This is a genomic window from Arthrobacter sp. SLBN-122 (assembly GCF_006715165.1).
GTDB lineage: Bacteria > Actinomycetota > Actinomycetes > Actinomycetales > Micrococcaceae > Arthrobacter.
In genome coordinates, this window is the sequence record NZ_VFMS01000001.1 from 3,992,914 (window position 1) to 4,106,911 (window position 113,998).

Genomic DNA, 113,998 nt, shown 5'->3' on the forward strand with positions numbered 1-113,998 from the left:
CCGCAGGTCATCGGCGTTGAAGGAGATGGGCTCCTCCATGGCCGTGAGCGCCAGCAGCTGGAGCAGGTGGTTCTGGATCACGTCGCGGGCAGCACCCACGCCGTCGTAATACCCCGCCCGGCCGCCGGTGCCGATGTCCTCGGCCATGGTGATCTGCACGTGGTCCACGTAGTTGGCGTTCCACAACGGCTCGAACAGCTGGTTGGCGAAACGCAGTGCCAGGATGTTCTGCACCGTTTCCTTCCCCAGGTAGTGGTCGATCCGGAACACCGCGTCCGGCGGGAATACCGACTCGACGATGTCGTTCAGCTTCCGGGCCGACTCCAGGTCATGCCCGAACGGCTTTTCGATGACCACGCGCCGCCACTTGTCCCCGTCGGCCTGCGCCAGGCCGTGCTTGGACAACTGCCGGCAAACCTGTTCGAACGCCTTGGGCGGGATCGACAAATAGAACGCGTGGTTCCCACGGGTGCCGCGGACATCGTCGAGTTCCTTGATCGTCTCACCCAGCCGCTCAAAGGCTGCATCGTCGTCGAACTCGCCCTGGACAAACCGGATGCCCTCGGACAACTGGTTCCAGACCGCCTCATCAAACGGCGTACGGGCGTGCGCCTGCACCGAAGCCTTCACCTCGGCGGCGAAATCCTCCTTGTCCCACTCCCGGCGGGCGAACCCCACCAACGCGAAACTCGGCGGCAACAGCCCGCGGTTGGCAAGATCGTACACAGCCGGCATCAACTTCTTCCGGGCCAAATCACCCGTCACCCCAAAGAGGACCAACGACGACGGACCGGCAATCCGGTTCAAACGGCGGTCACGCGGGTCACGCAGCGGATTGCGCCCGCGGCCCGCGCCCTTCCTGCCGTATTCAGTTTCTGGCATGGTTGCTTTTGTGCCTTAGCTTTCGGTGGCGGACGCGCGGGTGGACAGGGCAGCAGCAATGTCCTGCAGCTGCGCCACACCGGCGGCGCGGTTGGTGAGGTGGAGGCGCAGCACGGGCCGGCCGTGACCAGCCAGGACCTGGGCGTCGCCTGCAGCCTGAGCGGCGATGAGTTCGCCGAAGCTGAAGGGCCGGTCCGGGATCCCCAGGTCCTCGGCGGGCGTCGCCGTGACCTGCAGGAAGACGCCAATGGCAGGTCCACCCTTGTGGAACTGGCCGGTGGAGTGCAGGAAGCGCGGACCCCAGCCGAATGTCACCGGACGGCCGGTGGCGGCGGCCAGTTCGTCCCGGATGCCCTCCAGGTTGGCGAAGGCCAGCCGGTCAAAGTACGCCTGGACGCTCAGGTAGCTGTCCGCGGCCAGGGTGCCCAGCAGGGCCTTGATGGCGCCCTCAGCGGTGGCAGCGTTTCCCAGCCAGTCCCCGCCGCGAACCTCAATGGCGCCGTCGACGAATGCTGCAGGCGTGGGCTCCGGCTGGGCGTCGAGGAGTCCGCGCGCTGCCACCTTGGCGGCCTCAACGTCAGGCTGGTCGAAGGGGTTGATGCCCAGGAGGCGCCCGGCAACGGCCGTGGCGAATTCCCAGACCATCATCTGGGTGGCAAGGCCGCCGGCAATGGCCACCTGGTTGTCGCCGGGTTCGACGTCGGCATCCGCGGCCACGAGCCGGACCACCAGGACGTCGGGGGCGCCGGAGGTTACCTCCGGGGCATCGGGACCCGCGACGACCGGCAGGATTCCGGTTCCCAGCTTGCCGGTGGATTCAGCGATGAGCTGTTCAGCCCAGTCGGCGAACCCAACAATGCCGGAGCCGTCCTCGGCAATGACGATTTTGTTCCGCAAGGGGCTGGTTCCGCCCAGCGCGGCGCCCAGGGCCAGCCCGATGTTTTCGGGGGCGTCATCATTCAGGATTTCGGCAGCTTCCTCAGCCTCGTCCAGGAACGCCTGGATGTCCACGCCGGCCAGGCCCGAAGGTACCAGGCCGAACGCCGTGAGCGCGGAGTAGCGGCCACCGACGTTGGGGTCGGCGTTGAAGACAGCGCGGTAGCCCGCTTCCCGGGAGGCCTTGTCCAGCGGGGAACCCGGGTCCGTCACGATGATGATCCGGCTCTTGGCGTCCAGGCCGGCCTGGGTGAAGGCCTGCTCGAATGTTCGGCGCTGCGAGTCGGTTTCCAGCGTGGAACCGGACTTGGACGAGACAACGATCGCGGTCTGCGCCAGCCGGTCAGCCAGGGCAGCACGGACCTGGTCCGGGTCCGTGCTGTCCAGCACTGTCAGCTCGACGCCGGCGGTGCCTGCGATAACCTCAGGGGCCAGCGAGGATCCGCCCATGCCGCAAAGCACAATCCTGCTGACGCCCTCGGCGCGCAGGGCGTCGCGGAGTTCCAGGATGTCCTTGACCAAAGGCTGCGAGACTGTTGCGGCCTCCACCCAACCGAGGCGGATTTCCGACTCGGATTCGGCGTCGGGACCCCACAGGGTGTGGTCCTTGGCGAAGACCCGGGTGGCGACCCGGTCCTCCACGAGGGCGGGAAGGTGCTGGTCAAGCGCCTGCTGGGCAGCGCCGGTGGCGTCGAAGCTGAGAGTGCTCATAGGTGTTAGGAAGCCTTCCGTGCAGAGGCGAGGGCGCCTTCGACGTCCGCCAGCAGTTCCTTCCAGCTGGCCACGAACTTGTCCAGGCCTTCGGTTTCAAGGAGTGCTACGACGTCGTTGTAGGAGATCCCCAGCTTTTCCAGGGCGTCGAGGGTGGCGTTTGCTTCGTCATAGGTGCCGGTGACCGTGTCACCGGTAACCACGCCGTGGTCGAAGGTGGCATCCAGGGTCTTCTCCGGCATGGTGTTCACCACGCCGGGGGCAACGAGCTCGGTGACATAGAGGGTGTCCGGGTAGGCCGGGTCCTTCACGCCGGTGGAAGCCCACAGGGGGCGCTGGGGGAGTGCCCCTGCGTCAGCAAGCAGGGCCCAGCGCTCCGTGGAGAAGAGCTCTTCGTAGACCTGGTAGGCCAGGCGGGCGTTGGCCAGGCCGGCCTTGCCCTTAAGCGCCTTTGCCTCGTCGGTGCCGATCTTGTCCAGGCGCTTGTCGATTTCGGTGTCCACGCGGGAGACGAAGAATGATGCCACGGAGTGGATCTTGGAAAGGTCGTGGCCGTTTTCCCTTGCCTGCTCCAGGCCCGACTGGAAGGCGTTGATGACCGCCCGGTACCGCTCCAGCGAGAAGATCAGGGTCACGTTGACGCTGATGCCCTCGGCGAGGGTTGCCGTGATGGCCTCAAGGCCCTCGATGGTTGCCGGGATCTTGATGTGGACATTGTCCTTGTTCACGCGCTGCGAGAGGTGCTTGGCTTCGGCGATGGTTCCTGCGGTGTCCCAGGCAAGGCGGGGATCGACTTCGATGGAGACGCGGCCGTCGACGCCCCTGGTGGCGGCAGCCACGGGTGCGAAGAGGTCGCAGGCGTCGGCGACGTCCGTGGTGGTGATCTCGAAGATCGTGTCCTCCACGCTGGCGCCTTCGGCTGCCTTGCCGGCGATGATGTGGTCGTAGTCAGTGCCGGACGTGATGGCCGCGTGGAAGATGGAGGGGTTGGTGGTCACACCAACCACGTTCTTCTCTTCGATGAGCTTGCGCAGGGTGCCGGTCTGCAGGCGTCCGCGGGAAAGGTCGTCGAGCCAGATGGAGACTCCGGCGTCGGAGAGCTGCTGGGTGGGAGTAGTCATTTTTGTATCTCCTAAAAGATGAGGTTTCAGGCCTGGAGGCTGGAGAGGGAGTCCTTGGCTGCGGCAGCCACTGCATCTGCCGTGATGCCGAACTCCTGGAAGAGGCGCTTGTAGTCTGCGGAAGCGCCGTAGTGCTCGAGGCTCACGGAACGGCCGGCGTCGCCGACGAATTCCCGCCAGCCCAGGGCAAGCCCGGCTTCCACCGAGACGCGTGCCTTGACGGTGGCAGGCAGCACGGATTCGCGGTAGGCGGCGTCCTGCTTCTTGAACCATTCGACACACGGCATGGAGACGACGCGGGCTGCGATGCCTTCGGCCTGGAGGGCTTCGCGGGCCTGGACGGCCAGCTGGACCTCGGAGCCGGTGGCAATGAGGATCACGTCGGCCGGTACCGTGGCGCCGTCCTTCGATGCCTCAGCCAGGACGTAGCCGCCTTTTGCCACACCTGCCGTGGAAGCGAAGGTGTCGCCGTCGGCGTCGCCCGCGCCGCGTTCCCAGGTGGGGATGTTCTGGCGGGTCAGGACGATGCCTGCGGGGTTGGCGTGGTTTTCCAGCATGGTCTTCCAGGCAGCTGCCACTTCGTTGGCGTCACCGGGACGGACCACGTCCAGGCCCACGATGGCGCGCAACGAGGCGAGCTGCTCCACCGGCTGGTGGGTGGGGCCGTCTTCGCCCAGGCCGATGGAGTCGTGGGTCCAGACGTACAGCGACGGAACACCCATCAGGGCACCCAGGCGGATGGCCGGACGCTGGTAGTCGCTGAAGATCAGGAAGGTTCCCGAGAACGCCCGGGTGTTGCCCGCCAGGCTGATGCCGTTCACGATCGATGCCGCGGCGTGCTCGCGGATGCCGAAGTGCAGTACGCGGCCGTAGGGGTTGCCGGACCAGGCGCCGGTCTGCTTGGAGGCTGGCACGAAGGACGGGGAGCCTTCAATGGTGGTGTTGTTCGACTCTGCAAGGTCGGCGGAGCCGCCCCAGAGTTCGGGCATGACCGGGCCCAGGGCGTTGAGGACCTTGCCGGATGCTGCACGGGTGGAAACGTCCTTGCCGGCCGGGAAGACCGGAAGGGCTGCGTCGATGCCCTCCGGAAGTTCCTGCGCTTCGATGCGCTGCAGGAGTGCTGCGCCCTCCGGGTTGGCTGCCTGCCAGGCGTTGAAGGACTCTTCCCATTCCTTGCGCTCGGACGCGCCGCGCTCCACCACCTGGCGGGCGTGGTCAAGGACTTCCTGGTCCACCTGGAAGGACTTGGCGGGGTCGAAGCCCAGGACCTCCTTCAATGCGGCCACCTCGTCGGCACCGAGGGCGGATCCGTGGATCTTGCCGGTGTTCTGCTTCTTGGGTGCGGGGTAACCGATGATGGTGCGCAGTGAAATGATGGACGGCTTGGAGGTTTCGGCCTTGGCGGCGAGCAGGGCGCTGTAGAGCTCCTGGACGTCTTCCTTGTATTCGCCGGTCCGGGTCCAGTCCACCCGCTGCGTGTGCCAGCCGTACGCTTCGTAGCGCTTCAGGACGTCCTCGGTGAAGGCGATGTCGGTATCGTCCTCGATGGAAATGTGGTTCTCGTCGTAGATGACCACGAGGTTGCCGAGTTCCTGGTGGCCGGCCAGCGAGGAAGCCTCGGCCGTGACGCCTTCCTGGAGGTCGCCGTCGGAGGCGATGACCCAAATGGTGTGGTCAAACGGCGATTCGCCGGCGGGGGCGTCGGCGTCGAACAGGCCGCGCTGGCGGCGCTGCGAGTAAGCGAAGCCCACGGAGGATGCAAGGCCCTGGCCCAGGGGGCCGGTGGTGATCTCAACGCCGGCCGTGTGCTTGTACTCGGGGTGCCCCGGGGTCAGCGAACCCCAGGTGCGGAGCGCCTCCAGGTCCTTCAGTTCCAGGCCGTAGCCGGAGAGGAACAGCTGGATGTAAAGGGTGAGCGAGGTGTGGCCGGGGGACAGCACGAAGCGGTCGCGGCCCAGCCACTGCGGATCGCGCGGGTCATGGCGCATCAGCTTCTGGAAAAGCAGGTACGCGGCCGGCGCGAGGCTCATGGCGGTTCCGGGGTGGCCGTTGCCCACCTTCTCCACTGCGTCTGCGGCCAGGACGCGGATGGTATCCACGGCGCGCTGGTCCAAGCTGGTCCATGACAGTTCTTGCTCTTCCAAATGTGGCACGAAAACCGGGCCCCTCTCTGTGCTGATGGCGGCGGTACACGGCTCCGTTTAAGGGCGCACTGCGTGGCGCCCGCTGCGGTGTGTACCAGCCGTTCACCATCGAAACGTTGATCCTTGCATTCAGTCACGTGCAGCAGCGGGAATGCGTTTTCCACCGCTTTCTTGCTGTGTGCTGATCTGGTGACAGCTTAGCTCTTATCCATTCTCCGGGCGGCCCAAATCTCACGTTTTGGACGCAATTTCCCCTTTTGTGAATCAGCATTCCGACCAGCTGAGTTAATCTGCTCGAATGGGCGCGCGAGCAATCATTTGCGCATATGGAAGGGCCGGGACAGGGGCTGCGGCGCGGTATGATATTCGGAGGCCAACGCCGGATGGGCATTGCTACCGCCGCCCGGGGTTTCCCGACTGTTGCACGCTCTTGGAGCATTTCCTCCCTTTGTGCCGTGCCCGGGGTCCGGGCCGCACGACCGGAGCTGCATCGCCAGCCTCAACTGCCACACAGAACGGGTGACTGCCACCGTGAGCACTACAGATACGCCGCTGAACGCATCCCGGGCCGCCGGCACCGGGTTTGCCCGTAAGGCCAAGGCGTATCTCGCCCTCACCAAGCCGCGCGTGATCGAACTGCTCCTGGTCAGCACCCTGCCCACCATGATCTACGCCGAACGGGGCTTCCCGTCCATCGGGCTGATCCTGGCCACGCTGGTGGGCGGCGCCTTCGCCGCCGGCAGCGCCGGCGCCTTCAACTGCTACATCGACCGCGACATCGACAAGCTGATGCACCGTACGGAGAACCGGCCCCTGGTCACCGGCGAAGTCACCCCCCGGGAGGCCCTGGTCTTCTCCTGGCTGCTGGGTGCGGCCTCGATCGTGATCCTTTGGTTCGGCGCTAATCCCCTCTCGGCGTGGCTCGGGCTGGCGGCCATCTTCTTCTACGTTGTCATCTACACGATGATCCTCAAGCGGCGCACGGCACAGAACATCGTCTGGGGCGGTGCCGCCGGCTGCTTCCCGGTGCTGATTGCGTGGGCTGCCGTCACCAACTCCGTCGAGTGGCCGGCGGTCATCCTGTTCATGGTGATCTTCCTGTGGACCCCGCCGCACTACTGGCCCCTGTCCATGCGCTACGGCGAGGACTACCGGAACGCCAACGTCCCCATGCTTGGTGCCATCGCCGGCGCCAAAGTGGTGTCCGTCCAGGTGGTCCTGTATGCCTGGGCCATGGTGGCCTGCTCGCTGCTGATGATCCCGGCCGGAGGGGCCGGTTGGGTGTACACCGTCACGGCAGTCATTGCCGGGGCGTGGTTCCTCTACGAATCACACGCCCTGTATGCGCGTGCCCAGCGCGAGGACGTCCAGGACAAGCGCGCCATGAAGGTCTTCCACGGATCCATCAGCTACCTGACCCTGCTGTTCATCGCACTGGCGGTGGACCCCTTCGTCGGGCAGGCGGTCATGGCCGGCTAAGCCACGGCAACAGCCACCACGGCGGCTCCCATCTGACGGTGGGGGCCGCCGCCTGCTTTAACAACACAATCCTTTACGGGACGACGTGGGAAGGATGTGACTTTTTTGTCATATCGGTCACTTTGGCTGTCATCCACAATGACAAGCTGCTTACGGTGGGGCGGACCCTTCCCTCAATCAAAGGAAAGTCCCATGGAAGCCCGTCCCTCCACCTTCCCGGCCCCCAGCCACAGCCCGCCGGGTAAAAGCCGCTTCAGATTTCCCCGCCCACCTTTTGCCGCCCATCTTGGTGCCGACGTACCGGCATCCCTGGTGGTGTTCCTGGTGGCCCTCCCGCTCTCGCTGGGCATCGCAGCCGCGTCGGGGGCGCCCATCATGGCAGGTCTCATTGCCGCAGCCGTTGGCGGAATCGTGGCCGGAAGCCTTGGCGGCTCACCGCTGCAGGTGAGCGGACCCGCAGCGGGGCTTACCGTCGTCGTTGCCGGCCTGGTCCAGGAGTTCGGCTGGCAGGTGACGTGCGCAATCACCGCGGCCGCCGGCGTCGTGCAACTCCTGTTGGGCATCAGCCGCGTGGGCAGGGCCGCCCTGGCCGTTTCGCCGGTAGTGGTCAAGGCAATGCTCGCCGGCATCGGCGTCACCATCATCCTGCAGCAGCTCCATGTGCTCCTTGGATCCAAGCCGGCAGGCTCGGCCCTCGAGAACCTCGCGGCACTGCCGGCAACCATCACCAACCTGGAACTGCATGCCGCCCTGCTGGGACTCGCCGTCGTGGCAATCCTCCTGTGCTGGAAGTTCCTGCCCGCCGCGGTCCGGCGAATCCCCGGCCCGCTGGCCGCCGTCGCCGCAGGCACCGCGCTGGCCGTGGCCTTTGCCCCCGGCGTTGAGCGCATCTCACTGGACGGCTCGATCTTCGATGCCGTCGCCCTCCCGCAACTCCCCGACAGCAACTGGCGCGCCTTCGCCTTTGCCATCCTGACCATGGCCCTGATCGCCAGCATCGAGTCCCTGTTGTCCGCCGTCGCCGTGGACAAGATGCAAACCGGCCCGCGGACCAGCCTGAACAGGGAGCTCATCGGCCAGGGCACGGCCAACATCGTTTCCGGATCGCTGGGCGGACTGCCGGTGACGGGCGTTATTGTCCGCAGCGCCACGAATGTTGAGGCGGGCGCGGCCACCCGGGCATCGGCAGTCCTGCACGGTGTGTGGGTCCTGGCGTTCTCAGCCCTCTTTGCCGGCCTGATCCAGTTGATCCCGCTGGCCGTCCTGGCCGGCCTGCTGGTGGTGATCGGGGGACGCCTGATCAAGGTGGCCGACATCAGGACCAGCCTGCGGACCGGTGACCTCACCATTTACGCAGTGACCCTTGTCTGCGTGGTGTTCCTGAACCTGCTGGAGGGTGTCATGATCGGCCTGGCCCTCGCCGCTGCCAGTGTGCTGTGGCGCGTCCTGCGGGCCCCCATCAAGGCGCACCGTCCCGCCGCGCCGTCAGCGCCCTGGCGCGTCACCGTAGCAGGATCGTGCAGTTTCTTCGCACTGCCAAAGCTTAACGGCGTCCTCCAGTCTGTCCCCGCCGCCGCGGACGTGGTGGTGGAGCTCAACGCCGACTATGTTGACCATTCCTTCCGGGAAGCCCTGTTGGCCTGGCAGCTCCAGCACCAGGCCGGGGGCGGGACGGTAAATCTTGAGGAGCACGGCAACACGGTCTTCCGGGACGCTGCCCACCAGGCTCCCCGGCGCGAGGAGGCCAGCGAACTGCCCCTTCCGCCCCGGAAGGAGCCGCTGCTGCAGGGCGTCAACAAATACCACCGTAGGTTCGCCCACCAGGTCCGCCCGCTGGTGCACGACCTGGCGGAAGGGCAGAGTCCCGACAGCCTGTTCGTGGCCTGCGTGGATTCCCGCGTCAATCCCAACCTGATCACCAGCAGCGGTCCCGGCGACCTGCTCACGCTGCGGAACATCGGCAATGTGGTGTGCGCCGACGGCCAGGACGCCTCGACTGCCTCGGCCCTGTCCTTCGCCGTCAACGGACTGGGGGTGCGGTCGCTGGTGATTTGCGGGCACTCCAACTGCGGCGCCATGAAGGCGCTGCTCGCAGAAGCCGACGGCGAAGACCACGGTTCCCTGGGTGCGGCATTCGGGCAGTGGCTGGACCATGCCCGGCCAAGCTACGCAGAGCTGCTTGCAGGTCATCCGGTGGGCCGGCAGGCGGCCGCAGCGGGATACAGCCGAGTGGACCAGCTGGCGATGGTCAACGTGGCCGTGCAGTTGGCCAAGCTGCAGAACCATCCGGTGGCGGGCCCGCCGCTGGCTGCGGGGAAGGTCCAGGCCACCGGCCTCTTTTACGACATTTCCACCGCTCAGGTCCTGCAGATCACCACCACCGGAATCGACAACCTTGACCCCGCCTGCGAGGCCGCGTTTCAGGTCAAGGCATTCGCGGACCGGTAAGGTCCCGGCCGGCCACCTGAAAGGGCCCGAAACCGGCAGGCGCCCCGGTCCCATCCGGGCCGGGGCGCCTGCCGCGCATTTATCGGGGAGCGTTCGCCTGCTTCTGCGTCCTGGAGGAGTCCATGGGACTGGAACGGGCGATGTCCCAGGCATTGGTTGACGCCGCCATCAGCAGGGCGGCGCCGAGCATGTGGGCCGCCACCAGCAGCGCCGGAATGCCGTTGTAGTACTGCGTGAAGCCAATGATGGCCTGAAGCACGGTGACGCCCAGGAGGGCCAGGACGGCCGTCCGGAAAGGCCCCTTAATGCCACGCCTGAAGACCAGCACCAGGGCCACCAGCGTTCCGGCCGTGACCAGGTACGCCGGCACGGCATGGATGTGGGAGAACAGATCCCAGTCCAGGTCGTTGCGGGGAGCATCGGCGTCACCGGCATGCGGGCCCGCCCCCGTGACCACCACACCAAGCATCACGGCGACGGCGGAGAAAAGGGCGACGGCGGCCGTCACCGGGCGCAGGGCAGCGGGCAGGGCGGCGGGCCGGGAGGCAAGGAAGCGGCCGGTCCGTCCGAAGACCCGGTTGACCAGCAGCGTGGCGAATACCACCAGCGCCATGGAAACCAGGAAGTGCAGCCCAACAACCCATGGGTTGAGGTTGGTGAGGACCGTGACGCCGCCAATCACCGCCTGGGCGGGGATGCTGGCCAGCAGGCCCAGGGCCAGGAGGAAGAGATCCTTGCGTTCCTTCCGCAGGTTCCACAGGTACACCAGCATCAGGGCAGCAACGGCGGCCAGCGCGAACGTCAGGAGTCGGTTACCGAACTCGATGAAGCCGTGGATCCCCATCTCAGGGGTGTTGACCAGCGAATCCGTGGTGCACCGGGGCCAGGTGGGGCAGCCGAGGCCTGATGCCGTCAGGCGAACGGCGCCGCCGGTGACCACCAGGAGCGTCTGGCCGATCAGGGACGCGACGGCGAGGCGGCGGATCCTGGCGTCCACGGTGCGTGGGAGCCGCGATGCCAGGCGGCCGGCGAGCTGGGGGAGGCGTGAAGCCGTGGTCACGATTATCTCAATTCCACTTGAACCAACGGATGGCTGCGGCTCCGGCGATAACCGTCCAGAGCAGCAGGATGAGGGCAGCGCCGCCGTTGACGGCGCCATCCAGGAAGGCGGCCCGCATTGATTCGCCCAGCGCGCCGGACGGCAGGAAGTGCACAATGGCCTGCGCCGCGGCAGGCAGTCTCTCGGCGGGGATCACGATGCCGCCCAGTGCGCCGAGGAGGATCCACAGCAGGTTGGTGATGGCCAGCGTGGCCTCCGGCCGGACTGTTCCGGCCACCAGCAGACCCAGCGCAGTGAAAGCCGCCGCGCCCAGCGCGAGCAGTGCCAGCCCCGGGAGCCAGCCCGCCGCCGTCGGCTGCCATCCCAGCGCCAGGGCTACCAGCCCCACCACCACCACCTGAAGGCACAGGACGGCCAGGACCGAAAGGACCTTGCCGGCAATAAGGCCGCCACGGCCCAGCGGCGTGGTCGACAGGAACCGGAGCACGCCGTAGCGGCGGTCGAAGCCGGTGGCGATGCCCTGGCCGGTGAACGCCGTGGACATCGCGCACAGCGCGAGGATCCCCGGAACCGCCACGTTGATGCGGCTGGAGCCCATCCCGTCCAGGAAAGGGGTCACCGTCAGGCCGACCAGCGCCAGCAGCGGCAGCACCACTGCAAGGATCAGCTGTTCGCCGTTCCGCAGCATGGTCAGTGCCTCATACTTGCCCTGCAGCAGGACGCGGCGCAGCAGGGAGGCCGGCTGCTGGATCTCCCGCGTTGCTGCCGTGCTCATCGGATGTCCTTTCCTGAAATGTCCAAAAAGACGTCTTCAAGGCTACGCGCCTGGAGGCTCATTGATGCGGGCATGACGCCCTTCGCTTCCCACCACTGGGCCAGCGCGGCGAGGTGGCGCGGGGTCAGGGCGCCGGTGACGGTGTAGCTTCCGGCGCGGGATTCTGAAACATCCACGCCATCCGGCAGCACCGCGGCCACATCCAGGCCGGCCGGTGCCTCGAACACCAACGTCCGGATGTGCTCACCGCCTTGGCCGGCTGCCGGGGTGCGCTGCAGCAACTCCTGCACTGTTCCCTCGGCAACGTTGCGGCCGCCGTCGATGATGTACACGTAGTCCGCCAGGCGCTGGGCGTCGTCCATAAGGTGGGTGGTGAGGATGATCCCCATCCCGCTGTCCCGCAACTCGGCGATCAGGTCGAAGACCAGCTGCCGGGACTGCGGGTCCAGGCCGGCGCTCGGCTCGTCCAGGAAGAGGACTTCCGGCCTGCCGATGAGGGCGGCGGCGAGAGCCAGGCGCTGTTTCTGGCCGCCGGACAGCCTGCGGACGCTGGTACGGCTGAAGGTGTCGATGCCCAGCCTGCCCACCAGGTCCTCCAGGGGCCACGGGCGGGCATACAGCCCTGCAATGTGCCGCAGCAGCGGCAGGGGCCTTGCCGACGGCGGGAGGCCACCGTCCTGCAGCATCACACCGACGCGGGAACGCAGGTCAGCGCCTGCCGCCGCAGGGTCCTGATCCAGCAGTGAGATACTGCCGCCGTTGCGCTTCTGCAGGCCCTGCGCGCATTCGAGTGTGGTGGTCTTTCCGGCGCCGTTCGCGCCCAGGAGCGCGGTTACCTGTCCACGCTCCGCGATAAGTGAAACGCCGCTGACAACCCTGAGCATCTTTCCGTCCAGGCTGGAAAGGGGGCCAACGTCCTTGATGAGCCCATGGATGGACAGGACGGGGGACTGGGGGAATCGCACCACAGTATTCTACGGGATGTAGTATTTCCCGACGTCCGACGTCCGACGCGGTTATGCGGCAGTGGCAGCCAAGGTCAGCCTGTCCTTACTGGAGTGCGGGACTAAATTACGACATGATTGTGTTGTGTATTCCATGATCAACGCTACAGCTGTGCCCGTGGCCGGTGCCGCGGCATCCAGTCCTGTCGCTGATGCCGACGAGCGGACCCGGGACCGGGTCCTCGCTGCCGTCCTGGAACATGGACCCGTCAGTGCGGCCGAGCTCGGAGACATGCTGGGGTTCACCCCGGCCGCAGTCCGGCGCCACCTGGACCACCTCTCCCGTGCCGGCGTCATCGAGGTCAAGAAGGTGGCCAAGCCCGGAGCGGGTGCCGGCCGTCCCGCCCGACGCTACGTCCTCAGCTCCCAGGGCCAGTCCAGCCTGGGCAACGACTACCTGGACATCGCCGCCCTTGCGCTGCAGCAGCTGCAAAAGATGGCCGGCCCGGATGCCGTGCGCGCCTTCGCCGAGGAGCGTTTTGCGGATATGGAGCGCCGCTACGCACCTGAAATCGAGCAGGCCGGACCGGACATCCGGGACCGTGCCAATGCACTCGCAGCCGCCCTGACCCGCGACAACTTCGTGGCCTCCGCCGCGTCCATCGAGGCAAAGGCACCGCTGCCCGCGGCGCTCTCGAGCGTGCAGCTCTGCCAGGGGCACTGCCCCATCCAGCAGCTGGCGGCCCGCTTCCCGGTGTTCTGCGACGTCGAAACCGAAGTTTTCTCAAGGCTGGTGGGCGTTGACGTCCGACGCCTCTCCACCCTGGCGCGCGGTGGCCACGTCTGCACCACCCACATTCCTACAGGCAGGCTGTCTGCCAAGCCGGTCACTGCGCCGGCCGCAGCCCCCGCCAGCCTGGACGAAGTAACCAACCATCAGTAAGAAAGGCCGTGATGACGGACCAACTATCAGAGAAAGCAGTAGCCGAAAACACTGTGATCTCGGAGATTCTGGAAAAGAATCCCGAGCTCCACGGCATCGGCAACTACGAGTACGGGTGGGCTGACAAGAACGACGTCGGCGCCAACGCACGCCGTGGGCTCAGCGAAGAAGTCGTCCGGGACATTTCGGCCAAGAAGAGCGAGCCGGAGTGGATGCTTGACCTGCGCCTCAAGGGCCTGAAGTACTTCGACCGCAAGCCCATGCCCACCTGGGGTGCGGACCTGTCGGGCATCGACTTCGACAACATCAAGTACTTCGTCCGTTCCACCGAGAAGCAGGCTGCCTCCTGGGACGACCTCCCCGAGGACATCAAGAACACCTACGACAAGCTGGGCATCCCGGAGGCCGAGAAGCAGCGCCTGGTTTCCGGCGTCGCCGCCCAGTACGAGTCCGAGGTTGTCTACCACCAGCTGCGCGAGGACCTTGAGCGGCAGGGCGTCATCTTCCTGGACACCGACACCGCGTTGAAGGAACATCCGGAGATCTTCCAGGAGTACTTCGGCACCGTCATCCCCGTGGGCGACAACAAGTTCGCCTCGCTGAACACCTCTGTCTGGTCCGGCGGCTCCTTTGTCTATGTTCCCAAGGGCGTCCACGTGGACATCCCCCTGCAGGCATACTTCCGCATCAACACCGAAAACATGGGCCAGTTCGAGCGGACCCTGATCATCGCGGACGAGGATTCCTACGTCCACTACATTGAGGGCTGCACGGCTCCCATTTACACGTCGGATTCCCTGCACTCCGCAGTGGTGGAAATCATCGTGAAGAAGGGCGCCCGGGTCCGGTACACCACTATCCAGAACTGGTCCAACAACGTGTACAACCTGGTGACCAAGCGTGCCATCTGCGAAGAAGGCGCCACCATGGAATGGGTCGACGGCAACATCGGCTCCAAGGTCACCATGAAGTACCCGGCCGTGTACCTGGTGGGCGAGCACGCCAAGGGCGAGACCCTGTCCATCGCGTTCGCCGGCGAAGGCCAGCACCAGGACACCGGCTCCAAGATGGTGCACATTGCGCCGAACACCAAGAGCTCGATCATCTCCAAGTCCGTGGCCCGCGGCGGCGGACGCGCAGCATACCGCGGCCTGGTCCAGGTCCGTGAAGGCGCCAAGCACTCCGCCAACACCGTCCGCTGTGACGCGCTGCTCGTAGACACCATCAGCCGCTCGGACACCTACCCGTACATCGACATCCGTGAGGACGACGTTGTGATGGGCCATGAGGCAACTGTTTCCCGGGTCAGCGAAGAGCAGCTCTTCTACCTGATGTCCCGCGGCATGCGCGAAGACGAAGCCATGGCGATGATCGTGCGCGGCTTCATCGAGCCGATTGCCCGCGAGCTCCCCATGGAGTACGCACTTGAGCTGAACCGCCTCATTGAACTGCAGATGGAAGGGTCCGTCGGATAACGATGACTGAAATCACTACCGAAAAGGCACGCATCGGCGCGCCCTCAGCCCAGCCGTTCATCGACGGCTTCACCGAAGAAGGCGAGAGCCTCTCGCCGATCAACGCCAACGGCAAGGCCCCGCTTGCGGGCGCTTCAGCCAAGAGCCACTCCCACGGCGGCGGCGTCGGCGTACCGGACAGCTCACGCGCCGGCCGGCTGACGTCCTACAAGCTCGCTGACTTCAAGCCGCTCACCGGCATGGAGGAGGACTGGCGTTTCACCCCGCTCAAGCGCCTCCGCGGCCTGCATTCCGAGGTCCTGTCCGGCGCGGCGCCCACCGTGATCGTCAAGGGCCCGGAAGGCGTCGTTGTCGAGGGCGTCGGCCGCGACGACCAGCGGATCGGTACCGCCGGCATCCCCGAGGACCGCGTCTCCGCCAACGCCTGGGAGAATTTCGCCCAGGCGACCGTGGTGACCATCCCCGCGGAGTTCGAAGCGTTGACGGAGATCACCATCGACGTCGAAGGCACGTCCCTGGACGCCGCCGCCCAGCACCTGGTGATCGTCGCCGAAAAGTTCTCCAAGGCTGTTGTGGTCCTGAACCACAAGGGCTCCGCCGTGGTTTCGGAAAACGTTGAAATCATCGTCGAAGACGGTGCCAACCTCACGGTTGTCTCGCTCCAGGAATGGAACGACGACGCTGTCCACGCCTCCTCCCAGCAGGCAAAGATCGGCCGTGACGCCAAACTCAAGCACGTCATGGTGAGCCTTGGCGGGGACCTGGTGCGCGTCACGCCGTCGGCCCGCTTCACTGCCCCCGGTGGCGAGGCCGAACTGTTCGGCCTGTACTTCGCCGACGCCGGCCAGCACCTTGAGCAGCGTCTCTTCGTGGACCACGCGGTACCCAACTGCAAGTCCAACGTCCTCTACAAGGGTGCCCTGCAGGGCCGCAACGCCCACGCTGTCTGGGTTGGTGACGTCCTGATCCGCAAGGAAGCAGAAGGCACCGACACTTACGAGGCCAACCGCAACCTGCTGCTCACCGACGGTGCCCGCGCCGACTCGGTGCCCAACCTCGAAATCGAGACAGGGCTCATCGAGGGTGCAGGCCACGCCAGCGCCACCGGCCGGATGGATGACGAGCACCTGTTCTACCTGATGGCCCGCGGCATCCCCGAGGATGTTGCCCGCCGACTGGTGGTCCGGGGCTTCCTGAACGAAATCATCCAGCAGATCAAGGTCCCCTCCATCGAGGAGCGGTTGACCGAGGCTGTTGAGCACGAACTCGCACTGACGGACAACTAGAAGCTACGGAGCACGGTTTTCAGATGACTGACCAGCCAAAGGGCGAGCTTGTCTGCAAGGTGGACGAAATCCAGGTGAAGCAGGCGCTGCGGATCCTGATCGACGACTACCCTGTGGCGATCGTCAAGGATTCCATGGGGGAGATCCACGCGATCGGCGACACCTGCTCACACGCGGACATTTCACTGTCCGAAGGTGACGTGGATGGCTGCACCATCGAGTGCTGGGGCCATGGCTCGCAGTTCGACCTCCGCAGCGGCCAGCCGCTGCAGCTGCCCGCCTACGATCCCGTCCCGGTATTCGCCGTCGAGATCGCAGGCGATGAGGTCTACGTGGATGTCACCAACGTCCTCAACGGCGCCGAAGCTCCGAACTTCAGCTAGCACCACAGAATTACGAACCACACTTCCAGACACAGAGCGCACCGCAGCCGGCAGGCGCGGCGCAGAGGAGAACAAGACATATGTCTACTCTTGAGATCAAGGACCTGCACGTCAGCATTGAGACGGAACAGGGCACCAAGGAAATCCTGAAGGGCGTCAGCCTGACCATCCGCACCGGCGAAACCCACGCCATCATGGGCCCGAACGGCTCCGGCAAGTCCACCCTGGCCTCCACCATCGCCGGGCACCCCCGCTACAACGTCACCAGCGGCTCCATCACCCTGGACGGCGAGGACGTCCTGGAGATGAGCGTGGACGAGCGTGCCCGCGCCGGCGTATTCCTGGCCATGCAGTACCCGGTGGAGGTCCCCGGTGTCAGCATGACCAACTTCCTGCGTACCGCAAAGACCGCCATCGACGGCGAAGCCCCCAAGCTGCGCACCTGGACCAAGGACGTCAAGGCTGCCATGGAGCAGCTGCGCATCGACGCTGACTTCGCCCAGCGCAACGTCAACGAAGGCTTCTCCGGCGGTGAGAAGAAGCGCGTGGAAATCCTGCAGCTGGAGCTTTTCAAGCCGAAATTCGCCATCCTGGACGAGACTGACTCGGGCCTGGACGTAGACGCGCTGAAGGTTGTTTCCGAAGGCGTCAACCGCGCACATGCGGAAGGCAACATGGGCACCCTGCTCATCACGCACTACACGCGCATCCTCCGCTACATCAAGCCTGACTTCGTCCACGTGTTCGTGGACGGACAGGTTGTCGAGGAGGGCGGCCCCGAGCTGGCCGACCGCCTCGAGGAAGAAGGCTACGACCGCTACGCCAAGGGCGCCGGCGCTGCCACCGTCGCCGCCGAAGCCGCAGTACAGGCCTAGTTAGGACTTGCCATGACCGAAATCAAGCCGGGCCGTACGGCCCTGGAGGACGTCGAAGAGGCGCTCAAGGACGTCATCGATCCTGAGCTTGGCGTCAACGTCGTGGACCTTGGGCTGTTGTACGGCCTGAAGTACTCCGACGACGACGGTGCGCTCCTGATCGACATGACGCTCACCACCGCCGCCTGCCCGCTCACCGATGTGCTCGAGGAGCAGGTAGGCCAGGCGCTGGACGGCGTCGTGGACGATTGGCGCCTCAACTGGGTATGGATGCCGCCATGGGGTCCCGAGCGGATCACCGACGATGGCAAGGACCAGATGAGGGCCCTCGGCTTCAACATCTAAAAAAAGTACGACGACGGCGGGTCACCTTCCCTGGGAAGGTGGCCCGCCGTCGTCGTTCCCACCGCCATCGACTGCTACATACCTGCCGTTTTCACGCCCCATAACGACACCTGCGGAGCAATCGATGGGTTAAAGAGTGGCGGCGCTGAAGGTGTCGCACTGCTTGATGTCGCCGGACTGATAGCCCCGGGTGAACCAGCGCTGGCGTTCCTCGCTGGAACCGTGCGTCCAGCCCTCGGGGGAGACCCTGCCGGTGGCTGCCTTCTGGATCCGGTCGTCGCCCACGGATGCGGCGGCGGACAAGGCGTCGTTCACGTCCTGCTGGGTGAGGGGTTCCAGGTACGGTTGGCCCGTGGCGGGGTTCGGCGTGGTGGAAGCGTATTTGGCCCACAGACCTGCATAGCAGTCGGCCTGCAGTTCGGTGCGGACGGACCCGGACTCCGGTCCCTGCGGATCCTGCTGCGCCCGCCCCAGGTCGCCGAGGATGTTCTGGATGTGGTGGCCGAATTCGTGGGCCACCACGTACTCCTGGGCCAGGGGGCCGCCGGAGGAACCAAAGCGGTCCACCAGTTCCTGGAAAAAGCCGGGATCGAAGTATGCGGTGGTGTCCGTGGGGCAGTAGAAGGGGCCCACCTCGGATGTTGCGGACCCGCACCCGGTGTTGGTGCCGCCGCTGAAGATCACTGCCTCCGGACGGGGGTACTGCACGTTGTACTGCTTAAGGTAGCCGGGCCAGAACGCGTTGAGGCTGTTGACGGTGCCGGTGATCCGGCAGTCAAGGCGCGCGTCGGCGTCCGCCCCGGTGGTGCAGGCCGGTGCCGTGCCCTGCGACTGTCCTGCGGTTCCGCCGTCAGTCAGGCCTCCGAGCATGTTGGGGTTGATGCCGAGCAGGAGTGCAACGAGCAGCACCAGGCCGCCACCGATTCCGCCGCCGATCTTCACGCCGGTGCCCATGCCCCGCCGGTCCTGGACCTGGGAGGGATCAAGCTGCACGTTGTCATTGAAACTCATATCGTCACAATACCCGCGGGCCGGGGGCTCAACCCATGGCGGCCGGTAAAGTTGGTTCGTGCCTTTCCTCGACAAGATCCAGCTCTGGGCTGGGCAACGGCCGCACGACACCGCCGTGGTGATCGCCGGGCGGCGCCTGGCCTGGGATGAGCTGGTGGATTCCGCCGCCGGCCTGGTGCCGGAGACGAAGTCAGTCACCACCTTGTGCCAGTCCAACTCCGTGGATTTCGCCGTAATGTTCGCTGCAGCCGTGGCGGGCAGCCGCCAGTGCGCAGTCCTGGACCCGTCCTGGCCCGCACCCCTGCAGGAGGACATTGTCCGGCGGGTGGAGGCTTGCGCCGTTCCGGCCCCGGTCTCCCCGGATGACGACCTGGCTGACGGCCCTCCTGACGCCGGCTTCCTCATCGGACTGACCTCCGGCACCACTTCCGTGCCCAAGGCATTCACGCGTTCCCGGCGGTCGTGGCAGCAGTCCTTCGATGCTTCGATCGAGTTTTTCGGACTCCGGCAGGATGATGTCACCCTTGCGCCCGGCCCGCTGGCCGCCAGCCTGAACCTCTATGCCCTGGCCGAATGCCTTTACGCCGGGTCCGAGTTCCAGACGCTGGAAACGTTCGACGTCGGCGACGTCCACGCTGCCATCACGTACGACAGAGTCACCCGGCTGGTCCTGGTGCCCACCATGCTGCGGATGCTCAGCGAACGGGGGATGACGGGGTGCGTCGACGCGTCCGGAATCCGCACCATCATCTGTGCCGGCTCCAAGCTCGACGCCCGCACCCTGGAAGCGGCCCGTCGCTGGGCCCCGAACGCCACCATTTACGAGTACTACGGCGCCTCCGAGCTGAGCTTCGTCTCCGGCCTTGGCCTGGTCCCTGGGCAGGACGCAGCCGCGGGCGGCACCGGAATCGGGCAGCCCTTTCCCGGCGTCGACGTCCGGATCCTGGACGACGACGGCATCGTGGTTCCGGCCGGTGGCTACGGCAACATCTGCGTCCGCAGCGGCATGGTGAGCAACGGTTACCTGTGGGGCGATGACGGCGAGGCGCTGCGGTCCTTTGGCGACTGGTACACGGTGGGGGACCAGGGCTACCTTCTGGACGGGGAGCTGCATATCCTTGGCCGCCGCGCCGACATGATCCTTACCGCCGGAAGGAACGTCTACCCGCACGAGGTGGAACTGGCGCTGGCAGCAGTCCCCGGCGTTGCGGCAGCGGTGGCCGCCGGCATGCCGGACGATCTGCGGGGCCAGCGGATAGTTGCTGGAGTGGTGGCTTCCCATGGCGGGCTTACCGCAACGCAGCTGCGGTCCGGGCTGGAGGACATCCTGTCCCGGCACAAGCGGCCCCTGCAGTACTACCTCCTGCCGGAACTTCCCACCACGGACCGCGGAAAGGTCAGCCGGAGCCTGCTGATGGAGTGGATCAATGCCAGGGACCCCAGGGTACGGGCCCTTGGCGGCTGACGTCCGGCCGGCCGGGCTCCTGCCGGCGGACCGCCAGCCCGTGATCATCGCAGCGCGCCGGACCCCGGTGTGCCCCGTCAACGGAGCCCTGCGGACCCTCCGGGCACATGAACTGCTGGCGCCGGTCCTGCGCAACCTTGTAGCAGAACTGTCATTGGATCCGGAGTCGGTCGCCGACGTCGTGATCGGCAACGCCGTGGGCGGCGGCGGAAACGTGGCCAGGCTCGCCCTGCTGGAGGCGGGACTGCCCGTCACCGTGCCCGGGATCACCGTGGACCGGCAATGCGGCTCAGGCCTGGACGCCATAGTCTTCGCCGCACGGCTGGTTGCTGCCGGTGGCAGCCCGCTCTACCTGGCAGGGGGAGCGGAGAGCACCAGCACCGCACCCCTGCGCGCCCACCGGAAGGACGACGGCGGCCCGGAGTTCTACCGCCGCGCCCAGTTTGTGCCGGCGGTCTTTGGCGATCCGGACATGGGCGTCGCGGCGGAAACGGTGGCGGCGGAATACGGCGTGGGCAGGGACCGCCAGGATGCCTTTGCGCTGGCCAGCCACCGGAAAGCCCTCGCGGCGGTCAGCGAGGGGCGGTTTGCAGACGAAATCGTGCCGCTGGCCACTGCTGCCGGAACTGTTTCAACCGATGGCGGCCCGCGCGCCGGCCTCACCCCCGCCATCATGGCCCGGTTCCCAGCCGCCTTCGTGCCGGGGGGAACTGTCACCGCCGGAAATTCCTGCTTTGACGCGGACGCCGCATCCGCCGTCGTCATCACCTCCCTTCAGCGCGCGCGCCAATTGGGGGTGCACGATGGCCTGCTGGTACGTGGCACAGGCACCGCGGGTGTGGCTCCGCAGGTGCTGGGGATTGGTGCTGCCCCCGCTGCCCGTGAGGTCCTCACCGGAGCCGGTGTATCTGCCGGGGAGGTGGACCTGGTGGAATTCAATGAGGCCTTCGCATCCCAGACCCTTGCCTGCCTGGACCAGTTGGGCATTGATGCCGGGCGGGTGAACCTGGACGGCGGCGCGCTGGCGCTGGGGCACGCCTATGGTGCGTCCGGGGCGGTCCTGGTGACGCGGCTGCTGGCCCAGGCGCGGAGGGCCGGCGTTCCGGGAACGTTGGGGCTGGCGATGATCAGCATGGCCGGCGGGATGGGAACCGCGGCACTGCTTGAGTACTGCGTGCCGGCACAAGCCTGATTGTCAGGCTGGCTGGTCCTCGGCTTCGCCCAGGCCGCGGGCGGCGAGCGCTTCACCGGTCTGCCGGGCGTAGGCCACGGAGGTGATGAACACCGGCAGGACCAGGGCCCGCGGGTTGCGCTCCAGCCCCCTGGCCCGGGCGGAGTCCCGGACGTCGGCGAACGTGCCGGCGATGAACGGGATGCTGCGCAGCATGACGGCAATGGTCAGGGCGAAGCGTTCCGGATCGGCACCCAGCCTTTTGAACGGACGCACCATCCGGACAACGCCGTCCAGGAGCCGCTGAATGGGTGTGGTGGCGGTAAGCAGGGATGCTGCCACCACGCAGACCAGGATGTTCAGGACAATCCGCGCCGCGGTGGGTCCGCCCAGCTGCCACCACTGGAAGAGGCCGATGGCCAGCAGCACCGGAGCGAGCGGCCGGACGGCACCCCACAGCCGTTTCACGCCGGCGCCGGCCACCAGGAACAGGCCGGTGAGAAAGGCCAGCACGGCAGCCGAGATATGCCAGTCCACGATGATGAAGGACGCCAGCCCGCAGGCGAAGACCAGCGCGAACTTAAGCGCCAGTGGCGTCCGGTGAAGGAGGGAATTGCCCGGCACATAGTTGGCCAGGAGGAACGCGTGGCCCCTCATTGGGTGTCCCGGCTCGCGTGGTTCAGCCCGTGGAGGCACCACGAACGGTAGGCTGCCACGGCGTCGGCGGGGGCGCCGTCGAATGCCACGCAGCCCGCTTCGATGACCAGGACGCGGTCCATCTCCAGGGCCAGGTCAAGGTCATGGGTGGACATGATGATTTGCTGGTCCAGGGTGGCCAGCGTCCTGCGGAGCAGCTCGCGGTTGCGCAGGTCAAGCAGTGTGGAGGGTTCATCCAGGACCAGCACCGCCGGGTCAACGGCGAGCACGGCGGCGAGCGCCATCAGTTGCCGTTCGCCGCCGGACAGCTCGTAGATGCTCTGGTCCGCCAGGTGAAGCAGTCCCAGCCGGTCAAGCGCCGCCTCAGCCTGGCGGCGCCGCTCCGGGCCGTTCTTCACGGAGCGGCGCAGGGACAGCTCCACGTCCTCCCTGCCGGTGGGCATCACCAGCTGGGAGAGGGGGTCGGTGAAGACGAAGCCGACGTTCCGCCTGACTTTCCGCACGGCACGCACTGTGTCGTCGCCGTCGACCGTCACCCTGCCGTTGGTTGGCTGGATGAGCCCGTTGACCAGGCGCAGCAGCGTGGATTTGCCGGAGCCGTTGGCTCCGATGATGCCCACGCGCGCTTCCTCGAGCCGGAGGGTCACTGCGTCGAGGAGGACTTTGGGTTGCGGGGAGTTCTCCGTTTCGACGGCGACGGACACCTGGTCAAAGGTCACTGCGGGCATGGCGATGGGTCCTAGGCGCTTTCGGTTGCCAGGGCACGGCGGCGCACGCGGCGCACCAGGACGTCGGGGAAGGCCCGGTGAAGCGCGACGGCGATGACGGCCGCGAGGACATTCTTGATGATGTCCCCCGGGTAGAAGATGAGGTCGCTCAGGAAGGCCTGCTCGAGGGTGGCCTTGGAGTTCAGGGCGATGCCCACGATGCCCAGCGAGTGCACCACCACGACGCTGGTGACCGTGGCGGACAGGAAGAACCAGAGGGCGCGGGCCTTGGTGGTGCGCTTGATCACAACAGTGGCCAGCCATCCCACGATGCCCGCGGCGATGGGGAAGGCGATGATGTAGCCGGCGGAGGGCACGGCAAGGATGCCCAGGCCGCTGCGGCCCTGGCTGAAAATGGGGAGGCCGGCGAGGCCAAGGAGGGTGTACAGGCCGACGGCGGCGAAACCGCGCGCCGGGCCCAGCACCAGGCCGGTGAGCATGACAGCCAGCGTCTGGAAGGTGATGGGGACGCCGAAGCCGTTCAGGGCCAGTCCCGGCACCAGGGCGGCGCCGGCCACGAGGGCGGCAAAAACGGCGATGAGCCCCAGGTCCGTGCCGTTCCAGCGGCGGCGCTCCGTCCGCGGGCTGTTTTTGGGGGTGATGTCGGTGTTGCTCATGGTGGTCCTGTCGGGGTTGTACAAGCCGAATCTAATGTACAGCCGACGCTACCGGGGTGGAACGGGGCCCATTTTGTAGGGGACCTACTAAACAGGGGAGCCGCGGCTTTGGGCTGGGCACAAGGAGCCTCCAAATGGGTACCTTTCGCCGTTACTCCTGGGTGGGCGACGGGCTAGGCTCCCACTATGAAGCCCCGGGGCATTCTCCTGCTTGCCATGGGCGTGGTTGTCGGAGCGTTGGCACTGCTCACCCTGACCGGCCACATGCTTTCGCCGGGCCCGCCCTGCCCGGCAGTCGGTTATGCCTACACAGGTGATGTGGAGGTGACTTTTTCACGGCCACCCGGGTCAGCAGCTGCTTGTTTCGGGGAAAGCTGCATTCCTCAAGACGTGGCAGCTAATGCTGGGGGCAAATGGCTGGTCCCGCAGTCCCCGCCCTACTTGAAGCCCCCTGTCAGTGTCACCTCGATCTATGTGGAAGCCACGGATTTGCCGGGCCACCGCCTATCCCGCTACCTGCCAATAGAAACAGAATCAACCGGCGAACATCCTTTTGGGCCCGGGTGCGGAGGCCCTTTCAGGTTCAAGCCCGTATATGTGGCTTTCGACTGAAACTTCTGAAGCTGGCCTGCGCGCTGCAGTGTAGGGGCATTAATTAGGGGGAGCCCGGGATTGTTTTGGATGCCTGGAGCAACAACACTGAACGAACTGGGAATTGCGGTGGTATTTAACTCGGGGGGCTAAATTGATCAATTATCCGTTTTTCGGTGGGCGCGCGCGTGGTACCACTGCCCGGTCTTTCTTTCTTTTCATAATTCGGGGCGTTGATCCATTGGCTGGTCCCCGTCGGCGACGTTGGTCGAACCTGCGGTTGCAGGGACTTTTGACAGCGTTGGTTGTTGCGTTCTGCGCCCTGGTGGTGCCCACCCCAGCGACGGCAGACACGGGCGATGTTGGGGTTGCGGGTCCGTCGCATTCCGGCACGGGCACGCCCACAGGAACCAAGCGCGCCACCAGCGTGCTGTGGTTCAACGACGGATCCTGGTGGGGGAACCTCTGGGACTCTGCCACCTCCGATTTCCACATCTTCCGGTTCAACTCCGGGACGAGTTCCTGGGTAGATACCGGCGTGGCCACGGACGGACGGGCGGACACCCATCATGACGTGCTGTGGGACGGGAAGACGCTGTATGTCGCAAGCTACAAGTTCGTGAATGATGAGTCGCCCGCTGAGCCCAACTTCCCCACCACGATGCGCCGGTACAGCTACGACGCTGGTACCAAGAAGTACACGCTGCTCGGCTCCACCCAGATCAACAACTCCAAAGTTGAAGTCTTGACCATCGATAAGGACTCCACCGGCAGGGTCTGGTCCAGCTGGCAGGAGGACAACAGGATTTACCTGAATGTGACCGCCACTGACGGCAAGACGTGGGGCACTCCCTTCCAGGTTCCCGGATCAATGAGCAATGTCTCCGTGGACGATACGTCGGCAGTAATTGCCTTTGACGGGAAGATCGGCGTGATGTGGAGCCGGCAGGTGGGGGACTCCACGGACGGCATGTACTGGAGCTACCACGTCGACGGGGCGTCAACCACGGCCTGGAGCACTCCTGTGGCGGCTGTATCCGGGCAGCGCAGCAGCGATGACCACATGAACCTGAAGTGGCTGGACTCCTCGGGCGGCCGGGTGTTCGCGGCCATCAAGACGTCGTACACGTCCGCGTCACAGCCGCTGATCCAGCTGCTGGCCCTCAGCGGCACCACATGGTCCGCGCACACGATCGCCACCGTTGCGGAGTGTCCCAACCGGGTGATTGTCATGATCGACGAGAGCACCCAGAGGCTGCGCACCTTCGCTACCTATCCAAAGCCGTCCGGCACTGCCGACGCCGGTGTCTGCACCAGCTCGGGCGGTGCAGTTTACGAAAAGTCCACACCGTTGGACAAGATCAGCTTCACCACCACCAAGACTGCCCGCATCGTCGATGCCGACCAGTTTGTGCACAACGTGACGTCGACGAAGCAGAACGTCAACAGTGCGGCGTGGGGCACGGCCGACAGCGGCCTGTTGCTGCTGGCAGACGTTAATGCCACAAACCAGTACTGGCACTACTACGATCCCACCGGTGGCGGCACTGACACGACGGCTCCGACCGTGACGGCGACGTCTCCCGCTGCTGGTGCCACCGGCGTGGCAGTGACGGCCAATGTGACAGGGACGTTCTCGGAGGGCATTGACGCCTCCACGGTCACACCGGGCACGTTCACGCTGGCCAACGGGACGACGCCCGTGACCTCGACAGTGTCCTACGGCGCCTCCGGCAAAGTTGCAACCCTCAACCCTGATGCGGACCTCGCAGCGGCTACCGAGTACACAGCCACCATCAAGGGCGGTACCAGTGGTGTGAAAGATGTTGCGGGTATCGCCCTGGCAGCGGATAAGACCTGGACCTTCACCACGGCCGCGCCTCCGCCTGCCCAGACTCCCATTGCAGTCAAGGCAGCCTCGCTGAACGGTGCACTTGGTTCAGCCACCACGGGGGAAATCTACGGCCTGAAGGATAACGGCGGGTACCAGTGTTTTGAACGCGGTTGCATCCTCTACTCGCCGGCATCAGGGGCACACGTCTCAACTGGCGCCATCCGTGGACTCTGGGCAGCTACAGGGTTTGAAAACGGCAGGCTCGGCTACCCGGTCACCGATGAGGTCGGCGGGCTCAGGGACGGCGGGGTGTACCAGAACTACCAGGGCGGTGCCATCATCTGGTCACCAACGACAGGGGCCCACATCTCTGTGGGTGCGATCCGTGGCCTGTGGGCGGCCACAGGGTATGAAAACGGCAGGCTCGGCTACCCGGTCACCGATGAGATTGGCGGGCTCAGGGACGGCGGGGTGTACCAGAACTACCAGGGCGGCGCCATCATCTGGTCACCAACGACAGGGGCCCACATCTCCGTAGGCGCCATCCGTGGACTCTGGGCAGCTACAGGATATGAAAACGGCAGGCTCGGCTACCCGGTCACCGATGAGGTCGGCGGGCTCAAGGACGGCGGGGTGTACCAGAACTACCAGGGCGGTGCCATCATCTGGTCACCGGCAACAGGGGCCCACATCTCCGTAGGCGCCATCCGCTCAATCTGGGCCTCCACAGGGTATGAATCAGGTCGTCTCGGCTACCCCACAAGCGATGAATACGCGACAGGGAATGGAAGTGTGGCCCAGAACTATCAGGGTGGCGTCATCCACTGGAGCCCGAGTGGCTACTACATCTCCTGGTCGTAAGGACCGGACTGCCGTGACTTGGTAACGTTTGCCCCATGCCCATCAAACTGGAGAACGTCGGCATTGCAGTCCGGGACCTGGAAGCCGCGATAGCGTTCTTCACCGACCTCGGTCTCAGCGTCCTGGGCCGCCAGACGGTCAGGGGAGAATGGGCCGACACGGCCGTAGGCCTCGATGGCAACCATGCCAGGATCGCCATGCTGCAAACGCCGGACGGCCACGGCCGGCTCGAGCTGTTCGAGTACATCCACCCCGAAGCGATCGAGACTCCACCCACACTGCCAAACGAGATCGGCATGCACCGCGTTGCCTTCTCGGTGGACGACATCGACGCCGCACTGGACATTGCGGCCAGGCACGGCTGCCACCCCCTGCGCGGGGTGGCCACCTACGAAGACGTCTACAAGCTCACCTACGTCCGGGGACCGAGCGGAATTATTGTCATGCTCGCGGAGGAACTGAAGAAGGGCTGACCGCCCGCTGCAATATACTCCGAACATGCCCAAGAAGCACCAAGCCCTTAATGCCCATCGGTCCGTTGCCGTGCTGCGCGGAGGCCAACTGTGAGCGGCGGTCTCGTTGCCCTGCTCGACGACGTTGCGGCCCTTGCCCGGATTGCGGCAGCCTCGGTTGACGACGTCGCCGCCGGCGCCGCAAAGGCGGGGGCCAAGGCCGCCGGCGTAGTGATAGACGACGCCGCCGTCACCCCCCAGTACGTTTCAGGGGCGGACCCATCCCGCGAACTGCCCATGATCAAACGGATCTTCTGGGGCTCCATCCGGAACAAGCTGCTGATCATCCTGCCGGCACTGCTGCTCATCAGCGCCTTCATCCCGGGTGTCATTCCCTACATCCTCATGCTGGGCGGCACCTACCTCTGCTATGAGGGCGCGGAGAAGGTCTGGCACAAACTCCGCGGCAGTCACCATGAGGACGAGGAGTCCCCGTCAGTGGAACGCGGGCCCGATGCCGAGGCCAAGGTTGTCAAGGGAGCCATCACCACGGATTTCATCCTGTCCTGCGAGATCATGGTGATCTCGATGAACGAGGTGGCAGCGGAGTCCATCTGGGTCCGTGCCTTCATCCTGGTCATGGTGGCATTCGCCATCACGGTGCTCGTGTACGGTGCCGTGGCACTGATCGTCAAAATGGACGACATCGGAATACACCTGGCTGCCAAGGACTCTGCCCGTTCCCAGCGCTTCGGCAGGCTCCTGGTGAGAGGCATGCCGGCCGTGCTGGCCGCGATTACCTTCGTCGGCACCATCGCGATGCTCTGGGTTGGTGGCCACATCATGCTGCAGGGGGCACACGACCTCGGCTGGCACGCGCCCTACGACCTGGTCCACGCCATTGAGTCCCCGGCAGCATCGGTTCCGGTTGCAGGCGGCCTTCTGGGATGGCTGGTCAACACCGTGTGCTCAGCAGTCCTCGGACTCGCCTGGGGCCTCGTCGTCCTGGCCGTTGTGGGCCCGCTGATGAAAGTCCTGCCGTTCGGCAAGGCCAAAGGCGGGCACAAAGAAGGCGCCGCTGCAGCCGGCAACGCCGGACTCGGGCCCGAAGAGTCACACAGCTGACAGCACCGGGCCGCATCCGCTGCCTCTTTCAGAAGGCGTACCGGACGCGGCAGTACGGCGCTATGTCTGCAATCAGGGCGGTGAGCTGGCGGACGTACCCCGCTTTGGCCCGTGACCGGTACCGGACGTTGCTGAAACCATTCGAGGAAACTTTCCCTTCCTGAAGATCGGGACGCCACAGGTCAACCTCGGCCTGAGGGTGCCAGCCGAGGTTGACCTGGTGCAGTTGCTCGTTGTGCGTCAGGAAGATGACCTCCGCGGCCAGTTGCGCCTTGGCGGCGGGCGTCAGGGTTGCGTCGAGCTGGCGGAGCAGTTCCTCCCAGTCGGCCAGCCAGGTGTCGGTGATGATGACGGGGGAGAAGTTCACGTGAACCTCGTAGCCGGCATCAACGAAATCGTTGATGGCCGCCATTCTCTCCGCCACCGGTGATGTCCGGACGTCGACCGACTTCGCCAGGTCCGCGGGCATCAGGGAGAAGCGGATCCGGGTATGCCCGCCATGATTCCATTCCAGCATCGCGGGGTTGACGAACTTCGTGGCAAAGGACAGCTTGGCGTTGGGCAGTTCGCGGAAGAGCGTGACAAGATCCTCCACATTATCGCTGATCAACGCATCAACCGAACAGTCACTGTTCTCGCCAATGTCGTAGACCCAGAGCTCGGGATCGCACTGATTGGGCTCGAGTTTGATGCCCTGGCGGGCGGCGTGCCGCTCGACCGCCCCGGCGATCTGGGCAATGTTGGCGAAGACCGTGACGGGGTTGCTGTACCCCTTGTGGCGCGGCACGTAGCAGTAGGCACACGCCATGGCGCACCCGTTCGCCGTGGAGGGTGCGATGAAGTCCGCGGACCGGCCGTTCGGCTTGAAGGACAGCGACTTCTTGACGCCGAGGACCAGCGCCTCCGTCTTGATCCGTGACCAGCGGGGGACGTTGGCTTCGTCACCATGGACGTCCGGGATGTTCCAATGGTTTTCAACCAGTACGACGTCGGCATCCGGCCAACGTGCCACGATCTCCTGGCCCCGGGGCAGTTCCAAAGCGGTCGGCTGCGCGTAGATGCGGCGGATTTGGAGCAGCCGATCGAATTCCATCACCACATTCTCCATGAACCTCAGGAGCAGCAGGCCGCGTTAAGCCCACGGCATCCGCAACAAAACTACCCCCGGATGCCGTTGTTGAAATTGCGCTGCCCTGCCGGACGGTAGACTGGATTGTGCCGTTCTCCGGCCACTCTGCCCTGGCGTCCCTTCGTACTTCGTGCGCGGACCGTGGCGTTCCCTGTTGTGAAAGGCCTTACCTGCTGTGATTACTGTCCAGGATCTTGAACTGCGTGCCGGTGCCCGGCTCCTGATGGACCAGGTGAGCTTCCGCATCGATAAAGGGGACAAGATCGGCCTGGTGGGCCGCAACGGCGCGGGCAAGACTACGCTGACGCGTGTCCTTGCAGGCGAGGGCCTTCCCGCCGCCGGCAAGGTGACCCGCAGCGGCGAAATCGGCTACCTGCCGCAGGACCCCCGCACCCCGGACATGGAGCAGCTGGCACGCGACCGGATCCTCTCCGCCCGCGGCCTGGACATCGTCGTCGGGAAGCTCCGGAAAGCGCATGACGAAATGGCCAGCGAAGATGCCGACGTCCAGCGCAAGGCCATGAACCGGTACGACCGGCTGGAGTCCGAATTCCTCGCAGCAGGCGGTTATGCTGCCGAGGCCGAAGCTGCGTCAATCTGTTCCAACCTGGCCCTCCCTGACCGCCTGCTGAACCAGCCGCTCAAAACGCTGTCAGGCGGCCAGCGGCGCCGCGTGGAGCTCGCCCGCATCCTCTATTCCGATGCCGAAACGATGCTTCTGGACGAACCCACCAACCACCTTGACGCCGATTCGATCGCCTGGCTGCGTGACTTCCTGAAAAACCATCAGGGCGGCCTTATCGTCATCAGCCACGACACCGACCTGCTGGAAGCCACGGTCAACAAGGTGTTCCTGCTGGACGCCAACCGCGCCCAGATCGACTTCTACAACATGGACTGGAAGCGGTACCTCCTGCAGCGGGAGACGGACGAGCGCGCCCGGAAGCGTGAACGCGCCAACGCCGAGAAGAAGGCCCAGGTCCTCATGGACCAGGCCAACAAGATGCGGGCAAAGGCCACCAAGGCGGTCGCGGCGCAGAACATGGCCAAGCGTGCCGAACGTCTGCTCAGCGGCCTGGAAGCCGTCCGTGAGCAGGACCGCGTGGCGGCGTTGCGGTTCCCCGACCCGTCACCCTGCGGCAAGACCCCGCTCACCGCAGACGGGCTCAGCAAGTCGTACGGCTCACTGGAAATCTTCACCGACGTGGACCTGGCCATCGACCGCGGTTCCAAGGTGGTCATCCTGGGCCTCAACGGTGCCGGCAAGACCACACTGCTGCGCATGCTCGCCGGCGTTGACGCCCCGGACACCGGCGAGGTCATCCCCGGCCACGGCCTGAAGGTGGGCTACTACGCCCAGGAACACGAAACCCTGGACCACGACCGTACGGTGCTCGAGAACATGCGCTCCGCGGCGCCGGACATGAAGGACGCCGAGGTGCGCGGCATCCTGGGCTCATTCCTGTTCTCAGGTGACGACGTCGACAAGCCCGCCGGCGTTCTCTCCGGCGGCGAAAAGACGCGCCTGGCCCTGGCCACCATCGTGGCCTCCAGCGCCAACGTCCTCCTCCTCGACGAACCCACCAACAACCTCGACCCCGCCAGCCGCGCCGAAATCCTCGGCGCCCTGCGCAACTACACCGGCGCCGTCGTCCTGGTCAGCCACGACGAAGGCGCTGTCGAAGCACTGAACCCCGAACGCGTGGTCATGCTTCCCGACGGCGTCGAAGACCTCTGGAACGAGGACTACCTGGACCTGATCACGCTGGCTTAGCCCGGCTGTACCGATCGTCCGCCACTGTCGCGCAAACCCTTAGAGGCGCTCGAACACCATCGTGGCCTGGATGCGGTCACCGCCGCCGATCATTCCCTTGCTTCCGCTGCTGGCGGTGGTAATGGTGTGGAGACGGTAGCCCTTCGCGGCCTGTTCGTTAATGGCCTTCTCCAGGGACGGCAGGTTGCCCGTACCGGTTCCCCACAGTTTTTCCTTGAGGATCACCTGCAGGACGACGTACTGCATGACACCACTTCCTTCCGTTGCCAGCCAGTTGGAGCCATGCTACCCGCAGCGCTGGGCGCTCACGGGGGGCGTGGGCAGGAAATGCCGAGGGTGCCAGGCTGCCGCCTTCGGTTCAGCGCACCGTCAGTTCCCGGGCCTCCGTAATCCGGCGGAGGTCCCGGTAGCTGATGCTGAACATCGAGTTGTGGTCACCCGCTCCTGCCCAGAGCAGCCCGTGTGCCTGCAGGGACTCGTCCAGCAGCGTCCTGATCTTTTGTGGGTGGCCTACCGGGGCTACGCCGCCCACCTCCTGGCCGGTGTGTTCCAGGACGAAGCCCGGGGCGGCACGACGGATCTTGCCGGTGCCGAGCTGGGCTGCGACCAGCGCAGTGTCCACCCTGGCGGCGCCGCTGGCGAGGATCAGCAGGGGCTCACCGGCGAGGTCAAAGATGAGGCTGTTGGTGATGGCGGCAAGGTCGCATTCCAGCGCCTGCGCTGCTGCGGCAGCCGTGGGTACCCCGGCCCGAAAAGTCCGCACGGTGTCGCCGACGCCGGCCGCCACCAGGGCTGAGCGCACCAGGGCGACCGGACCGCCGTCGTACTCCATGCCTCAGTACCCCTGCGCGTCCAGGAGGGCGTCTTCTTCTTCCTCCGCTGTCGCCTTCTTCCGCTTACGCGGCGGGGCGGGCCGACGGCGGGCGGCAGGGACTGCGGAATGGACAGCACCGTCCGGCAGCGTTTCCTCCTCGTCCTCTGCGTCGATCGCCGCATTCCGGGCCTGCTGACGGGCCGCGTAGCCGAAGCCCACGAACATGAGCACACCGAACGCGAACCACTGCAGCGAATAGGACAGGTGCGTCCCCTCGTCGGTGGACGGCTTGGGGAACGCCACGGGCATGTCGGCGGACGGAGGCGTTTCGGCTGCAAGCTGGCCGTACGCGCCCGTAAGCAGGGGATAGCCCAGCTGCCTGGCGTAGGTTGGCAGGTCAATGGACGCGAGCTGGCCTTCAGGCGCCCCGCGCTGAAGTTCCGGCTCACCATGCTTCAGGCGAACGACGGCGGTGACCTCGCCGGAAGGGGGTGCCGGCACCGAATCCGGGCTGCCTGGGTTCTTGTTTCCGATGGGCAGCCAGCCGCGGTCGATGACCACGGTTTCGCCGGTGCTGAGGCGGAAGGGGACCACCACCTCGTAGCCGGGCTGGCCGTTCAACGGCCGGTTGCGGACAATCCGCTGGCCGGCCGCATCGTAGGAGCCCTTCAGCTCAACCTGGGTCCACTCCCTGGCCGGGTCAAGCTGGTTGAACTGGTCCCGTGCCTTTGCAAAGGGGATGGGGGTGGCCGAGTAATTGCTGACCACCCGGTTGATCTCGGCCAGCGTCTCCGCACGCCGGTCCATCTGCCAGCGGCCCAAAAATACGCACGCGGCGGCAAAGATCGCGGCCAGCAGGAGATAGCCCAGCCATTTGCTGGAAAAGAGGAACCGGTACATTCAGATGTCCTGGGCCGGTGAACCGTCATCGCCGGGGCTGAGGGGAAGCGTTTCCTTCCAGAGCCCCCGGGTCTGCAGGTAATCTTCCAGCCATTCCCGGTGGTCCACGCAGGCAAGCCACGTTTTGCGGCGCTCGGGGGCGTGGATTTTGGGGTTGTTCCAGAGGAGCTGCCAGGATGCCTGGGCCCTGCACGCCTTCCGTGAGCACATGGCGGTCCCGGACGCCACGTCCGATCCTGCCGCGAAATCGAAAAGACTCATGATGCCTGCCGCTCCTCCCCGGGGTCCTCATCCTTTACCAGTTCGCCTTGAAGCACAGCACTTCCGGGTTCATCCTCCGGATCCGGAAGAACCGGGCTCTCAATCTCCGCCAAGGGGGCGGAATCCAGCAGCAAATCACTGTGGGCCTCGGCCTTGTCGCTGCCGTTGGCGATGACCACCGCAATCCAGGGCAAGAAGACAGCGCCGGCCACGGCGATGATCTTGAACCAGCCGTCCACCACGAAGATCAGGATCAGGCACACCATGCGGATTCCCATAGCCAAGGCGTACTTGATCATCCGCTGGCGCATGTCCTCAGAGTGGGCTCCGGCGGCATCGGTGATGCTGTGGACCTCGTTGTCGCCGGAGAACCGGCCCGGTTCTTCGGGCGCGGAATGTCCCGCATGGTTTTCAAGGGTCACGGTGAATGATCACGCTCCAAAGGCTTCCCTCAATTCTCGCACCATCGGCAGTGCTGCCCAAACCCGCAGCGGGCCTGCCGCTAAGATCGGAGGCAGCCCAAACCACACCCCGCTACCGCGGCGCAGCCTGCCGCAGAATCCCGGAGCCCTCTATGACTGAAACAGCTTCCGCACCCCGCAGTGTCCTGATCACCGGCGGCAACCGCGGGATCGGCCTGGCCATCGCACAGGCGTTCCTGGCGAACGGTGACAAGGTGGCGGTGACTTACCGCAGCGAAACCCAGCTGCCCGAGGGAATCCTCGGGGTCAAGGCGGACGTCACCGATGAGGCATCCGTGGACGCTGCCTTCAAGGAAGTGGAAACTGCCCACGGTCCCGTGGAAGTCCTGGTGGCCAACGCCGGAATCACCAAGGACACGCTGCTCCTGCGCATGAGCGAGGACGACTTCACCTCCGTCATTGACACCAACCTCACCGGCGCCTTCCGTGTCATCAAGCGCGCGTCCAAGGGCATGATCCGGCTCCGCAAGGGCCGCGTGGTCCTTATTTCCTCAGTGTCCGGCCTCTACGGCGCACCGGGCCAGATCAACTACTCCGCTTCCAAGGCCGGCCTGGTGGGCATCGCCCGGTCCCTCACCCGCGAACTCGGTTCCCGCGGCATTACGGCCAACGTAGTGGCACCCGGCTTCATCAACACCGACATGACCGCCGAACTCCCCGAAGCCACCCAGAAGGACTACCTCACCAGCATCCCCGCCGGCCGCTTTGCCGAAGCCGCCGAGGTTGCCAACGTGGTCCGGTGGATCGCCAGCGACGAAGCCGCCTACATCTCCGGTGCGGTCATCCCCGTGGATGGCGGGCTGGGCATGGGCCACTGACCCTTCCGGTCATTGCCCCTGCAGGAAACTAGCCGGGCGGCCCTTATTTGTCGGAGCCGGACAACGGATAAGGGCCACAGCCGCTGGCATGATGGACTGCAGACCACAACGATTTAGATGTTTCGAACAAAGGAAGCTCGAATGGGACTGCTGGACAACAAGACGGCCATCGTCACCGGATCATCGCGGGGCATCGGCGCCGACGTAGCAAAGATCCTCGCCTCGGAGGGTGCCGCCGTCGTGGTCAACTACCGCCAGAAGGCGCCCCGCGCCAACAAGGTGGTGCAGGGAATTGAAGCCGCCGGCGGACGTGCTGTCGCCGTGGGTGCCGATCTCACCACGCAGGAGGGCGTGCAGGCCCTGGCCAGCGCCGCGATGGAGAACTTCGGCTCGCTGGACATCCTGGTGCTGAACGCCTCGGGCGGCATGGAAACCGGCATGGGGGAGGACTACGCCCTCAAGCTCAACCGCGATGCCCAGGTCAACATGCTGAACGCCGCCGTTCCCCTGATGAAGGAAGGCTCCCGCGTGGTGTTCGTCACCAGCCACCAGGCCCACTTCATCAACACGGTGCCCACCATGGAGGCCTACGAGCCGGTGGCCCGCAGCAAGCGCGCCGGGGAAGACGCACTGCGCGAACTCATCCCCAACCTTGCCGAGAAGGGCATCACCCTGGTTGTGGTTTCCGGCGACATGATCGAGGGCACCGTCACCGCCACGCTCCTGGACCGCTCCACCCCGGGCGCCATCGAGGCCCGCCGCGCGGAAGCCGGCAAGCTGTACTCCGTGGAGGAGTTCGCCGAGGTGGTGGCCGGCATGGCAACGGCCGACGTCGAATCCGGCCACACCGAGTACGCCGGCGGAGCAGATTACTTCGGCAAGGGTGCCCAGCCCGCCGGCTAGGCTCTTCGCAACGTGAATGGGCCCGCGTCCGCAGGAAATTCCTGTGGACGTGGGCCCTTCACTGTTTAGAGCGGCTAGACCCCGGCGACGTGGCGGACAACGTCCAGGTACGGCATGTTCACGGCGGCATCGGCCACGGCCCGGACGGCAGGCTTGGCATTGAATGCCACCCCGATCCCGGCTGCACCGAGCATGTCCAGGTCATTGGCGCCGTCGCCGACCGCGATGGTGTGTTCGAGGGCAATGCCCTCCGCAGCGGCCCACTCCCGCAGGTACTTCTCCTTGGCCGCCCTGTCCACCACGGCGCCAAGCACCTTGCCGGTCAGCGCGCCGTCGACGATTTCCAGTTCGTTGGCCTGCCAGTAGTCCAGGCCCAGGTCGGCCGCGATCGGTTCGAGGATCTGGTTGAAGCCGCCGGACACGACGGCCACGGTGTGGCCGGCCGCCTTGAAAGCGGCCACCAGCTCACCCGCGCCTTCGCTGAGCTTAACTTCGTTACGGACGGAATGGACGACGTCGGCCGGCAGCCCGGCGAGGACGGCCACCCGGGCGTGCAGGCTCTGGGCAAAGTCCAGTTCGCCGCGCATGGCAGCTTCCGTGACGGCCGCCACTTCCTCCCGCTTGCCGGCGTAGGCAGCCAGGAGCTCGATGACCTCCTGCTGGATCAGGGTGGAATCCACATCCATGATCAGCAGCTTTCGGGCAGCGGACCGAAGACCGGCCGGAACAACGGCGGTATCGAAATCACCGGTGGCGGCGTCAGCCACCGAGCAGCGCAGCGCGGCGAGCCCGGCCTCGGTCGCATCCGGAAGGGCCAGGTCAAGGATCTGGACCTGGTATCGGTCGCCTGCCGGGGAGGATTCGGACAGCACCTGGGCGCCGTGTGATGCGAGGACGGAACGCAGCTGCTCCAGCCCGCTTGGGGTCACATTGAGGCCATAGCTGACCGCAGTCACGTTCGAAGTCATGCCTGCAATCTTAGCCAGCGCCTACGGGGCCACCGGAATTCGTTGCGGGCCCGCCACGGCGAAGCGTCCAGGGGCCTTCACATCGGTTATCAGTCATCTTCTTTTTTGTCCTAGTGTCTACTCCTATGAGTGATGTTCTGGAACTGGACTCCGTCAGCGTTGTCCGAGGCAAAAAGACCCTGCTGGACAATGTCGACTGGCAGGTCAATGAAGGCGAGCGGTGGGTCATCCTTGGCCCCAACGGCGCCGGCAAAACCACCCTTCTCCAGATCGCGGCGGCCCGGCTCCACCCGAGCAGCGGCACCGCGGGCATCCTCGACGAAGTGCTGGGCCGCGTTGACGTCTTCGAACTCCGGCCGCGCATCGGCCTTTCCTCTGCTGCCCTTGCCACCCAGATTCCCGAACACGAGAACGTTCTCAACGTCGTGGTCACCGCCGCCTACGGCGTGACCGGCCGCTGGCGCGAAGGCTACGAGCGCGACGACGAACGGCGCGCGTTCCGGCTGCTGAACGACTGGGGCATGGGGCCACTCCTCAACAGGACCTTCGCCACCCTGTCCGAAGGTGAGCGCAAGCGCGTCCAGATTGCCCGCGCCCTCATGACGGACCCGGAACTGCTGCTCCTGGATGAGCCGGGCGCCGGACTGGACCTGGGCGGCCGCGAAGAGCTGGTCCACAAGCTGGGCGAGCTGGCCAGCGACGAGGCAGCCCCGGCCATGGTCCTGGTCACGCACCACCTTGAGGAAGTCCCGCCCGGCTTCACGCATGCCATGCTCCTGCGCGACGGCAGCGTCGTGGCAGCCGGACCCATCACTGACGTCCTGACTGAAGAGCACCTGAGCACCACCTTCGGGCTGCCGCTTGCGGTCACCGAGAACGCGGGCCGCTACACCGCCACCGCACGCCGCTAGAAGAGGCCTGCGCTACTGCCTTGGAACTCTTCAGCAGCATCATTGTGTTCATCGCCGGCCTGTGGGCCGGCACCATCAATGCGGTAGTGGGCTCGGGCACCCTGGTCACGTTCCCGGTGCTCATCGCACTGGGCGTGGCCCCGGTGGTGGCATCCATGAGCAATGCGATGGGGCTGGTCTTCGGTACGGGCGCCGGGGCCTTCGGGTACCGCCGTGAGCTGGCCGGCCGGGGGCGGCAGGTCCTGCGCCTGCTGCCGGCGTCCGTCCTGGGCGGTATCACGGGTGCCTGGCTGCTGCTGCACCTGCCCGAAAAGGTCTTCCACTATGTAGCCCCCGTCCTGCTGGTCCTGGCCTTGATGATGGTCGTGTTCCAGCCCCGGCTGCAGGACTGGGTGCGCAACCGCGAGGCCAATCCGGAGCACGCCGTCCGGGACAAACGCCACGGGATTCTCCTGGTGGTCCTCGTCTACCTCGCCGGCGTGTACGGCGGCTACTTCGTTGCGGCCCAGGGGATCCTGCTGGTCGGAATCCTGGGCGTGTTCCTCACGGGGACCATCCAGAACGCCAACGCGATGAAGAACATCCTGGTGCTCGGCGTCAACATGGTGGCCGCCATCTCCTACCTTTTGTTCGCCTTCGACCGGATCAACTGGCTTGTGGTGCTGCTCATCGCGGTCAGCTCCACCATCGGCGGGATTCTGGGCTCCAAGGTGGGCCGAAAGCTCTCGCCGCGCGTCCTCCGGGCCGTGATCTTCAGCCTGGGCATCGTTGCCTTGGCCGTCATGATCGCCAACCTGCTGAAATAATCACCCGGTGACCTTCCACTACCTCGAATCCGCCGATGACCCGCGCGTCAGCGACTACACCACCCTGACCGACGTGCACCTTCGCAAGCTCCGCGAACCGGCCGAGGGGATGTACATCGCCGAGTCGTCGCGGGTCCTGCGCCGGGCCTTGGCGGCCGGCCACCGGCCGCGTTCGTTCTTCCTGGCGGAAAAGTGGATGGCGAACCTCGACGACGTCTTCCAGGCGTATCCCGACGTTCCCGCCTTCATCGGCTCGGCAGCCCTCCTCGAGGAGATCACGGGTTTCCACCTGCACCGCGGTGCCATGGCGGCCATGCAGCGCCCCGCGCCGGTGCCGCTGCCGGAGATCCTGGCCGGCGCGCGCCGCGTGGCCGTGCTGGAGGACATTGTGGACCACACCAACGTGGGCGCCATCTTCCGCTCCGCCGCAGCGCTGGACATCGACGCCGTCCTGGTCTCACCGCGCTGCGGGGATCCCCTCTACCGGCGCAGCGTCAGGGTCAGCATGGGCACGGTGTTCCAGGTGCCCTGGGCGCGCCTGGGGAACTGGCCGGGCGACCTGCAGGTGCTGAAGGACCACGGCTTCACCGTCGCTGCGCTGGAGCTGACGCCGGACGCAGAGGACGTCGACGCCGTTGCGTCCCGCAACCTGGACAGGCTCGCCCTGGTGCTTGGCACCGAAGGCGCCGGCATGAGCCCGGAGACGCTCGCCGCCGTCGACCTCGCCGTCAAAATCCCCATGCGCAATGGCGTGGATTCGCTCAACGTGGCCGCTGCGTCGGCCGTGGCGTTCTGGGAGCTGCGGGCGCGGTAAGGCTGCGCATCAGCGGTTCGTCAGTCCCTCCCGCATCGGCTATGATGGACAGCTGGTTGTCCTGCTTTTTCAGCATCCGCTGATGCAACAGATCCCAGCCATCCCATTCATACCTGGCAGCTGGCAAAATCCAGTTGCGCGAACAAAGGTCCCATTATGAAGTCTGATACCCACCCGAAGTACGAAGCTGTTGTCTTCAACGACCTGGCCTCCGGCACCAAGTTCCTGACCCGCTCCACCGTGTCTTCCAACAAGACCATCGAGTGGGAAGACGGCAACACCTACCCGGTCATCGACGTCGAAATCTCTTCCGAGTCCCACCCGTTCTACACGGGCAAGCAGCGCATCATGGACTCTGCAGGCCGCGTCGAGCGCTTCAACGCTCGCTTCAAGGGCTTCGGCGGCAAGAAGTAATCTTCTTCCCCAAGGTCTGATGGAAAGCCCGCACCGGCAACGGCGCGGGCTTTCTGCTTTTAACCGTGCACCTGGTTTCTGGGGCAGGATGGAAAGCATGACCCAGCCACGTATTCCTGCCCATGATGCCCCCGGCAACCAGCGCCTGCACGGTGAGTACAAGGTCCCGGGCGGCAAACTTGTGGTGGTGGACCTGGCAGTGGCGGACGGCGCCCTGGCTGACGTCTCTGTCAGCGGCGACTTCTTCCTGGAGCCGGACGAGGCGCTGGAGGACATCAACCGCGCCCTGACCGGCCTTCCGGACACCACGCCCGCCAAGGACCTGGCGGCGGCCGTCACCGCCGCCCTGCCGGCCGGAGCCGTGCTGTTCGGCTTCTCCGCCGACGCCGTGGCCGTGACCGTCCGCCGTGCCCTGGCCAAGGCAACGTCCTGGGGCGACCACGAGTGGAACGTCATTGCGCCCACCGTGCTGCCCACCGAAATCAACGTTGCCCTTGACGAGGTGCTCACGGAGGCCGTCGGCGCCGGTGCGCGCACGCCCACCCTGCGTTTCTGGGACTGGCAGGAGCCGTCGGTGGTCATCGGCAGCTTCCAGTCGGTGCAGAACGAGGTGGACCCCGAGGGCGTTGCAAGGCATGGCATCAACGTGGTCCGCCGGATCAGCGGCGGGGGAGCGATGTTCATGGAGGCCGGCAACTGCATCACCTACTCGCTCTACCTGCCGCAGACGCTGGTGGACGGGCTCAGCTTCGCCGACTCCTACCCCTTCCTGGACGCATGGGTCATGGCGGCACTGGAACGGCTCGGCATCAATGCCTTCTACATTCCGCTGAACGACATCGCAACGGACCAGGGGAAGATCGGCTGTGCCGCGCAGAAACGCCTGGCCAACGGCGGCATGCTGCACCACGTCACCATGAGCTACGACATCGACGCCGACAAAATGGTGGAGGTCCTCCGGATCGGCAAGGAAAAGCTGTCCGACAAGGGCACCCGCAGCGCAAAGAAGCGGGTGGACCCGCTGCGGCGCCAAACCGGCCTGGCCCGCACGGCGATCATCGAGGCGATGATGGGGGTCTTCAGCGAGCGTTACGGCGCAACCCCGTCAGAGCTGGCGGGGCACGAGCTGGCGGCAGCCGAGGAACGGGTGGCCACCAAGTTCGGCACCAGGGAATGGCTCCACCGCGTCCCCTAGCCCCATCGACTGCTGCCTACTGGTCGTTTTGGGCGGGGAAAACGGCAGTTACGGAGCAATCGATGGGTGGGGAACGACGGCGGCCTGCGCGGTGAGTGCGCGCAGCAGGTGGCTGCGCTGCTCGACGATGATCCGGCGCAGGGCGTGCGGCGCGTCGGGGTTGGCGGCCAGCCAGTCATCCGTCCGCCGGACCACCGGGTGGTCCCCGGGGCGGGTCACGTCCGCCAGGTCCTGCGCGGCGGGATAGAGGCCGCGGACAATCCGGCTGGCGATTTCGATGCTGCGCTCATCCCAGACAGCCAGCAGGCAGTCGAAGTAGGGCTCCAGGTACGGCTCCAGCAACGGCGGCGGCGCGGTGCTGAAGCCGCTGATGGTGGCCGTGAGGAGCTGGTTGGAAAGCTCATTCCCGTGAACGGTGGCCTCCCAGGCGGCGGCCTTGACGGCCGGGTCCGGGCGGGATGCCATGGCGGTTGCGTGGCCGGCGCGGCCGGAGGCGGTGGTGTCCCGGTCCAGCTCGGCGTCGAGCTCCGCCGCGCTGGCCTCTCCGTTGGCGGCGAGCGCATGCCACAGCTGCCAGCGCAGCTCAGCGTCCACGGACAGGCCCTCCACCGGTTCCGTGCCATCCAGCAGGCCACGGAGCCGGGGGAGTGCTGCCGCATCATGACGGCTGAGGGCGGCAAGGGTGCGGGCCCAGGCAAGCTGTGCGTCGGAACCGGGGACGGCCCGGTCCAGCTCGCCGCCTGCGGCCTCGATGAAGGAAGCACGGACACTCGCGCGGGTGCCCGCCGGTGTGTAACGTTCGACGGCGGTGGTGGCGTTGTCCAGAACGTTCAGCAGGACCCCGATTCCGCTTTCAGCCGGACCAAAGGCCGTCACGGCGTCAACGTACAACGATGCCGGGCTCTCTCCATCGCGGGCGGAGTTCCAGAGCGCAGTCCAGCACAGGGCACGCGCCATGGGGTCCGTGATCCGGTCCAGGGAGGCGCGGACCGTTGCTTCAGATACCGGGTCCAGCCGCACCTTGGCGTAGGTCAGGTCCTCATCGTTGACCAGCAGGAGCGCCGGCCGCTGCTGCCCGTCGAGTTGGGGGAGCTCCGTCCGCGCGCCGGCCACGTCGGTTTCGATGCTCCCGGTCCGCACCAGGGCGCCGCCGGCGTCGAAGTCGTAGGAACCCACCCGGAGCCGGTGCGGGCGCAGCTCCTTGCGTCCTGTCACCGGATCCACCGCTTCCTGGACGATCGCCACCCGGCCCGGCACGCCGTCGTCGTCCGTTGCACTGGAAGCTGCAAACTCCACTGACAATCTGGAAATTCCGGAGGTCTGCAGCCACTGGCGGGCCCACCCGGACAGGTCCCGCCCCGACGCCGCCGCCAGGGAAGCCAGGAGGTCGGCCAGCGACGTGTTGCCGTAGGCATGCTTCCGGAAGTACACCCGCGACCCGGCGATGAACGCGTCGAAGCCCACGTAGGCCACCAGCTGCTTCAGCACCGATGCGCCCTTGGCGTAGGTGATGCCGTCGAAGTTCTGCTTTGCCGCTTCAAGGTCCGGGATGTCCGCCACGATGGGATGGGTGGTGGGGAGCTGGTCCTGGACGTAGGCCCAGGCTTTGCGTTTGTTGGCGAAGTTGACCCAGGCCGTGTCCCAGTCGGTGGCCCGGTCAACGCCGAGGGTTCCCATGTAGTCGGCGAAGGACTCCTTCAGCCACAGGTCGTCCCACCACTGCATGGTCACAAGGTCGCCGAACCACATGTGCGCCATCTCGTGCATCAGGGTGTTGGCGCGGGCCTGGTACTGGGCGTCCGTGGCCCGGGAGGTGAACACGTAGCTTTCCGTGAACGTAACCAGCCCCGGGTTCTCCATGGCGCCGAGGTTGTATTCGGGAACGAACGCCTGGTCGTACTTGCCCCAGGGGTAGGGGAAGTCGAAAAGGCGGTTGAAGAAGTCCAGCCCCTTTTTCGTCAGGCTGAAGAGCTCCTCGGTGTCGAAGGAGTCCGCCATGGACGCGCGGCAGTAGAGGGCGAGCGGGACGTTCAGCTGGGTGCCGTCGTCGAGCGTTGCCTGCCAGCCGTCCTCTGCCTTGAAGTACGGCCCGGCCAGGATGGTGGTGATGTACGTGGACATCGGCAGGGTGGTGGCGAAGTCCCAGCACGCCGTCGCGGGATCGCTGGTCAGCAGGGTCCGGTTGACCTCGGAGCCGTTGGACGCCACGTGCCAGTCGGCCGGTGCCATGACGTGGAAGGTGTAGGCCGCCTTCAGGTCGGGCTGCTCGAAGTTCGCGAAGACCCGGCGCGCATCAGCAGGCTCGTACTGCGTGTACAGGTAGCACTGGCCGTCCGCCGGGTCCACGAACCGGTGCATGCCCTCTCCGGAACGGCTGTAGAGCGCCGTTCCCGTGACCGTGACCTGGTTTTCGGCCCGCAGGTTGTCCAGCCGGATCCGTGCGCCGTCCACCACGTCCTCCACCCGGAGGCTCTTGCCGTTGAGGAACACGCTGTGCACGTCACCGGCGATGAAGTCCACGAAGGTGCCGGCGCCGGGTTCCGCGGTGAAGGTAATGACGCTGCGGCTGGTGTAGCCGGGAACCGCCGGATCTGCTGCCTGCCGCACATCGAGCGAGACGTCGTAGCTGGTGGTGCTGATCCGGGCTGAACGTTCGGCGGCTTCGGTGCGCTGCAGATTCTCATGTGACACCCGGCTATCTAATCACGCGGCCGGTGCGTCCGCTCAGCCCGCGATCAGGAAGGCAGCCGCAAGGCCCAGCACGGCAATCAGGAGCCAGGATGCCAGCGCCGCCAGGAGTGCCGGTCCGCCGGTATGGAGCAGGGTACGGATGCGGACCGCAGAGCCAAGGCCAAACAGGGCCGCACCCAGCAGGATGTCCTGCAGGGTGGCCCCCACGTCGAGCCAGCCTGCGGACAGCCAGCCCGTGGAGCGCAGCGCCACCATGGCAACGAAGCCCAGGACGAACAGCGGCACCAGCGGTGGCATTTTCTTGACCACGCCATCCTCGGCGCCCAGGGCACGCACCCCGTTTCGGTGATGGGCACCTGCCAGCGCGGCGACGGGGGCCAGCAGCAGCACGCGGGTGAGCTTGACGACGACGGCGACCGCCAGGGCAGCGGTCCCGGCGGTTTGCGCCGTGGCCACCACCTGGCCCACATCGTGGACCGACGCGCCGGTCCAGGCTCCGAACACTGTGGCCGTGAGCCCCAAGGGTTGCGCGAGGAGGGGGAGGACGCCGATGGCGAGCGTGCCGCACAGGGTGACCAGGGCCACGGGCAGGACGGTTTCCGCGTGCCGGATGCGGCGGACGGCGGCCATGGCGCCAATGGCGGAGGCACCACAGATGGAAAATCCCGTGGCCACCAACAGTGAGGTCACAGGCGGAAGGCGGAACAAGCGCGAAATCGCATAGGTCCCGCCGAAGCTGGCTGCCACCACGCCCACCATCAGGACCAGGGACACCCAGCCGAGGCCCAAAACATCCATGACGCTGACCTTCAGGCCCAGGAGTACGATTCCCCCGCGCATCAGGTGCTTGCCGGCGAAGTCCAGCCCCGGACGTGCCCGGCCTCCCGTCCAGGTGCCGGCGCCGGGCAGGTTGGCGGCCAGAACGCCCAGGACCACAGCGAGGGTCATTGCCGGCAGGGCCGGCAGCAGTCCATGCACCAGGAAGGCCGCCGCAACAGCGGCAGCGGCGGTCAGCAGCCCCGGAACCAGGCGGGCAATCCGCGGCCCGGAACGGCCGTGGCCCGGCGCTGGGAGGCTTCTGCTGTCTGGCACTCACCTACTGTGCCCGACGAGGCCCGTAAAGTACGAACCGGGCCATTGGCGCCAACACGCCACAATGGATGGCAGTAATGAATTCGAAACAAAAAGATGGTTGGCTATTGGACATGTCAGACCTATTCCAGGATTACTCCGAGGCCGCCGGCCGCACCGGAGCCTACGACGAGATGTTCGCCCCGGGGCAACAGGCCAGGGACTCGTACGGGCAGGTGGCGGACGCACTCCGGAAGCTCTCCCTGGCGGACGTCACCGCACGCGCCGACTCCATGGCGCGCACCTTCCTGGACCGCGGGGTGACCTTCGACTACGCGGGTGAGGAACGGCCCTTTCCGCTCGACATCGTGCCCCGCGTCATCCCGGCGGCCGAGTGGGACGTCCTGGAAAAGGGGGTCGCCCAGCGGGTCCGTGCCCTGGAAGCCTTCCTGAACGACGTCTACGACAAAATGACCGTGGTGTCCGACGGCGTGATCCCGCGCCAGCTGGTAACCACCAGCGCGCACTTCCACCGGCAGGTCCACGGCTTCGAACCGGCGGGCGGGGTCCGGGTCCACATCTCGGGCATCGACGTCGTCCGCGACGCCGCCGGCACGTTCCGCGTCCTGGAGGACAACGTCCGCGTACCCTCCGGGGTCAGCTACGTGCTGGAGAACCGGCGCGCCATGGCCAAGGGCCTGCCGGAAGCCTTCGGCCAGCAGCTCATCCGGCCGGTTGAGGAATACCCGCGCCGGCTGCTCTCGGCCCTGCGCAAGACCGCACCGGCCGGCGTTGACGATCCCACCGTCGTCGTCCTGACCCCCGGCGTGTTCAACAGCGCCTACTTCGAGCACACCCTCCTGGCCGGCCTGATGGGCGTCGAGCTGGTCGAGGGCCGCGACCTGATCTGCCGCGGCAACCGCGTCTACATGCGCACCACCGCCGGTGAACAGCGCGTGGACGTCATTTACAAACGGATCGACGACGACTTCCTGGACCCCCTCCAGTTCCGCTCCGACTCCATGCTCGGCTGCCCCGGCCTGGTCAACGCCGCCCGCGCGGGCGGCGTCACGATTGCCAACGCGGTGGGCAATGGCGTTGCCGACGACAAACTGGTTTACAGTTACGTGCCTGACCTGATCCGCTACTACCTCAGCGAGGAGCCCATCATCGCCAACGTGGACACCTTCCGCCTCGAGGAAAAGGAGGCCAGGGAGTACACCCTGGACAACCTCGCGGAACTGGTGGTCAAGCCCGTGGACGGTTCCGGCGGCAAGGGCCTGGTCATCGGCCCGGACGCTTCCAGGGATGAACTGGACGCCCTCCGCCAGCGGGTCATCGCGGACCCCCGCGGCTGGATCGCCCAGCCGGTGCTGCAGCTCTCCACCGTCCCCACATTGAGCGGCGACAAGTTCGGCCCCCGGCACGTGGACCTGAGGCCCTTTGCCGTCAACGACGGTGACAACGTCTGGGTCCTCCCGGGCGGCCTGACCCGCGTAGCGCTCAAGGAAGGGTCCCTGATCGTCAACTCCAGCCAGGGCGGCGGATCCAAAGACACCTGGGTGCTTGCAGATTCACCCCAGATGCCGGTGGAAACCGTTCCCCGCCAGTCCGTCACGGTCCGCGAACGGGTCTCCGTGTGGCCGGTGGAAAGCAACTGGCGCGACCGCCAGTCGGAGCAGCAGCAGTGAGCCGCGCCGCCGTCGGGCATTTTCCTTACACCGTTCCGGGCGCGCAGGAGGTAGCCGCGAATGCTTAGCCGAATTGCCGAGTCCCTGTTTTGGATCGGCCGCTATGTGGAACGGGCGGACGGTACCGCCCGTATCCTTGATGTGCACCTGGAACGCCTGAACCACCTCCCCATGGACGAGCGCAGGAGCGTCGCCCAGGAACTGCTGGCGGTCATGGGCGCCCGGCCCCAGAGCGAGGATTTCGGCCTGCCCGAACTGCTCCATGCCCTGGCTTATGACAAGACCAGCGCCACGTCCATCGCCGGCTCACTGGGCGCAGCCCGTGAGAATGCCCGCCGGGCCCGGGAAACCGTGTCCTCGGGCCTCTGGGAGAGCCTGAACACCACCTACTACGGCCTGAGCCAGCACCGCAAGGACGTGGTGGGTACCTACCGCTTCTGCAACTGGACCCTGGAACGCACCGCCATGGTCAGCGGCCTTGCCGACACCACCGTGAGCCACGACGAAAGCTGGCTCTTCCTGGTCCTGGGCCGTTCCCTGGAACGCGCGGACATGACGGCCCGGATGCTCTCCACCCGCGACGTGCTCTCCGCCGGCATGTCCTGGGTGAACATGCTGCGCTGCGCCGGTGCCTACGAGTCCTTCCTGCGCACCCGCCGCGCCGCCTTCGGTGACCAGCACGCCGCCGAATTCCTGCTGCTGGACCGGCTCTTTCCGCGCTCCATCGTCTACGCGCTGCGGGACGCGGACGAGTGCCTGGCAAAGCTGGACCCGTCCGCGCAGCGGGTGGGTTTCATCAACGATGCCCGCCGCATCGTGGGGCAGGCAAGGACCTTCCTGGAGTTCCACCGGACGGACGACCTCATGTCCGAGCTGCCCGAGCACATGGAACGGGTCCAGAAGGCAGTGTCCCAGGCCTCGGACGCCATTTCCCGTAAGTACTTCAATCAGGCGGACGAACTGGCCTGGGTGGGAGAAGTGTCATGACCCGGTTGAGCATCGTCCACAGGACGGCCTACAAGTACAACAAGCGCGTCACCCTGTCCTACAACGAGGCCCGGATGACGCCGCTGACGGATTCGCAGCAGGTGGTGCTGGAGTCCGTGGTGAAGGTGTCCCCGTCCCAGGCGGCGGTGAGCACCTACCGCGACTACTGGGGGACCAGGGTCACGGCCTTTGATATGCAGATGCCGCACGAGAACCTTGAGGTGGTCTCCAACATCACGGTGGAGGTGCACCGGGCCGGGAAGATTCCGGCGGAAGCGGACATCGTGGGGTGGGACGTCCTGGCGGCACCGGAAACGCTGGACACGTTCAGTGACTGGCTGCCGCAGTCCCGGTTGAGCGGGCCGGGTGACGAAGTGCTGGGCATCATCCCGGACGTCGTCGCGGGGAAGAACCCGCACGAAGCTGCCATGTCCGTGTTTGCCTGGATGCGGGGGGAGATGACGTACATGTCCGGCTCCACCGCCGTCACCACCAACGCGGAGGAAGCCTGGGGCCAGCGCCAGGGGGTGTGCCAGGACCTGGCGCACCTGGCCATCGGGGCGCTGCGCAGCTGCGGCATTCCGGCCCGCTACGTCTCCGGCTACCTGCACCCGCGGTCCAGCGCCGGAATCGGCGAGACCGTGGCGGGACAGTCGCATGCCTGGTTGGAATGGTGGGACGGTGACTGGCGCAGCTGGGACCCCACCAACCACAAACCTGCCGGCGACTTCCACGTCACGGTGGCACGCGGCCGGGATTACCGGGACGTGCCCCCGCTCAAGGGCATCCTGTCCGGCGGCGGGGGGTCCGCCCTGAACGTCAGCGTGGAGATCACCCAGCTCGCCTGAGGCGCCAGGTTCCCCGGCCGCCACGGCCGGGGCACGCGCCGTCGGCCTGTTCTTTGATGCCGCCGGCTTTATTCCGGGGCCGTCCTGGCGGCGCTGCTGATCTGGGTCCACCACGTCATCGGATCGGTGACCTGGAAGCGGCGGCCCGTGACCGTATCCGGCGTGATGCGGACGAACGCGTCCTTCCGCCCCGACTGCCACGGGAAGAGGTAGAGGCGGGAGGTTTCGAGCACATCCTCGGTGCTCTTGACCAGGGCCGCGGTGCCCTTGACCACCACGCTCCAGGCCAGGCCCGATTTGGGGTCCACCCCGTCCGCCTCCACGGCCACGGGGGCATCGCCGGACGCTGCCGAGAGCTTGGTTCCCTGGCTGGTCCGGAAGACCAGCGTGCCGCTGTCCACCGTGTAGTTGACGGGGAAGATGTCGGGGCGTCCATCCACCAGCACCGCCAGCCTGCCCACGGACACGGTCCGCAGCAGGGCCCAGCATTCATGGTGTTCGAGGTTTTGGACTTGGGTAGATGACTCGTTGCTCATGCGGTGAGCATACGCCCTTCACCAGGGGCTGGGCTTGTAATCCTTGAGGAAGACGCCATACTGGTCCTCGCCGTTCTCGCCCATGACGATGGGGTCGTAAACCCGTGCAGCGCCGTCCACCAGGTCAAGGGGCGCGTGGAAGCCTTCCTCCATGAGCCGGACCTTCGTGAAGTGGGGGCGCTCGTCGGTGATCCAGCCGGTATCGACGGCGGTCATCAGGATGCCGTCACTGTCCAGCATCTCCTGCGCGCTGGTGCGGGTCATCATGTTCAGCGCGGCCTTGGCCATGTTGGTGTGCGGGTGCCCAGGGCCCTTGTAGGCGCGGGAGAACTGCCCCTCCATGGCGGAGACGTTCACAATGTACTTCCGCCGTGCCGTGGAGCGCCTCATGGCGTTCCGGAGCCGGCTGACCAGCAGGAACGGCGCAGTGACGTTGCAGAGCTGAACCTCGAGCATTTCGAGGGGGTCCACCTCGTCCACCACCTGCGTCCAGCTGTTGATGCCGGCCAGGTCGGGAACCAGCCCGCCGGCGTCGATCGCTGTTCCTGCGGCGATCCGTTCCAGCGAAGCGGAACCGGTGGACAGCGCCAGGGAGGTGATGGCGTCCCCGGCGAGGACCGGGTGCTCAGTGACGCTGCCGGCAAGCGCCAGCGGGTGCTTGTCATGGGCATGGCCGAAGGTCAGCAGCTCCGGACCGCCGTTGGCCTGCTCCAGTGCCGCCGGAAGCGGCTCGTCCTCGGCGTCCACCAGCGGCTTGTAGGCGTTGCCGGAACGGCGCACGGTCTGGGCGGCGTTGTTGATGATGATGTCCAGCGGGCCGGCCTGGTCGAGTGAATCGGTCAGGGCCATCACTTGGGCAGGATCGCGCAGGTCGATGCCCACGATGCGCAGCCGGTGCAGCCACTCGCCGCTGTCCTGCATGGCCGCGAAACGGCGGACCGCATCCTTGGGGAACCGGGTGGTGATGGTGGTGTGCGCCCCGTCGCGCAGCAACCGGAGGGCGATGTACATCCCGATCTTCGCCCGGCCGCCGGTCAGCAGCGCCCGACGCCCGGTCAGGTCGGTCCGGGCGTCGCGCTTGCTGTGGCTGAACGCAGCGCATTCCGGGCACAATTGGTGGTAGAACGCGTCCACCTGCGTGAAGTGCTGCTTGCAGATGTAGCAGGGGCGGGACCGGAGAAGGTGGCCCGCAACCTTGCCGGTGGCGGAGGGCGCCAGCTTGTTGCCGCGGGTCTCGTCATCGATCCGGTCCGGCGCAGCGGTGGCGGTCTGGGCGATGACGGCGCGGTCGGCTTCGGCGATCGAGTCGCGCTTGGTGACCCTGCGGTGGCGCTTGACGGCCTTGAACATCTTTCCGGTGGCGCGGCGCACCGAGACGTAGTCCGGGTGCTCCTCGTCGTACGCGTGGATGGTGTTCAGGACCTTGAGGCAGGCCTGGATGTCCTCAGGGGTCAGGTCGGGGGAGCTCATTGCGACAATTTTACCGCGTACGCCGCAGGCCGGGGCACCACCAGTGGTGGCCCGGCCTGCGGCGTACTTGATCTGCTGTTGACCGTGGTCAGGAGACCCTGGCGCTGGGAGCTGCCTCCGCTGCTGCGGCGGCGTGCGTGCCCGCCACCTTGTCCACGGTCTCGCGGACATCGGGGTACTGCTCCGCGGCCGCCTTCACGGCACTGGGCAGCTCTCCCAGGTGCCGTGCGGCGAGCTGGCGTTCTTCGTCCGTGGGCTCCGGGACTTCCTGGCCTTTGGAGAGGACAGTGATGCCGGATTCGGTGACTTTGAAGCCGCGTGCACGGTCAAGGTCGGGGTCCAGCCCGATGGCGGCACCGGCGGGGACCTTGACGTTCTTGTCAAGGATGGCGCGTTTGATCACGGCCCCTTCGCCCACCTGCACCTTGTCCATCAGGACCGAGTCGATGACCCGGCTGCTGGTGGCCACGTAGACGTCATTGGACAGCACCGAGCCTTCCACCACGCCGCCGGAGATCACTACTCCGTTGGCAACGATGGAGTCGAGGGCCGTTCCCACGGTGTTGTTCTTGCCCCGGACGAACTTGGCCGGCGGCGAGATGCTCTGCCGCGTGTAGATGGGCCACTCGGAGTTGTAGAGGTTGAAGACCGGCAGCGGGGAGATGAGGTCCATGTGGGCGTCGTAGAAGGAGTCGATGGTGCCAACGTCGCGCCAGTAGGTGCGGTCGCGTTCGGTGGAGCCGGGGATGTCGTTGAGCGTGAAGTCGTAGACCCCCGCCTCGCCCTGGTTCACGAAGTACGGAATGATGTCCCCGCCCATGTCGTGCTTGGTGTCCAGGCGCTCGGCATCGACGTGCAGCGCGGCCACCAGGGCGTCGGCGTCGAATACGTAGTTGCCCATGGAGGCCAGGAACTGGGAAGGATCTGCGGCAAGCCCGGGGGTGCTGGCGGGCTTCTCCACGAAGGCTGCGATCTTCTGCGGATCGTTCTGGTCGACTTCGATGACACCGAACTGGTCGGCCATGTGCAGCGGCTGGCGGACGGCCGCCACGGTGGCTTTGGCCCCGCTGAGCACGTGCTGTTCCACCATCTGGGCGAAGTCCATCCGGTACACGTGGTCCGCGCCAACAACGACGACGATGTCGGGGTTGGCGTCGTGGATCAGGTTCAGGGACTGGTAAATGGCATTGGCGCTGCCCAGGAACCAGCTCTTGCCCACGCGCTGCTGTGCGGGAACAGAGGCGACATAGTTCCCCAGTTGGGTGGACATCCGCCACGCTTCGGATATATGCCGGTCGAGGCTGTGGGACTTGTATTGCGTGAGGACCACGATTTGCAGGTAGCGCGAATTCACCAGGTTGGAAATGGCGAAATCGATGAGGCGGTAACTGCCGGCAAACGGCACGGCGGGCTTGGCCCGGTCTGCCGTCAATGGCATCAATCTGTTTCCCTCGCCGCCTGCGAGGACAATGGCCAGGACTTTTTTGGTCAACGGCATAGTGGTCGCTCCTGTACGCCTTCGTAACTCCCCAAGACAGTCCGGTAGGCCCGGACTCCTTCACACTAGAACAGTTATGCGTGAACGACTACCTTGGGTCTTGTGCGAATAGACATTGTGACTAAAGAGTTCCCGCCGGAGATCTACGGTGGCGCCGGGGTGCATGTAGCCGAATTGAGCAGGGTGCTTAGTAAGCACGTTGACCTGCAGGTTCGTGCGTTCGGGGCTCCCCGTGATGCCGACTACCACGGCGCCACGGTAACGTCCTACCAGGTCCCCGGGGACCTCGGCGGGGCCAACGCGGCGGTCCAGACCCTCGGCGTGGACCTCCGCATTGTGCCGGATGTGCAGGGCGCGGACGTGGTCCACTCGCATACCTGGTACGCCAACATGGCCGGACACCTGGCCTCCCTGCTGCACGGAATCCCGCACGTACTCAGCGCCCACAGCCTTGAACCGCTGCGGCCCTGGAAGGCCGAGCAGCTGGGCGGTGGCTACGCCCTTTCCTCCTGGGTGGAGAAGACGGCTTACGAAGCCGCTGCCGCGATCATCGCCGTGTCCGAGGGCATGCGCCAGGACATCCTGCGCAGCTACCCCAACGTGGACCCTGCAAAGGTCCGGGTGGTCCACAACGGCATCGACGTGGAGCTCTGGCAGCGTGACGAGAACGACGACGCCGTCCGTGCCCTTGGCATCGACCCCGCCAAGCCAAGCGTGGTCTTTGTGGGAAGAAACACACGCCAGAAGGGCGTCCCCTACCTTCTGCGGGCGGCCGCGAAACTGCCCGCCGACGTCCAGCTGGTCCTGTGCCTGGGCGCAGCGGACACCCCGGAACTGGCAGCCGAAACCGCTGCCCTCATCGAGGACCTGCAGAAGCAGCGCACGGGCGTTGTCCTGATCGAACGGATGCTGCCGCGCCATGAGCTGATCCAGGTGCTCAGCCATGCCACCGCCTTCGCCTGCCCCTCCATCTACGAGCCGCTGGGCATCGTCAACCTTGAGGCCATGGCCTGCGGGGCGGCGGTGGTGGCGAGCGCCACCGGCGGTATCCCCGAGGTGGTTGAGCACGGCCGCACCGGGCTGCTGGTGGACCTGGAGCAGGTCACGGACGGCACCGGCACGCCCCTGGACCCTGAAAAGTTCGTCAAGGAGTTCGCTGCGGCCCTCACGGAGGTGGTGTCCGATCCCGAGCGGGCCCGCGCCATGGGGCAGGCCGGCCGGGAGCGGGCCGAGAAGCACTTCTCCTGGGAGTCGATTACGGAAACCACCCTCGAGGTGTACCGCTCGGTGCTGCCGGCACAGAGCTGACCCACCTGAAGCGTTAACGACGACGGCGCCGCCCACCTTGCAAGGTGGGCGGCGCCGTCGTCGTAGCTGGAGTTAGGGACGCCTACTTCCGGTTCCCGGCTGTCCGCGCCAGCAGGACCTTTTCGTCCACGGGCGACTGTCCGCTGGCCCGCTCGCTCCGGAAGTGTGCGCGGGCTTCGTCTTGCCGCGTCCTCTCGGCGCCCGTGGCGATGGCTGCCCGCACGTGGTCCTCGCCGTAGCCGAAGGCGTCCACCAGGTCCAGGGCATGCGGCCGGATCCGCTCCAGCAGCCGGTTGATGTACCCACCCACCGTGCGGGCCCGCTGCATGGAGAGCCGGCCGTTCATGAGGTACCAGGACAGGTTCTTTTCGATCAGCGACAGGCCAAAGAGGTCCCGGAGCCAGGTCAGGACCTTCCTGGTCCCGGGATCGTCCACCTGCCGCAGGGCTTCCGTGAACGCCTCCCACTGCAGCAGTTCGGCATGCGCCTGGGCGGCGTCGATGAGTTCGTTCTGGTGCCGGTTGAACAGAGCGGCGCCCTTGTCCTGCGGCAGCCGCTTGCTGCCCTTCAGGGCGGCCCCGGCCTCGGCCACCATGGTCTGCACCCTGTCAGTCAGGAGGGCGCGCTGGCCTTCCTCGTCCCGCAGCGCGATCGCAGCTTTCTGGACGGACCCGGTGTCGGCCACGAACTGGGCCACCTGGCGCAGCCCGGTGCGGTGGACGGCTGCGCCCGCTGCCTGGTTCACCACATAGCGGGCCAGGACCCCGAAATCCACGTTGCGGAATTCCTTGGCGTAATCAGCCAGCAGGCGCTTGGCCACCAGCTGGAGCAGTACCGTGTTGTCGCCCTCGAAGGTGGCATACACATCGAGGTCGGCGCGCAGCGACGCGAACCGGTTTTCGATCAGGAAGCCGGCGCCGCCGCAGGCTTCCCGGCATTCCTGCAGGGTGTCCAGGGCGTGCCAGGTACTCAGGGGCTTCAGTGCCGCGGCCAGGGTTTCCAGGTCCTGGCGGTCCGCGTCCGTGTCATGGGCGCCGGAGAAGACATCGTCGAACTTCTGCAGCAGCTGCTCGTGCGCAAAGCCGGCCGCGTAAGTGGTGGCAAGCAGGGTGAACAGGCGCCGCTGGTGCCGCTGGTAATCCAGCAGGACCTCTTCCTCTGTGTGCGAGGAGGCGTTGAACTGACGGCGTTCCGTGGCGTACTGGATGGCGGCCTTCAGGGCCACCTTGGAAGCCGCGACGGCGGCTCCGTCCAGCGACACCCGGCCCTGGACCAGCGTTCCCAGCATGGTGAAGAAGCGTCGGCCGGGGCTGGCGATGGGCGAGGTGTAGGTTCCATTGGCGTCGACGTTGCCGTACCGGTTCAGGAGGTGTGTCCGTGGAATGCGGACATTGGTGAAGTGCAGCCGGCCGTTGTCGATGCCGTTCAGACCGCCCTTGATGCCGTCGTCCTCCCCGCCGATTCCGGGCAGGAATTCCTTGGTGGCCGGGTCCCGCAGGTCGACGTAGAAGGCGTGCACCCCGTGGTTGACGCCGCGGGTGACCAGCTGGGCGAAGACAACAGCGCCCAGGCCGTCGATGGCGGCGTTGCCGATGTAGTCCTTCCAGGCCGCCCGGAACGGGGTGTGGATGATGAACTCTTCGGTCGTGGGGTCATAGGTTGCGGTGGTGGCAATGCTTGCCACGTCCGAGCCATGGCCCGTTTCGGTCATGGCGAAGCAGCCGGGAATTTCCAGGTTCATGATTCCGGGCAGCCACTTGGTGTGGTGTTCTGCGGTGCCCAGGTGCATCACCGCGGATCCAAAGAGACCCCACTGGACGCCCGCCTTGATCTGCAGAGAAGGGTCAGCCACCACCAGTTCCTCGAACCCGGCGATGTTTCCGCCGTGGTCGTCGGCGCCGCCCAGCTCTGCCGGAAAGGCGCGGTGGACAGCTTCATGGTCCACGAGGTATTTCAGCTGGCCGAACACCCGGGTGCGGTGCTCTGAATGCGTCAGTCCCTCGATCTTGTGCAGTTCCGGCCTGGCTGCCAGCTCCCTTGCCTGGCGTCGCACGTCGGCCCATTTGCCCAGGAGCTGCCGCCCCAATGCCTCGACGTCGACGGCGGGGGCAGGGCTGTTGCCCATGGGTGTGGCTGCGGGGGTTGCCTCGGGGCGAAGTCCCTTGCGGGCAGGGCGGTCCACTACGTCAGTCATGTCACAGTCCTTCTTTGGCGGATAACTTTGTGGTCGATGGTGCGGGAGTGAGTTCGGGGGCTATGCCTACGCACAGCCACGCCGTGATCTGGCGGGCCATGGTCTCCTGAGTTGGCTTGGCGGGGGAGTCCGCGGTGCTGAGCCATTGCTCGCCGGCGTTCCGCACCAGGCCGATTGCCGCCTTGGGCCAGTAGCCGATGACGGTTTCCCCGACGTCGCCCAGGTGCGACCGCATGGGGGTGGCGATCATGTCGGCGATGGCGTCAAAGAAGTGCCCCAGAGGGCCCCCCGGGGCAGCTGGATGTGGCGGGCTGGAAGGGTCCGCAGGGGCATAACTGGTGACGAACGTATAGACGTTGGGGCTGGTGTCCGCCATTTGCAGATAAGCCGACACCATGGCCAACAGACCTTCCCGGGGAGTGACGGCACTTTGGGCTGCTTCCTGGATGCGGTGCTGCATTTGGCTGAGGACAACTTCGCCCACGGCCTGCTGCAGCCCTGCTTTGTCCCCGAAATACCGGTAGAAGACCGATTTCGAGGTACCGGCAGCCGTTGCAATGTCCTCCATGGAGGCATCACTGCCCAGTGCGTGCACCGCACGGCGGGCCTGCTTAATCAGTTCGCGGCGCCGCTCCTCCCGGTGGCTCTGCCAGCGGGATGACCGTCCGTCAGGGGCTGCGGAAGACGGAGGCTCCATGGCCGCGGGGAGAGATGTGTCCGGGAAGTTCACGATACCCAGCGTATCAGGTACGCTGGGTATCGGTAACCACTTGTGACCAGAGGAGCCATCCATGTCCATAGACGGACAATCAACCCCCGCACCAGAGGCATCACCCCGGGCCGAGGCCCCCACGACCCGCAGGGCAGTGATCGTCGGGGCGAACCGGATTCCGTTCGCCCGCGCCGGCGGTGCTTACGCAAAATCCTCCAACCAGGACATGCTGACTGCCGCCCTGGACGGCCTGATCGCGCGCTTCGGCCTCCAAGATGAACGGATCGGCCAGGTGGCGGCCGGCGCCGTCCTCAAGCACTCCAGGGATTTCAATCTCACCCGTGAAGCCGTCCTGGGCTCGGCGCTTTCCGCCGAGACCCCTGTCTACGACCTTCAGCAGGCCTGCGCCACAGGTCTCGAAACTGTGGTTGGCCTGTCCAACAAGATAAAGCTCGGGCAGATCGATTCGGCCATTGCCGGCGGAGTGGATTCAGCCTCCGACGCCCCGGTGGTGGTCAGTGAGGGACTGCGCGAGGTGGTCCTGGACCTTCACCGGGCCAAGACACTTCCCCAGCGGCTGCAGATCCTTGGTCGGCTGCGGCCCAAAGACCTGGCCCCCCTGGCGCCCGGCACGGCCGAGCCACGTACCGGCTTGAGCATGGGCGAGCACCAGGCCCTCACCACAGCGCAATGGAAGATCCCGCGGGAAGCACAGGACGAACTGGCCCTGAACAGCCACCACAACCTTGCGGGCGCCTACGAGTCCGGCTTCTTCGATGACCTCATGACCCCCTACCGCGGACTGACGCGGGACGGCAACCTTCGGGCCGACACGTCCCTTGAGAAGCTCGCGTCCCTGAAGCCGGTGTTTGGCCGGAACCTTGGGGCGGATGCAACCATGACGGCAGGAAACTCAACACCACTCACCGACGGTGCCTCCACCGTGCTGCTGGCATCCGATGAATGGGCAGATGCCCGCGACCTGCCCAAACTGGCGGCAGTGGTGGACGCCGAAGCTGCGGCGGTGGACTTCGTCCACGGCAAGGACGGGCTGCTGATGGCCCCCGTGTTCGCCGTTCCCAGGCTCCTGGCCCGCCAAAACCTTACCTTGGCGGACTTCGACTACTTCGAAATCCACGAAGCATTCGCCGCTACCGTCCTCAGTACCCTGGCCGCATGGGAGGACGAAGACTTCGGCCGTACACGCCTCGGCCTGGACGGTGCTTTTGGCAGCATTGACCGCTCGCGCCTCAACGTCAACGGGTCCTCGCTCGCAGCAGGCCACCCGTTTGCGGCGACCGGTGGCCGCATCGTTGGCACCCTCGCCAAGATGCTCCACGCCAAGGCGGCTTCCACCGGACGTCCTGCCCGCGGTCTGGTGTCTGTCTGCGCAGCCGGCGGCCAGGGCGTCGTCGCGATCCTGGAATCTCTGTAGGGGGACGGAATGGCTGATACATACGCCCAACTGGTCAACAGCGGCCCGGGCCGCAACGTCGCAAGGAAACTCGGCCTTCCACAGCCCGCTGTCCTGCGCCGCCACGAACCCGGCCAGCCCCTGGTCACGGGGCCTGTCATTGTCCTGGGTGACACTGCCGGCGCAGACAAACTTGCCGCTGAGCTGCTGGCATGGGACCTGGACGTCAGGAGGCATGCCGTTCCTGCCGAAAAGCTGGGCGCCATCATCCTGGTCCTCGATGAGCTTACGCACCCGGCGGACCTGGAAAAGCCCGTTCTGGCGGCAGCGGGATCCCTCCGGGACCTGAAGGCCGGCGGCCGGGTCATAACCTTGTCCCGGCCCGCGGCGGAAGCGTCTGCGCCCGAAGCTGCAGCAGCACGGCAGGGAGTGGATGGCTTCCTGCGGTCCCTGGCCAAGGAACTGCGGGCGGGAGCAACGGGCAACGGCGTGCTCCTTGCTGATGGCACTGCCTCCACCAGCCCCAGCGCGCTGGGCGCCATCAGGTTCTTCCTCTCAGCCCGTTCGGCGTTCGTGGACGGACAGTTCCTGACGGTCTCAACCGAAGACGGCGCGCTGCCCGCGGACGTGGAGCGGCCACTTGCAGGAAAAGTGGCCGTAGTAACCGGCGCAGCCCGCGGCATCGGTGCCCAGATTGCCCGGACGCTGCACCGCGATGGCGCCACGCTGGTCCTGGTAGACATTCCGGCAGCGGGGGACCAACTGGCAGGTGTGGCAAACGAGGTACGGGGCACTGCACTGCAGCTGGACATCACCGGCGCCGACGCGGGCCGGCGGATCATAGACCACGCTGTGCAGCGGCACGGACGGCTGGACATCGTGGTGCACAATGCCGGGGTCACACGGGACAAACTGCTGGCCAACATGGACCAGGCACGATGGAACCAGGTCATCAACATCAACATCGCCGCCCAGCTTCGGATCAACGAGGCACTGCTGGCCTCCGAGCACTTCCACACTTCGCCGCGTATCGTTTCTGTTGCCTCCACCAGCGGTATCGCCGGGAACCGGGGGCAAACAAATTACGCAGCGTCCAAGGGGGGAGTCATGGGCATGGTCCGGGCCAGCGCCCCGCTGATCGCGTCCCGCGGCGGCACCATCAATGCCGTGGCCCCCGGATTCATCGAAACCGACATGACCGCCCGCATTCCCTTTGCCGTCCGGGAGGTGGCGCGCCGGCTGAATTCGCTGCAGCAGGGCGGCCTGCCCTCCGACGTCGCCGAGAGCATCGCATTCCTGGCAAGCGATGCTGCAGGCGGAATCAACGGGGAGGTGCTGCGGGTGTGCGGGCAAAACCTGGTGGGGGCATGACCCTTGCACAGCCGGTCATCCTGGCCGAGATGCCGTCGTTGTCCAAGCTCTATGTCAACGCCGCCGCCCAGGCAGCAAGGCGCAGGCTCCTGGGAACCCAGGATTCCGCGGTCCTTCCAGCCGAGACCCATGAGGTCAGGGGAGTGAGGGTGGGGGTCGAAAACCTTACCGCCTACCAGCACCTCATCGGTGAGACAGCCAGTGACGTCCTGCCGGCCGGTTTCATCCACGCCATCGCATTCCCGCTGGCCATGAGCGTCCTGAACCGCGATGACTTCCCACTGCCCCTGCTGGGCATGATCCACCTTCACAACAGCGTTGAGCAACGGTCGCCACTGGTCTTCACGGATGTCCTGGACATGACCGCCCGGGTGGAAAACCTCCAAGGCCACCGTTCCGGGACGCAGGTGGACGTCGTGGCGGAAGTGCGCCGCGCGGGTTCGGCGGAAGTGTATTGGCGGGGTCTCTCCACCTACCTCGCCAAGGGGGTGTTCCTGCCAGGGATCGACAAACCCGGCGCCGTTCCATCCAGGACCGACTTCCGGCCCCCGGACCCGACGGCGCTGTGGCACCTCGGCGTCGATACGGGGCGTGCCTACGCTGCAGTGTCAGGGGATTTCAATCCGATCCACCTCAGTGTGCTCTCGGCCAAGGCCCTGGGCATGCGGCGGTCGATAGCTCATGGGATGTACCTGGCCTCGCGTGCGCTCGCAGATGTTGGGCCTGCCCGTGGCGACTCATTCACGTGGGACGTGGAGTTCGAGGCTCCCGTTTTCCTGCCCTCCCGGGTTGCCTTGGAAATTGCTACCGATCAAAGCGGTTCGGGGTCTTGGAAGCACTCCCGGTTCGTCGCGTGGAGCCCCCGCTCCGGGCGACGCCATTTCAGCGGGACCGTTGCCGCGCTTTAGCCGGCCCGCTTCCCGGCGCCGGACCTAGTCCTGCGGCCGAACGGCCCGCAGGATGCGGTGGAGGCTGAGGAGGACCGACTCGGAGGCCGGGACGGTCCCCTCAGCCGATTCCCTGCCCGCGGCGGTTGCCATGCAGGCTTCCACCGCCTCTTTCGCGGCATCGAACCGCTGTTTCTGGGTCTGTTCGTCAGCCTCGCTGTAAGAGGCCAGGAGCTCTCCGGTTGCCTTGATGGCAGCGGCAAGCGGTTCACCGTCCTGCAGCGGGATTTCGTACGGGACGTCGCTTTCCCAGATCACGTCGGAGAGCACGTCCGTCATGTCCTGGATGTGGAAGGTCACCCGTTCAAGCTCGCGCAGGTCGCGGTAGTCCTTGTCAACGTCCCTGGGGTGCAGCTTCCGCCTAGGGTTCGCGCGTCGGCTGGCGTCGGCCTCCTTGACCAGGTGCCGCACCGAGCTTGCGGCCGAGGCCAGCTCGTCCGACCGCCGCGACCAATCTTCGTGTTTGGGCGGCCATTCCTCGGTTATTGCCGTCCCCATGTCGGTCAGTTGCCGCCCAAGGGCAATGCGCAGTTCGTTCAGGCTTGAAGCGGCTGCATCAAAGTGAAGTGGCGGGAAGATGAGGAAGTTTACGGCGATGCCCACGGCCACGCCGGCACCCATCTGGACCAGGTATCCAAACGAGAAATCGTCCGCGTTACTTCCGCCTACCAGCAGGACCAGCAGGGCTGCCGTCGGAATCCAATCGCTGCCCGAACCGATACCCGGTAAGCCGCCCAGCAGCACGCCAATCCCCATGAAGAGTGCCACCGTCAACGGGGAGGGCTCGGCAATGCTGACCAGGATGAAGGCGAGGCCGATTCCCATCGCCAGACCTGCGAGTGCCTGCGCCCCCTGCCGCACCGAGCCGGCAACGTTGTGGTACATGGCCACCAGGGCGCCCAGCGGCGCGTAGTACGCGTAATGCGAGGCCGCACCCGGCATGAGGGGCGCAATGGCGAACGCCAGGCCCGCGCCAAGCGCGGCCTTGGCAGCCAACTGCAGCCGCTGCGCCGCAAGGGCAGCGGAAAGCCCCGCCACCGATTGTTTGAGAAGTTGGGTCCCCCGAGCCCACCGTGCATCCGGTCGTGCTTGAGTATTGCCCATCCGGACCACAGTAGGGCCGGAGGCCCGTCAGGACAAACCGGCTGCGGAACGCCGCACTTCCGCTGCCAGGCGGTGCGCCCTTCCCGGCGTGCGGCCTTCCTCCTGGCGGCGCGGGATGTAACCGAAGCCCAGCCCGTAGGCGGGGTCCGCAAAACCGAGCGCCGCGTTGGCGCCCTCGTGGCCGAAAGCCCGGTGGCTGCCAAAATTCCGCGAAGGGTGGGGCTTCATGAAGACGACGGCAAAGGCGTTGTCCAGGCCGGAAGAGCGATCCAGGCCCCACACCTGTTCCCGGGTCATGGCCTCCACCGTCCGGGTCGTCAGGAACGGCTGCCTGCCGTCGACACCTGTGGTCGCGGCGGCGTAGAGCCGGGCCAGGCCCTCCGCTGAGCCCACCCCGCCGGCGGCCGACATTCCGGCGGCCCGGACGCCGGGGATGTTCGGCAGCTCCATGATGGTGCTGACGGGCGCATTGCTGTTGAGGCCTTCGAGGCTGAGCGGGTCAATCCAGACCTGGCCGGGATCTTCTTCATAGACCACGTCCCGGTATCGGGGCTCGAGGTCCTCGGGGAGCCCCAGGAAGAAGTCCACTTCCTGTGGCTTCCGGATCCTGCGGTCGTACATATCCTGAAGCGACTCGCCTGTGACGCGGCGGCACAGTTCCTCCATCAAGATTCCAATCGTCAGGGCGTGGTAGCCGAACTGCCAGCCGGGCTCCCATGCGGGAGCGGCAGCGGCAAGGCGGGCCGCGGCCGCGGGCGTGGTGAACTCGTCCAGTCTGAATCCACCTTCGACTCCAATAAGCCCCGCCTGGTGCGACAACGCTTCCCTGACCAGCAGCCTGTCCTTCCCCTGGGCCGCGAATTCGGGCCAGTAGTGGGCCATTGCCTTGTCCAGGTCAAGGACGCCATCCTGGACAAGCAGGGCGACGACCATGGCGGCAACGCCCTTGGAGCAGGAATAGGCCCCGGTCAGGGTCTCCGCACCCATGTCCGGGCCACCTGTCAGGCGGAGCACCGGAACCCCGTGCTGGTAGGCGGCAAGCTGCGCGCTGTAGCGCGGGTCCTCAGCAAGGAACGACTCAAACAGGGCAAGGACGTTTTCGTACCCGGCGGCCGCGAAGCCAAGAGATGTCTGCATGACCTCCAGTGTAAGAGGAAAGCGGTTTCCTACGACGGGATTGGGCTAGCGGGAAGCTCCGTGTCCCGGTGCGACTTCCTCGCCCGGGCGCACCGGCCCCGGCGGCGTGCCGTCGCCGAAAGGGCGGCCGCCCAGGGACTCCCTGCCATGGTCCTCCAGCCATCCACCGAGGTCCGGGCCGGCAGGAACAATACCAGTGGGATTGATGTCCTCGTGCACGATGTAGTAGTGCTGCTTGATCTGTACAAAATCGATGGTGTCCCCGAAACCCGGCGTCTGGAACAGGTCCCGTGCATAGCCCCACAGGTTGGGCATCTCACTCAGTTTCTGCCGGTTGCACTTGAAGTGGCCGTGGTACACGGGATCGAACCTGGCGAGGGTGGTGAACAGGCGAACGTCTGCTTCTGTGATGGTGTCGCCCACCAGGTAGCGTTGCCGCGACAGCCGGTCTTCGAGCCAGTCCATTGCTGTCCACAACCGGTCGTACGCTGCGTCGTAGGCTTCCTGTGAACCGGCGAAACCGCAGCGGTAGACCCCGTTGTTGACCTCTGTGAAGACGCGCTTGTTGACCTGGTCGATTTCGTCCCGAAGGTGTCCAGGGTAGAGCTGCGGCGCCCCCGGCCGGTGGAACTCGGTCCACTCCGTGGAGAAGTCCAGGGTGATCTGCGGGAAGTTATTGGTCACAACTTCACCAGTATGGACATCCACGATGGCAGGCACGGTAATTCCCCGGGGATATCCCGGGAAACGCTTGAAATAAGCCTCTTGAAGGCGCTCTATGCCAAGGACCGGATCAACTCCGCCGGGATCCAGGTCGAACGTCCAGGACCGCGCGTCATGCGTGGGGCCGGGCTGGCCCAGGGAGATCGCTCCTTCCAGCCCCAGGAGCCTGCGGACAATGACCGTCCGGTTTGCCCACGGGCAGGCGCGGGCGGCGATGAGGCGGTAACGCCCCGCCTCCACCGGCCACCCCGGCTCTCCGTTGCTGCCGGGAGAGGCGTCCCTGGTGATCCGGTCCTCAATGTAATTGGTGTCCCGGGTGAACTCGGCACCGCCGGTCACATAGGCTCCACGGGTACTGTGCGTTTCCTGGCTCATGCCACAAGCCTATGCGCCACCTACCGGTTCCAGGCGCCTTCCAGCAGGATTACCGAGACGGGCTGCCAGGCCACCAGCCAGGACCCCGCCACCAGGAGGGTGAACAGGGCAATCCACACCCCGGAGGGAACAGACGTGGTCCGGTACAGCAGGTAGGCGTCGGAGGTTCCAAGACTTCCACGACGCCGGACATGGACCTGCGTGAGTTTGAGCAGGTCGCGGACAGCAGCCACCAGGAGGGCAAGACCGAAGATGACGGCCACGTGGCCCACGACTGACGCCGGCGCAAGGATTGTGAGCACGGCCGCGGCGGCAATGGCGGCGGCGGTGATGAGGAAACCGGCGAGGTTGCGCAGGAAGATGAGCGATGCGGCCAAAACCAGCGCGCTGACGGCCATGGCTGCGGGACCCCACCCGCGGAGCCCGCACCAGACAAAAGCGGCGCCGACCATTGCGGGTACCGGGTATCCCCAAAAGCAGGACCAGGCTGCGGCAACCCTGCTCCTGCTGTAGGAGGTGGTGGTGCCGGAATGGTCCAGCCGGAGGCGGATTCCGGACAGCCGCTGCCCGGACGTCACGGCCGCGAACGCATGGCCCAGTTCATGAATGGTGGTGGCCAGCAGCCCGAAGTAGCGCCAGGTGCCGTGCGGTATGGAAAGCGCGACGGCGGCAGCCAGGGACAACAGCATTTCCACCCACGTGATGTTGGGTACGTCTGCCCGCGTGAACGCCGCAGTGAAGGCGTTCCACAAGCTGGCTGGGCTGTCCAACGTTGCCTCCTTCGCTGCCGGTCGGCGTCGTAATTGTCTTCTCCAACGCTACGCACCCCAGCTGGGCGCTGGCTTACAGGCGTCGGATTAAAGCCGAAAGGCACGCCTTGTGCGGCGTGCCTTTCGGCTTTGGTCGGGTCGTTGGGATTACCGCCCCGGTAAGGTACTGATTAGCCTTCGCACTCGGTGCAGTAGCTGTGGCCGTCTTTTTGACGGGCAATCTGCGACCGGTGGCGGACCAGGAAGCAGGAATAGCAGGTGAACTCATCCTCAGCCTGCGGGATGACCTGGACTACGAGCTCCTCAGCGACAAATTCGCCGCCAGGGACGCCGGCGCCGTCCAGTCCGTCAGCCTCATCCAACTCCTGCACAACACTGCGGGCGTCGGGAGCATTTGCTGACTGGAGCTGCTCGAGTGAGTTGTCCTGCGATTCCTTGACGTCGGAACGCAGTTCATCGTAATCGGTTGCCACTTTGGGTGCTTCTCTTTTCTTTGATTGGCTGTCGGGTATGAAACGTACAGCATAGGGCGGGTATTCCCCAACAGGGAGGGTAGATCTGCCGCCTATTGGGTAAAGGTTCAAAAGGAGAAGCCGCAGGTTCTGCTTGCGCAGTGCGGCTGCATGGGCAGTGGTGGGACCGCGTGCCGGTCCCCCTGCATGACGGAAGGGGCAATGTGTGGAACAACTCACCGCAGAGTTCGGAGGTGCAGGACAAATCGGTGTGGGTGTCGGTCCTGTGCTGGAGAAGTTCATCGACGTGTCCAGGATTGTCGTCCTTCGTGGTGGGGGACTGGGCGACCTGATTTTCGCCATCCCGGCGATGGCAGCGTTGAAGGCGGCGTATCCCGGATCCACCATCACATTGCTGGGAACTCCCATCCACAAGGCGCTTTTGGGAGCCCTGAAGAGCCCAGTGGATGAGGTGGTGGTCCTGCCTTTCGCCGAAGGAGTCCGGCCCGGGGAAGAAGATACAGCTGAACTGGACCATTTTTTTGCTGACATGCGCGGCCGCAGCTTCGACCTCGCCGTCCAGCTGCATGGCGGCGGCCGTTATTCAAATCCCTTCCTGCTGCGGCTGGGCGCCCGCCACACCGTAGGGACCCGGACTGCCGATGCGGCCAGCCTCGAGCGCACCATTCCCTACCTCTATTACCAGCACGAACCACTCAGGGCCTTGGAGGTAGCCGGATTCGCCGGTGCCTTCCCTGTCGATCTCGAAGCACGGCTGGCGCCGGCTGCCGGGCTGGCAATCCATAAAGCCGGCGACGGCGGTGGCGACCGTCCTCTCGTGGTAATCCATCCCGGCGCCACTGACCCCCGCCGTCGTTGGCCCGCTGAAAAGTTCGCTGAACTTGCCGCAGCCTGCGCTGCCGATGGTTCGCAGGTGGTCATCATTGGGGACAGCAGCGAGCAGGATCTCGCGGAGGGGATCGCGGCCCGGGCGGAATCGGCGGCTGTTCATTCCGTGGCCGGCGCATTGGATATGGCAGGGCTTGTGGCGCTGCTGGCGGAATCGGACGTGGTGGTTGCCAACGACAGCGGTCCCCGGCACCTCGCCCAGGCGCTCGGTGTGCCGACGGTCGGCGTCTTTTGGGCCGGCAACGTGATCAACGCAGGGGCACTGGGCAGAAGCCTGCACCGCGTGCACGCTTCGTGGGTTACGGCGTGCCCCACGTGCGGCATTGACGTGACCCAGGTGGGCTGGACCGCACCCCGGTGCGTCCATGACGACTCTGTAGTGGCTGGGATCGGTGTGCAGGAGGTCTACGAGGATGTCCGCAGCCTCGCTGCCACGGTTTTCGCAAAGCAGGACGCATGAGCGGCCCGATGACGGCGGGACCAGCGAGCGATCGGCTTCCCGCTGACGGTAAACCGGAGCTCCTGGTCCTGCGGGCCTTGAAGCTGGGCGACCTGCTGGTGGCCGTACCTGCGCTGAAAGGCATCCGGCGGGCGTTTCCCGAACACCGGCTGCGTTACGCAGCGCAGGGGTGGCTGTCGGAAGCCCTGGGGCTGGTGGGCGGATACGAACTGTTCCCCACGCACGGCCTGGACGAGCCATTGGCGATGGAACCAGGACTGGTGGATGTGGCCGTGAACCTGCACGGCAGCGGCCCGGAGAGCCAGGGGCGGATTGAAGCACTGAAGGCCAGGCAGACCGTTGGCCACCGCAGTGCCCACCGGGACGGCCCGCCGTGGCGGCCGGAACTGCACGAGCGCGAACGCTGGGTGAGGCTCCTGGAATGGCATGGCATCGAAGCCGACCCGCTGGACGTAGGGCTGAACACGCCCCACGTCCCCAGTCCGGTCCCCGGCGCAACAGTCCTTCACGTCGGGGCTGCCTACGGCAGCAGGCTCTGGCCGGCGGAGCGCTTTGCGGCGGTGGCAGCGGCCCTCGCAGAAGCCGGGCATCAGGTGGTGTTCACCGGCGGGACCTCGGAAAGGAATCGCGCCGAGGAAGTGTGCCGGCTCGCAGGACTCCCGGGCACCACCATGCTGGCCGGTGTGCTGGGCCTCGGAGAGTTCGCGGCCACGATCGCCGCTGCACGCCTGGTGGTCTCTGCCGACACCGGCGCCGCACACCTGGCTTCCGCCTATGGGACTCCTTCCGTCGTGCTTTTTGGGCCGGCCCCACCCGAAATTTGGGGGCCGCCCCCGGGGCCCCACGTTGTCCTGACCCGCGCGGAACTGCGGCGCGGGGACACGTTCGCAACCCAGCCGGATCCTGCCCTGCTTGCCGTCCAGGTTCCCGACGTCATGGCTGCCGTCAGGGAGCTGGGACTGCTGTAGACCCTGCGGGTCTGCGCTCCGATAATGCGGGTTTGCGCGGGGTGGCTTTGGGCCCGAGGGCCTAAAATTGGATGCATGAGCACTGAGCTGGTAATTGCTTTGGTGTTGGGTTCGGCGTTCTTATGGGTCACCATAACGCTGACCATCCTCTCTGCCATTGACCGGCCCGAAAGGAAAGCGCGCCGGCAGGAACGGCGCGAACTCCGGATGGAGAATCGGCGAACTGGGTACCGTCCGGTTTCCGCAGGTTCCCATCCCCAAGCAGGGACCCGGCATCCGCGCGGCCGCAGGCTGCACCTGCATTGACGACGGCGGGACCCGCCCGGGTGCATTGGGCGTGGAGCACCCGGGCGGGAAAGCATGTTCAGCCCGGCGCCCGCCGTCGTCCGCCTTGCGCTCTGTGGGCCTGGCCGCCGGTCAGTTGGCCGGGGCCTGTCCTGTTCAGGGTGCCGCTGCCACGTCGATAAGCACCTTGCCGACCGTTCCCTGCTCCACTGCATCGTGGGCTCCAGCTGTCTCCGCGAGGGCGAACCGTGTCAGGGGCAGCCCGTGTTCTTCGCCTACCCGGAGCGCGCCTGCGGCGAGGGCCTCGGCAACGCCGGCTACCGCATTCTGTTTCTGCTCGTCGGTGACGGTGTAGGTGAGGATGAATTGATAGCGCACATTCCTGGTCATGCTTTCGCGGATGGGGACCGTGAGCGATTCGCCGGGGTTGGCGGCGTAAATCGAGATGGTCCCCCCGGGCTTGAGTACGTGCAGGTCGGCGTCGATGTTTGCCGGTGCGTTGACGTCCACGATGATGTCCACTCCGTCGGGGGCTGCCTCATGGACGGCCTGGACGACGTCGGCTTGCCGATAGTTGATAACCGTGGCGGCGCCGGCGCGGAGGGCTAGTTCCGCTTTCCGTTCTCCGCTGACGGTTGTGATGACGGCAGCACCGGCCCACCGTGCCAGCTGGATGGCTGCGTGGCCGACGGCGCCTGCACCGCCGGTGACCAGCACGGTCCGGCCTGCCAGGGCGCCGGGGGAAAGCCTGGCCGGTCCATCCTCGCTCGACGTCAGCGCCCGGTGCGCTGTCAGTGCGGGAATCCCGAGCGAGGCGCCGGTGTCAAAGGATTCGGCGTTGGGGAGCGCCACCGCTTTGTGGGCGGGCACCACGACGAATTCCTGTGCGGTTCCTTCATTGCTGCCCCAGGCCACATCCCACAGCCATACGCGGTCGCCCACGCCGAATCCTGTCACTCCCGGACCCAGCTGGTCGATGACACCGGCTCCGTCCTGGTTCGGAACCCTGGCGGCATCCAGTTTGCTGCTTCCACTTCCGGCCCGTGACTTCCAGTCGGTGGGGTTAACTCCGGATACCACCAGCCGGACCCGGACCTCACCCGGACCTGCGTCCGTCACAGGCTTGTCCAGGAACTGCAGCACCGATGATGGACCGGTTTCCTCGTACACAATTGCCTTCACGTCTTCTCCCACGTCCGGATGCACTGCTTTACCGCTCAAACCTACCGAATCTCCGCTGCCCGGGGAGCCAGTAAAGGGCAGGGGAAAACGCCCAGGCGGAACCGGGCAGGCGGCCGCCAGGCAGTCCCTAGAAGCGGGGCGTGCCGCGGAGCCGGCGGGGCCGGCCGTCAGGGTCCACGAGGAACCGGTAGATGGGATCGGCCCACAGGCGCTGGAGTGGAGGGACGGGTTCAGTGACATGGTGGCGCACCTGCCCTGCCGGGCGGGGCGTACGGCGGCCGCCGCGGTGCCACTGGTCCAGCGCATCCGCCGTGTTCTTCCACAGCTGCAGTGGTACCCCGTTTCCGTGGAGCCGTGGATCGTCCTGCTCAAGGCCCAGGTGTTCCGCCCAGAGCTCGAGCCTCAGTTCCTTTGCGAGCGGCTGGTGTGGCAGGGAACCGGATTCTGTGGGTGTCATGCTGTCGGCGGAGGTGTCGATTACTGCGCAGGTAAGCTCGCTGTCGGTGGTCCAGGACCGCCGGTTGAAATTGTCTGATCCGCAGGTGAACCAGGTGTCGTCGATGATGCAGATCTTGGCGTGGACGTAGACCGGCACCCCCTGGCTGTTCTCAAGGTCGAATATCCCTACCCTGTCAGGTGCGGCCCGGCGGAGCATGCTGATGGCGCGCAGTTGCCCAAGCCGCTTGGGCGGTCCACTCAGCGGGCCATCGGTATCCGGGTACCTGGGCACCACAATGATCACGTTCAGCCCGGGGTTGCGTTCCAGGGCGGTTGCGATTCCCCCCGCCACCTCTGTGGACCACAGATATTGATCTTCGACGTAGATGAGCGAACGGGCCTGGGCGAACGCCTTCGTGTAAGCGCGCGCTATGCTCCGTTCGCCACGTGGTGCGAAGGGGAAGGGCGGGTGCTTTACACCGTAGGTGCGCAGCAGCTGCACGGCGTGCGGCCCTGCCGGAGGTGGGGGAGGAGCGGACTCTGGAAGCGGTTTTGGATGCCTGGGCATACGGGCCAGGCGCTGTAGCAGCATCCGGTAGGGGGTCCGCCGGTCCAGCGGGTGGGGATCGTTCCACCGCTCGGCGAACACCGCCAGCACATCTGCAACCACCGGGCCGTGCAGTTCAAGGGCGGCATCGTGCCACGGGGGCCTCTGCCCGTAACGGGAATCCATCTTCACCGCTTGGGGGTCTCCCGGATGGCCGGCGTTGTCGCGGCGGCTGTGCGAAAGGTCCAGTCCACCCACAAACGCCACGTCGCGGGAGGGGTCGTTACGACGGCGGATGACCACCAGTTTTTGGTGATGGGAGCCGAAGAGACGCACGCGCTGGTCCAAGAGCACCTCGCCGCCGGAGTCGTTGATCTGCCGGCTGAGAAGTTCATTGGAGCGGCCGCTGATAGGGGCGGACACCCGTTCACCATGGGATCTCCAAACGAGGCCCCGTACTTCCACGCCAGAGCACGCAAGCCCTGCGAGCAACCCGCCAATGGTCGTGCCACCTGCCTCCAGCTGTTCGTCGGCATCGCCGCGCCAGTCCGTGAACCACACCCGGTCTCCCGCCTGCAGAACCGACAGCTCCTCATGCAGCCTGGAAAAGTAGGCCGCTCCATGTATCAGGGGACGCACCAGGTTGCCTTCCGACCAGGAGCCGGATTCCGTACCGGCAACCTGGACACCCGATGCAGCGTTTCCCCGCTCAGCCCGGCTCAGAAACCATTTGCCAACCATGCTGTCCACTTGGCGCTCCCTCCGGGGCCCGGGGGACAGGCCGCTGCGTTTCCAACCTAGCCTACGGCCGGGCATGAACCTGCCCCTTCTGGTGGACGGCACCGAAAAGGTTCAAAGCAGCAACGCCAACCTGGGCGTCGGGAATAGGCTTATGCAGGATCGTCCCACGCGCGGGCACTGTGGCCGCTCCGGCTCCCGCAAAGTGGGGCCCGTGGTATTGGACTCCCGGCCGCGGCATCCCTATAGCTCCCATCCCAACGAAAGAATGAGTCAGACCCATGTCACTGAAGGAAAAGCTGAAGGGCGATGTCATCGTCCACATGAAGGCGGGCAACAAGGTTGGCCTGACAACTGTGCGCAACGTCCTGGGCGAAATCGAGACGCGGGAGAAATCCGGCAAGACCCCCGTTGAGCTCGATGACCTGCAGATCACCGCCCTCCTGCAGAAGGAAGCGGCCAAACGCCGTGACACCGCCGCCACCTATTCTTCGGCCGGCCACGACGACCGGGCCCAGGCCGAGATCGCCGAAGCTGAGATCATCGAGGCCTACCTCCCTAAAGCCCTGACCCGGGCGGAAGCTGAACTCATCGTCGATGAGGTCATCGCCGGCCTGAAAGCGGATGGCACGGAACTGACGATGCGCTCCATGGGCGCGGTGATGAAATCCGTTACCCCGAAAATTGGCGGCCGCTTCGACGGCAAGGCTATCAGCGAGATTGTGAAGGCCCGCCTGGCGTGATCCTGAAGACCGGGCTCACGCCGGGACATGGGATATGGGCCGGCGGTGATTGGGGGGCGGCATCCGGTCTCAGAGATGCCTTGGCCGCCGGCCCTGTCCCTATGTGTAAGGCCCTGCCCCAGCAGCAGGATCTTGTTTCAACGGTAAGTCCGGTTCCTAAACGGCAGCCCACGTTCGCCGCAAGTTTCGCTCAAGACTGGGCCCGGCAGCCCCCTTGGATTCACGTCCCGGGCACGGATCGGAATCCCAACGGAAAGCAGGGTCAAACCGTCGAATCCGGGCCTATAGTCAAAGGGACGGCACGTGCCATTTGTGGGGGGATTGACTGTACTCGCGCGGAGCCGCGTTACAACGAATCGAGCCCACCGTGGCCGCTACCCCCAGAACGCCCCTTCCCGGCCCCCGTCCCCTGCGCAGTGGTCGAAAACACCCATCCGGCCAGAGTCCCGTAGCAAGATGGCGCATTGGCTGGGTTGTGGCCGGAACAATGGCAGCAGGACTCGTCGTTGCAATGCTCCTGGCCGCTGCCCCTTTCATCCGGGCGCGTGAGAGCGAGGTCACGGGCGCCGTGCTGTGCGGCTTTGCGGTGAGGTGGGGCCTGTTGGCCCTTCTGTCAGTCCGGTTCACTGACCAGCCGCAGCGATGGGCTGTGGCACCTGCACTCTTCATGGGGATATCCGGTTTACTGTTGGCGTGGTTCGGCGCCCCCATGGATATTGTGTTCAGCTGGGTGTGGCCGCCCGTCCTGCTGGCTTTGGTGATCTGGATCTTTTTCCGTTCACGCCGGCAACTGCATAGCCGGAGCAGGCGATGGGTGTTGTACCCGGTCATCGCGGTGCTGGCGCTTGCCTCGGTAGGTGGCGCCTACCAGACCCTGGGCGCCGCGGCTGACGCGAGAGACTTCCCAATGCCCGGCCAGTTGGTGGACGTCGGCGGCTACAGCTTGCACCTCAACTGCACTGGGACGGGAAGCCCCACCGTGGTGCTCCAACCCGGAGCCGGTGAGATGTCGTCCAACCATGCCTTGCTTTCAGCTTCAGTCTCCGGCCGGACACGGGTGTGTGTCTACGATCGGGCCGGCAGGGGCTGGAGCGGGCCCGCCGACACGGTCCAGGACGCCGCACAGATAGCTGCCGACCTCCATACGCTGCTGCACAGCGGCAACGTGCCAGGACCTTACGTGCTGGCTGGTCATTCCTTTGGCGGTCTCTATGTGCAGACCTTCGCCGCCAACTACCCCGACGAGGTCGCCGGCATGGTGCTTATCGACTCTACGGACCGCGCACCGGCGCCGGTGCCCCGGCCGGTTGCAGTCCGCGACGGATACGACCTCCTTAGCCGGGTCACGGCCTTCATCTCAATACTGGGCCGGGTCGGTGCGCTGCGTTTGTATGCCCCTTTCGAGGATGTCAACAGCCTCCCAGCTCAGCAACGGGACGAAGTCCGCGCCAACATTGCTGACCCAGGCAACATGCGCAGCACTCTTGACGAGTACGTTCAAGCGAACACCTCAATGGAAGAAGCCGCATCGCTGCAGGACTTTGCGGGCAAGCCCCTTGTCGTCCTGACAGCGGGCATCGGCAATGACGCCAGGCACGAGGCTTCGCAGAACGGCCTGGCCACGCTGTCCACCAACAGCCTTCACAAAACCATCGATTTTGCGTCCCATGAAGCACTCGTCGTCGAACCGGACGCCGCGGCAGTCACCGCACAGGCAATCCTGGACGTCGTCAGTTCGGTAAGGACTGCGGCGCCACTGGCAAAGTGATGCCCGGGCTCACCAGCGTGAGGGCTACGGCCGGCCACTGTACTGATCACAGTGCCCGGCCGAGGTCCGGCACTAGTTGGTAGACCCACCCTGCGCAGCCTGCTACTGCGTCGTCCGCTCGTGGAAGGGCGTGGCTTCGTCCGGATTGCTGTCTGTGTTTTGGTAATAGCGGACTTCGAACATTTTGGCGCCGGTTGCCGAGACCCAGGGGCCATGCTTCATCCCCGGCGGCCGGGTAGCCCAGTCACCCGTGTTGAAAGTGCGGTTCAAACGCTGGTCGACGAATGAACCTTCGAAGATGAATACCTCTTCCCAAAAGTCATGGACCAGGACACCGTTTGGTGACGTATCGGTTCCCGGCTCAAACTTCAGGATGCGGGTGACACAGCCAGTCCTGTCATCACGCGCCAGGACTGCTTCCGAAAGCCCTTCAATGGGTGGTGTGCAGGGCGTGAACTCCACCGATGACGTCGGAGTGAACTCAAATTCGGGTTTTGCCACTCTGCCTCCAAGTTCATAGATCATGAGATGGTTGGTCCCAGTTGCTCCGCCGCTTTACCAGGTGAGGGCCGGGGTTCCTTGAGCTCAATAAAGAATGTGTGGGTATCGCTTGCTCCAATGTTTTCTCCGGAATGCTGCTGTGCCGGAAGCCAGCGAGCGACTCCTGCAGGCAGTTCCACCTCGACGGAGTTTCCATTGGACGAGATCCGGCGGCGGAAGGAACTAAGCGTCACCATCACGCTGTCAGGGTGGTTGTGCTCGGATGTCGAGTGCCCAGGAGAGTCGAGATACTCAAGTACGCGCACGCGTTCGTTTTCAAAAGCGACCCGGTAATTCTCCGGATTCGTCTGGACAGGATCCTTCGCCATGAACGGAATATACGCCTGTGGCAGCCTTCGGAACCAGAGACTTCGGGTCAACAAGGCGTTCCCTCGGCGTCTTCAATGATGACGCCCCCTTGGAATCGATGGCTGCCGCGCTGGTTGTCGGGCTGCCTTTGTAGCCGGGAGAAGGCCTTCAGCCGCGGACTCTCCTGATCCTCATCCTGTGTCGCCTGGGGACCTGGGTGGGACTGGTTATGGGGCGGGGGCGCCGCCAGGGCTTGTGGGGCCGATAACTGATGGGGTCAGGAGGCGATGGCGCTGAAGCCACCCGTGAGGACCCTTTCCTGCGGCGCCGCATCTCCAGGAGAACGAGTATGGTCAAGCCGATCCATGCGAAAGCGGCAACGAATATCAAAGCCACCGCCTGAACCGTACTCATGACCCGGCTGCCTGCGCGGAGCCGGGACCGTGCCCACAGAGGCTCCTCGAACGCCCATCCCCGTTGCCTGTGCAGCATGCAACGGGAGCCGTCAGGTGAGGTGGTAAACGGAGAATCCAGGGAGCGTGTTTCGGCAGGGTACCAGTCAACGGAAGGTCAGGCGCTGGGCGATGGTCAGCATGGGTGGACATGGCGGGTGGCTTTCCGCGACTGTTCGGCTGACTTCATAGCCCAATGAGTCAAGTTTCCGCTCGTGGGGGCGGTGTGGCAATAGCAGGCAGCGTCGGCCATACCGCAGTCCTACGGGAACGAAAAGGGCGCGTGGGGAACGGTAGTCAGACGAGCCAGCGCCACCAGCGCGGTTGCTCGGGTTCCGGTGTCGGTTCCGGTTCCGGCTCCTCGCCCAAAGCCAGCGCGGCTTCGACGATGTCGTCCGCGGTGAGTGTCATGACGGCCTCGCGATCGAGCGCATCGAGGCTTTGTTCGTCGTCGAGCGACAGCCGCAGCGCCTGTCGGTTGAGCGCCTGTTCAAACAGTGTGCGGGCGAAGCGGGCGTTGCCGGAGTCCTCACCCGCGTGGAGCCCGGTGAAGATGCGGCGCAACATCTGGTCAGCGCCCGGCTCCAGCCTGTACTCGTGCTGGGCGAGCATCTGGTGGAAGATCATCTGGAGGGCGTCGACGGAATAGTCGGGGAACGTGATCTCACGGGCGAAGCGGGAGCGCAGGCCGGGGTTCGAGAGCAGGAAGGACTCCATCAGCCGGGGGTACCCGGCTACGATCACCACCAGGCGGTGGCGGTGATCCTCCATCCGCTTGAGCAGGACTTCGATCGCCTCGGGGCCGAAGTCCATCCGGCCGTCCTCCGGTGCCAGCGCATAGGCCTCGTCGATAAACAGGACGCCGTCCAGCGCTCGCCGGATCACCCGGTCTGTCTTGATGGCGGTCGCGCCGACGTATTGCCCCACCAGGCCCGAACGGTCGACCTCAACCAGGTGGCCTTTTTGCAACAGTCCCACCGCGCGGTACATCTCGGCCAGGAGCCGCGCCACGGTGGTCTTGCCCGTGCCAGGGTTTCCCAGGAAGACCAGATGCTGTGAAGTGGCCACCTCCGGCAGGCCGTGCGCCTTACGGCGGGCCTGGACCTGGAGCAGTGCGACGAGGCCCCGGACCTGTTCCTTCACGGTTTCCAGCCCCACCAGCGCGTCGAGCTCTGCCTGCACCTCGGACAGCGGCCGTGCCGGCCCGGGCCTCACACCGATGAGATCGCCGACCAGGTCGTCCACACGCTCTGAACCGGGCAGCTTGAGCTGATCGGCCAGATGGCCGATAGTTTCGCGGAGGTCGTCGAGCGGGTGGCGGCTGGGTGCCATGCATCCACTGTAGTACTCGACTCCCGACCGGGGTGGGGTTTGCCCCACCGGTATCAGGTTCCAAGAATGGCACTGCCCACGACGGCCATCACCGCCAGCGCGAGTGATAGTGGTTTGCTGGCATCCGTCGATGCCGTACACATAAAATTCGAAATCATCACCGATAGAAAGATCCCTGTGAAGCAGAGTATTCTCGCCCGCGTTGCCCAGCTGGCCAAAGCCAACCTGAACTCCCTCCTGGACTCCGCCGAAGACCCGCAGAAGATGCTGGATCAGATGGTCCGGGACTACTCGGATAACATCCGCGAAGCCGAGTCCGCGATCGCACAGACCATCGGCAACCTCCGGATGGCCGAGGAAGACCACGCCCGCGCCGTGAGCGATGCCAACACCTGGGGCAGCAAGGCGATCGCTGCCTCCCGCAAGGCCGACGAGTTCCGGGCCGCCGGGAACAGCGTGGACGCTGACAAGTTCGACGCCCTGGCCAAGGTTGCCATTGGCCGGCAGATGACTGCGGAATCCACCGCGAAGGCCCAGGAACCGAACCTGGCCGCGCAGAACCAGGTCGTCGACAAGCTCAAGCAGGGCCTGGACCAGATGCGGGGCAAGCTCAGGGAGCTGACCGCGAAGCGGAACGAACTGGTCAGCCGTTCACGCGTGGCCGCAGCCCAGTCCCAGGTCCACGATGCGCTCAAGTCCCTGGACAACGGAGACCCGGCCTCGGCGATTGGCCGGTACGAGGAGAAGATCCGCCGGCAAGAGGCCACGGTCCGCGGCCAGCAGGAACTCGCCGCCTCATCCCTGGAAGCCCAGTTCGCGTCCCTGGAAGACCTCGGAGAGCATACCGAAGTGGAAGCACGGCTGGCCGCCCTCAAGTCCATCGACCGGAAAGCCATCGACTAGAAGGCGGCTCTCAGGCCACCGAGTGGACGCGGCATGCGGGGCAGCGGCCGGGTAGGGCCTCCTGGGCTGCATCGCCGAGATGTCGGTGACGGGTTATTCGCCGAGGAGTACAAAGGATCCATTCCTTGCTGGAAGGCTTGGTGAACGCGTCTACGTGGACCCAGCGGCGATGGCCGCTCCCACGACATTCCGCGGGCATCCGGCACCCAGCTAGGTCTGGCGCACCCTGTCATCGGAGTTCCGGGTCTCCGCGCTCTGGACATGGCTCCTGGGCTCGGCCGGCGGCCGGCTCCGGGCTTTGACCAAGGCAATCAGTAAGGTCAGGATGGTGCCCATCCATGCAATTGCGGCCAGGAACACCAGGCTGATTGCCGCTAAGGGGTGCATGCCGAAAGCCTAGGACTTAAAGAGTGCGAATCCCGGATGCAACTCCGCAGCCTCGCGGCCGGAATTTTCGCAACCCAGGCGTCCGAAGCTGGGATGGAAGCATCAGGGAACGAAAAAGGTGCGCCCCGTTCGCTGAGCGCACCCTTCTCGATTCCCCTCGCAGCCGTCTCCCATCGACTGCAAACATAATAAGCATGCTTAGGATTGCTTATCAAGCCAGCCCCGCTCCGCAGAGCAAAGCTGCCGTTGTTCGTCCGCCGACAACATAAGACATAGGAAGCCGGCGTGGTTGGAGATACGAGAAAACCCCGGAAAATCAGTGATTTTCCGGGGTTTTCGTTTGTGCGCGGAGGGGGACTTGAACCCCCACCCCCTTTCGAGGACTAGCACCTCAAGCTAGCGCGTCTGCCATTCCGCCACCCGCGCAGGTGGTATTTCGCCGAAGCCGTCCCGCCTTTCAGCGTTTCGCGCCTCTCCGAAGCAGCGAGAAAAACTCTAACATGACTTTCCGGGAACAACGAATCGAGGCAAGTCGGTAGGCTGAGGACAGCGATTCAGCTCGTGCCAACCAGTCATTCCCTACCAAGGAGCCTCCAATGCCTGACGTCCTGCCCGAGGATGAAGTTGTCCGGATCTGCCAGGAACTCATCCGGATCGACACCTCCAACTACGGCGACGGGTCAGGGCCGGGGGAGCGCGCCGCGGCAGAGTATGCCGCAGGACTCATTGAGGAAGTGGGGCTGGAGGCGGAGATCTTCGAATCCGCCCCTGGCAGGGCCAATGTAGTGACCAGGATGGCAGGGGAGGACCCCTCCGCCAGTGCCCTGGTGGTCCACGGCCACCTTGACGTCGTTCCGGCCCTGCGCGACCAGTGGTCTGTGGACCCCTTTGGCGCCGAACTGAAGGATGGCCTCATCTGGGGCCGCGGCGCCGTCGACATGAAGGACATGGACGCCATGATCCTTTCAGTCCTGCGGAACTTCGCGCGGGAAGGCAGGAGGCCCAAGCGGGACATCATCTTTGCGTTCTTCGCTGACGAGGAGGCCGGCGGCGTCTACGGCGCGCGCTATGCCGTGGACAACCGACCGGAACTTTTCGAGGGCGCCACCGAGGCCATCTCCGAGGTGGGCGGATTCTCAGCAACGATCGGCGGGCAGCGGACCTACCTGCTGCAGACGGCGGAGAAGGGCATTTCGTGGCTCCGGCTCGTTGCCCACGGACGGGCAGGCCACGGCTCGCAGATCAACACCGACAACGCCGTGACCCGCCTGGCAGCCGCCGTCACGCGTATCGGCGAATACAAGTGGCCCATCGAGCTCACTCCCACCACCCGGCAGTTCCTTGACGGAGTGACCGAACTCACCGGTGTCGAGTTCGACGCCGACAATCCTGACCTCCTGCTCAACCAGCTTGGCACCGTGGCCAGGTTCGTCGGGGCCACCTTGCAGAACACCACGAACCCCACGCTTCTTAAGGGCGGCTACAAGCACAACGTCATCCCCGAGTCTGCCGAGGCCCTGGTTGATTGCCGCACCCTGCCCGGCCAGGAACAGCAGGTGCTCGAAATCGTGCGCGAACTCGCCGGCAACGGAGTGGACGTCAGCTACGTCCACAACGACGTCTCCCTCGAGGTCCCGTTCGCGGGCAACCTGGTGGACTCGATGATCGACGCCCTGCACAAAGAGGACCCCGGCGCGAAAGTACTGCCCTACACGCTTTCGGGCGGCACGGACAACAAGTCCCTCAGCCGGCTGGGCATCACCGGCTACGGCTTCGCGCCCCTGATGCTCCCGGACGAGCTGGACTTCACCGGGATGTTCCATGGCGTGGACGAGCGTGTGCCGGCGGACTCCCTCAAGTTCGGCGCCCGGGTGCTGAACACCCTGCTGACCAACTACTAAGGGGAACTGCCGTGACTCCAGATGACCTGCTGCCGGATGAGCTCCTGGAGCGCATCCGGGGCCGCGCCGCAGGGTACGACCAAGACAACGCCTTTTTCCACGAGGACCTGCGGGAGCTTGCGGAGGCAGGGTACCTGAAGCTCTTCGTGCCGGCGTCCGACGGCGGCGCGGGCCTTGGGCTCGAAGCGGCGGCGCAGTGCCAGCGCAGGCTGGCAACGGCCGCACCGGCCACGGCACTGGCCGTCAACATGCACCTGGTGTGGACCGGCGTCGCGCACGTCCTGGCAGCCCGCGGGGACCACTCCCTGGCCTTCGTCCTCAAGGAAGCCGCGCAGGGCGAAGTCTTCGCGTTCGGTAACTCGGAGGCGGGCAACGATTCCGTCCTCTTCGACTCACGGACGGTGGCTACACCACATCCGGACGGCAGCTACTCGTTCACCGGGACCAAGATCTTCACCAGCCTCTCGCCGGCCTGGACCCGGCTGGGAATTTTCGGGAAGGATGCTGCGGCCCGTGACGGGGCCGGGGAACTCATTCACGGGTTCATCAGCCGCGAAACGCCCGGCTACCGGACCCTGGACGACTGGGACACCCTGGGCATGCGGGCAAGCCAGTCCGCCACAACGGTCCTTGACGGTGTGACTGTTCCACCGGACCGGATCTTCCGCAAGCTGCCCGTCGGTCCCAACGCCGACCCGCTGATCTTCGCGATCTTCGCATGCTTCGAAAGCCTCCTGGCCGCCGTCTACACGGGGCTGGGTGAACGCGCACTGGCCGTGGGCGTGGAGACCGTCAAGCGCCGCACCTCGTTCAAGAACGGCGGACGCAGCTACGCGCAGGACCCCGACATCCGCTGGAAGGTGGCGGACGCCGCCATGGCCATGGACAACCTGTACCCGCAGCTCCGGTCCGTCACGGCCGACGTCGACGCCCTGGCCGACCACGGGGCCCAATGGTTCCCCAAACTGGTGGGCCTGAAAGTGAATGCCACCGAAACGGCACGGCGCGTGGTGGACCTCGCCATCCGCGTCAGCGGGGGATCGAGCTACTTCAGGGGTTCCGAGCTGGAGCGGCTCTACCGGGACGTGCTGGCCGGAATGTTCCATCCCTCCGACGACGAGTCCGCCCACAACACCGTGGCCAACGCCTGGCTGGGCCCGCTGGAAAACTAGACGGCCCGCTGGACTGGCCATTCCTGGACGGTTCCCTGGACTGTCATTCCCTAGACGGTCCGCTGGACCTGCATTACCCGGCGCCGGAGCCAAAAGCGCCTGCCGCCGCCCACGTAGAGCTTGCTGCGTTCCAATTCCCACTTGCCGTATTCGGAGTGTTCCACCAGGCGCCGGCGTGCCTCCGGCAGGGAATCATCAGGGCTCACGGTCAGTACGAGGTACTCGTACTGCCGCAAATAATCCCGCTCCCGCTGGACCGAGCTGGTGAGAAATTGTTCCTTCATTTGCTCTCCATTTTCGTCCTTTTCCGGCTAACGTGAAGTCATGAGCATCGATCCGCGTGTCGCGCTTTCGTCCCTGACCACCGCTTTGGAAGAACACCTTATAGCAGCATCGAACCGCCGCGGGGACGGTGACCCCTCCGTTGAGGCAGCTTTTTTCGCAGTTGCCGATGCCTTCGAAGTTTACGAGGACGCGCTCTACGAGGCCTACAACGAGGTCACCCCGTTGCAGGTCTTTGACGACGAGGACGAAGAGGACGAAGAAGCCGACGTGGACGAGGATGAGGACCTGGAAATCGTCGAGGAATAGCAGCGCCGGGGGAACCTGGCGGCCTTAGAAGGCGGAAACATCCTCCAGTGCCCGCGCGATCTGCGGCGGCAGCGGTGCGGGCTGGACGTCGAGGATCTCCTTCAACTGCACAGGTGTGCGGGCACCGACAATGGCGGTGGCAACTCCCTGCTGCGACAGCAGCCATGACAGCGAGACGTCCTGCGGGCTCCTGCCCAGACCGTTGGCAGCCATGCACACAGCATCCACGATGCGTGACGGCTTCTCCTCAAGGTAAGGCTCCACATAGGCCGCTTCGCTGGCCGACGCCCCGCGTGATCCGCCGGGAATCCCACCCCGGTACTTCCCGGTAAGGACACCGCGGCCCAGCGGAGCCCATGCCATCAGGCCAAGCCCGGCGTCGTCGGCGGCCGGCATCAGTTCCGCCTCCGCTGTCCGTTCAAGGAACGAATACTCGGCCTGGACCGCCACCAGCGGCACACTGCTGATGGCTGCGGCCTTGGCCGTCTGCCAGCCGCTGAAGTTCGAGATGCCGGCGTACCGCGCCCGGCCGGTGCGTACGGCAAATTCCAGCGCAGCCAGCGTTTCATCGAGGGGAACATTGCCGTCCCACGCCTCGGCAAACCAGAGGTCCACATAATCGGTGCCCAGCCTGGCCAGGCTGGCGTCAAGTCCGGTGAGCATCGCATTGCGTGACGTGTCCACTGCACGGCGCCCGTCCGGCGTCGTCATCCCCGCTTTGGTGGAGATGGAAATCTCCGTGCGGGACACCACATCACCCAGCAGCGAGCCAAGGATCGCCTCCGAGCCACCGCCGGCGTAGGAGGCCGAGGTATCCACGTGCCGGCCGCCCGCATCAAGGAAAGTGCGCAGCAGCTCGGACGCGTCCTGTTCGTCAGTTTCCCCGCCCCAGGACCGGGTACCCAGGGAGAGGGCTGAGACTCGCAATCCACTGTTGCCGACGTAACGCTGCTGCATAGCAGCAAGCTTACGGGCAGATGCCCTGCTGCCATGCCGTAGGGTCTTAGCGTGAACTGGTTTGAAGCGGCCCTGCTGGGCCTAGTGCAGGGACTGACCGAATTTCTACCGATTTCATCGAGCGCACACCTGCGGATCGTGGGGGAGTTCCTCCCCAATGCCGAGGACCCGGGCGCGGCCTTCACAGCCATCACCCAGCTCGGCACCGAGACCGCCGTCCTGATCTTCTTCTGGCGCGACATCGTCCGCATCGTCAAGGCCTGGGCGGGGTCCCTCAGCGGCAAGGTGCCGCGGCACGATCCTGATGCCCGCATGGGCTGGCTGGTGATCCTGGGCAGCCTGCCCATCATCGTGCTGGGCCTGCTCTTCCAGGACCAGATCGAATCCGTACTCCGCAGCATGTGGATCGTGGCCACCATGCTGATCGTTTTTGGACTCTTCCTCGCCGTGGCCGACGCCGTGGGCGCCCAGAAGCGGGACCTTACACACCTGACCTACAAGCACGGCATCCTCTACGGACTGGCCCAGGCCCTGGCCCTGATTCCCGGCGTCTCCCGCTCCGGGGGCACCATCACCGCCGGCCTGCTGATGGGCTACACACGGGAAGCCGCGGCGCGGTACTCATTCCTGCTCGCCATCCCTGCGGTCTTTGGCAGCGGGCTCTACCAGCTGTACAAGGTGGTGACCAAGGAGGGCATCTCCGGCCCGTTCGGCCTGCCGGAAACTGCCCTCGCCACCGTGATCGCGCTGGTGGTGGGCTACGTCATCATCGGCTGGTTCCTGAAGTTCGTGTCCACCCGCAGCTACCGGCTCTTTGTCTGGTACCGGATCTTCCTGGGGCTGGCCCTGTACCTCCTGCTCGGTTTCGGCGTCATCAGCGCCTAGGACTAGGCTTGGCATGTGAAATCCTGGACTTCCCGCCCCATTCCTGCCCTGCCCGGAAACATGCCCGCCCTGCGGCTGTTCGATACTGCGGCAGGCCGCGAAGTGGCGCTGGAACGGGAAGCCAGGCCATCCATGTACGTCTGCGGCATCACGCCTTACGACGCAACCCACATGGGCCACGCCGCCAGTTATGTGGCCTTTGACCTGCTGAACCGCGCCTGGCGCGACGCCGGCAGCGAGGTCTCCTACGTCCAGAACGTGACGGATGTGGATGACCCCCTGCTGGAACGGGCCACAGCCACCGGCGTGGACTGGCGGGACCTCGCCGCCGAACAGGTGGAGCTCTTCCAGACAGACATGGAGGCGCTGAATGTCCTGGCGCCGGACCACTATGTGGGCGCGGTGGAGTCCATCGGCCTGATTGTGCCCGAGGTGGAAAAGCTGGTCAGCCTGGGCCTGGCCTATCAGGTTGCCGGCACCAACGGGGAACCCGACGGAGATGTCTATTACGACGTCGAAGCGGCCGGCAAGCAGTCAACGTCGCCGGACGCCTGGGCCCTGGGATGTATTTCCCACCTGAGTGAAAGCGCCATGCTGGAGCTTTTCGCTGAGCGTGGCGGGGACCCCGGCCGTGCCGGGAAGCGGCAAGCCCTTGATCCGCTGCTGTGGCGGGTGGAACGGCAGGGGGAGCCGAGCTGGCCCGGTGGGAGCCTGGGCGCAGGCAGGCCCGGCTGGCACATCGAATGCACCGTCATCGCGCAAAAGTATCTGCCGTCGCCCTTCACGGTGCAGGGTGGCGGCTCGGACCTGATCTTCCCGCACCACGAGATGGGCGCCGGCCATGCCTACTCCCTGGCGGGGGTTCCACTTGCCCGGCACTACGCGCATGCCGGGATGGTAGGGCTCGACGGGGAGAAGATGAGCAAATCCAAGGGCAACCTGGTGCTGGTCTCCAGGCTCCGCGCCGCCGGTGAAGACCCTGCAGCCATCCGGCTTGCAATCCTTGTCCACCACTACCGGTCCGACTGGTCCTGGACGGACGAAGGCTTCACCGCTGCCAAGGCAGACCTGGCAGCCTGGCGGAAGGCGCTCGACCACGCTCCGGAGGGTTCAGCCCAGGCGCTGCTGGCTGAAATGCGCGAGGCACTGGCAGCGGACCTTAACGCGCCGGCAGCGGTTGCCGCTGTCTCGCGCTGGGCACGGTCCGCCAACGACGGCGGTGCTGCCGCCAGCCCTGCCGACCGCACCCTTGTTAAGGACGCGGTGGACGCGCTCCTGGGCATCCGGCTCTAAGGCATCGGCTCGCGGCAACAAAGGGACTTGCGGCCAACAGAAGAGGGCTGGGCCAGGATTTCTCCCGGCCCAGCCCCCTTCCTGTTAATGTCTGTCCAAAGTCAAGGCCGGTCCTGGCCCCGGCGCTTCAGGTACCGCTCAAACTCGCGGGCAATGGACTCGCCGCTGGCCTCGGGCAGGTCGGCGGTGTCCTTGGCTTCCTCCAGTTGGCGGACGTAGGCGGCAATTTCCGGGTCCTCGGTGGCCAGTTCGTCCACGCCACGCTCCCAGGCGTCCGCTTCCTCCGCCAGCTCCTGGGTGTCCAGCGGCACCTGCAGGAGCTCCTCGATGCGGTGCAGGAGGGCGAGCTGTGCCTTGGGCGAGGGCGCCTGTGCCACATAGTGCGGCACCGCCGCCCACAGCGATACGGTTGGGATTCCGGCCAGCAGCGCCACCTCGGACAGGACTCCCACGATACCCACGGGGCCTTCATACTGTGACGCTTCCAGGTTCATGCGTTCCCGAAGCTGGGCATCATCGGATGACGTGCTTACCGGGATAGGGCGGCTGTGGGGGACATCGGCCAGCAGCGCGCCCACGAGCACCACGTAGTCCACATTCAAAGCCTCTGCATGGACCAGCAGCTCAGCGGTGTAGGCGCGCCATTTGTAGGACGGCTCGGTGCCCTGCACGAAGATGACGTCCACATTGGAGTTGGGCGCGCTGGCCTTATAGATACGGGTGGAGGGCCATTTGATCTTGCGTTCTCCGGCGGCGTTCCTGCGGACCGTGGGCCGTGTGAACTGGAAGTCGTAATACTCATCGGCATCGATCGATGCCACCTTCTTGCCGCCCCACAACTTGTTCAGGTACCGCAGGGAGTCGCTGGCCGCTTCTCCGGCGTCATTCCACCCCTCAAAGGCAGCAAGCATTACGGTTACGCGCTGTCCGTCAGCCACCGGCTGCAGGAACCGTTCCCGCTCGGGTCCGGCACCTTGTTCGGCGGTGTCTCCCTCGAAGCTATTCATTTCTTCACCCTACGTCCAAGGTGGACACTCGCGCATGGAATGAAGCGCCGCAAATCGCCGGTAAACGGCGCAAAGGGCACCAGCCCTGCTTCATATTCGCCAAGGGCGTAGCCCACAGCCTCCGCCCAGCCCCGCGCCGTAGACTGGCTGCATGCGAAATCCTGCCGCCGGTTCCCCGCTCAAAGCCGTCCTATGGGACATGGACGGGACCATCGTGGACACCGAGCCATACTGGATTGCCGCTGAGCATGCCTTGGTGGAAGCCCACGGCGGCACCTGGAGCCACCATCAGGCAATGCAGCTGGTGGGCCAGTCACTGACGTTCTCCGCGGGCCTGCTCCAGCAGGCCGGCGTCGAGCTCGAAGTCCGCGAGATCATCGATTCCCTGACAGCCCAGGTCATCAGCAGCGTCCAGCAGGAGGTGCCATGGCGCCCGGGTGCCCGTGAACTCCTCGAGGAACTGCACCTGGCCGGCGTGCGCTGCGCCCTGGTCACCATGTCCGAGGGGCCGCTGGCCCGCGAGGTGGTTGCCAGCCTTCCCCGCCCCTACTTCGAAGTCCTTGTCACCGGCGACACCGTCACCCGGGGCAAACCGCACCCCGAGGCGTACCTGACCGCCGTCGAGCTGTTGCAGGAAGCCGATCCTGACCTCGGCATCCACCACTGCGTTGCCCTAGAGGATTCCGTCCCCGGCGTTGCGGCGGCCGTCGCCTCCGGCGTCACCACCGTGGCTGTGCCGCACATCGTTCCATTGCCGGATGACGGCAGTTACGCACTCTGGGACTCCCTGTCCGGCCGCGGCCTGGTGGAGCTCGAAGCCCTGCTGTTGGAGGCGGAGGCAACGCGGCCCGCCGCCACGGCCGCCGGTGACTCACGTGGCTGAACCTGACACTCAACGGGGCACAGAACCCGGCACACCGGCTGCTACAGGACGGCGTGAAGGCATCCCGCTGGGACGCATCGCCGGCGTTCCGGTTGTGCTTGCCTACTCGTGGTTCGTGATCGCAGCCTTCACCGTCATCGCCTACGGGCCAGTCCTGGCGCGGAACAACCCCATGCTCGGCATGAGCGCCTACGTTGTGGCGTTCGCGTACGCCGTCCTGCTCCTGATTTCCGTGCTGGTGCACGAACTCGCCCACGCCCTCACCGCCAAAATCTACGGATGGCCCACGCAAAAGATCGTCCTCAATCTCTGGGGCGGGCACACTCAGTTCGAAAGCTTCACTGCTTCCCCCGGCCGGTCCGTACTGGTGGCGCTGGCCGGACCAGCAGCGAATTTCGTCCTCGCCGGCGGGGCCTGGCTGCTGCTGGGCACCAACAGCCTGGGAAGTGTCGCCGAGATCCTGACCAACATTTTCATGTGGGCCAACTTCCTGATCGCCGTCTTCAACGTCCTGCCGGGCCTGCCGCTGGACGGTGGCCGGCTGGTCGAGTCCATCGTCTGGAAGGCCACCGGCAGCCAGGCGAAGGGAACGGTAGCTGCCGGCTGGGGCGGGCGCATCATCGTCCTGGCCATCGCCTACTGGTTCCTCCTTCGCCCGTACCTCGCCGGCGACGAGCCCGACTTCAGCCTCCTCATGATCACCGTCCTGGTGGGCGGATTCCTGTGGATGGGTGCCTCCGCCTCCATCCAGCAGGGCACGCTGCGGGGACGGCTCCCGCTGGTCAGCGCAGCGGGATTGTCGACGCCGGCCGTGGGCATACCTTCCACGGGCACCGTCCGCGACGCCCTCCGTCTGGCCGCTGCCGGAACAAAGTCCGTGGTGGTATGCGGACCGGACGGGCGCCCGCAGGGGGTGGTGGACCCTGGCGCGCTGGCCTCGGTGCCCGGATCAGCCGCGGACTCAACCCCTGTCACCGCCATTTCGTTTCCCCTGTCTGCCGGCGCCTACGTTCCCGAATGGTCCAAGGGACAGGAGCTGATCCAGTTTCTTTCGCAGCTTGAGGGGCGGCACTATGCAGTGGTGGACCACAACGGCGCAGTCACCGGACTGCTGACCCAGGACGTCGTCCTCGCGGCCATCACCGGAAAGAGACAGCGCAACGATAAGCACCCGCAGGGGCAGAACCGGTAGAGTTACCTGCCGGTCGTGCATTGCCGCCGTAAAAGCCCCGGTATCCCTTGGGACTTTGGCCGCGGCACAAAAGGTTTACAGGAGCGAGGAACATCATGAGCAGCGAAACTGCGGTCAACGACGCCACGGGAGCAGCGCAAGCCGGTGCTCCCGCCAGCGGCTCGCAGCCGGTAGGAGCTGCCCGTCGCCGCGGCCCCTTCCGCGAAGGCGAGCGTGTCCAGCTCACCGACGAACGCGGCCGCATGAATACCATCACGCTTGAACGTGGTGGCGCCTTCCACACCCACCGTGGCTTCCTGAACCACGACGAGATCATCGGCAAGGTGGACGGCTCTGTTGTGGTGAACAACGTTGGCCAGCAGTACCAGACCCTCCGCCCGTTGCTCTCCGACTTCGTGCTGTCCATGCCCCGCGGTGCCGCCGTCGTGTATCCCAAGGATGCAGGCCAGATCGTCACCATGGCGGATATCTTCCCCGGAGCACGCGTGGTGGAGGCCGGCGTCGGCTCCGGCGCCCTGTCCATCTCCCTTCTCCGCGCCGTGGGGGACAACGGCTACCTGCACTCCTTCGAGCGGCGCGAAGAGTTCGCCGACATCGCCCGGGGCAATGTGGAGACCATCTTCGGCGGTCCGCATCCTGCCTGGCAGATTTCCCTCGGCGACTTCCAGGAGGAGGTGGTCAAGGCTGAAGAGCCCGGCTCTGTGGACCGCGTGGTGCTGGACATGCTGGCACCCTGGGAATGCCTCGACGCCGTCGCCACCGTCCTTGCCCCCGGCGGCGTTTGGATCAACTACGTGGCAACCGTCACCCAGCTCTCCCGGACAGCGGAAGCCATCCGCGCCGACGGCCGCTTCACCGAACCCGACGCCTGGGAATCGCTGGTCCGCGGCTGGCATCTGGAGGGGCTGGCGGTCCGGCCGGACCACCGCATGGTGGCCCACACCGGGTTCCTGCTGGTCACCCGGCGCCTCGCCGACGGCGTCACCGGCATCTCGGTCAAGCGCCGGCCGTCCAAGACCGAATTCAACGAAGAAGATGTCAATGCCTGGACTCCCGGCGCGGTAGGGGAGCGGGCCGTGTCTGACAAGAAGCTGCGGCGGGCAGCCCGGGATGCCATCGCGGGAACGAACGTTGTGGACACACCCGAGGTTACGAACTAGTCCACATTTCGGGAGTCTCCATCCCTACCCGGCATCTTGGGACTAATGTCTTTAAGAGAAGCGCAGGAAGGGGCTGATACATCATGGAGACACCAAACCAGGACTCCGGACGTACACCGGCAGAGCAGTCTGCCGCCAACGACCTCTCGGTTGCTGACCGCCAGGTCAACATACTTCGGGACAAGCTCAGGCACATCGACCGCCAGTTGGCAGCGGCAACGCAGAACAACACCAAGCTGGTCAGCATGCTTGAGACGGCCAAGGCGGAGATTCTCCGGCTCAAAAATGCCCTGGACCAGGAAGGGCAGCCGCCGTACAGCTTCGGCACCATCCTCCAGATCAATCCGAAGCGGCAGCCTGCCCCCGGCAACAGCGGCCAGGCTGCCACCGAGGAATCCGTGGATATCTTCAACGCCGGCCGGAAGATGCGGGTGGGTGTCAGCCCACTGGTCAATATCAACCAACTGGCGGTGGGCCAGGAGGTACTGCTCAACGAAGCCCTCCTGATCGTGGCAGGTCTTGGCTATGAGCGCGCCGGCGAGCTTGCCACCCTGAAGGAAATGCTGGGGCGTGACCGCGCCCTGGTGGTTGGCCGGGCCGACGAGGAACGGGTGGTCCGGCTTTCCGGTGCGCTCCAGGCCGAGAAGCTCAGGGTCGGCGACGCCCTCTCCGTGGACTCCCGGACAGGCTACGCGCTCGAGAAAGTGCCGCGCTCCGAGGTGGAAAACCTGGTGCTCGAGGAAGTCCCGGACATCACCTACGAGGACATCGGCGGCCTCGGCCCCCAGATCGAACAGATCCGGGACGCGGTGGAACTGCCGTTCCTGCACCCCGACCTCTACCGCGAGCACGGACTGAAGGCCCCCAAGGGCATCCTGCTGTACGGCCCTCCGGGCTGCGGCAAGACCCTTATCGCCAAGGCGGTTGCCAACTCCCTCGCCGCCCGCGCCGCCGAACGGTCCGGGAACGTGGACCTGAAGAGCTACTTCCTGAACATCAAGGGACCCGAACTCCTTGACAAGTACGTGGGCGAAACAGAGCGGCACATCCGCCTGATCTTCTCCCGCGCCCGGGAAAAGGCCTCGGACGGCAGCCCCGTCGTGGTGTTCTTCGACGAAATGGACTCCCTGTTCCGCACCCGCGGCACCGGAATCTCCTCCGACGTCGAAACCACCATCGTGCCCCAGCTCCTCAGTGAGATCGACGGCGTGGAACGCCTGGACAACGTCATTGTCATCGGTGCATCCAACCGTGAGGACATGATCGACCCCGCCATCCTCCGGCCCGGCCGGCTCGATGTAAAAGTCAAGATCCAGCGTCCCGACGCGGAAGCCGCTGCGGACATCTTCAACAAATACATCACGACGGACCTGCCGTTCCACGAATCGGACCTCGCCGAGCACAACGGAGACATCCAGGCCACGGTTGACGCCATGGTCCAGCGCACGGTCGAAGCCATGTACTCCACGGACAAGTCCAACGAGTTCCTCGAGGTCACGTATGCCAACGGTGACACCGAGATGCTGTACTTCAAGGATTTCAACTCGGGCGCCGTAGTGCAGAACGTGGTGGACAGGGCCAAGAAGTACGCCATCAAGGACCTGCTGACCACACACCAGAAGGGGCTCCGGATCGAGCACCTGCTGCGTGCAGTGGTGGATGAATTCCGCGAACACGAGGACATGCCCAACACCACCAACCCCGACGACTGGGCACGTATCTCCGGCAAGAAGGGCGAACGGATCACCTATATCCGTACCATCGTCCAGGGTAAGGCCGGGCAGGAGCCGGGCAAGTCGATCGAGACGATGCCAACCACAGGGCAGTATCTATGACGGATGCGAAGGGACCTGCCGCCGGGGAAGCACTCCCCGCCGGCGGGGCCATGCGGGTGATGGGGGCGGAAACGGAGTACGGCATCCACGCTCCCTCCGCTCCCTCCGCCAATGCCACCATGATGAGCGCCCGTGTGGTGCAGGCCTACGCCCAGGTCACCAGGCAGCGGGCGGCCGGCGGGGCCGAAACCCGCTGGGACTACACCGATGAAGAGCCCCTGCACGATGCCCGGGGCTGGACCGTGGACCGTGGCGCTGCACATCCCAGCCAGCTGACCGACCAGCCACCGGTGCTTGATGCGGAGGCAGTGGCGCTGGCTTATGGCCGCGAGGAACTCGAGCTGGACGGCCAGGACGAGTCAGGGACCCTGCTGATGAACATGGTCCTTGGCAACGGAGCCCGGCTGTACGTCGACCATGCCCATCCCGAGTACTCAAGCCCTGAGGTCACCAACCCCCGTGACGCGGTGGCATGGGACGCTGCCGGCGACCTCGTGGGGCTGGCCGCCGTCCGCCGGCTGGCCGCGGACGGCGCCCTCCCGCCGGTCAACCTCTACAAGAACAACACCGATAACAAGTCCGTGTCCTACGGTTCCCACGAGAACTACCTCATGCCCCGCTCCGTCCCTTTCGGGGACATCGTCCGCGGGCTCACACCCTTCTTCGTCAGCCGGCAGGTGGTGTGCGGTGCCGGGCGGCTGGGGATAGGACAGGACAGCTCAACGCCCGGCTTCCAGGTCAGCCAGCGGGCCGACTTCTTCGAAGCCGAGGTGGGCCTGGAAACCACCATCCGCCGGCCCATCATCAACACCAGGGACGAACCCCATTCCACGGCCGATAAGTACCGGCGCCTCCACGTCATCATCGGTGACGCCAATCTCAGCCAGGTGTCCAACTACCTCAAGTTCGGTACCACGGCCATGGTCCTCAGCCTCATCGAGGCAGGGCTGGCTCCCAAAATCGAGGTCTACGAGCCCGTCGCGGCACTCAAAACGGTCAGCCACGATACCTCGCTCACTGCAAAGCTGCGCTTGCTGGACGGACGGCGGGTCACAGCCCTGGACATCCAGTGGATGTACCACGAGGCCGCGGCCAAGCTGGCCCAGGACACCGGCGTGGGTGACGCCCTGGACGGTGACGGGCACACCCATGAGGTCCTGGAACGGTGGGCTTCGGTTCTCACCCAACTGGACAGTGACAGGGCTGCCGCCGCCACTTCCGTGGAATGGCTGGCGAAACTCACCCTGCTTGACGGCTACCGGCAGCGCGATGGACTGGAATGGAACGACGCCCGGCTTGGCCTGGTGGATCTCCAGTGGGCCGATATCAGGCCGGAGAAGGGCCTCTATTACCGCCTGCTGTCGAGGAACCGGATGCAGCGCGTCGTGGACGATGCCGCCATTGCCGCTGCGGTGACAGAGCCCCCCGCCGACACCCGGGCCTTCTTCCGTGGGAAATGCATCAGCAGCTTCGGCAAGGATGTGGTGGGCGCAAGCTGGGATTCGGTGATCTTCGATGTGCCGGGTTACGGACGGCTTCAGCGGGTGCCCACCAGGGAACCCCTGAGGGGAACCAAAGCCCTCACCGGAGCGTTGTTCGAGCGCTACCGGGAAGCGGGACCGTTCCTCGGGGAACTGCTGGGACACAACAGCACTCCGCCTGCGGCATAAACCGCGCCGGAACGCCCGTCCCGTGGCAGGATGGGCATATCGGAGGATCCGCCGGATCCACCGGAGGAACAAGGAGGGAAACCAATGGCAGGCCAGGAGCAGCAGCAGCCGCAGTCACGTGACAGCCAGGTCGAGGACGACATCCCCGAGGCACCCCCGGCACCGCCCGAAGCACAGGCTTCGGCATCGACCGAAGGCGTGGACGACCTGCTCGACGAAATCGACGGCGTCCTGGAATCCAACGCTGAGGAGTTCGTCCGGGCATTCGTGCAAAAGGGCGGCCAGTAACCCGGACCCGGAAGGTGGCGGAAGCCGCGGACGGCCGGAATCTGTACCGACGTTGAAGTACCACGTTCAAGGAGTGATGAGTGCAGGAATCAACCGCCAACCAGGTAGCCGCCAACGCCACCTCGTCCTTTACGGAGCACCTGCAACGGGACCGGCCCGAGCTATTGCCCTTTAGCCGGTCCTTCCAGGGTGGCGCGTCCACGGCTGCCCCGGTGCAGGTTCCACACGCCACCACCATCGTTGCCATGAGTTATGGCGGCGGCGTCCTCATGGCGGGCGACAGGCGCGCCACGATGGGCAACATCATCGCCAGCAGGCACATCGAGAAGGTCTTTCCGGCAGACCACTTCTCTGTGCTTGGCATTGCCGGAACAGCCGGCATAGCAATTGACCTGACGCGGCTCTTCCAGGTTGAACTTGAGCACTACGAAAAAATTGAAGGAACCCAACTCAGCCTCGAAGGCAAGGCCAACCGGCTGGGGGCCATGATCAGGGGCAACCTTCCGATGGCCCTTCAGGGCCTGGCCGTCGTGCCCCTGTTTGCGGGTTTCGACACCACCGCCGGCGTGGGCCGGCTGTTCTCCTACGACGTCACCGGGGGCAGGTACGAGGAACACGAACACCACACCGTAGGCTCGGGTTCGGTCTTCGCGCGCGGTGCCCTCAAGAAACTCTGGCGGCCCAACCTCACCGCCGCCGAGGCCCTGTCCGTGGCCGTGGAGTCCCTGTATGACGCCGCCGACGACGATTCCGCCACCGGCGGCCCGGACACCGTCCGGCAATTGTGGCCTGTGGTCTATACGGTGGACAGGACAGGGGCCCACCGGGTGCCCGAGGCGGACCTCGCGGCCGCTTCGCGCGCCGTAATTGAGGCACGCACCATCGCCGGACGGGAGGCCTGACATGACGCAGCAGTTCTATGTCTCGCCCGAACAGCTGATGAAGGACCGTGCGGATTTCGCGCGGAAAGGCATCGGCCGTGGCCGCTCGGTTGTGGTCATCAGCTGCGCCGACGGCATCGCACTCGTCGCCGAGAATCCTTCGCCGTCCCTGCACAAGATCGGCGAAATCTACGACAAGATCGCCTTTGCGGCAGTGGGCAAGTACAACGAATTTGAAAGCCTCCGCCAGGCGGGGGTCCGCTATGCAGACGTCCGCGGCTACTCCTACGACCGCGAGGACGTGACCGCCCGCGGCCTGGCGAGCGTCTACGCGCAAAGCCTGGGGGCTGTCTTTACCGCCGAGCAGAAACCCTTTGAGGTGGAACTGGCGGTCGCCGAAGTTGGCCCCACCCAGGCCGACGACCACCTGTACCGGCTGACCTTTGACGGCTCGATCGCCGATGAGCACAGTTTCGTCGTCATGGGCGGCCAGGCAGAAAAGGTGTCTTCAGCCATCGAGGCTGGCTGGCAGGCGTCCCTCGATTTCGCCGATGCTGTCCGGCTGGCTTTGAAGGGACTGACGCCTGCCCAGGAGGGAGAACAGCCTGCGGCGCAGCTGCCGCCGGGCGCACTCGAAGTGGCAGTCCTGGACAGGCTTTCCGAAAGCTCCCGCGGATCCCGGCGTGCCTTCCGCAGGCTGAACGACGCGGACATCACAGCACTGCTGGCCTAGGAGGACGACATGGACAAGAGAATCTTCGGCATCGAGACCGAGTTCGGGATCTCTTACTCGAGCCCCGATTCGAGGCCACTTGCCCCGGAAGAGGTGGCCCGGTACCTCTTCCGCAAAGTGGTCAGCTGGGGGCGCTCGTCCAACGTGTTCCTTACCAATGGCTCGCGGCTGTACCTCGACGTCGGGTCCCACCCCGAATACGCCACCGCCGAATGCGATGACCTCGCACAGCTGATCGCCCACGACCGTGCGGGTGAGCTCATCCTGGACGACCTCGTGGATGAAGCCCAGGCCCGGCTGGCCGCCGAAGGCTTCAACGGCACGGTGTACCTCTTCAAGAACAACACCGACTCCGCCGGCAACTCGTACGGCAGCCACGAGAACTACCTCATTCCCCGCCGTGGGGAATTTTCCCGTCTGGCCGAAATCCTCATTCCGTTCCTGGTCACCCGCCAGCTCATCGCCGGCGCCGGAAAAATCCTGAAGACCCCGCACGGGGCCACCTATGCGTTCTCCCAGCGCGCCGACCACATCTGGGAGGGAGTCTCCTCCGCGACGACGCGCTCACGGCCCATTATCAACACCCGTGACGAGCCGCACGCGGACGCGGAGTTCTACCGCCGCCTGCACGTCATTGTGGGGGACTCGAACATGTCAGAGGCCACTGCCCTCATGAAGGTCGGCACCGTGGACCTGGTCCTGCGGATGATCGAAGCGGGCGTGATCATGCGCGACATGCGGATGGAAAACCCCATCCGCAGCATCCGGGAAATCTCTCACGACCTCAGTGGCCGGGCACTGGTCCGCCTTGCCAACGGACGCCAGCTAACGGCCCTGGAAATCCAGCAGGAGTACCTGACCAAGGTCACGGCCTTCGTCAGGGAGCACGGGGCGCACAACCCGCACGTACCGCTGATCCTCGATCTGTGGGAGCGGACACTGCATGCCATTGAATCCGGTGACACCAAGGGCATTGACACCGAAATCGACTGGGCCATCAAGAAGAAGCTGATGGACAACTACCGTGAACGCCACGGCCTGGGCCTGGACGCACCCCGCATTGCCCAGCTGGATTTGACGTACCACGACATTTCCCGCAGCCGCGGACTGTTCTACCTGCTGCAGTCACGTGGGGCCGTGCGCCGGATTGTGGACGACACCGTCATCAAGGGAGCCGTGGACGCACCGCCGCAGACCACCCGCGCGAAGCTGCGCGGGGACTTTGTCCGCCGCGCACAGGAACTGGGCCGTGATTACACGGTGGACTGGGTGCATCTGAAACTGAATGACCGCGCCCACCAGACGATTCTGTGCAAGGATCCCTTCCGCAGCGTCGATGAGCGCGTCGATGCGCTCCTGGACTCTATGGGCTGACGTCCAGCTTCAGGGTCTATTCTGGATAAGGTCCTTTTAACGGGACCTCTCCACGACACGCTCCGCTGCAATGCGGAATGTCGTATCCACCCTGCCCCGACGAAAGTTTTCCTACGTGCGCCGACTACTAGCAATCCTCCTTCCCGGCCTGCTGCTCCTGACTGCCTGCGGAGGCAACGCTTCCCAGCCAGAGCCCAGCAGCCAGTCCGCCGGGGAGACTGCAAAGTTCGACTCCCTCAAGCTGACCGACAACGGGGACAAGAAGGCCCCTGGCGTGGACTTCGACAAGCCACTGACTGTGACCGAGCCAACCATCAAGGTGGTGTCCGAAGGCAGCGGCGACGCCGTGAAGGCGAACCAGATTGCCAAGATCTCCATCCTCGCGCTGAACGGCACGGACGGTTCCCAGCTTGAGGATACGTTCGCCAACGAGCCTGAGAGCCTTGAACTGAATGACGAGCTCAAGACCAGCAGCGCCGTCATCTACAACGCTTTTGTGGGCGCTAAGGTCGGGTCCAGCCTGGCGCTGGCCGTCCCCGGCCAGCAGAGTGCAGCTTCGGCGAACCCCAGCCCGTCAGACGGCGCCAGCCCCAGCCCGAGCACCGCAGCAGACCCCACCCAGCTGCTGATCATCAAGGTTCTTTCCGCTTCCGATCCCACCCCGGTGCTGGACAAGCCCCAGGGCGAAACGGTAACGCCGCCCGCCGGGCTGCCGACGGTCACGGAAAAGGACGGCATCCCGGAAATCAACGTTGCGGGAGCCCCGGCCCCCACATCCCTCGTGTCGCAGGACCTGATCAAGGGCACGGGCGCCGCCGTCAAGGAGTCCGACACCCTGACCGTCAACTACGTGGGCGTCAACCTCGCCGACGGCACCAAGTTCGATTCCAGCTTCGACCGCGGCCAGCCGGCCACCTTCCCGCTGACCGGCGTCATCAAGGGCTGGACCCAGGGCCTCGCCGGTAAGACTGTAGGATCCCGGGTCCTGCTCGTCATCCCCAAGGACCTGGCCTACGGCGACGCCGGCCAGGGCCAGGCAAAGGGCGATCTGGTCTTCGTAGTGGACATCCTCGGGGTCAAGTAGCAAGACTTACAAGGACGCCGCGTCCCCCGCGGCACCCATCCAACCCACGCATAGGAGCAAGTATGTCTTTTGGACAGCGGGAATTTGACCGCCAGAAGCCCGAGATCGATTTCCCCGAAGGCGACGTCCCCACGGAACTCGTCATCACAGACCTCATCGAGGGTGACGGCCGGGAGGCCCAGGCAGGGGACACCGTCTCCACCCACTACGTCGGGGTTGCCTGGTCCACCGGCGAGGAATTCGACGCCTCTTGGGGCCGCGGCGCACCGCTTGACTTCCGCGTCGGCGTCGGGCAGGTCATCCAGGGCTGGGACCAGGGCCTGCTGGGCATGAAGGTCGGCGGCCGCCGCCGCCTCGAGATCCCCTCCGAGCTGGCGTACGGCTCGCGCGGTGCAGGTGGCGCGATTGCCCCCAACGAAGCGCTGATCTTCGTCGTGGACCTCGTGGCGGTCCGCTGACCCGAACCAACTGGCTGAACCGGAAGCGCGGCAGTACCGAAGGATATTCCTCCCGTACTGCCGTGCTTTCTGCTTTCCCCGGGGGAGTTTAGTAACGTAACGAAGGTGTCCCCATCCCGCACCGAACGACTCCTCAACCTGCTGATCGCTTTGCTTAACACCCGCTACGGGCTGCACCGCAGCGAGCTGCGCGAAAAGGTTTACCGCGACACCTCCGGCAACGACGTCGCATTCGGGCGGATGTTCGAGCGGGACAAGAATGACCTGCGGGCGATGGGCTTCGACGTCGAGACACTGACGGACCTGGGCTGGAGCGAGGACGACCCCGCCACGACCAGGTACCGGATCGGCAAGGAGTCCAACCGGCTCCCGGACGTCCAGCTGGGGCCGGAGGAATGGACCGTCCTCCTGCTGGCCTCCCAGCTGTGGGAGCGTGCGGCCCTGGGAACCGCCGCCCAAAGCGCCCTCCGCAAACTTCAGGCTTCCGGCAGGATGGCCGAGGTGGAACTCCCTGCCGGGGTCCAGCCACGGATCAAACCCGCCGGGCAGGCCTTTGATGACATCGTGGCCGCCATGCACGCCCGGCATCCCGTCACATTCACATATGTCGCCGGCACCACCGGTAAAGAAGAACAACGCACTGTGGAGCCGTGGGGCCTGGGCAGCCGGTTCGGCCAGTGGTACCTCATGGGCTATGACCGGGCACGGAAGGCGCCCCGGCATTTCCGGCTGTCGCGCTTCACCAGCGCCGTGGCCACCCTGGCCAGGGAGCAGTACATGCCGCCCGCGGACTTCAATATCCGCGCTGAGCTTGACCGGCTGCCTGAACTGCCGCTCCGCACCGCCGTCGTTGACGTCAGGGAGGGGCGCCTGCTGGCCCTGCGGCGCCGTGCCGTCCAGGGCGCCCCGGACGAGGTACCGGGACAACCCGTTGCGGGCTACGACCGGCTCTTCGTGGAGTACCGGGACCCGGAGGTACTTGCTGAAGAACTGGCTTCCTACGGGCCTGATGCCCTCGCAAAGGAACCGGCCGGGCTGGCCGCAGCCGTGCGAAGGCGGCTGCAGGCCGCAGCCGCCTTCAGCGCCGCGCCTGTTCCCGCCTACACCTTTGCCGACACCCGTCCCCGGGCCGCCCGCAAGGGGACCTCGGAGGACCAGCTCAAGCGCATGCTGCAGCTGGTGCCGTTCCTGGTCCATAACCAGGGCCTGCACATCCAGGACGTGGCAAGACACTTCGGTGTCACCCGGGAGGAGCTTGAGGCAGACCTGCGGATCCTCATCTGCTCAGGGCTGCCGGAGGGCTATCCTGACGATCTGCTCGATATCCAGTGGGAAAACGACCACGTCTTCATTACCCAGGACCTTGACCTGAAGAAGCCGGTGCGGTTCACGGTGGCGGAGGCCTGCGCGCTGCTGACGGGTCTTGAAACCCTCAACGGCCTGCCGGACCTTCCCGGCGGCGGTGCCCTGGAGTCTGTCACGTTGAAGCTCCTGGCTGCCGCAGGGGAGGAAGGACTGCAGGCTGCCTCCATCGCCGGGCCGCAGGTTGCGCCGGCGGACGCCGCAACCCATGCCACGGTGCGCCAGGCCATCGAATCCCGCTCCCAGCTCCACCTGACCTACCTGTCACCCCAGCGCGACGCCGTGACCGAGCGCGACGTTGACCCCCTGCGGCTGTATTCCCTTGACAACACCTGGTACTTCGAAGCCTGGTGCCACCTGGTGGACGGGCTGCGGAACTTCCGCCTGGACCGGGTACAGGACGTGCGCCCCAACGGTGAACCCGCCGCCCCGTATGACGGTCCTGAAGGCGGGGTCCCGGCCAAGCTGTTCACCGCGAACGACGACGACACCATGGTCACCGTCCAGCTCACCCGGCAGGGGAGGGGGCTGGCGGAGGACTACTACGCGGAGCGCACCGCGGAGTTGCCCGACGGCGGCCTGGTGGCCGAGATCAGGTTCGGCAACACGGCGTGGCTGCCGATGTTCGTGGCCCAGCATGGCGGTTCAGCGCGGATTTTGGCCCCGGCCGATCTCGCTTCCGCCGCGCGGGACTGGCTCACGGCCTCGCTGGCCGGCTACGACCGATAGACTTCTCAGCATGCCTTGGTGGTCCTGGATTCTTATATGGGTGGCGCTGGTCGCAGTAGCCCTGCTGTTCTATGTCCTGCTGGGCATCCGACTTTTCCGCCAGTTCATGGCCACGGTGAAGGACCTCGGTGCCGCCGGCGAAAAACTGGGACACCTGAACCCCATTGATCTGCCGGACGAACCTGCAGATCCGGCCCGGGCCCTGCCAGGCTCAGCCGTTTTTGCCTCACCCGCTGTGATGCGACATGATTACGAGGCATCCAAATGGGCCCGGCGTGAGGAACGCCGCGGCCGGCGAGTGCAGCGTAAAAAGGACCGGGGCCAGCCGCAGGCGCTCGGAGATCTCGACTTCACATAGAAGTAGGATGTACGTAGAGGAAAGGATTTCCCGTGGGAAGACTCTTTGATGGCCCCTGGCCCATCGTAATCATCATCGTTGTTGCTTTGCTGCTCTTCGCCGCCCCGAAGCTTCCGGCCATGGCCCGCAGCCTGGGACAGTCAATGCGGATCATCAAGTCCGAGGTCAAGGAAATGAAGAACGACGGCAAAGCCGACTCCACCGAGGCAAACGGCCCGGTGGAAGGCACCATCGTGAACCACCCCAAGGCGAAGCCCGGTGAGCCGACAGACGGCACTGATGTTCCGCCGTCGACCCGCGCCTGACCTCTCGTGGCACTGTCGCGGGCCCGTAAAGCCAATCCTGAAGGGCGGATGTCGCTTTGGGAGCACCTCAACGAGCTGAAGAACCGGCTGATCAAGTCGGCCATCGGCGTCGTCATTGGCGGCATTGGGGGCTGGATACTTTACGATCCGCTGCTGAAGGCCCTGGCTGAACCGGTCAACCGCATCTCCAATGAGACCGGCGGCCTGGCGGCCATCAACTTCGGGACCATCGCGTCACCCTTCGACTTCAAGCTCCAGATGTCGCTCCTGATCGGGGCGGTCATTTCCAGCCCCATCTGGATCTACCAGCTCTGGGCCTTTATCACTCCTGGACTGACATCCAAGGAACGCCGCTACACCCTCGGCTACATGGCGGCCGCCATCCCGCTGTTCCTGGCCGGAATCTGGGTAGGCTGGCTTGTAGTGCCGCAGGTGGTCCACGCGCTGACCCAGTTCACCCCGGAAGGCTCCTCCAGCGTCATCGATGCCCGGACCTACATCGAGTTCGTCACGCGGATGGTGCTCATGCTGGGCCTGGCCTTCCTGGTCCCCGTGGTGCTGGTGGGCGTGAACATGGCCGGCATCGTCTCCGGCCACACCATCCTTAAGGCCTGGCGCATCACCGTCTTCCTGGTCTTCGTCCTTGCAGCCATCGCCGCTCCGGGTGCGGACGCGATTTCGATGTTCATGTTGGCCGGACCGCTGCTGGCCCTGTTCTTCGCGGCCATCGGCATCTGCATCATGAACGACAAGCGACGCGAACGCCGCCAGTCCCGGCAGGTTGAGGAGACCGAGGCCACTGCGGATGTCGCAACCCCAAGCAGCGAACTGAAGAAGCTCTAGCCTGCCGTTAGGCTTGGGGTATGTCCTCCACCACCGGACCCTTCTCCGCCGGCCCCATCGATCCTGAAGAAATGTCGCCGGCCGAGAGATACCGTGCCAGCGCTGAACGCCGGGCCGAGGCCGCCACCTACCTTGGGGCGTTCATCCGGACCCTGGACTTCGAGCTTGACGACTTTCAACGGCAGGCATGCCGCTCCCTGCAGGAAGGCAGGGGAGTGCTGGTGGCTGCGCCCACCGGTGCCGGGAAGACCATCGTGGGGGAGTTCGCCATCTACCTCGCTCTGCAGCGGGGCCTGAAGGCCTTCTACACCACGCCCATCAAGGCGCTCAGCAACCAGAAATTCAGTGAACTCGCCGAAAAATACGGTTCCGAAAATGTGGGGCTCCTGACCGGGGACACCAGCATCAATGGTGACGCGCAGGTGGTGGTCATGACCACCGAGGTCCTCCGGAACATGCTCTACGCGGATTCTGCCACGCTCGGCGACCTTGGCTACGTGGTCATGGACGAGGTCCACTACCTCGCCGACCGGTTCCGCGGGGCCGTGTGGGAAGAAGTCATCATCCACCTGCCCAGCGAGGTCCAGGTCGCTTCACTGAGTGCAACCGTTTCCAATGCCGAGGAATTCGGCGCCTGGCTGGACACCGTCCGCGGGGACACCGACATCATCGTTTCCGAGCACCGTCCGGTTCCGCTGTGGCAGCACGTCATGGTGGGCCGGCGGATCATGGACCTGTTTGCCGGGGAAACGACGTTCGACGAGATCGCCCCGCCCGTTGAGGAAGACGGCCAGCAGCCGGTTGCGTCCGGCACGTCCCGCGACGCCGGCAAGGGGCGCGGATTCGAGGTCAACCCGGACCTGCTGACGGTGGCCCAGAGCGAGAGCCGGCAGAGCTTCCGCAGCAGGCCGGGACCCGCCGGAAGGGGTCAGCGCGGCCGGCGCGGAAATGACCGCCCGGCCCGTGGTGGAGAGCCGCTGGGGGTGCGCCCGGCCAGCCGGCCTCAGGTGATCGCCAGCCTGGACCGGATGGACCTGCTGCCTGCCATTACCTTCATCTTTTCCCGTGCCGGCTGTGAGGCAGCCGTCGCCCAGTGCGTTGCATCCGGACTCTGGCTGACCACCGAGAAAGAGCAGCGGATCATTGCCCAGCGCGTTGACGAGGCGGGGCAGGACATCCCGCCGGACGACCTTGACGTCCTGGGCTTTTGGACCTGGCGGGACGGACTGCTTCGGGGCTTCGCCGCCCACCACGCCGGAATGCTGCCCACCTTCAAGGAGGTGGTCGAGAAACTGTTCGCCGACGGCCTGGTCAAGGCTGTCTTCGCCACGGAAACCCTGGCCCTGGGTGTCAACATGCCTGCCCGCTCGGTGGTGCTCGAAAAGCTGGACAAGTTCAACGGCGAAGCCCATGTGGACATCACCGCCGGCGAATACACCCAGCTGACCGGACGTGCCGGACGGCGCGGCATCGACGTGGAGGGCCACGCCGTGGTGCTGTGGCAGCCCGGAACGGATCCGACGGCGGTGGCCGGCCTTGCGTCCCGGCGCACCTACCCGCTGAACTCCAGTTTCCGGCCCACCTACAACATGAGCATCAACCTGCTGGCGCAGTTTGGTCGGGCCAGGGCGCGGGAGATCCTGGAGTCATCCTTTGCCCAGTTCCAGGCGGACCGGTCCGTGGTGGGCCTGGCCCGCCAGGTACGGAGCCGCGAGGAATCCCTTGCTGGCTACGCAAAATCCATGACCTGCCACCTGGGTGATTTCACGGAGTATGCCCGACTGCGCAGGGAACTGTCAGACGCCGAGAACGCCACTTCCCGTACCAAGTCCCGCGTCCGGAAATCCCTTTGCGACGACTCCCTGGCGCGCCTCCTGCCCGGCGATGTGGTTGACGTCCCAGGCGGCCGCGCCCCGGGGCCCGCCGTCGTCCTCAGCTCGGACCACACCAGCAGGGAACCCCGCCCGGCCGTGCTGACGCTGGACAATCAATTGCGCAGGATCGGTGCCGACGACCTTGAAGGTCCCATCGCGCCGGTTACCAGGATCCGCATCCCCAAATCCTTCAACGCCAAGGTGCCCAAGTCGCGCCGGGACCTCGCGTCCTCTGTCCGGAACGCCCTGCGGGAAAACAGACCGCCCGCCCCTGGCCAGAACCGCAACCATGACTTCGGCCGCGGCGCCGCCCTGCCCAACCAGGAAAAGCGCATAGCGGAGCTGCGCCGGGCCCTGAAGGCCCACCCCTGCCATGGGTGCAGCGAGCGGGAAGACCACGCGCGCTGGTCGGAGCGCTGGTGGAAACTCCGGCGCGAAACGGACGGCCTGGTCCGCCAGATCCAGGGCCGGACCAACACCATCGCCAAGACCTTCGACCGGGTCTGCGATGTGCTGTCCGCCTACGGCTACCTGGAAGATGCCGGAGACGGCAGGCTAAATATCAGTCCGGACGGCCAGCGGCTCCGCAGGATCTACGGCGAGAAGGACCTGTTGATCTCCCAGTCGCTGCGGCTGGGCGCGTTCAACGACCTCGACGCCGCCGAAGTGGCTGCACTGGCCAGCGTGCTGGTCTACCAGGCCAAACGCGAAGACCGGGGCCTGCGGCCGCGCATGCCCAGCGTCTCGCTGGAGACCTCCGTGGACATTGTGGTCAAGGAATGGTCCGTCCTTGAGGACGTGGAAGAGGAGAACAAGCTTCCCCTGACCGGCGAACCTGAACTGGGACTTGTCTGGCCGCTGTATAAATGGGCCCGCGGCCGCCACCTGCAGGATGTCCTCAGCGGCACCGATCTTGCAGCCGGCGACTTTGTCCGCTGGGTGAAGCAGGTGGTGGACCTTCTGGACCAGCTTGCCAAAATCCCCGGCCTCGACCCCCGGCTGGCACGGCTGTGCGCCGAAGCGATCAACCTCATCCGCCGCGGTGTCGTGGCGTATTCATCCGTTCTCTAGCCCCGTTGTCCCCGCCGGCTCCTGCCGGCGCGCCCCCACCCAGGAGACCGCCCCGCCATGCCCCGCCCCGATGCCACGTCCCGCTCCGATGCCACCACCCGTCCCGCCCCGGTGCTGTACCGCAATGGTTCGGTTTACACGGCAGCGGATCCCTTCGCAACCGCCATGCTGGTGGACGGTGACACCGTTGCCTGGGTTGGCTCAGAGCAGGCCGCATCCTCCATCGCGGACAGTTCCATGGAAGTCATCGACCTGCGCGGCGCCTTGGTGGCACCGGGCTTCGTCGACTCCCACATCCACCTGACCGAAACCGGAATCGCGCTGGACTCGCTGCAGTTGGGGACGGCCACCTCGGCCCGGGCGCTGCTGGAGGCCGTCGCGGCGGCTGGCGGAGAAGGTCCGGTACTCGGCCATGGCTGGGACGAGTCCACGTGGGCGGATTCCGCCCTGCCCAGTGCCGAGGAACTGGAGCGGGCCTCCGGAGGCCGGCCGGTCTACCTTTCCAGGGTGGATGTCCACTCGGCGCTGGTGTCGGCGTCGCTGGTCCAGTCCGCAGGGCTTCACGGCAAGGACGGGTACGACGGCGGCGCGCGGGTGATGCGGGCAGCCCACGACGCCGCCCGGCTGGCAACCCGGCAGATGCCGCAGGATGCGCTGAAGCGGCATCAGGCCCGCGCCCTGTCAGAGGCTGCGGCCAACGGCTATGTGGCCGTTGCCGAGATGGGTGCGCCGCACATCGGCGGCGCCGATGACGTGCGGCTTGCCGCAGGTTGGAATGGGGCCCGCCCGGGCGCCCAGTCCTTTCCGGAAGTACTGCCGTACTGGGGGGAGCTGGTCTCGTCAGAGGCGCAGGCCCGTTCCCTTGTGGGGCAGCTCGGTGGAAGTATCCGGGGGCTGGCAGGGGACCTGACCATCGACGGTTCGATCGGGTCCAGGACGGCCGCCCTGCGCGCCGCCTACAGCGATGCCGGCCAGGAACGCGGCAGCCTGTACCTCAGTGCGGACCAGGCGGCAGCCCATCTTGCCGCCTGCTCCCTGGCAGGGATCCAGGGCGGGTTCCATGTCATTGGCGACGCCGGGCTGGACGCCGCGCTGGAGGCCCTGGACCTGGCGGCCAAGGAAGTGGGGGAGCAGCGGGTGCGGGCCGCGGGCCACCGCTTCGAGCATGTGGAGATGGCTGACGCCGCGGCTGTGGCCAAGCTGGCCCACTACTCCGTGACCGTCAGCGGCCAACCGTCCTTCGATGCAGCGTGGGGCGGGGCCGGAGGCCTGTATGAGCGGAGGCTGGGAGAACGGAGCCGGTCAATGAACCCCTTCGCCGCTTTTTACTCCGCGGGAGTTCCTGTCTGCTTCGGCAGCGACAGCCCTGTCACACCGCTCCGTCCCTGGTCCAGCGTGCGCGCCTGTGTGGAACACCACAATCCGGAGCAGCGCATTTCCGCACGGGCTGCCTTCCTGGGCCACACCCGTGCGGGTTGGAGGGCCGCGCGGTACACCAACCCCATGGCCGGACAGCTTGTTCCCGGGGCGCCGGCCAGCTTCGCCGTGTGGGAGGTGGAGGAGCTGATGGTTCAGGTGGTTGACGGCAGGGTGCAGTCATGGAGCACCGATCCGCGGGCCAGGACCCCGCTGCTGCCGGCACTGGACACGGGCTCCGATCCGGTATGCCTGCAAACCGTGAAGGACGGCACCGAACTCTTCGCCAGCCCGGCCCTGCGTTCCTGACGCAGTAGCCCTCCGCCCTATAATGGGTAGTTGCGCCCGCCGCCGGCACGGCCCGGCATCAGGTGCTCCGACCACTTCCACCAGGAAAGGCCCTTTGTGCGCGTCCTTACGATCATTCCCACCTACAACGAACTGGAATCGCTGCCCAAGACGCTCCAGCGCCTTCGGAAGGCCGTTCCGGCGTCGGACGTGCTGGTGGTTGATGACAACAGCCCCGACGGCACCGGCCAACTTGCCGACGGATTCGCCGCCGAGGACTCCCAGGTCCACGTCCTGCACCGCAAGGGCAAGGAAGGCCTGGGCGCCGCCTACATCGCCGGCTTCAAGTGGGGCCTGGACGCCGGGTACGACGTCCTGGTGGAGATGGACGCCGACGGCTCGCACCAGCCCGAACAGCTTCCCCAACTGCTCGAAGCCGTGGATCAGGGGGCAGACCTGGCCATGGGCTCGCGCTGGGTTCCCGGCGGCAGCGTGGTCAACTGGCCCCTGTACCGCCAGGCGATCTCCAGGGTCGGCAGCACCTACGCCCGGCTGATGCTGGGCCTGCGGATCAAGGATGTCACCGGCGGCTACCGGGCGTTCCGCAGGACAACGCTGGAGAAGCTCAACCTGGACCTGGTTGACTCAGTGGGCTACGGCTTCCAAGTGGACCTGGCGTGGCGCGTGGCCAAACTGGGGCTCCGCATTGAAGAACGCCCCATCACCTTCGTGGAGCGCGAGCTCGGCGCCTCGAAGATGAGCGGCAACATCGTGGTCGAGGCTATGGTCAACGTCACCAGGTGGGGACTGGCAGCCCGCTGGAACACCCTGACCGGCAAGCTGAAGAACAAGCAGGCGTAGGACTCCCCGGGCCGGCACCAACGGCATCCGCGGAAACAAAAGAAGGGGGCGGCCCCGCACGAAAGTGCGGGGCCGCCCCCTTCTTTTGGACTGGCCCTATGCCGAGCGGCGCTCTCCGCGGCGTTCGCGCAGGATGGTCAGGCGGTCCTCGAGGATCTGTTCGAGTTCAGGAAGCGAGCGGCGTTCCAGCAGCATGTCCCAGTGGGTGCGGACTGCCTTGTCATTGCTGGTGTCCGGCTTTTCGCCGTCAACCAGGAGCGCTTCCTTGCCGGTCTTGGAGACCCACACCGGAGGAATTTCCGCCTCGGAGGAGAACGTGACGAAGACCTGCTCGCCATCTGCGCAACGGTATTCGACCCGCTGGCGCGGAGCCGGCTCAACTCCGGACTCGGTCTCCATGCTCTGCGCACCAAGGCGCATGCCCCGCAGGCTGCGATCGCTCATGATTTCTCCCTCTGGTCGGTTCGCGGATGAAATCTCCGCGTTGGCCGGCGGCAACATTGCACCGCCGGACTTCTGTGTGCACTGTGCTGCATCATAAGATTCAACGCATTGCGAAGCTTGGTTGTTCCAGCTGGTATTCTCCTGCCGGACAAATACCCGATTATACGGGCGTTATCCCGCCTGCACCAAAACAGGAAGGTTTCCGTGGCGGACCACGGAAACCTCCCTGCGTTCTTTGGTTCCCCTAGGGCTGGGTACGTCCGCCCTGCACATCGTCGAAAAGCCCACCTGCAGCGGGGGTTTCCGCAGCGGTCCCGCCGAGGGCGTTGCCGATACCCTTCAGTGCTTCACCAACTTCACTTGGGATGATCCACAGCTTGTTGGCGGAACCTTCGGCCAGTTTGGGCAGAGTCTGAAGGTACTGGTAGGCCAGGAGTTTCTGGTCCGGGTTGCCCTTGTGGATGGCGTCGAAGACCTTTTGGATTGCCTGCGACTCACCATCCGCACGGAGGATGGCTGCCTTGGCCTCGCCCTCGGCCTTGAGGATGGCGGCCTGCCGCTGGCCCTCGGCGGTGAGGATGGCTGACTGCTTTGTTCCTTCGGCGGTCAGGATCGCTGCGCGGCGGTCGCGTTCGGCGCGCATCTGCTTCTCCATGGAATCCTGGATGGAGTGGGGCGGATCGATGGCCTTCAGCTCCACGCGGGAGACGCGGATGCCCCAGCGGCCCGTGGCCTCGTCGAGGACCCCGCGGAGCTGTCCGTTGATCTGGTCGCGGGAGGTGAGGGCTTCCTCAAGGTTCAGTCCACCCACCACGTTGCGGAGGGTGGTGGTGGTGAGCTGCTCCACGGCCTGGATGTAATTGGCGATTTCGTAAGTGGCTGCCCGCGGGTCCGTAACCTGGAAGTAGACCACGGTGTCGATGGAAACCACCAGGTTGTCCTCGGTGATGACCGGCTGCGGTGGAAAGGACACCACCTGTTCACGCAGGTCCAGGAGCGGCAGCAGCCGGTCCACGAACGGGATGAGGATCGTCAGTCCGGGGTTGAGCGTCCGCTGGTACTTGCCAAGCCGTTCAACGACGCCGGCACGGGCCTGCGGAATGATCCGGACGGACCGGACCAAAACTATGATGACAAAGACGATCAGAACCACCAGCACGATGGCCAGTGCGGTTCCGCCTGCGTTTTCCATACAACTCCTTGTTCCCCAATTGTCAGGCTGTATCTGGGCCGGTGGCCGCCGGCGGCGGTACCGAAACCACTGCTGTTGCGCCATCGATGGCTGCCACCACCACCTTCTGGCCTGCGGGAAGGACTCCCGCGGCGGAGCGTGCGCTCCAAATATCGCCGCCGATTTTCACCAGGCCCCCGTCAGAGGTCACGGCCTCCATCACCACGGCCGGCTCACCGATCAGCCGGTCCACGTTGGTCCGTTGCTCGGCCGGGCCCTTCTTCAGGTGTGCAAGAGCCACCGGCCGGACAAAGGCCACCATGAGCAGGGACACCACGCAGAAAACCAAGACCTGGAGCCAAGGTTCTGCGCCGGCGAAGTCGGCGACCAGTGCGGCGAGCGATCCGCCGCCGAGCATGATGAAGAACAAGTCAAGGGTGATCATCTCGACCACTGCAAACGCCAGGAAAGCCGTGAGCCACAATGCCCACCAGTTTTCGCCAAGCCACTCGAACATCCTTGTTTCCCCCTTCGCCACGGGGGAGCCGCATCCGCGGGCCCGCCAGCAACTGTCCTTTCATCGTAGTCCGCGGACCTGCCCCGCGGGCCCGTTCACGCCGGCGGCGGGGGATAGTGGCCAAGTCGTTACGGGGCCGCGTTGCGCCTGGGCCTGAACACGAAGAGCCGGAACTTTGCGTCGGCTGTTACCGGCTCCCGGGAATTTTCGAGCCGGGCGGCGATCTGCCCCAGGTCCAGGTGGTGCCCGGCCGGTCCCATGAAGGCCAGGTCCGCGGCGGCGGTACGGCTCAGCTCCAGCGGGATGTCGACGTCGAGGGTGGCGTCCAGTTCGAAGTGTTCCGCCATCGCCCCGGCCAGGCGCTCGTCCTTGCCCTCTTCGATACCGAGCATCCCGGTAACGGCGGCGATGTCAGCAAGGTGGCCGGTTCGCGGCGCCACCACCACAAGCACGCCCTGGGGGCGAAGGACCCGGGCAAATTCGGCGGCGTTCCGAGGGGCGAAGACCACCGTGACGGCGTCAACCGAATTCTCCGCAATCGGCAGCGGTTGCCAGATGTCCCAGACCAGGTTCAGCGCCTCCGGATTGAGCCGCGCAGCCCGGCGTAGGGCGAATTTGGAAATGTCCAGGCCGATTGCGGATACCTGCCGCCCGCTGTCCGCTGCGGCGTCGAGGATCCGGCGCAGATAGTGTCCGGTCCCTGTCCCCGAATCCAGGACCGCCGCACCTTCCTGCGGCAGGTGGGGCACGATGGCGTCGGTCAGCGCCTGGGCCAAGCGAAGGTAGTGGCCGTTGCCCAGGAAGTTGAAGCGTGACGCCACCATCGCGGCACTGTCCGGTTCGAAGGGGCTGCCCTTGCCCACCAGGAGATTGAAGTAGCCTTGCCGGGCGGCGTCGAAGCTGTGGCCGTTTGGGCAGAGCAGGCGTGGCTGGCGGGCAGCTGTCGCCGCGAGGTGTTCCAGCGGATGTGAGCAGACAGGGCACAGGAGGGGGAAATCCGCGGAAGGCATGGGAACCATTTTAGGGCGGCCGGACTTCCCTCCCCTGTCCGCTGCCACTGCCTCCGGGAACAGCGAAGGTCAGCCGGGCGATATGCCGGCCGGCCCGTCGTCGAACCCCAGCCCTTCCCTCGCCTTGTTGATGCCGGCTTCGGCCCAGCGCGCTGCATATTCGGCATTGCTGCTCAGGGACCGGAGCTGGGCGCGGTCCAGGTACAGGATGCCGTTGAGGTGGTCCGTCTCGTGCTGGACGATGCGTGCCTGCCACCCGGTGAACTCCCGCCGCCCGGCCGCGCCGTCGGGCGCCAGGTACTCCAGCAGTACGGCGTCGGGCCGGGCCACCACCGCCTGGAGCCCGTTGACGGAAAGGCAGCCCTCATAAAACGAGGCAAGTCCGGACCCCAGCGGCGTGTACCGGGGGTTGAGGATGGCCAGGAACTCCAACGGGCTCCGGTTCCGCAGCGCGGCGGCGTCCGGATCGACGTCGAACTGGTCTTCCACCACGGCGAGCTGCAGCGGGATGCCCAGTTGCGGGGCGGCCAGGCCCACCCCGGGGGCCTCATGCATGACCTGCCGCATGACCCCGATCAGGCGGGCCAATTCGTCTGCGGAGAGCTGGCCCTCGAACGCTGCGGCGCGCTGGCGGAGCGCCGGGTGGCCGGCCTGGACGATGGGCGGAAGGGACCCGGCGGACAGGATGCGCTCAACAATTTCACGGATTTCGCCGGGGCCGGCGGTTGTTGGGGGAACAGTCTGGGTCATGGGGACAGCCTACTGGCGGATAGGTTCAGGACCCTTGAGCTAGGGTCTACTGCATGGCTGATGATTCTTTCCCGCCGGCACCCCCGCTGGAGCACGTCCTGGAATTCATCCGGGTCCTCGAGGCGGGCGGGGGAGCGGATGACATCCGGCCGTTCCTGTCGGAATCATTCGTATTGACGGAGGCTCCGCACCTCCTGGCTCCTGAAGGTTCCACCCGGACACTGGCGGGAGTGCTCGCCGGCGCGGACCAGAGCCGCGAGGTGGTGAAGGACCAGCAGTTCATCGTCCGGAGGACCACCTGCCAGGGCAGCCGGGTGGTGGTGGAAGCAGACTGGTCGGCCACGGTGCTGATGGATCTGCGGTACTGGGACTCCGGCGAAACCATCCGGGCCAGGACGTCCTCGGTGTTCGAGGTGCGTGACGGTGCCATCGTGAGCCAGGACAGTTACGACTGCTATTACCGGTAGCCCTGCAACTGCGGGTTCGTGCGCTGGTGCATGGTGAAACGCCTGGCCGCCCACTGGTTCACCCCGGGGATGGCAGCGGCAGCGCCGATCGCAGCAGTGCGGACCCGAAGGAGCGGCCGGGGCAGCGGCCTGCCCAGCATCATGTTGATTTCGGCCTGCCGGCGGGATGCGGCGGCAGCCCGGCGGCGGCTCTTCTCGAACTCCCGGAGCCTGGTCCCCGTGGATTCGCCCGCCAGCGCGGAACAGATCACAGGGACCAGCTCCGCAGCATCCAGCCAGCCCAGGTTCATGCCCTGCCCGCCAATGGGGCTGATCTCGTGGGCAGCGTCCCCCAGCAGCACAGTCCGTCCTGCCACCATCCGCCGGGCGATCGCCGCCCTTACGCTGAAAGCGCTCAGCATCGAGTTCGTGGCTGCATCAGGCAGGAAGCCGGTCCGGCTGTGCACCAGTTCCGCCAGCTCCCGGGGACCTGCTTCAGGCTGGGCCGGGCGGTCCAGCCGCACCACCCAGCGCCGCACACGGCCGGGCAGTGGAAAGGACTCGACGATCCCTTCCGGTTCGAGGAACAGGACGGCCTTCTCCCCGTAGCCGCTGCCGTCGTCGAAATCCCCCATGAGGTAGTGGTCGGGATAGGACTTCCGGTCCACCGGCACGCCCAGGGCGCCACGGAGCAGGGACCGGGCACCATCTGCCGCCACCAGCAAGGCGGCGGTGGCGGTACTGCCGTGGCCACTGCCCAGGATCGGGGCACCCGGGCTGGACTGCACCGCGACGGTGACCTTGTCGCCGTCGTCCCTGGCTCCGGTGACGCTGGCACCCCTGACCAGTGCCCCGGGGTCCAGGGCGCGGACACGGTCCTCCAGGAGTTCCTCTGTCCTGAACTGCGGCAGGGCAAGGACAAAGGGATAGTGGTCCGATACGGCGTCGAACGCCATGGTTCCCACTGTTCTTCCGCTGCTGACCGCCATGCCCGTCCTGATGCGGATGCCTTCCTGGACCAGGCCGGACGCAACCCGGATCCCGGCCAGTGCCTCCAACGCCGGAGGATGGATTCCGATGGCGCGGGTATGCCGGTTCCGTGACGTCCGCTGTTCAAGAACCTTTACCTTGACGCCTTCCTGCAGGAGGGCGGCAGCCAGGTACAGGCCCACGGGACCGCCCCCGGCGATCAGGACATCGGCGTCCACGTCAGCCTCGCCGGTACGTGAGGACCTGGTGGAAGGCCGACGAGCGCACCACGGACCAGCCCGGGGGAGCGGCGGCCGCCAACTCGGCCGGCCTGTAGCTGCGCCGGATGGAAGTGAGGCCGTCTTCCCGGATGAAGGACCGCCGGAACGGCAGCGCCGCCACGCTGAACAGGGCAAACGCCGCCGGGCTGCGGACCAGGTCGTTGTGCAGCGCCTTTCGGGCCGCCAGGATTTCCGAGTCCGCCAGGAGTCTCCGGAGCTCTTCCGGTTCCAGATGGTGCAGCACATGGTTGGAAATGACGACGTCGAACCGGGTGCCATCACTGACCAGGTCGCTGCTGTGAGCGTTCCGGAATTCGACGCCGGCCATGGAGGGGCGCTGCCGGGCGAAACGGGCTGCGCGGGGATCGGGATCGATGCCCGTGATGTGCATCGCCTTGCCGTCCCGCGCGGCCCACCGGGCCAGCATCACGGCCAGGTCGCCTCCGCCGGAGCCGATGTCCAGCACCGTCAACGGGTGTTGAGCAGGCGTGATCATGGGTCGAAGCTCCTTGGCATACAGCTTCCGCCAGCCGGACAGCACCCTGTTGATGACACCAAACTGCCGGTACGTGTTGTCCAGGAGGCGGGCATCACAGTCCGGCCGGTCCATCTGCTCGATATCCGTGGTGGCGCGTTGGCGCAGCAAAATTCCCATTCGACGGAGTCCGCGTCAGGCGACGGGCGCTTCGGCGGCCGTCCGGCTTTGGAACATCCTCAGATCAGCCTCTGCCGCATTGTCCTCCTGGCCGCCTGCTGCCTGCCGGAGCTTGGTGAACAGGCCGGTTTCCACCGTCAGGCCAGGGCCAAAGGCCATGGAACAGATGCGCTCGTCCCCGGCAGGTGCCTCCTGGAGGGGTTGTTCCAGGATGTGCTTGAGGACGAAAAGGACGGTGGCGCTGCTCATGTTGCCGTAATTGCGCAGGATCTCCCGTGCCGGGACCAGCTGGACATCGCTGAGGCCAAGCCTCGACTGCACTTTGTCCAGGATGCTGCGGCCGCCGGGATGGATGGCCCAGTGGGGGATTGCCGTGTATGGGAGCGCCGCCAGTTCCGGTTCCGTTTCGAGAAGGGGCTCCAGGGCGCCGACAATGTGGTCGTCGATGATGTGCGGAACGTAGTTTCCAAGAACCATCTCGAAGCCGTTGTCGCCGATGTTCCACGCCATGGAATCCTCGCCGACCGGCGTCAGGACTGTCTCGAAGTGGTCCAGTTTCATCAGTGCCGTTTCTTCCGCGCCTTGACGGGCAGTCACGACGGCGGCGGCGGCGCCATCGGCGAACAGTGCAGAGCCCATGATGGTGTCCGGGTCGTTGGAGGTGCGGACGTGGAGTGAGCACAGTTCGGCGCAGACAACGAGGACGACGGCGTTGGGGTCAGCCTCGCAAAACAGTTTCGCCGCACGGAGCGCGGGAAAGGCCGCGTAGCAGCCCATGAAGCCCAGGTGGTATCGCTGGACTGCCGGGTTAAGGCCAAGTTCGCGGACCAGTTTATAGTCGGGGCCAGGATTGAAGAAGCCGGTGCAGGAAACTGTGACGAGGTGAGTTATGTCAAGTAAATCGAGTTCCGGGGCTGCCTGCAGGGCAGCGCGGGCGGCCTCTACGAACAGTTTGGTGGCCTCGCTGGCAAAGATATCGTTGCGCACTTTGGTGCTGGGGTTCAGCAGCAACCCGGTTTCCTGGTCATAGAACTGCGGATTTTCCGAACGGCACGTGTTGGTGAGTTCCTGCACGGCGGTGAACCTTGTCTCGATGGCTGCACCATCAAAACAGGTATTGACCAGCCGTGAACCCAAACGGGACAGACCCGGCTGGGCCGCAAAAACATCACGGGCTTCGGACTGGATCAGCTTTGTCCCCGGAACTGCAGTTTCAAGTGAGCGCACATAGACCGTCATTGATTCATTCTTGACGGGCGCCAGAATAAAGACAATGGGGTTTGGGGCTTTGACCAGCGCTTTTGCCGGGGCTTTTCAGAGTCACAAGGCGGCTCGTTGAGACCCCAATCCCGGCCTGCCCTAAAGCGCCGATAATCTACATTATGTCAAGTAACTCTTGAGAGGACCCCGGCTGCGGCTACCCCACCGGCCTCCGGCTAGTGACGCCGCTGCATCGAGGCCCCCACCACGGCACCGACGCCAAGCCCCAGCGCGAGGCCCCAAAACGGCGTATGGAACAGTGCCAGCCCCAGGCTGATCCCCAAGGCAGCGCCGAGCAGGCTGCAAATCCACAAGGCCTTGTTCACTGCGCCTCCCATAGAGCCGGACTGACCCCGGCTTCCTGCTGAGACCCTACTGCATACCTATCCCCTGGGGCCTGAAAATGGGGAGCCGGTCCTGCAAGTTGGGTAGCTCCCACCCATGGCGCCATCCGCCGGGCGATCTAGCCTTTTGGACATGCCGGCAGGCCGGAAGGGTCTGCTGCGGGCACGCAACGGAGGGCTCCCAAAGATCCCTTCCATGTTCATACAGTCGGCGGCGGCGCCCGGTCTTCCTGATTCTTCCTAGGACACCCCATGTTTGAACTCCCCCGACTGCAGGCCTGCATGCCTTGCCCCGCCATATGCGCCGGATGCCGCGCAGATATGCATAAGGAGGCGCTGCGGCAAGCCCCCGGAATACCTGTGGTTCTGCTCCGACCGGCAGCTGTCAAAGTACGGGCCATCCGGGCCACAGCCCTTGCCTATACCGTGACCCACATCCTCGTTGAGTGGGATGGAAGCAGCGGCTACCACCTCCGCTGGGAAGCCAGCTGGCTTATCCGCAGGTTCCCGCAATGAACAGCGGCCGACGGCTACCTATCAGGCCCTCAACCCTGCGGGCTGCCCGGGCATGGCCCGAAACTGGCTTAGGTAAGTAGCACCCAAAACCGCAATCAGGTACGTCCTACGCGTGTTCGCCCTGAAAGCACAAACCTATCGTCGTGGGCAGGACGGCAGCTACCACGTTGTCGTCGGCACCCGATGTTGGAAGTCACCTCTTCCGAAGCGTCGGCCAACGCTGCCCGGGTCCTTGCCGCAGCTCGAGGACTGGCAGCTGCTTCCCAGGCGAGGGTTCCTCCCCCTCATAAATGTTCTCCAGGTTTTCCACCCAGGGGCCTCAATGACGAACGTCTCCTCCTTTTTGCCCGACGTCCAGCCACCCGTGTTTTTCGATGCCAGCGGAAAGCGCTGGAATCGAATCCTGAACGCTCTGCTGGCCGCAGCACTGTCCGTTGTTCTGGCACTGTGCGCCGTGCTGCCCGGCGCCACCGCTCCCCTGCGGCAGGGCCAGCTGAACCAGTCTCCTGACTACCCGCGCGCGCTGCTTGCCCAGCAGTACCTGAAGAACATTCCGAAAGTCGGCTACGAACAGGGCAACGAAGTCTTCCATCGCATTGCGCTTGTGGAGCGGCGTGATGGCACCACCCTGCTGAAGGACCCCTTCAGCAACGAAGTATGGCGGGAGGCCACAGCGAACGAAGCTAAGGCCATCGGCAAGAGGCCCTACGCGGTTGAAGCCTACGGACTTCCCCCGGACCACACGCTGATGCTGACCTTCGACGACGGCCCGGACCCCCGCTATACCCCCGAGATCCTGGACCTCCTGTCGCGCGAAGGCGTTCCGGCAACCTTCTTCGCCATAGGAGAAAACGTGGTTGAAAATCCGGAGATCTTTCGCCGGATAATTCGGGAGGGCCACATGGTAGGCAACCACACCATGAGCCACATCGACTTTTGGGCGCATGACGACGCATCCAACAGGCAGGAAATCATCGGCGAGGACCGAGTGTTCCGGGCGGCGGACAATTACGCTTCGAGGCTGTTCAGAATCCCGACAGGCAATCCGGAGAACAACACCCTTGCCCTGCTCCAGGCGCAGCAGCTGGGGTACCTTCACGTCAACATGGATCTGGACACCCGGGACTGGGACTATGAGCCAGGGACCCCTGTCCCGGTTCCTGACCTCGACGGTCTGGGGCACGTCATGCTGGTCCACGACGGTGGCGGGGACAGGACGGCCACAATCGAGATGCTGAAGGAATTCATTCCCAAAGCCAAGGCGCAGGGGTACCGCTTCACCACACTGGAACCAATGTTGCCGGACGGGTTCGTTCCCCAGCGCACAGCAGACGCCGGACTGCCGGACAATCTCACC

The 113,998-nt window shown here is 65.6% G+C and carries 107 protein-coding genes and 1 tRNA gene (2 of these 108 running past the window's edge); 59 read left to right on the forward strand and 49 right to left on the reverse strand.

Going from position 1 to position 113,998, the window contains the following annotated elements; genetic code table 11:
* The 4 genes in view from zwf to tkt are tightly spaced (at most 26 nt apart) and all read right to left on the reverse strand, a layout consistent with a single transcriptional unit that may run on beyond the window.
* Window positions 1-882: the 5' portion of a glucose-6-phosphate dehydrogenase gene (gene zwf / locus FBY36_RS18325; protein WP_142121718.1), read on the reverse strand. The gene continues 678 nt to the left of window position 1, outside the view; 882 of the gene's 1,560 nt are visible here — the first part of the coding sequence; the start codon lies at window positions 880-882; its stop codon lies beyond the left edge, outside the window.
* A 15-nt stretch (window positions 883-897) separates the two neighbouring features.
* On the reverse strand, window positions 898-2,529 hold the full coding sequence (locus FBY36_RS18330; RefSeq protein WP_142121720.1) for a glucose-6-phosphate isomerase: 1,632 nt from the start codon (window positions 2,527-2,529) through the stop codon (window positions 898-900).
* Between the two features lie 5 nt (window positions 2,530-2,534).
* Window positions 2,535-3,650 (reverse strand): transaldolase, encoded by a 1,116-nt coding sequence (gene tal, locus FBY36_RS18335; protein WP_142121722.1) that lies wholly within the window; start codon window positions 3,648-3,650, stop codon window positions 2,535-2,537.
* Between the two features lie 26 nt (window positions 3,651-3,676).
* Entirely contained in the window at window positions 3,677-5,794 is a 2,118-nt protein-coding gene (tkt, locus tag FBY36_RS18340; RefSeq protein WP_142122711.1) for a transketolase, read from the reverse strand.
* Window positions 5,795-6,313: 519 nt separating this feature from the next.
* Between tkt and FBY36_RS18345 the strand changes: the two genes are divergently transcribed.
* On the forward strand, window positions 6,314-7,273 hold the full coding sequence (locus FBY36_RS18345) for a heme o synthase (protein WP_142121724.1): 960 nt from the start codon (window positions 6,314-6,316) through the stop codon (window positions 7,271-7,273).
* A gap of 192 nt (window positions 7,274-7,465) precedes the next feature.
* Window positions 7,466-9,721 carry a SulP family inorganic anion transporter gene (locus FBY36_RS18350; protein ID WP_142121727.1) on the forward strand — a complete coding sequence of 752 codons (2,256 nt, stop codon included), beginning with the start codon at window positions 7,466-7,468 and terminating at the stop codon, window positions 9,719-9,721.
* A gap of 79 nt (window positions 9,722-9,800) precedes the next feature.
* On the opposite strand, the gene FBY36_RS18355 is transcribed toward FBY36_RS18350, so the two are convergent.
* Genes FBY36_RS18355 through FBY36_RS18365 form a run of 3 tightly spaced genes read right to left on the reverse strand, consistent with a single transcriptional unit; the run spans window position 9,801 to window position 12,521 of the window.
* Window positions 9,801-10,781 (reverse strand): COX15/CtaA family protein, encoded by a 981-nt coding sequence (locus FBY36_RS18355; RefSeq protein ID WP_142121728.1) that lies wholly within the window; start codon window positions 10,779-10,781, stop codon window positions 9,801-9,803.
* A 7-nt stretch (window positions 10,782-10,788) separates the two neighbouring features.
* Window positions 10,789-11,556, reverse strand: coding sequence for an ABC transporter permease (locus FBY36_RS18360; protein ID WP_142121730.1), 768 nt, complete (start codon window positions 11,554-11,556; stop codon window positions 10,789-10,791).
* Window positions 11,553-12,521: an ABC transporter ATP-binding protein gene (locus tag FBY36_RS18365; RefSeq protein WP_142121732.1), complete on the reverse strand. Its 969-nt coding sequence runs from the start codon at window positions 12,519-12,521 to the stop codon at window positions 11,553-11,555. The genes FBY36_RS18360 and FBY36_RS18365 overlap by 4 nt, the downstream gene beginning before the upstream one ends.
* A 133-nt stretch (window positions 12,522-12,654) precedes the next feature.
* Between FBY36_RS18365 and FBY36_RS18370 the strand changes: the two genes are divergently transcribed.
* From FBY36_RS18370 to FBY36_RS18395, 6 genes are all read left to right on the forward strand, one after another.
* Window positions 12,655-13,443, forward strand: a complete 789-nt coding sequence (locus FBY36_RS18370) for a helix-turn-helix transcriptional regulator (RefSeq protein ID WP_235008892.1) — start codon at window positions 12,655-12,657, stop codon at window positions 13,441-13,443.
* An 11-nt stretch (window positions 13,444-13,454) separates the two neighbouring features.
* On the forward strand, window positions 13,455-14,918 hold the full coding sequence (gene sufB / locus FBY36_RS18375) for a Fe-S cluster assembly protein SufB (RefSeq protein WP_142031207.1): 1,464 nt from the start codon (window positions 13,455-13,457) through the stop codon (window positions 14,916-14,918).
* Between the two features lie 2 nt (window positions 14,919-14,920).
* On the forward strand, window positions 14,921-16,204 hold the full coding sequence (sufD, locus tag FBY36_RS18380) for a Fe-S cluster assembly protein SufD (RefSeq protein ID WP_142121736.1): 1,284 nt from the start codon (window positions 14,921-14,923) through the stop codon (window positions 16,202-16,204).
* 23 nt (window positions 16,205-16,227) lie between these two features.
* Window positions 16,228-16,587 carry a non-heme iron oxygenase ferredoxin subunit gene (locus FBY36_RS18385; RefSeq protein WP_056333741.1) on the forward strand — a complete coding sequence of 120 codons (360 nt, stop codon included), beginning with the start codon at window positions 16,228-16,230 and terminating at the stop codon, window positions 16,585-16,587.
* An 80-nt stretch (window positions 16,588-16,667) separates the two neighbouring features.
* Window positions 16,668-17,462, forward strand: coding sequence for a Fe-S cluster assembly ATPase SufC (sufC, locus tag FBY36_RS18390; protein WP_142121738.1), 795 nt, complete (start codon window positions 16,668-16,670; stop codon window positions 17,460-17,462).
* Window positions 17,463-17,474: 12 nt separating this feature from the next.
* On the forward strand, window positions 17,475-17,807 hold the full coding sequence (locus tag FBY36_RS18395; protein ID WP_018761278.1) for a metal-sulfur cluster assembly factor: 333 nt from the start codon (window positions 17,475-17,477) through the stop codon (window positions 17,805-17,807).
* Window positions 17,808-17,936: 129 nt separating this feature from the next.
* On the opposite strand, the gene ypfJ is transcribed toward FBY36_RS18395, so the two are convergent.
* Complete coding sequence (gene ypfJ, locus FBY36_RS18400; RefSeq protein ID WP_142121740.1) at window positions 17,937-18,818, reverse strand: KPN_02809 family neutral zinc metallopeptidase; 882 nt, start codon at window positions 18,816-18,818, stop codon at window positions 17,937-17,939.
* Between the two features lie 58 nt (window positions 18,819-18,876).
* On the opposite strand from ypfJ, the gene FBY36_RS18405 reads away from it, so the two are divergent.
* Both FBY36_RS18405 and FBY36_RS18410 read left to right on the forward strand, forming a co-directional pair.
* On the forward strand, window positions 18,877-20,283 hold the full coding sequence (locus tag FBY36_RS18405) for a class I adenylate-forming enzyme family protein (protein WP_142121742.1): 1,407 nt from the start codon (window positions 18,877-18,879) through the stop codon (window positions 20,281-20,283).
* Window positions 20,246-21,475, forward strand: a complete 1,230-nt coding sequence (locus FBY36_RS18410) for a thiolase family protein (RefSeq protein WP_142121744.1) — start codon at window positions 20,246-20,248, stop codon at window positions 21,473-21,475. The genes FBY36_RS18405 and FBY36_RS18410 overlap by 38 nt, the downstream gene beginning before the upstream one ends.
* Before the next feature lie 3 nt (window positions 21,476-21,478).
* Here FBY36_RS18410 and FBY36_RS18415 read toward each other — a convergent pair whose 3' ends face one another.
* Genes FBY36_RS18415 through FBY36_RS18425 form a run of 3 tightly spaced genes read right to left on the reverse strand, consistent with a single transcriptional unit; the run spans window position 21,479 to window position 23,495 of the window.
* Window positions 21,479-22,111, reverse strand: coding sequence for an energy-coupling factor transporter transmembrane component T family protein (locus tag FBY36_RS18415; protein WP_142121746.1), 633 nt, complete (start codon window positions 22,109-22,111; stop codon window positions 21,479-21,481).
* A complete protein-coding gene (locus FBY36_RS18420) occupies window positions 22,108-22,839 on the reverse strand; it encodes an energy-coupling factor ABC transporter ATP-binding protein (RefSeq protein ID WP_142121748.1) in 732 nt (243 codons plus the stop codon). The genes FBY36_RS18415 and FBY36_RS18420 overlap by 4 nt, the downstream gene beginning before the upstream one ends.
* A gap of 11 nt (window positions 22,840-22,850) precedes the next feature.
* Complete coding sequence (locus tag FBY36_RS18425; RefSeq protein WP_142121751.1) at window positions 22,851-23,495, reverse strand: biotin transporter BioY; 645 nt, start codon at window positions 23,493-23,495, stop codon at window positions 22,851-22,853.
* An 883-nt stretch (window positions 23,496-24,378) separates the two neighbouring features.
* Here FBY36_RS18425 and FBY36_RS18430 point away from each other — a divergent pair.
* From FBY36_RS18430 to FBY36_RS18440, 3 genes are all read left to right on the forward strand, one after another.
* Window positions 24,379-26,781, forward strand: coding sequence for an Ig-like domain-containing protein (locus FBY36_RS18430; RefSeq protein ID WP_160141909.1), 2,403 nt, complete (start codon window positions 24,379-24,381; stop codon window positions 26,779-26,781).
* A gap of 35 nt (window positions 26,782-26,816) precedes the next feature.
* Window positions 26,817-27,254, forward strand: coding sequence for a VOC family protein (locus FBY36_RS18435; protein ID WP_142121753.1), 438 nt, complete (start codon window positions 26,817-26,819; stop codon window positions 27,252-27,254).
* 90 nt (window positions 27,255-27,344) lie between these two features.
* Window positions 27,345-28,358, forward strand: a complete 1,014-nt coding sequence (locus FBY36_RS18440; protein ID WP_142121755.1) for a DUF808 domain-containing protein — start codon at window positions 27,345-27,347, stop codon at window positions 28,356-28,358.
* A 28-nt stretch (window positions 28,359-28,386) separates the two neighbouring features.
* Here the strand turns inward: FBY36_RS18440 and FBY36_RS18445 are convergent, their stop codons facing one another.
* A complete protein-coding gene (locus tag FBY36_RS18445) occupies window positions 28,387-29,451 on the reverse strand; it encodes a spore photoproduct lyase family protein (RefSeq protein ID WP_142122712.1) in 1,065 nt (354 codons plus the stop codon).
* A 211-nt stretch (window positions 29,452-29,662) separates the two neighbouring features.
* Between FBY36_RS18445 and FBY36_RS18450 the strand changes: the two genes are divergently transcribed.
* Entirely contained in the window at window positions 29,663-31,261 is a 1,599-nt protein-coding gene (locus FBY36_RS18450) for an ABC-F family ATP-binding cassette domain-containing protein (RefSeq protein ID WP_056333766.1), read from the forward strand.
* Between the two features lie 39 nt (window positions 31,262-31,300).
* On the opposite strand, the gene FBY36_RS18455 is transcribed toward FBY36_RS18450, so the two are convergent.
* The 5 genes from FBY36_RS18455 to FBY36_RS18475 form a co-directional block, all read right to left on the reverse strand.
* Window positions 31,301-31,507 carry a DUF4177 domain-containing protein gene (locus FBY36_RS18455; protein WP_142121757.1) on the reverse strand — a complete coding sequence of 69 codons (207 nt, stop codon included), beginning with the start codon at window positions 31,505-31,507 and terminating at the stop codon, window positions 31,301-31,303.
* 112 nt (window positions 31,508-31,619) lie between these two features.
* Complete coding sequence (locus FBY36_RS18460; RefSeq protein WP_142121759.1) at window positions 31,620-32,093, reverse strand: YbaK/EbsC family protein; 474 nt, start codon at window positions 32,091-32,093, stop codon at window positions 31,620-31,622.
* Window positions 32,094-32,096: 3 nt separating this feature from the next.
* On the reverse strand, window positions 32,097-32,975 hold the full coding sequence (locus tag FBY36_RS18465) for an SURF1 family cytochrome oxidase biogenesis protein (RefSeq protein WP_142121761.1): 879 nt from the start codon (window positions 32,973-32,975) through the stop codon (window positions 32,097-32,099).
* On the reverse strand, window positions 32,976-33,236 hold the full coding sequence (locus FBY36_RS18470) for a hypothetical protein (RefSeq protein ID WP_142121763.1): 261 nt from the start codon (window positions 33,234-33,236) through the stop codon (window positions 32,976-32,978).
* Entirely contained in the window at window positions 33,233-33,658 is a 426-nt protein-coding gene (locus tag FBY36_RS18475) for a DUF3099 domain-containing protein (protein ID WP_142121764.1), read from the reverse strand. Before FBY36_RS18475 ends, FBY36_RS18470 begins: the two co-directional genes overlap by 4 nt.
* A gap of 152 nt (window positions 33,659-33,810) precedes the next feature.
* Between FBY36_RS18475 and FBY36_RS18480 the strand changes: the two genes are divergently transcribed.
* Window positions 33,811-34,536, forward strand: coding sequence for a beta-ketoacyl-ACP reductase (locus FBY36_RS18480; RefSeq protein WP_142121766.1), 726 nt, complete (start codon window positions 33,811-33,813; stop codon window positions 34,534-34,536).
* Between the two features lie 141 nt (window positions 34,537-34,677).
* On the forward strand, window positions 34,678-35,439 hold the full coding sequence (locus FBY36_RS18485) for an SDR family oxidoreductase (RefSeq protein ID WP_142121768.1): 762 nt from the start codon (window positions 34,678-34,680) through the stop codon (window positions 35,437-35,439).
* A gap of 74 nt (window positions 35,440-35,513) precedes the next feature.
* On the opposite strand, the gene serB is transcribed toward FBY36_RS18485, so the two are convergent.
* Window positions 35,514-36,407 (reverse strand): phosphoserine phosphatase SerB, encoded by an 894-nt coding sequence (serB, locus tag FBY36_RS18490; RefSeq protein WP_142121770.1) that lies wholly within the window; start codon window positions 36,405-36,407, stop codon window positions 35,514-35,516.
* A 125-nt stretch (window positions 36,408-36,532) separates the two neighbouring features.
* Here serB and FBY36_RS18495 point away from each other — a divergent pair, with 125 nt between their 5' ends.
* The 5 genes from FBY36_RS18495 to FBY36_RS18515 all read left to right on the forward strand — a co-directional run bounded on the left by FBY36_RS18495 (window position 36,533) and on the right by FBY36_RS18515 (window position 40,547).
* Window positions 36,533-37,318: an ABC transporter ATP-binding protein gene (locus tag FBY36_RS18495; protein WP_142121772.1), complete on the forward strand. Its 786-nt coding sequence runs from the start codon at window positions 36,533-36,535 to the stop codon at window positions 37,316-37,318.
* Between the two features lie 20 nt (window positions 37,319-37,338).
* Complete coding sequence (locus tag FBY36_RS18500) at window positions 37,339-38,124, forward strand: sulfite exporter TauE/SafE family protein (protein WP_142121774.1); 786 nt, start codon at window positions 37,339-37,341, stop codon at window positions 38,122-38,124.
* A 7-nt stretch (window positions 38,125-38,131) separates the two neighbouring features.
* On the forward strand, window positions 38,132-38,938 hold the full coding sequence (locus tag FBY36_RS18505; RefSeq protein ID WP_142121776.1) for a TrmH family RNA methyltransferase: 807 nt from the start codon (window positions 38,132-38,134) through the stop codon (window positions 38,936-38,938).
* Between the two features lie 156 nt (window positions 38,939-39,094).
* Window positions 39,095-39,352, forward strand: coding sequence for a type B 50S ribosomal protein L31 (locus FBY36_RS18510; protein ID WP_018771158.1), 258 nt, complete (start codon window positions 39,095-39,097; stop codon window positions 39,350-39,352).
* Between the two features lie 97 nt (window positions 39,353-39,449).
* Window positions 39,450-40,547 carry a lipoate--protein ligase family protein gene (locus tag FBY36_RS18515; protein WP_142121778.1) on the forward strand — a complete coding sequence of 366 codons (1,098 nt, stop codon included), beginning with the start codon at window positions 39,450-39,452 and terminating at the stop codon, window positions 40,545-40,547.
* Window positions 40,548-40,595: 48 nt separating this feature from the next.
* Here FBY36_RS18515 and pepN read toward each other — a convergent pair whose 3' ends face one another.
* Together pepN and FBY36_RS18525 are read right to left on the reverse strand one after the other, a co-directional pair.
* Window positions 40,596-43,238, reverse strand: coding sequence for an aminopeptidase N (gene pepN / locus FBY36_RS18520; protein ID WP_142121780.1), 2,643 nt, complete (start codon window positions 43,236-43,238; stop codon window positions 40,596-40,598).
* A gap of 33 nt (window positions 43,239-43,271) precedes the next feature.
* Complete coding sequence (locus FBY36_RS18525; protein ID WP_142121783.1) at window positions 43,272-44,330, reverse strand: YeiH family protein; 1,059 nt, start codon at window positions 44,328-44,330, stop codon at window positions 43,272-43,274.
* A 113-nt stretch (window positions 44,331-44,443) separates the two neighbouring features.
* Here FBY36_RS18525 and FBY36_RS18530 point away from each other — a divergent pair, with 113 nt between their 5' ends.
* Genes FBY36_RS18530 through FBY36_RS18540 form a run of 3 tightly spaced genes read left to right on the forward strand, consistent with a single transcriptional unit; the run spans window position 44,444 to window position 47,835 of the window.
* Complete coding sequence (locus tag FBY36_RS18530; protein ID WP_142121785.1) at window positions 44,444-46,000, forward strand: circularly permuted type 2 ATP-grasp protein; 1,557 nt, start codon at window positions 44,444-44,446, stop codon at window positions 45,998-46,000.
* Window positions 46,001-46,060: 60 nt separating this feature from the next.
* A complete protein-coding gene (locus FBY36_RS18535; RefSeq protein WP_142031231.1) occupies window positions 46,061-46,987 on the forward strand; it encodes an alpha-E domain-containing protein in 927 nt (308 codons plus the stop codon).
* Entirely contained in the window at window positions 46,984-47,835 is an 852-nt protein-coding gene (locus tag FBY36_RS18540; protein WP_142121787.1) for a transglutaminase family protein, read from the forward strand. The genes FBY36_RS18535 and FBY36_RS18540 overlap by 4 nt, the downstream gene beginning before the upstream one ends.
* Window positions 47,836-47,903: 68 nt before the next feature.
* On the opposite strand, the gene FBY36_RS18545 is transcribed toward FBY36_RS18540, so the two are convergent.
* From FBY36_RS18545 to glgC, 3 genes are all read right to left on the reverse strand, one after another.
* Window positions 47,904-48,371 carry a pyridoxamine 5'-phosphate oxidase family protein gene (locus FBY36_RS18545; protein WP_142121789.1) on the reverse strand — a complete coding sequence of 156 codons (468 nt, stop codon included), beginning with the start codon at window positions 48,369-48,371 and terminating at the stop codon, window positions 47,904-47,906.
* An 18-nt stretch (window positions 48,372-48,389) separates the two neighbouring features.
* Entirely contained in the window at window positions 48,390-49,841 is a 1,452-nt protein-coding gene (locus tag FBY36_RS18550) for an SDR family NAD(P)-dependent oxidoreductase (RefSeq protein ID WP_142121791.1), read from the reverse strand.
* Window positions 49,842-49,929: 88 nt separating this feature from the next.
* Window positions 49,930-51,339, reverse strand: coding sequence for a glucose-1-phosphate adenylyltransferase (glgC, locus tag FBY36_RS18555; RefSeq protein WP_142121793.1), 1,410 nt, complete (start codon window positions 51,337-51,339; stop codon window positions 49,930-49,932).
* Between the two features lie 102 nt (window positions 51,340-51,441).
* Between glgC and glgA the strand changes: the two genes are divergently transcribed.
* Window positions 51,442-52,647, forward strand: coding sequence for a glycogen synthase (gene glgA, locus FBY36_RS18560; protein WP_142121795.1), 1,206 nt, complete (start codon window positions 51,442-51,444; stop codon window positions 52,645-52,647).
* Between the two features lie 82 nt (window positions 52,648-52,729).
* On the opposite strand, the gene FBY36_RS18565 is transcribed toward glgA, so the two are convergent.
* Together FBY36_RS18565 and FBY36_RS18570 are read right to left on the reverse strand one after the other, a co-directional pair.
* Window positions 52,730-54,841, reverse strand: a complete 2,112-nt coding sequence (locus tag FBY36_RS18565; protein WP_142121797.1) for an acyl-CoA dehydrogenase family protein — start codon at window positions 54,839-54,841, stop codon at window positions 52,730-52,732.
* A 1-nt stretch (window position 54,842) separates the two neighbouring features.
* A complete protein-coding gene (locus FBY36_RS18570) occupies window positions 54,843-55,571 on the reverse strand; it encodes a TetR/AcrR family transcriptional regulator (protein ID WP_142121799.1) in 729 nt (242 codons plus the stop codon).
* Window positions 55,572-55,632: 61 nt separating this feature from the next.
* On the opposite strand from FBY36_RS18570, the gene FBY36_RS18575 reads away from it, so the two are divergent.
* The 3 genes from FBY36_RS18575 to FBY36_RS18585 are packed head-to-tail and all read left to right on the forward strand — an operon-like array spanning window position 55,633 to window position 59,246.
* Window positions 55,633-56,988, forward strand: coding sequence for an acetyl-CoA C-acetyltransferase (locus tag FBY36_RS18575; protein WP_200830531.1), 1,356 nt, complete (start codon window positions 55,633-55,635; stop codon window positions 56,986-56,988).
* A gap of 9 nt (window positions 56,989-56,997) precedes the next feature.
* On the forward strand, window positions 56,998-58,338 hold the full coding sequence (locus FBY36_RS18580; RefSeq protein WP_142121801.1) for a 3-oxoacyl-ACP reductase: 1,341 nt from the start codon (window positions 56,998-57,000) through the stop codon (window positions 58,336-58,338).
* Window positions 58,335-59,246, forward strand: coding sequence for a MaoC family dehydratase (locus FBY36_RS18585; protein WP_142121803.1), 912 nt, complete (start codon window positions 58,335-58,337; stop codon window positions 59,244-59,246). Before FBY36_RS18580 ends, FBY36_RS18585 begins: the two co-directional genes overlap by 4 nt.
* A 24-nt stretch (window positions 59,247-59,270) precedes the next feature.
* Here FBY36_RS18585 and FBY36_RS18590 read toward each other — a convergent pair whose 3' ends face one another.
* The 5 genes from FBY36_RS18590 to FBY36_RS18610 form a co-directional block, all read right to left on the reverse strand.
* The gene (locus tag FBY36_RS18590) at window positions 59,271-60,323 is read right to left on the reverse strand and encodes an FUSC family protein (protein WP_142121804.1); all 1,053 of its coding nucleotides are present in this window, start codon (window positions 60,321-60,323) and stop codon (window positions 59,271-59,273) included.
* A 93-nt stretch (window positions 60,324-60,416) separates the two neighbouring features.
* On the reverse strand, window positions 60,417-61,526 hold the full coding sequence (locus tag FBY36_RS18595; RefSeq protein ID WP_142121806.1) for a serine hydrolase domain-containing protein: 1,110 nt from the start codon (window positions 61,524-61,526) through the stop codon (window positions 60,417-60,419).
* 45 nt (window positions 61,527-61,571) lie between these two features.
* Window positions 61,572-62,624: a glutathione S-transferase family protein gene (locus tag FBY36_RS18600; protein WP_142121808.1), complete on the reverse strand. Its 1,053-nt coding sequence runs from the start codon at window positions 62,622-62,624 to the stop codon at window positions 61,572-61,574.
* A 20-nt stretch (window positions 62,625-62,644) separates the two neighbouring features.
* Entirely contained in the window at window positions 62,645-63,394 is a 750-nt protein-coding gene (locus FBY36_RS18605; protein WP_142121810.1) for a M50 family metallopeptidase, read from the reverse strand.
* 170 nt (window positions 63,395-63,564) lie between these two features.
* Window positions 63,565-63,867 (reverse strand): DUF4193 domain-containing protein, encoded by a 303-nt coding sequence (locus FBY36_RS18610; protein ID WP_018761323.1) that lies wholly within the window; start codon window positions 63,865-63,867, stop codon window positions 63,565-63,567.
* Window positions 63,868-64,072: 205 nt separating this feature from the next.
* On the opposite strand from FBY36_RS18610, the gene FBY36_RS18615 reads away from it, so the two are divergent.
* The 3 genes from FBY36_RS18615 (at window position 64,073) to FBY36_RS18625 (ending at window position 66,489) form a co-directional block, all read left to right on the forward strand.
* Window positions 64,073-65,215: a glycosyltransferase family 9 protein gene (locus tag FBY36_RS18615; protein WP_142121812.1), complete on the forward strand. Its 1,143-nt coding sequence runs from the start codon at window positions 64,073-64,075 to the stop codon at window positions 65,213-65,215.
* On the forward strand, window positions 65,212-66,183 hold the full coding sequence (locus tag FBY36_RS18620) for a glycosyltransferase family 9 protein (protein ID WP_142121813.1): 972 nt from the start codon (window positions 65,212-65,214) through the stop codon (window positions 66,181-66,183). The genes FBY36_RS18615 and FBY36_RS18620 overlap by 4 nt, the downstream gene beginning before the upstream one ends.
* 75 nt (window positions 66,184-66,258) lie before the next feature.
* The gene (locus FBY36_RS18625; protein ID WP_142121815.1) at window positions 66,259-66,489 is read left to right on the forward strand and encodes a hypothetical protein; all 231 of its coding nucleotides are present in this window, start codon (window positions 66,259-66,261) and stop codon (window positions 66,487-66,489) included.
* Between the two features lie 135 nt (window positions 66,490-66,624).
* Here FBY36_RS18625 and FBY36_RS18630 read toward each other — a convergent pair whose 3' ends face one another.
* The gene (locus tag FBY36_RS18630; protein ID WP_142121817.1) at window positions 66,625-67,650 is read right to left on the reverse strand and encodes an NADPH:quinone reductase; all 1,026 of its coding nucleotides are present in this window, start codon (window positions 67,648-67,650) and stop codon (window positions 66,625-66,627) included.
* A 127-nt stretch (window positions 67,651-67,777) separates the two neighbouring features.
* Window positions 67,778-69,376: a phospholipase D family protein gene (locus FBY36_RS18635; protein WP_235008967.1), complete on the reverse strand. Its 1,599-nt coding sequence runs from the start codon at window positions 69,374-69,376 to the stop codon at window positions 67,778-67,780.
* Window positions 69,377-69,654: 278 nt separating this feature from the next.
* On the opposite strand from FBY36_RS18635, the gene FBY36_RS18640 reads away from it, so the two are divergent.
* Window positions 69,655-70,116 (forward strand): GatB/YqeY domain-containing protein, encoded by a 462-nt coding sequence (locus FBY36_RS18640; RefSeq protein WP_142121821.1) that lies wholly within the window; start codon window positions 69,655-69,657, stop codon window positions 70,114-70,116.
* Between the two features lie 487 nt (window positions 70,117-70,603).
* On the forward strand, window positions 70,604-71,884 hold the full coding sequence (locus FBY36_RS18645; RefSeq protein WP_142121823.1) for an alpha/beta fold hydrolase: 1,281 nt from the start codon (window positions 70,604-70,606) through the stop codon (window positions 71,882-71,884).
* A gap of 102 nt (window positions 71,885-71,986) precedes the next feature.
* Here FBY36_RS18645 and FBY36_RS18650 read toward each other — a convergent pair whose 3' ends face one another.
* From FBY36_RS18650 to FBY36_RS18660, 3 genes are all read right to left on the reverse strand, one after another.
* Complete coding sequence (locus FBY36_RS18650) at window positions 71,987-72,409, reverse strand: cupin domain-containing protein (protein WP_235008893.1); 423 nt, start codon at window positions 72,407-72,409, stop codon at window positions 71,987-71,989.
* Window positions 72,406-72,753, reverse strand: a complete 348-nt coding sequence (locus FBY36_RS18655) for a cytoplasmic protein (RefSeq protein ID WP_142121824.1) — start codon at window positions 72,751-72,753, stop codon at window positions 72,406-72,408. Before FBY36_RS18655 ends, FBY36_RS18650 begins: the two co-directional genes overlap by 4 nt.
* 729 nt (window positions 72,754-73,482) lie before the next feature.
* Window positions 73,483-74,517 (reverse strand): AAA family ATPase, encoded by a 1,035-nt coding sequence (locus tag FBY36_RS18660; protein WP_142121826.1) that lies wholly within the window; start codon window positions 74,515-74,517, stop codon window positions 73,483-73,485.
* Between the two features lie 177 nt (window positions 74,518-74,694).
* Here FBY36_RS18660 and FBY36_RS18665 point away from each other — a divergent pair, with 177 nt between their 5' ends.
* Entirely contained in the window at window positions 74,695-75,420 is a 726-nt protein-coding gene (locus FBY36_RS18665; RefSeq protein ID WP_235008894.1) for a PspA/IM30 family protein, read from the forward strand.
* Window positions 75,421-75,630: 210 nt separating this feature from the next.
* On the opposite strand, the gene FBY36_RS20600 is transcribed toward FBY36_RS18665, so the two are convergent.
* Entirely contained in the window at window positions 75,631-75,807 is a 177-nt protein-coding gene (locus tag FBY36_RS20600; RefSeq protein WP_160141910.1) for a hypothetical protein, read from the reverse strand.
* Window positions 75,808-76,150: 343 nt separating this feature from the next.
* Window positions 76,151-76,233 (reverse strand) — tRNA-Leu (locus tag FBY36_RS18670).
* A 170-nt stretch (window positions 76,234-76,403) separates the two neighbouring features.
* Between FBY36_RS18670 and FBY36_RS18675 the strand changes: the two genes are divergently transcribed.
* Together FBY36_RS18675 and FBY36_RS18680 are read left to right on the forward strand one after the other, a co-directional pair.
* The gene (locus tag FBY36_RS18675; RefSeq protein ID WP_142121830.1) at window positions 76,404-77,708 is read left to right on the forward strand and encodes a M20/M25/M40 family metallo-hydrolase; all 1,305 of its coding nucleotides are present in this window, start codon (window positions 76,404-76,406) and stop codon (window positions 77,706-77,708) included.
* Window positions 77,709-77,719: 11 nt separating this feature from the next.
* A complete protein-coding gene (locus FBY36_RS18680) occupies window positions 77,720-78,880 on the forward strand; it encodes an acyl-CoA dehydrogenase family protein (RefSeq protein ID WP_142121832.1) in 1,161 nt (386 codons plus the stop codon).
* A gap of 50 nt (window positions 78,881-78,930) precedes the next feature.
* Here the strand turns inward: FBY36_RS18680 and FBY36_RS18685 are convergent, their stop codons facing one another.
* Window positions 78,931-79,164 (reverse strand): DUF5703 family protein, encoded by a 234-nt coding sequence (locus FBY36_RS18685; protein ID WP_018771130.1) that lies wholly within the window; start codon window positions 79,162-79,164, stop codon window positions 78,931-78,933.
* 40 nt (window positions 79,165-79,204) lie between these two features.
* Between FBY36_RS18685 and FBY36_RS18690 the strand changes: the two genes are divergently transcribed.
* The gene (locus FBY36_RS18690; RefSeq protein ID WP_018771129.1) at window positions 79,205-79,471 is read left to right on the forward strand and encodes a hypothetical protein; all 267 of its coding nucleotides are present in this window, start codon (window positions 79,205-79,207) and stop codon (window positions 79,469-79,471) included.
* Between the two features lie 24 nt (window positions 79,472-79,495).
* Here FBY36_RS18690 and FBY36_RS18695 read toward each other — a convergent pair whose 3' ends face one another.
* Window positions 79,496-80,428, reverse strand: a complete 933-nt coding sequence (locus FBY36_RS18695; protein ID WP_142121834.1) for an aldo/keto reductase — start codon at window positions 80,426-80,428, stop codon at window positions 79,496-79,498.
* 51 nt (window positions 80,429-80,479) lie between these two features.
* Here FBY36_RS18695 and FBY36_RS18700 point away from each other — a divergent pair, with 51 nt between their 5' ends.
* Both FBY36_RS18700 and mshC read left to right on the forward strand, forming a co-directional pair.
* A complete protein-coding gene (locus FBY36_RS18700; RefSeq protein WP_142121837.1) occupies window positions 80,480-81,313 on the forward strand; it encodes an undecaprenyl-diphosphate phosphatase in 834 nt (277 codons plus the stop codon).
* 15 nt (window positions 81,314-81,328) lie between these two features.
* Complete coding sequence (gene mshC, locus FBY36_RS18705) at window positions 81,329-82,606, forward strand: cysteine--1-D-myo-inosityl 2-amino-2-deoxy-alpha-D-glucopyranoside ligase (protein WP_142121839.1); 1,278 nt, start codon at window positions 81,329-81,331, stop codon at window positions 82,604-82,606.
* 101 nt (window positions 82,607-82,707) lie between these two features.
* Here mshC and FBY36_RS18710 read toward each other — a convergent pair whose 3' ends face one another.
* On the reverse strand, window positions 82,708-83,613 hold the full coding sequence (locus tag FBY36_RS18710; protein WP_056333897.1) for a PAC2 family protein: 906 nt from the start codon (window positions 83,611-83,613) through the stop codon (window positions 82,708-82,710).
* A gap of 199 nt (window positions 83,614-83,812) precedes the next feature.
* Between FBY36_RS18710 and FBY36_RS18715 the strand changes: the two genes are divergently transcribed.
* The 18 genes from FBY36_RS18715 to FBY36_RS18800 all read left to right on the forward strand — a co-directional run bounded on the left by FBY36_RS18715 (window position 83,813) and on the right by FBY36_RS18800 (window position 104,278).
* Window positions 83,813-84,496, forward strand: coding sequence for an HAD family hydrolase (locus tag FBY36_RS18715; RefSeq protein ID WP_235008968.1), 684 nt, complete (start codon window positions 83,813-83,815; stop codon window positions 84,494-84,496).
* Window positions 84,489-85,688 (forward strand): site-2 protease family protein, encoded by a 1,200-nt coding sequence (locus tag FBY36_RS18720; protein ID WP_142121843.1) that lies wholly within the window; start codon window positions 84,489-84,491, stop codon window positions 85,686-85,688. Before FBY36_RS18715 ends, FBY36_RS18720 begins: the two co-directional genes overlap by 8 nt.
* A 95-nt stretch (window positions 85,689-85,783) precedes the next feature.
* Window positions 85,784-86,848 (forward strand): tRNA (adenine-N1)-methyltransferase, encoded by a 1,065-nt coding sequence (locus FBY36_RS18725; protein ID WP_142121845.1) that lies wholly within the window; start codon window positions 85,784-85,786, stop codon window positions 86,846-86,848.
* Between the two features lie 83 nt (window positions 86,849-86,931).
* Window positions 86,932-88,683: a proteasome ATPase gene (gene arc / locus FBY36_RS18730; protein ID WP_142121847.1), complete on the forward strand. Its 1,752-nt coding sequence runs from the start codon at window positions 86,932-86,934 to the stop codon at window positions 88,681-88,683.
* On the forward strand, window positions 88,680-90,353 hold the full coding sequence (gene dop, locus FBY36_RS18735) for a depupylase/deamidase Dop (protein ID WP_142121849.1): 1,674 nt from the start codon (window positions 88,680-88,682) through the stop codon (window positions 90,351-90,353). Before arc ends, dop begins: the two co-directional genes overlap by 4 nt.
* Before the next feature lie 84 nt (window positions 90,354-90,437).
* Window positions 90,438-90,641 (forward strand): ubiquitin-like protein Pup, encoded by a 204-nt coding sequence (locus FBY36_RS18740; protein ID WP_018761343.1) that lies wholly within the window; start codon window positions 90,438-90,440, stop codon window positions 90,639-90,641.
* An 80-nt stretch (window positions 90,642-90,721) separates the two neighbouring features.
* Window positions 90,722-91,543 carry a proteasome subunit beta gene (gene prcB / locus FBY36_RS18745; protein WP_142121851.1) on the forward strand — a complete coding sequence of 274 codons (822 nt, stop codon included), beginning with the start codon at window positions 90,722-90,724 and terminating at the stop codon, window positions 91,541-91,543.
* Between the two features lies 1 nt (window position 91,544).
* Window positions 91,545-92,255 carry a proteasome subunit alpha gene (gene prcA, locus FBY36_RS18750; RefSeq protein ID WP_142121854.1) on the forward strand — a complete coding sequence of 237 codons (711 nt, stop codon included), beginning with the start codon at window positions 91,545-91,547 and terminating at the stop codon, window positions 92,253-92,255.
* 9 nt (window positions 92,256-92,264) lie between these two features.
* A complete protein-coding gene (pafA, locus tag FBY36_RS18755) occupies window positions 92,265-93,629 on the forward strand; it encodes a Pup--protein ligase (RefSeq protein ID WP_142121856.1) in 1,365 nt (454 codons plus the stop codon).
* Between the two features lie 115 nt (window positions 93,630-93,744).
* Window positions 93,745-94,713, forward strand: a complete 969-nt coding sequence (locus FBY36_RS18760; protein WP_142121858.1) for an FKBP-type peptidyl-prolyl cis-trans isomerase — start codon at window positions 93,745-93,747, stop codon at window positions 94,711-94,713.
* Between the two features lie 62 nt (window positions 94,714-94,775).
* Window positions 94,776-95,171, forward strand: coding sequence for an FKBP-type peptidyl-prolyl cis-trans isomerase (locus FBY36_RS18765; protein WP_142121860.1), 396 nt, complete (start codon window positions 94,776-94,778; stop codon window positions 95,169-95,171).
* Between the two features lie 105 nt (window positions 95,172-95,276).
* Window positions 95,277-97,262 carry a helix-turn-helix transcriptional regulator gene (locus FBY36_RS18770; protein WP_142121862.1) on the forward strand — a complete coding sequence of 662 codons (1,986 nt, stop codon included), beginning with the start codon at window positions 95,277-95,279 and terminating at the stop codon, window positions 97,260-97,262.
* 10 nt (window positions 97,263-97,272) lie between these two features.
* On the forward strand, window positions 97,273-97,620 hold the full coding sequence (locus tag FBY36_RS18775; RefSeq protein ID WP_142121864.1) for a hypothetical protein: 348 nt from the start codon (window positions 97,273-97,275) through the stop codon (window positions 97,618-97,620).
* 32 nt (window positions 97,621-97,652) lie between these two features.
* Window positions 97,653-97,925: a Sec-independent protein translocase subunit TatA gene (gene tatA, locus FBY36_RS18780; RefSeq protein WP_056333928.1), complete on the forward strand. Its 273-nt coding sequence runs from the start codon at window positions 97,653-97,655 to the stop codon at window positions 97,923-97,925.
* A gap of 48 nt (window positions 97,926-97,973) precedes the next feature.
* Window positions 97,974-98,768 carry a twin-arginine translocase subunit TatC gene (tatC, locus tag FBY36_RS18785; protein ID WP_142121866.1) on the forward strand — a complete coding sequence of 265 codons (795 nt, stop codon included), beginning with the start codon at window positions 97,974-97,976 and terminating at the stop codon, window positions 98,766-98,768.
* A 20-nt stretch (window positions 98,769-98,788) separates the two neighbouring features.
* Complete coding sequence (locus FBY36_RS18790) at window positions 98,789-101,713, forward strand: DEAD/DEAH box helicase (protein WP_142121868.1); 2,925 nt, start codon at window positions 98,789-98,791, stop codon at window positions 101,711-101,713.
* Between the two features lie 57 nt (window positions 101,714-101,770).
* Complete coding sequence (locus FBY36_RS18795; RefSeq protein WP_142121870.1) at window positions 101,771-103,438, forward strand: amidohydrolase; 1,668 nt, start codon at window positions 101,771-101,773, stop codon at window positions 103,436-103,438.
* A gap of 96 nt (window positions 103,439-103,534) precedes the next feature.
* On the forward strand, window positions 103,535-104,278 hold the full coding sequence (locus FBY36_RS18800) for a polyprenol monophosphomannose synthase (RefSeq protein ID WP_142121872.1): 744 nt from the start codon (window positions 103,535-103,537) through the stop codon (window positions 104,276-104,278).
* A 96-nt stretch (window positions 104,279-104,374) separates the two neighbouring features.
* On the opposite strand, the gene FBY36_RS18805 is transcribed toward FBY36_RS18800, so the two are convergent.
* The 5 genes from FBY36_RS18805 to FBY36_RS18825 all read right to left on the reverse strand — a co-directional run bounded on the left by FBY36_RS18805 (window position 104,375) and on the right by FBY36_RS18825 (window position 108,170).
* Complete coding sequence (locus tag FBY36_RS18805) at window positions 104,375-104,722, reverse strand: RNA polymerase-binding protein RbpA (RefSeq protein ID WP_026266052.1); 348 nt, start codon at window positions 104,720-104,722, stop codon at window positions 104,375-104,377.
* A 244-nt stretch (window positions 104,723-104,966) separates the two neighbouring features.
* Window positions 104,967-105,914 carry an SPFH domain-containing protein gene (locus FBY36_RS18810; RefSeq protein WP_142121874.1) on the reverse strand — a complete coding sequence of 316 codons (948 nt, stop codon included), beginning with the start codon at window positions 105,912-105,914 and terminating at the stop codon, window positions 104,967-104,969.
* Between the two features lie 22 nt (window positions 105,915-105,936).
* Complete coding sequence (locus FBY36_RS18815) at window positions 105,937-106,410, reverse strand: NfeD family protein (protein WP_142121876.1); 474 nt, start codon at window positions 106,408-106,410, stop codon at window positions 105,937-105,939.
* 128 nt (window positions 106,411-106,538) lie between these two features.
* A complete protein-coding gene (locus FBY36_RS18820) occupies window positions 106,539-107,420 on the reverse strand; it encodes a putative RNA methyltransferase (RefSeq protein ID WP_142121878.1) in 882 nt (293 codons plus the stop codon).
* Between the two features lie 69 nt (window positions 107,421-107,489).
* Window positions 107,490-108,170, reverse strand: coding sequence for a peptide deformylase (locus FBY36_RS18825; RefSeq protein WP_142121881.1), 681 nt, complete (start codon window positions 108,168-108,170; stop codon window positions 107,490-107,492).
* 53 nt (window positions 108,171-108,223) lie between these two features.
* Here FBY36_RS18825 and FBY36_RS18830 point away from each other — a divergent pair, with 53 nt between their 5' ends.
* Window positions 108,224-108,637: a nuclear transport factor 2 family protein gene (locus FBY36_RS18830; RefSeq protein WP_142121883.1), complete on the forward strand. Its 414-nt coding sequence runs from the start codon at window positions 108,224-108,226 to the stop codon at window positions 108,635-108,637.
* On the opposite strand, the gene FBY36_RS18835 is transcribed toward FBY36_RS18830, so the two are convergent.
* The 4 genes from FBY36_RS18835 to FBY36_RS20745 all read right to left on the reverse strand — a co-directional run bounded on the left by FBY36_RS18835 (window position 108,628) and on the right by FBY36_RS20745 (window position 112,107).
* Window positions 108,628-109,824 carry an FAD-dependent oxidoreductase gene (locus tag FBY36_RS18835; protein WP_142121884.1) on the reverse strand — a complete coding sequence of 399 codons (1,197 nt, stop codon included), beginning with the start codon at window positions 109,822-109,824 and terminating at the stop codon, window positions 108,628-108,630. The two genes, FBY36_RS18830 and FBY36_RS18835, sit on opposite strands and share 10 nt — an antisense overlap.
* A 1-nt stretch (window position 109,825) precedes the next feature.
* Entirely contained in the window at window positions 109,826-110,521 is a 696-nt protein-coding gene (locus tag FBY36_RS18840) for a class I SAM-dependent methyltransferase (RefSeq protein ID WP_142121886.1), read from the reverse strand.
* Between the two features lie 15 nt (window positions 110,522-110,536).
* Window positions 110,537-111,760: a type III polyketide synthase gene (locus FBY36_RS18845; RefSeq protein WP_142121888.1), complete on the reverse strand. Its 1,224-nt coding sequence runs from the start codon at window positions 111,758-111,760 to the stop codon at window positions 110,537-110,539.
* A gap of 197 nt (window positions 111,761-111,957) precedes the next feature.
* Window positions 111,958-112,107 carry a hypothetical protein gene (locus FBY36_RS20745; RefSeq protein ID WP_200830532.1) on the reverse strand — a complete coding sequence of 50 codons (150 nt, stop codon included), beginning with the start codon at window positions 112,105-112,107 and terminating at the stop codon, window positions 111,958-111,960.
* Between the two features lie 856 nt (window positions 112,108-112,963).
* On the opposite strand from FBY36_RS20745, the gene FBY36_RS18850 reads away from it, so the two are divergent.
* Window positions 112,964-113,998 carry the 5' end (the start) of a bifunctional polysaccharide deacetylase/glycosyltransferase family 2 protein gene (locus tag FBY36_RS18850; protein ID WP_142121890.1) on the forward strand. It continues 1,293 nt past the right edge of the window, so the window shows 1,035 of its 2,328 coding nt (coding positions 1-1,035); the start codon lies at window positions 112,964-112,966; its stop codon lies off the right edge, out of view.

Excerpts from the sequence above, each read along its gene's own strand:
- FBY36_RS18330 (WP_142121720.1), bottom strand. The coding sequence starts at position 2,529 with ATGAGCACTCTCAGCTTCGACGCCACCGGCGCTGCCCAGCAGGCGCTT.
- tal (WP_142121722.1), bottom strand. The coding sequence starts at position 3,650 with ATGACTACTCCCACCCAGCAGCTCTCCGACGCCGGAGTCTCCATCTGG.
- FBY36_RS18350 (WP_142121727.1), top strand. The coding sequence starts at position 7,466 with ATGGAAGCCCGTCCCTCCACCTTCCCGGCCCCCAGCCACAGCCCGCCG.
- FBY36_RS18360 (WP_142121730.1), bottom strand. The coding sequence starts at position 11,556 with ATGAGCACGGCAGCAACGCGGGAGATCCAGCAGCCGGCCTCCCTGCTG.
- FBY36_RS18370 (WP_235008892.1), top strand. The coding sequence starts at position 12,655 with ATGATCAACGCTACAGCTGTGCCCGTGGCCGGTGCCGCGGCATCCAGT.
- sufB (WP_142031207.1), top strand. The coding sequence starts at position 13,455 with ATGACGGACCAACTATCAGAGAAAGCAGTAGCCGAAAACACTGTGATC.
- sufD (WP_142121736.1), top strand. The coding sequence starts at position 14,921 with ATGACTGAAATCACTACCGAAAAGGCACGCATCGGCGCGCCCTCAGCC.
- FBY36_RS18385 (WP_056333741.1), top strand. The coding sequence starts at position 16,228 with ATGACTGACCAGCCAAAGGGCGAGCTTGTCTGCAAGGTGGACGAAATC.
- sufC (WP_142121738.1), top strand. The coding sequence starts at position 16,668 with ATGTCTACTCTTGAGATCAAGGACCTGCACGTCAGCATTGAGACGGAA.
- FBY36_RS18395 (WP_018761278.1), top strand. The coding sequence starts at position 17,475 with ATGACCGAAATCAAGCCGGGCCGTACGGCCCTGGAGGACGTCGAAGAG.
- ypfJ (WP_142121740.1), bottom strand. The coding sequence starts at position 18,818 with ATGAGTTTCAATGACAACGTGCAGCTTGATCCCTCCCAGGTCCAGGAC.
- FBY36_RS18410 (WP_142121744.1), top strand. The coding sequence starts at position 20,246 with ATGCCAGGGACCCCAGGGTACGGGCCCTTGGCGGCTGACGTCCGGCCG.
- FBY36_RS18415 (WP_142121746.1), bottom strand. The coding sequence starts at position 22,111 with ATGAGGGGCCACGCGTTCCTCCTGGCCAACTATGTGCCGGGCAATTCC.
- FBY36_RS18420 (WP_142121748.1), bottom strand. The coding sequence starts at position 22,839 with ATGCCCGCAGTGACCTTTGACCAGGTGTCCGTCGCCGTCGAAACGGAG.
- FBY36_RS18425 (WP_142121751.1), bottom strand. The coding sequence starts at position 23,495 with ATGAGCAACACCGACATCACCCCCAAAAACAGCCCGCGGACGGAGCGC.
- FBY36_RS18435 (WP_142121753.1), top strand. The coding sequence starts at position 26,817 with ATGCCCATCAAACTGGAGAACGTCGGCATTGCAGTCCGGGACCTGGAA.
- FBY36_RS18445 (WP_142122712.1), bottom strand. The coding sequence starts at position 29,451 with ATGGAATTCGATCGGCTGCTCCAAATCCGCCGCATCTACGCGCAGCCG.
- FBY36_RS18455 (WP_142121757.1), bottom strand. The coding sequence starts at position 31,507 with ATGCAGTACGTCGTCCTGCAGGTGATCCTCAAGGAAAAACTGTGGGGA.
- FBY36_RS18460 (WP_142121759.1), bottom strand. The coding sequence starts at position 32,093 with ATGGAGTACGACGGCGGTCCGGTCGCCCTGGTGCGCTCAGCCCTGGTG.
- FBY36_RS18465 (WP_142121761.1), bottom strand. The coding sequence starts at position 32,975 with ATGTACCGGTTCCTCTTTTCCAGCAAATGGCTGGGCTATCTCCTGCTG.
- FBY36_RS18470 (WP_142121763.1), bottom strand. The coding sequence starts at position 33,236 with ATGAGTCTTTTCGATTTCGCGGCAGGATCGGACGTGGCGTCCGGGACC.
- FBY36_RS18480 (WP_142121766.1), top strand. The coding sequence starts at position 33,811 with ATGACTGAAACAGCTTCCGCACCCCGCAGTGTCCTGATCACCGGCGGC.
- FBY36_RS18485 (WP_142121768.1), top strand. The coding sequence starts at position 34,678 with ATGGGACTGCTGGACAACAAGACGGCCATCGTCACCGGATCATCGCGG.
- serB (WP_142121770.1), bottom strand. The coding sequence starts at position 36,407 with ATGACTTCGAACGTGACTGCGGTCAGCTATGGCCTCAATGTGACCCCA.
- FBY36_RS18495 (WP_142121772.1), top strand. The coding sequence starts at position 36,533 with ATGAGTGATGTTCTGGAACTGGACTCCGTCAGCGTTGTCCGAGGCAAA.
- FBY36_RS18510 (WP_018771158.1), top strand. The coding sequence starts at position 39,095 with ATGAAGTCTGATACCCACCCGAAGTACGAAGCTGTTGTCTTCAACGAC.
- FBY36_RS18515 (WP_142121778.1), top strand. The coding sequence starts at position 39,450 with ATGACCCAGCCACGTATTCCTGCCCATGATGCCCCCGGCAACCAGCGC.
- FBY36_RS18530 (WP_142121785.1), top strand. The coding sequence starts at position 44,444 with ATGTCAGACCTATTCCAGGATTACTCCGAGGCCGCCGGCCGCACCGGA.
- FBY36_RS18535 (WP_142031231.1), top strand. The coding sequence starts at position 46,061 with ATGCTTAGCCGAATTGCCGAGTCCCTGTTTTGGATCGGCCGCTATGTG.
- FBY36_RS18540 (WP_142121787.1), top strand. The coding sequence starts at position 46,984 with ATGACCCGGTTGAGCATCGTCCACAGGACGGCCTACAAGTACAACAAG.
- FBY36_RS18545 (WP_142121789.1), bottom strand. The coding sequence starts at position 48,371 with ATGAGCAACGAGTCATCTACCCAAGTCCAAAACCTCGAACACCATGAA.
- FBY36_RS18550 (WP_142121791.1), bottom strand. The coding sequence starts at position 49,841 with ATGAGCTCCCCCGACCTGACCCCTGAGGACATCCAGGCCTGCCTCAAG.
- glgC (WP_142121793.1), bottom strand. The coding sequence starts at position 51,339 with ATGCCGTTGACCAAAAAAGTCCTGGCCATTGTCCTCGCAGGCGGCGAG.
- FBY36_RS18565 (WP_142121797.1), bottom strand. The coding sequence starts at position 54,841 with ATGACTGACGTAGTGGACCGCCCTGCCCGCAAGGGACTTCGCCCCGAG.
- FBY36_RS18575 (WP_200830531.1), top strand. The coding sequence starts at position 55,633 with ATGTCCATAGACGGACAATCAACCCCCGCACCAGAGGCATCACCCCGG.
- FBY36_RS18580 (WP_142121801.1), top strand. The coding sequence starts at position 56,998 with ATGGCTGATACATACGCCCAACTGGTCAACAGCGGCCCGGGCCGCAAC.
- FBY36_RS18585 (WP_142121803.1), top strand. The coding sequence starts at position 58,335 with ATGACCCTTGCACAGCCGGTCATCCTGGCCGAGATGCCGTCGTTGTCC.
- FBY36_RS18595 (WP_142121806.1), bottom strand. The coding sequence starts at position 61,526 with ATGCAGACATCTCTTGGCTTCGCGGCCGCCGGGTACGAAAACGTCCTT.
- FBY36_RS18600 (WP_142121808.1), bottom strand. The coding sequence starts at position 62,624 with ATGAGCCAGGAAACGCACAGTACCCGTGGAGCCTATGTGACCGGCGGT.
- FBY36_RS18620 (WP_142121813.1), top strand. The coding sequence starts at position 65,212 with ATGAGCGGCCCGATGACGGCGGGACCAGCGAGCGATCGGCTTCCCGCT.
- FBY36_RS18625 (WP_142121815.1), top strand. The coding sequence starts at position 66,259 with ATGAGCACTGAGCTGGTAATTGCTTTGGTGTTGGGTTCGGCGTTCTTA.
- FBY36_RS18635 (WP_235008967.1), bottom strand. The coding sequence starts at position 69,376 with ATGGTTGGCAAATGGTTTCTGAGCCGGGCTGAGCGGGGAAACGCTGCA.
- FBY36_RS18640 (WP_142121821.1), top strand. The coding sequence starts at position 69,655 with ATGTCACTGAAGGAAAAGCTGAAGGGCGATGTCATCGTCCACATGAAG.
- FBY36_RS18645 (WP_142121823.1), top strand. The coding sequence starts at position 70,604 with ATGGCAGCAGGACTCGTCGTTGCAATGCTCCTGGCCGCTGCCCCTTTC.
- FBY36_RS18650 (WP_235008893.1), bottom strand. The coding sequence starts at position 72,409 with ATGATCTATGAACTTGGAGGCAGAGTGGCAAAACCCGAATTTGAGTTC.
- FBY36_RS18655 (WP_142121824.1), bottom strand. The coding sequence starts at position 72,753 with ATGGCGAAGGATCCTGTCCAGACGAATCCGGAGAATTACCGGGTCGCT.
- FBY36_RS18660 (WP_142121826.1), bottom strand. The coding sequence starts at position 74,517 with ATGGCACCCAGCCGCCACCCGCTCGACGACCTCCGCGAAACTATCGGC.
- FBY36_RS20600 (WP_160141910.1), bottom strand. The coding sequence starts at position 75,807 with ATGCACCCCTTAGCGGCAATCAGCCTGGTGTTCCTGGCCGCAATTGCA.
- FBY36_RS18675 (WP_142121830.1), top strand. The coding sequence starts at position 76,404 with ATGCCTGACGTCCTGCCCGAGGATGAAGTTGTCCGGATCTGCCAGGAA.
- FBY36_RS18685 (WP_018771130.1), bottom strand. The coding sequence starts at position 79,164 with ATGAAGGAACAATTTCTCACCAGCTCGGTCCAGCGGGAGCGGGATTAT.
- FBY36_RS18690 (WP_018771129.1), top strand. The coding sequence starts at position 79,205 with ATGAGCATCGATCCGCGTGTCGCGCTTTCGTCCCTGACCACCGCTTTG.
- FBY36_RS18695 (WP_142121834.1), bottom strand. The coding sequence starts at position 80,428 with ATGCAGCAGCGTTACGTCGGCAACAGTGGATTGCGAGTCTCAGCCCTC.
- FBY36_RS18710 (WP_056333897.1), bottom strand. The coding sequence starts at position 83,613 with ATGAATAGCTTCGAGGGAGACACCGCCGAACAAGGTGCCGGACCCGAG.
- FBY36_RS18715 (WP_235008968.1), top strand. The coding sequence starts at position 83,813 with ATGGACGGGACCATCGTGGACACCGAGCCATACTGGATTGCCGCTGAG.
- FBY36_RS18725 (WP_142121845.1), top strand. The coding sequence starts at position 85,784 with ATGAGCAGCGAAACTGCGGTCAACGACGCCACGGGAGCAGCGCAAGCC.
- arc (WP_142121847.1), top strand. The coding sequence starts at position 86,932 with ATGGAGACACCAAACCAGGACTCCGGACGTACACCGGCAGAGCAGTCT.
- dop (WP_142121849.1), top strand. The coding sequence starts at position 88,680 with ATGACGGATGCGAAGGGACCTGCCGCCGGGGAAGCACTCCCCGCCGGC.
- FBY36_RS18740 (WP_018761343.1), top strand. The coding sequence starts at position 90,438 with ATGGCAGGCCAGGAGCAGCAGCAGCCGCAGTCACGTGACAGCCAGGTC.
- prcA (WP_142121854.1), top strand. The coding sequence starts at position 91,545 with ATGACGCAGCAGTTCTATGTCTCGCCCGAACAGCTGATGAAGGACCGT.
- pafA (WP_142121856.1), top strand. The coding sequence starts at position 92,265 with ATGGACAAGAGAATCTTCGGCATCGAGACCGAGTTCGGGATCTCTTAC.
- FBY36_RS18765 (WP_142121860.1), top strand. The coding sequence starts at position 94,776 with ATGTCTTTTGGACAGCGGGAATTTGACCGCCAGAAGCCCGAGATCGAT.
- FBY36_RS18775 (WP_142121864.1), top strand. The coding sequence starts at position 97,273 with ATGCCTTGGTGGTCCTGGATTCTTATATGGGTGGCGCTGGTCGCAGTA.
- tatC (WP_142121866.1), top strand. The coding sequence starts at position 97,974 with ATGTCGCTTTGGGAGCACCTCAACGAGCTGAAGAACCGGCTGATCAAG.
- FBY36_RS18790 (WP_142121868.1), top strand. The coding sequence starts at position 98,789 with ATGTCCTCCACCACCGGACCCTTCTCCGCCGGCCCCATCGATCCTGAA.
- FBY36_RS18795 (WP_142121870.1), top strand. The coding sequence starts at position 101,771 with ATGCCCCGCCCCGATGCCACGTCCCGCTCCGATGCCACCACCCGTCCC.
- FBY36_RS18805 (WP_026266052.1), bottom strand. The coding sequence starts at position 104,722 with ATGAGCGATCGCAGCCTGCGGGGCATGCGCCTTGGTGCGCAGAGCATG.
- FBY36_RS18810 (WP_142121874.1), bottom strand. The coding sequence starts at position 105,914 with ATGGAAAACGCAGGCGGAACCGCACTGGCCATCGTGCTGGTGGTTCTG.
- FBY36_RS18815 (WP_142121876.1), bottom strand. The coding sequence starts at position 106,410 with ATGTTCGAGTGGCTTGGCGAAAACTGGTGGGCATTGTGGCTCACGGCT.
- FBY36_RS18820 (WP_142121878.1), bottom strand. The coding sequence starts at position 107,420 with ATGCCTTCCGCGGATTTCCCCCTCCTGTGCCCTGTCTGCTCACATCCG.
- FBY36_RS18825 (WP_142121881.1), bottom strand. The coding sequence starts at position 108,170 with ATGACCCAGACTGTTCCCCCAACAACCGCCGGCCCCGGCGAAATCCGT.
- FBY36_RS18830 (WP_142121883.1), top strand. The coding sequence starts at position 108,224 with ATGGCTGATGATTCTTTCCCGCCGGCACCCCCGCTGGAGCACGTCCTG.
- FBY36_RS18840 (WP_142121886.1), bottom strand. The coding sequence starts at position 110,521 with ATGGGAATTTTGCTGCGCCAACGCGCCACCACGGATATCGAGCAGATG.
- FBY36_RS18845 (WP_142121888.1), bottom strand. The coding sequence starts at position 111,760 with ATGACGGTCTATGTGCGCTCACTTGAAACTGCAGTTCCGGGGACAAAG.